Annotated in this window: 115 protein-coding genes, 1 tRNA gene, 2 riboswitches and 2 other annotated features (1 of these 120 running past the window's edge); of the genes, 23 read left to right on the plus strand and 93 right to left on the minus strand. The window is 38.0% G+C overall.

Annotated elements, in window-relative coordinates; genetic code table 11:
• Window positions 1–124 precede the first annotated feature (124 nt).
• Window positions 125–883 carry a M23 family metallopeptidase gene (locus BFM98_RS12055; protein WP_254660030.1) on the minus strand — a complete coding sequence of 253 codons (759 nt, stop codon included), beginning with the start codon at window positions 881–883 and terminating at the stop codon, window positions 125–127.
• Window positions 884–1,149: 266 nt separating this feature from the next.
• Window positions 1,150–2,580: a calcium-binding protein gene (locus BFM98_RS12060; RefSeq protein WP_066037517.1), complete on the minus strand. Its 1,431-nt coding sequence runs from the start codon at window positions 2,578–2,580 to the stop codon at window positions 1,150–1,152.
• A 179-nt stretch (window positions 2,581–2,759) separates the two neighbouring features.
• On the opposite strand from BFM98_RS12060, the gene BFM98_RS23995 reads away from it, so the two are divergent.
• The 3 genes from BFM98_RS23995 (at window position 2,760) to BFM98_RS12075 (ending at window position 4,882) form a co-directional block, all read left to right on the plus strand.
• Entirely contained in the window at window positions 2,760–2,915 is a 156-nt protein-coding gene (locus BFM98_RS23995) for a hypothetical protein (protein WP_156181904.1), read from the plus strand.
• A 224-nt stretch (window positions 2,916–3,139) separates the two neighbouring features.
• Window positions 3,140–3,343 carry a hypothetical protein gene (locus BFM98_RS12065; protein WP_048393700.1) on the plus strand — a complete coding sequence of 68 codons (204 nt, stop codon included), beginning with the start codon at window positions 3,140–3,142 and terminating at the stop codon, window positions 3,341–3,343.
• 711 nt (window positions 3,344–4,054) lie between these two features.
• On the plus strand, window positions 4,055–4,882 hold the full coding sequence (locus BFM98_RS12075; RefSeq protein WP_066037519.1) for a tyrosine-type recombinase/integrase: 828 nt from the start codon (window positions 4,055–4,057) through the stop codon (window positions 4,880–4,882).
• 93 nt (window positions 4,883–4,975) lie between these two features.
• Here BFM98_RS12075 and BFM98_RS12080 read toward each other — a convergent pair.
• Window positions 4,976–5,049: transfer RNA gene (locus BFM98_RS12080), tRNA-Arg, on the minus strand.
• Window positions 5,050–5,270: 221 nt separating this feature from the next.
• Here BFM98_RS12080 and BFM98_RS12085 point away from each other — a divergent pair.
• Both BFM98_RS12085 and BFM98_RS12090 read left to right on the plus strand, forming a co-directional pair.
• Window positions 5,271–6,017: an SDR family NAD(P)-dependent oxidoreductase gene (locus BFM98_RS12085; protein ID WP_066037520.1), complete on the plus strand. Its 747-nt coding sequence runs from the start codon at window positions 5,271–5,273 to the stop codon at window positions 6,015–6,017.
• Window positions 6,018–6,110: 93 nt separating this feature from the next.
• Window positions 6,111–6,761 carry a hypothetical protein gene (locus BFM98_RS12090; RefSeq protein ID WP_048393689.1) on the plus strand — a complete coding sequence of 217 codons (651 nt, stop codon included), beginning with the start codon at window positions 6,111–6,113 and terminating at the stop codon, window positions 6,759–6,761.
• Here the strand turns inward: BFM98_RS12090 and BFM98_RS12095 are convergent.
• The 13 genes from BFM98_RS12095 to BFM98_RS12150 all read right to left on the minus strand — a co-directional run bounded on the left by BFM98_RS12095 (window position 6,758) and on the right by BFM98_RS12150 (window position 16,985).
• Window positions 6,758–7,456, minus strand: a complete 699-nt coding sequence (locus BFM98_RS12095) for a YqjF family protein (protein WP_066037521.1) — start codon at window positions 7,454–7,456, stop codon at window positions 6,758–6,760. The two genes, BFM98_RS12090 and BFM98_RS12095, sit on opposite strands and share 4 nt — an antisense overlap.
• Window positions 7,457–7,515: 59 nt before the next feature.
• Window positions 7,516–7,677 (minus strand): DUF2639 domain-containing protein, encoded by a 162-nt coding sequence (locus BFM98_RS23460; RefSeq protein ID WP_083225372.1) that lies wholly within the window; start codon window positions 7,675–7,677, stop codon window positions 7,516–7,518.
• Window positions 7,678–7,783: 106 nt separating this feature from the next.
• The gene (locus BFM98_RS12100) at window positions 7,784–9,244 is read right to left on the minus strand and encodes a protein adenylyltransferase SelO (RefSeq protein ID WP_066037522.1); all 1,461 of its coding nucleotides are present in this window, start codon (window positions 9,242–9,244) and stop codon (window positions 7,784–7,786) included.
• Between the two features lie 129 nt (window positions 9,245–9,373).
• Window positions 9,374–9,877: a metallophosphoesterase gene (locus BFM98_RS12105; protein WP_066037523.1), complete on the minus strand. Its 504-nt coding sequence runs from the start codon at window positions 9,875–9,877 to the stop codon at window positions 9,374–9,376.
• A 12-nt stretch (window positions 9,878–9,889) separates the two neighbouring features.
• Entirely contained in the window at window positions 9,890–10,483 is a 594-nt protein-coding gene (locus tag BFM98_RS12110) for an XTP/dITP diphosphatase (RefSeq protein ID WP_066037524.1), read from the minus strand.
• A gap of 1 nt (window position 10,484) precedes the next feature.
• The gene (gene rph, locus BFM98_RS12115; RefSeq protein WP_066037525.1) at window positions 10,485–11,234 is read right to left on the minus strand and encodes a ribonuclease PH; all 750 of its coding nucleotides are present in this window, start codon (window positions 11,232–11,234) and stop codon (window positions 10,485–10,487) included.
• 132 nt (window positions 11,235–11,366) lie between these two features.
• On the minus strand, window positions 11,367–12,164 hold the full coding sequence (racE, locus tag BFM98_RS12120) for a glutamate racemase (protein ID WP_004226440.1): 798 nt from the start codon (window positions 12,162–12,164) through the stop codon (window positions 11,367–11,369).
• A gap of 10 nt (window positions 12,165–12,174) precedes the next feature.
• The gene (locus tag BFM98_RS12125) at window positions 12,175–12,627 is read right to left on the minus strand and encodes a MarR family winged helix-turn-helix transcriptional regulator (protein WP_016991542.1); all 453 of its coding nucleotides are present in this window, start codon (window positions 12,625–12,627) and stop codon (window positions 12,175–12,177) included.
• 74 nt (window positions 12,628–12,701) lie between these two features.
• Window positions 12,702–12,923: a helix-turn-helix domain-containing protein gene (locus BFM98_RS12130; protein WP_004226437.1), complete on the minus strand. Its 222-nt coding sequence runs from the start codon at window positions 12,921–12,923 to the stop codon at window positions 12,702–12,704.
• A 187-nt stretch (window positions 12,924–13,110) separates the two neighbouring features.
• Window positions 13,111–13,575, minus strand: a complete 465-nt coding sequence (locus BFM98_RS12135) for an acyl-CoA thioesterase (RefSeq protein ID WP_066037526.1) — start codon at window positions 13,573–13,575, stop codon at window positions 13,111–13,113.
• A gap of 195 nt (window positions 13,576–13,770) precedes the next feature.
• Window positions 13,771–14,550 (minus strand): succinate dehydrogenase iron-sulfur subunit, encoded by a 780-nt coding sequence (gene sdhB, locus BFM98_RS12140; RefSeq protein WP_004226431.1) that lies wholly within the window; start codon window positions 14,548–14,550, stop codon window positions 13,771–13,773.
• Between the two features lie 5 nt (window positions 14,551–14,555).
• Window positions 14,556–16,310, minus strand: coding sequence for a succinate dehydrogenase flavoprotein subunit (gene sdhA, locus BFM98_RS12145; RefSeq protein ID WP_004226429.1), 1,755 nt, complete (start codon window positions 16,308–16,310; stop codon window positions 14,556–14,558).
• Window positions 16,311–16,376: 66 nt separating this feature from the next.
• A complete protein-coding gene (locus BFM98_RS12150; RefSeq protein ID WP_004226428.1) occupies window positions 16,377–16,985 on the minus strand; it encodes a succinate dehydrogenase cytochrome b558 subunit in 609 nt (202 codons plus the stop codon).
• A 272-nt stretch (window positions 16,986–17,257) separates the two neighbouring features.
• On the opposite strand from BFM98_RS12150, the gene BFM98_RS12155 reads away from it, so the two are divergent.
• Complete coding sequence (locus BFM98_RS12155) at window positions 17,258–17,692, plus strand: YslB family protein (protein ID WP_066037527.1); 435 nt, start codon at window positions 17,258–17,260, stop codon at window positions 17,690–17,692.
• Window positions 17,693–17,790: 98 nt separating this feature from the next.
• Here BFM98_RS12155 and BFM98_RS12160 read toward each other — a convergent pair whose 3' ends face one another.
• From BFM98_RS12160 to zapA, 14 genes are all read right to left on the minus strand, one after another.
• Window positions 17,791–19,017, minus strand: coding sequence for an aspartate kinase (locus BFM98_RS12160; protein WP_066037528.1), 1,227 nt, complete (start codon window positions 19,015–19,017; stop codon window positions 17,791–17,793).
• A 133-nt stretch (window positions 19,018–19,150) separates the two neighbouring features.
• Window positions 19,151–19,328: riboswitch (Lysine riboswitch) on the minus strand.
• Between the two features lie 107 nt (window positions 19,329–19,435).
• A complete protein-coding gene (gene uvrC / locus BFM98_RS12165) occupies window positions 19,436–21,226 on the minus strand; it encodes an excinuclease ABC subunit UvrC (RefSeq protein WP_048393674.1) in 1,791 nt (596 codons plus the stop codon).
• A 123-nt stretch (window positions 21,227–21,349) separates the two neighbouring features.
• Window positions 21,350–21,661, minus strand: coding sequence for a thioredoxin (gene trxA / locus BFM98_RS12170; protein WP_004226420.1), 312 nt, complete (start codon window positions 21,659–21,661; stop codon window positions 21,350–21,352).
• 121 nt (window positions 21,662–21,782) lie between these two features.
• Window positions 21,783–23,099, minus strand: coding sequence for an amino acid permease (locus tag BFM98_RS12175; protein WP_284705897.1), 1,317 nt, complete (start codon window positions 23,097–23,099; stop codon window positions 21,783–21,785).
• Window positions 23,100–23,190: 91 nt separating this feature from the next.
• Window positions 23,191–23,424: a binding site (T-box leader), on the minus strand.
• Between the two features lie 139 nt (window positions 23,425–23,563).
• Window positions 23,564–24,541: an electron transfer flavoprotein subunit alpha/FixB family protein gene (locus BFM98_RS12180; RefSeq protein ID WP_054549982.1), complete on the minus strand. Its 978-nt coding sequence runs from the start codon at window positions 24,539–24,541 to the stop codon at window positions 23,564–23,566.
• 47 nt (window positions 24,542–24,588) lie between these two features.
• Entirely contained in the window at window positions 24,589–25,362 is a 774-nt protein-coding gene (locus BFM98_RS12185) for an electron transfer flavoprotein subunit beta/FixA family protein (protein WP_004226415.1), read from the minus strand.
• Between the two features lie 114 nt (window positions 25,363–25,476).
• Window positions 25,477–26,250, minus strand: coding sequence for an enoyl-CoA hydratase (locus tag BFM98_RS12190; protein ID WP_004226413.1), 774 nt, complete (start codon window positions 26,248–26,250; stop codon window positions 25,477–25,479).
• A 14-nt stretch (window positions 26,251–26,264) separates the two neighbouring features.
• Window positions 26,265–26,846, minus strand: coding sequence for a fatty acid metabolism transcriptional regulator FadR (locus BFM98_RS12195; RefSeq protein ID WP_054549980.1), 582 nt, complete (start codon window positions 26,844–26,846; stop codon window positions 26,265–26,267).
• A gap of 138 nt (window positions 26,847–26,984) precedes the next feature.
• On the minus strand, window positions 26,985–28,679 hold the full coding sequence (locus tag BFM98_RS12200) for an AMP-binding protein (protein ID WP_054549979.1): 1,695 nt from the start codon (window positions 28,677–28,679) through the stop codon (window positions 26,985–26,987).
• Between the two features lie 447 nt (window positions 28,680–29,126).
• A complete protein-coding gene (locus tag BFM98_RS12205; protein ID WP_008179180.1) occupies window positions 29,127–29,540 on the minus strand; it encodes a DUF350 domain-containing protein in 414 nt (137 codons plus the stop codon).
• A 22-nt stretch (window positions 29,541–29,562) separates the two neighbouring features.
• Window positions 29,563–31,929, minus strand: a complete 2,367-nt coding sequence (locus BFM98_RS12210; protein WP_048393664.1) for an endonuclease MutS2 — start codon at window positions 31,927–31,929, stop codon at window positions 29,563–29,565.
• 18 nt (window positions 31,930–31,947) lie between these two features.
• On the minus strand, window positions 31,948–33,657 hold the full coding sequence (gene polX, locus BFM98_RS12215; protein ID WP_066037529.1) for a DNA polymerase/3'-5' exonuclease PolX: 1,710 nt from the start codon (window positions 33,655–33,657) through the stop codon (window positions 31,948–31,950).
• A gap of 58 nt (window positions 33,658–33,715) precedes the next feature.
• Window positions 33,716–34,255 carry a CvpA family protein gene (locus tag BFM98_RS12220; RefSeq protein WP_004226395.1) on the minus strand — a complete coding sequence of 180 codons (540 nt, stop codon included), beginning with the start codon at window positions 34,253–34,255 and terminating at the stop codon, window positions 33,716–33,718.
• 5 nt (window positions 34,256–34,260) lie between these two features.
• Window positions 34,261–34,521 carry a cell division protein ZapA gene (gene zapA, locus BFM98_RS12225; protein ID WP_016991554.1) on the minus strand — a complete coding sequence of 87 codons (261 nt, stop codon included), beginning with the start codon at window positions 34,519–34,521 and terminating at the stop codon, window positions 34,261–34,263.
• Between the two features lie 135 nt (window positions 34,522–34,656).
• Here zapA and rnhC point away from each other — a divergent pair, with 135 nt between their 5' ends.
• Complete coding sequence (gene rnhC / locus BFM98_RS12230; RefSeq protein WP_066037530.1) at window positions 34,657–35,580, plus strand: ribonuclease HIII; 924 nt, start codon at window positions 34,657–34,659, stop codon at window positions 35,578–35,580.
• Window positions 35,581–35,762: 182 nt separating this feature from the next.
• Here the strand turns inward: rnhC and pheT are convergent, their stop codons facing one another.
• The 3 genes from pheT to BFM98_RS12245 all read right to left on the minus strand — a co-directional run bounded on the left by pheT (window position 35,763) and on the right by BFM98_RS12245 (window position 40,385).
• On the minus strand, window positions 35,763–38,180 hold the full coding sequence (gene pheT / locus BFM98_RS12235) for a phenylalanine--tRNA ligase subunit beta (protein WP_048393658.1): 2,418 nt from the start codon (window positions 38,178–38,180) through the stop codon (window positions 35,763–35,765).
• Window positions 38,181–38,192: 12 nt separating this feature from the next.
• Window positions 38,193–39,230: a phenylalanine--tRNA ligase subunit alpha gene (gene pheS, locus BFM98_RS12240; RefSeq protein ID WP_004226385.1), complete on the minus strand. Its 1,038-nt coding sequence runs from the start codon at window positions 39,228–39,230 to the stop codon at window positions 38,193–38,195.
• Window positions 39,231–39,289: 59 nt separating this feature from the next.
• Window positions 39,290–39,530 (minus strand) — a binding site (T-box leader).
• Between the two features lie 90 nt (window positions 39,531–39,620).
• Complete coding sequence (locus tag BFM98_RS12245) at window positions 39,621–40,385, minus strand: TrmH family RNA methyltransferase (protein WP_048393656.1); 765 nt, start codon at window positions 40,383–40,385, stop codon at window positions 39,621–39,623.
• A gap of 172 nt (window positions 40,386–40,557) precedes the next feature.
• On the opposite strand from BFM98_RS12245, the gene BFM98_RS12250 reads away from it, so the two are divergent.
• Complete coding sequence (locus tag BFM98_RS12250) at window positions 40,558–40,953, plus strand: (deoxy)nucleoside triphosphate pyrophosphohydrolase (protein ID WP_048393654.1); 396 nt, start codon at window positions 40,558–40,560, stop codon at window positions 40,951–40,953.
• A 7-nt stretch (window positions 40,954–40,960) separates the two neighbouring features.
• On the opposite strand, the gene BFM98_RS12255 is transcribed toward BFM98_RS12250, so the two are convergent.
• The 3 genes from BFM98_RS12255 to BFM98_RS12265 all read right to left on the minus strand — a co-directional run bounded on the left by BFM98_RS12255 (window position 40,961) and on the right by BFM98_RS12265 (window position 44,229).
• A complete protein-coding gene (locus BFM98_RS12255) occupies window positions 40,961–41,938 on the minus strand; it encodes a sensor domain-containing diguanylate cyclase (protein WP_066037531.1) in 978 nt (325 codons plus the stop codon).
• 24 nt (window positions 41,939–41,962) lie between these two features.
• Window positions 41,963–42,754 (minus strand): alpha/beta fold hydrolase, encoded by a 792-nt coding sequence (locus BFM98_RS12260; protein WP_048393651.1) that lies wholly within the window; start codon window positions 42,752–42,754, stop codon window positions 41,963–41,965.
• Window positions 42,755–42,879: 125 nt separating this feature from the next.
• The gene (locus tag BFM98_RS12265; protein WP_066037532.1) at window positions 42,880–44,229 is read right to left on the minus strand and encodes an FAD-binding oxidoreductase; all 1,350 of its coding nucleotides are present in this window, start codon (window positions 44,227–44,229) and stop codon (window positions 42,880–42,882) included.
• 154 nt (window positions 44,230–44,383) lie between these two features.
• Between BFM98_RS12265 and BFM98_RS12270 the strand changes: the two genes are divergently transcribed.
• The 3 genes from BFM98_RS12270 to BFM98_RS12275 all read left to right on the plus strand — a co-directional run bounded on the left by BFM98_RS12270 (window position 44,384) and on the right by BFM98_RS12275 (window position 46,293).
• Complete coding sequence (locus BFM98_RS12270) at window positions 44,384–45,793, plus strand: glycoside hydrolase family 18 protein (protein WP_066037533.1); 1,410 nt, start codon at window positions 44,384–44,386, stop codon at window positions 45,791–45,793.
• 131 nt (window positions 45,794–45,924) lie between these two features.
• Window positions 45,925–46,089, plus strand: coding sequence for a YfhD family protein (locus BFM98_RS23645; protein ID WP_004226371.1), 165 nt, complete (start codon window positions 45,925–45,927; stop codon window positions 46,087–46,089).
• Between the two features lie 12 nt (window positions 46,090–46,101).
• Window positions 46,102–46,293: an H-type small acid-soluble spore protein gene (locus tag BFM98_RS12275; RefSeq protein ID WP_004226369.1), complete on the plus strand. Its 192-nt coding sequence runs from the start codon at window positions 46,102–46,104 to the stop codon at window positions 46,291–46,293.
• A gap of 45 nt (window positions 46,294–46,338) precedes the next feature.
• On the opposite strand, the gene BFM98_RS12280 is transcribed toward BFM98_RS12275, so the two are convergent.
• From BFM98_RS12280 to BFM98_RS12285, 3 genes are all read right to left on the minus strand, one after another.
• Window positions 46,339–48,483, minus strand: coding sequence for a bifunctional diguanylate cyclase/phosphodiesterase (locus BFM98_RS12280; protein ID WP_254660031.1), 2,145 nt, complete (start codon window positions 48,481–48,483; stop codon window positions 46,339–46,341).
• Window positions 48,484–48,681: 198 nt separating this feature from the next.
• Window positions 48,682–48,888: an RNA polymerase sigma factor gene (locus tag BFM98_RS24280; protein WP_254660032.1), complete on the minus strand. Its 207-nt coding sequence runs from the start codon at window positions 48,886–48,888 to the stop codon at window positions 48,682–48,684.
• Window positions 48,828–49,208, minus strand: coding sequence for a sigma factor (locus BFM98_RS12285; RefSeq protein WP_254660033.1), 381 nt, complete (start codon window positions 49,206–49,208; stop codon window positions 48,828–48,830). The genes BFM98_RS24280 and BFM98_RS12285 overlap by 61 nt, the downstream gene beginning before the upstream one ends.
• A 238-nt stretch (window positions 49,209–49,446) precedes the next feature.
• On the opposite strand from BFM98_RS12285, the gene sspI reads away from it, so the two are divergent.
• Together sspI and BFM98_RS12295 are read left to right on the plus strand one after the other, a co-directional pair.
• Entirely contained in the window at window positions 49,447–49,656 is a 210-nt protein-coding gene (gene sspI, locus BFM98_RS12290; RefSeq protein ID WP_066037534.1) for a small acid-soluble spore protein SspI, read from the plus strand.
• 78 nt (window positions 49,657–49,734) lie between these two features.
• A complete protein-coding gene (locus BFM98_RS12295; RefSeq protein ID WP_066037535.1) occupies window positions 49,735–51,114 on the plus strand; it encodes an FAD-binding oxidoreductase in 1,380 nt (459 codons plus the stop codon).
• Window positions 51,115–51,161: 47 nt separating this feature from the next.
• On the opposite strand, the gene BFM98_RS12300 is transcribed toward BFM98_RS12295, so the two are convergent.
• The 9 genes from BFM98_RS12300 to argF all read right to left on the minus strand — a co-directional run bounded on the left by BFM98_RS12300 (window position 51,162) and on the right by argF (window position 58,972).
• Complete coding sequence (locus BFM98_RS12300) at window positions 51,162–51,674, minus strand: GNAT family N-acetyltransferase (protein ID WP_066037536.1); 513 nt, start codon at window positions 51,672–51,674, stop codon at window positions 51,162–51,164.
• Between the two features lie 15 nt (window positions 51,675–51,689).
• Window positions 51,690–52,403 carry an amino acid ABC transporter permease gene (locus BFM98_RS12305; RefSeq protein WP_066037537.1) on the minus strand — a complete coding sequence of 238 codons (714 nt, stop codon included), beginning with the start codon at window positions 52,401–52,403 and terminating at the stop codon, window positions 51,690–51,692.
• A 12-nt stretch (window positions 52,404–52,415) separates the two neighbouring features.
• Window positions 52,416–53,120, minus strand: coding sequence for an amino acid ABC transporter permease (locus BFM98_RS12310; protein ID WP_066037538.1), 705 nt, complete (start codon window positions 53,118–53,120; stop codon window positions 52,416–52,418).
• A gap of 24 nt (window positions 53,121–53,144) precedes the next feature.
• Window positions 53,145–53,969 carry a transporter substrate-binding domain-containing protein gene (locus BFM98_RS12315; RefSeq protein ID WP_066037539.1) on the minus strand — a complete coding sequence of 275 codons (825 nt, stop codon included), beginning with the start codon at window positions 53,967–53,969 and terminating at the stop codon, window positions 53,145–53,147.
• Window positions 53,970–53,989: 20 nt separating this feature from the next.
• Window positions 53,990–54,268, minus strand: a complete 279-nt coding sequence (locus BFM98_RS12320; protein ID WP_004226351.1) for a glutaredoxin family protein — start codon at window positions 54,266–54,268, stop codon at window positions 53,990–53,992.
• Window positions 54,269–54,281: 13 nt separating this feature from the next.
• Entirely contained in the window at window positions 54,282–55,295 is a 1,014-nt protein-coding gene (locus tag BFM98_RS12325) for an LLM class flavin-dependent oxidoreductase (protein ID WP_066037540.1), read from the minus strand.
• A 45-nt stretch (window positions 55,296–55,340) separates the two neighbouring features.
• Window positions 55,341–56,669, minus strand: a complete 1,329-nt coding sequence (locus BFM98_RS12330) for an LLM class flavin-dependent oxidoreductase (protein ID WP_066037541.1) — start codon at window positions 56,667–56,669, stop codon at window positions 55,341–55,343.
• Between the two features lie 143 nt (window positions 56,670–56,812).
• Window positions 56,813–57,709: a LysR family transcriptional regulator gene (locus tag BFM98_RS12335; RefSeq protein ID WP_048393626.1), complete on the minus strand. Its 897-nt coding sequence runs from the start codon at window positions 57,707–57,709 to the stop codon at window positions 56,813–56,815.
• Window positions 57,710–58,006: 297 nt separating this feature from the next.
• A complete protein-coding gene (gene argF, locus BFM98_RS12340; protein WP_066037542.1) occupies window positions 58,007–58,972 on the minus strand; it encodes an ornithine carbamoyltransferase in 966 nt (321 codons plus the stop codon).
• 242 nt (window positions 58,973–59,214) lie between these two features.
• Here argF and BFM98_RS12345 point away from each other — a divergent pair, with 242 nt between their 5' ends.
• Window positions 59,215–59,661, plus strand: a complete 447-nt coding sequence (locus tag BFM98_RS12345) for a MarR family winged helix-turn-helix transcriptional regulator (protein ID WP_066037543.1) — start codon at window positions 59,215–59,217, stop codon at window positions 59,659–59,661.
• A gap of 22 nt (window positions 59,662–59,683) precedes the next feature.
• The gene (locus tag BFM98_RS12350; RefSeq protein WP_066037544.1) at window positions 59,684–60,682 is read left to right on the plus strand and encodes a serine hydrolase domain-containing protein; all 999 of its coding nucleotides are present in this window, start codon (window positions 59,684–59,686) and stop codon (window positions 60,680–60,682) included.
• Between the two features lie 411 nt (window positions 60,683–61,093).
• Here the strand turns inward: BFM98_RS12350 and BFM98_RS12355 are convergent, their stop codons facing one another.
• Window positions 61,094–62,182, minus strand: coding sequence for a M42 family metallopeptidase (locus BFM98_RS12355; protein ID WP_016994857.1), 1,089 nt, complete (start codon window positions 62,180–62,182; stop codon window positions 61,094–61,096).
• 94 nt (window positions 62,183–62,276) lie between these two features.
• A complete protein-coding gene (locus BFM98_RS12360; RefSeq protein WP_054549960.1) occupies window positions 62,277–62,762 on the minus strand; it encodes a dUTP diphosphatase in 486 nt (161 codons plus the stop codon).
• Between the two features lie 105 nt (window positions 62,763–62,867).
• On the opposite strand from BFM98_RS12360, the gene BFM98_RS12365 reads away from it, so the two are divergent.
• Window positions 62,868–63,263 carry a hypothetical protein gene (locus BFM98_RS12365; RefSeq protein ID WP_016994855.1) on the plus strand — a complete coding sequence of 132 codons (396 nt, stop codon included), beginning with the start codon at window positions 62,868–62,870 and terminating at the stop codon, window positions 63,261–63,263.
• Between the two features lie 23 nt (window positions 63,264–63,286).
• Here BFM98_RS12365 and BFM98_RS12370 read toward each other — a convergent pair whose 3' ends face one another.
• The 24 genes from BFM98_RS12370 to citZ all read right to left on the minus strand — a co-directional run bounded on the left by BFM98_RS12370 (window position 63,287) and on the right by citZ (window position 87,608).
• Complete coding sequence (locus tag BFM98_RS12370) at window positions 63,287–63,550, minus strand: DUF1294 domain-containing protein (RefSeq protein WP_066037545.1); 264 nt, start codon at window positions 63,548–63,550, stop codon at window positions 63,287–63,289.
• Window positions 63,551–63,696: 146 nt separating this feature from the next.
• A complete protein-coding gene (gene rplT, locus BFM98_RS12375; protein ID WP_025114500.1) occupies window positions 63,697–64,056 on the minus strand; it encodes a 50S ribosomal protein L20 in 360 nt (119 codons plus the stop codon).
• A 57-nt stretch (window positions 64,057–64,113) separates the two neighbouring features.
• The gene (rpmI, locus tag BFM98_RS12380) at window positions 64,114–64,314 is read right to left on the minus strand and encodes a 50S ribosomal protein L35 (RefSeq protein WP_004226312.1); all 201 of its coding nucleotides are present in this window, start codon (window positions 64,312–64,314) and stop codon (window positions 64,114–64,116) included.
• A gap of 31 nt (window positions 64,315–64,345) precedes the next feature.
• Complete coding sequence (infC, locus tag BFM98_RS12385) at window positions 64,346–64,849, minus strand: translation initiation factor IF-3 (protein ID WP_016994853.1); 504 nt, start codon at window positions 64,847–64,849, stop codon at window positions 64,346–64,348.
• Window positions 64,850–65,264: 415 nt separating this feature from the next.
• Complete coding sequence (gene thrS, locus BFM98_RS12390) at window positions 65,265–67,196, minus strand: threonine--tRNA ligase (protein ID WP_048393612.1); 1,932 nt, start codon at window positions 67,194–67,196, stop codon at window positions 65,265–65,267.
• A gap of 554 nt (window positions 67,197–67,750) precedes the next feature.
• Window positions 67,751–68,680 carry a primosomal protein DnaI gene (gene dnaI, locus BFM98_RS12395; RefSeq protein WP_255349866.1) on the minus strand — a complete coding sequence of 310 codons (930 nt, stop codon included), beginning with the start codon at window positions 68,678–68,680 and terminating at the stop codon, window positions 67,751–67,753.
• A gap of 27 nt (window positions 68,681–68,707) precedes the next feature.
• On the minus strand, window positions 68,708–70,072 hold the full coding sequence (locus tag BFM98_RS12400) for a replication initiation and membrane attachment family protein (RefSeq protein ID WP_048393607.1): 1,365 nt from the start codon (window positions 70,070–70,072) through the stop codon (window positions 68,708–68,710).
• 16 nt (window positions 70,073–70,088) lie between these two features.
• Window positions 70,089–70,559 carry a transcriptional regulator NrdR gene (nrdR, locus tag BFM98_RS12405; protein ID WP_004226277.1) on the minus strand — a complete coding sequence of 157 codons (471 nt, stop codon included), beginning with the start codon at window positions 70,557–70,559 and terminating at the stop codon, window positions 70,089–70,091.
• 187 nt (window positions 70,560–70,746) lie between these two features.
• Window positions 70,747–71,769, minus strand: coding sequence for a glyceraldehyde-3-phosphate dehydrogenase (locus BFM98_RS12410; protein ID WP_004226274.1), 1,023 nt, complete (start codon window positions 71,767–71,769; stop codon window positions 70,747–70,749).
• 203 nt (window positions 71,770–71,972) lie between these two features.
• Window positions 71,973–72,569: a dephospho-CoA kinase gene (gene coaE, locus BFM98_RS12415; RefSeq protein WP_054549959.1), complete on the minus strand. Its 597-nt coding sequence runs from the start codon at window positions 72,567–72,569 to the stop codon at window positions 71,973–71,975.
• Between the two features lie 13 nt (window positions 72,570–72,582).
• Window positions 72,583–73,455 (minus strand): bifunctional DNA-formamidopyrimidine glycosylase/DNA-(apurinic or apyrimidinic site) lyase, encoded by an 873-nt coding sequence (gene mutM, locus BFM98_RS12420; RefSeq protein ID WP_066037546.1) that lies wholly within the window; start codon window positions 73,453–73,455, stop codon window positions 72,583–72,585.
• Window positions 73,456–73,467: 12 nt separating this feature from the next.
• On the minus strand, window positions 73,468–76,095 hold the full coding sequence (polA, locus tag BFM98_RS12425; protein ID WP_066037547.1) for a DNA polymerase I: 2,628 nt from the start codon (window positions 76,093–76,095) through the stop codon (window positions 73,468–73,470).
• 209 nt (window positions 76,096–76,304) lie between these two features.
• Window positions 76,305–76,691 (minus strand): hypothetical protein, encoded by a 387-nt coding sequence (locus BFM98_RS12430; RefSeq protein ID WP_066037548.1) that lies wholly within the window; start codon window positions 76,689–76,691, stop codon window positions 76,305–76,307.
• Between the two features lie 280 nt (window positions 76,692–76,971).
• Window positions 76,972–77,388, minus strand: a complete 417-nt coding sequence (locus BFM98_RS12435; RefSeq protein WP_066037549.1) for a DNA polymerase I — start codon at window positions 77,386–77,388, stop codon at window positions 76,972–76,974.
• 185 nt (window positions 77,389–77,573) lie between these two features.
• A complete protein-coding gene (gene hflC / locus BFM98_RS12440) occupies window positions 77,574–78,584 on the minus strand; it encodes a protease modulator HflC (RefSeq protein WP_048393593.1) in 1,011 nt (336 codons plus the stop codon).
• Entirely contained in the window at window positions 78,584–79,555 is a 972-nt protein-coding gene (gene hflK / locus BFM98_RS12445) for an FtsH protease activity modulator HflK (protein ID WP_048393591.1), read from the minus strand. The genes hflC and hflK overlap by 1 nt, the downstream gene beginning before the upstream one ends.
• Before the next feature lie 148 nt (window positions 79,556–79,703).
• Window positions 79,704–80,417: an LrgB family protein gene (locus BFM98_RS12450; protein ID WP_004226253.1), complete on the minus strand. Its 714-nt coding sequence runs from the start codon at window positions 80,415–80,417 to the stop codon at window positions 79,704–79,706.
• The gene (locus tag BFM98_RS12455; protein ID WP_048393586.1) at window positions 80,414–80,782 is read right to left on the minus strand and encodes a CidA/LrgA family holin-like protein; all 369 of its coding nucleotides are present in this window, start codon (window positions 80,780–80,782) and stop codon (window positions 80,414–80,416) included. The genes BFM98_RS12450 and BFM98_RS12455 overlap by 4 nt, the downstream gene beginning before the upstream one ends.
• Before the next feature lie 351 nt (window positions 80,783–81,133).
• Window positions 81,134–82,669, minus strand: coding sequence for a two-component system histidine kinase PnpS (gene pnpS / locus BFM98_RS12460; protein ID WP_048393584.1), 1,536 nt, complete (start codon window positions 82,667–82,669; stop codon window positions 81,134–81,136).
• Window positions 82,666–83,382, minus strand: a complete 717-nt coding sequence (locus tag BFM98_RS12465; protein ID WP_016993215.1) for a response regulator transcription factor — start codon at window positions 83,380–83,382, stop codon at window positions 82,666–82,668. Before BFM98_RS12465 ends, pnpS begins: the two co-directional genes overlap by 4 nt.
• Window positions 83,383–83,434: 52 nt before the next feature.
• Window positions 83,435–83,875: a MaoC/PaaZ C-terminal domain-containing protein gene (locus BFM98_RS12470; RefSeq protein WP_004226245.1), complete on the minus strand. Its 441-nt coding sequence runs from the start codon at window positions 83,873–83,875 to the stop codon at window positions 83,435–83,437.
• A gap of 158 nt (window positions 83,876–84,033) precedes the next feature.
• Window positions 84,034–84,972: a malate dehydrogenase gene (gene mdh, locus BFM98_RS12475; protein WP_048393582.1), complete on the minus strand. Its 939-nt coding sequence runs from the start codon at window positions 84,970–84,972 to the stop codon at window positions 84,034–84,036.
• A 178-nt stretch (window positions 84,973–85,150) separates the two neighbouring features.
• A complete protein-coding gene (icd, locus tag BFM98_RS12480; protein ID WP_048393581.1) occupies window positions 85,151–86,413 on the minus strand; it encodes an NADP-dependent isocitrate dehydrogenase in 1,263 nt (420 codons plus the stop codon).
• 79 nt (window positions 86,414–86,492) lie between these two features.
• Window positions 86,493–87,608 (minus strand): citrate synthase, encoded by a 1,116-nt coding sequence (gene citZ, locus BFM98_RS12485; RefSeq protein WP_048393579.1) that lies wholly within the window; start codon window positions 87,606–87,608, stop codon window positions 86,493–86,495.
• 250 nt (window positions 87,609–87,858) lie between these two features.
• On the opposite strand from citZ, the gene BFM98_RS12490 reads away from it, so the two are divergent.
• A complete protein-coding gene (locus BFM98_RS12490; RefSeq protein ID WP_048393721.1) occupies window positions 87,859–88,824 on the plus strand; it encodes an AI-2E family transporter in 966 nt (321 codons plus the stop codon).
• On the opposite strand, the gene BFM98_RS12495 is transcribed toward BFM98_RS12490, so the two are convergent.
• From BFM98_RS12495 to BFM98_RS12530, 8 genes are all read right to left on the minus strand, one after another.
• Window positions 88,808–89,197 carry an FxsA family protein gene (locus tag BFM98_RS12495; RefSeq protein ID WP_054549955.1) on the minus strand — a complete coding sequence of 130 codons (390 nt, stop codon included), beginning with the start codon at window positions 89,195–89,197 and terminating at the stop codon, window positions 88,808–88,810. The two genes, BFM98_RS12490 and BFM98_RS12495, sit on opposite strands and share 17 nt — an antisense overlap.
• 202 nt (window positions 89,198–89,399) lie before the next feature.
• Window positions 89,400–91,160, minus strand: a complete 1,761-nt coding sequence (gene pyk, locus BFM98_RS12500; RefSeq protein WP_048393575.1) for a pyruvate kinase — start codon at window positions 91,158–91,160, stop codon at window positions 89,400–89,402.
• A 26-nt stretch (window positions 91,161–91,186) separates the two neighbouring features.
• On the minus strand, window positions 91,187–92,146 hold the full coding sequence (gene pfkA, locus BFM98_RS12505) for a 6-phosphofructokinase (RefSeq protein ID WP_048393573.1): 960 nt from the start codon (window positions 92,144–92,146) through the stop codon (window positions 91,187–91,189).
• Between the two features lie 321 nt (window positions 92,147–92,467).
• A complete protein-coding gene (locus tag BFM98_RS12510) occupies window positions 92,468–93,424 on the minus strand; it encodes an acetyl-CoA carboxylase carboxyltransferase subunit alpha (RefSeq protein ID WP_066037550.1) in 957 nt (318 codons plus the stop codon).
• Window positions 93,417–94,274 (minus strand): acetyl-CoA carboxylase, carboxyltransferase subunit beta, encoded by an 858-nt coding sequence (accD, locus tag BFM98_RS12515; RefSeq protein ID WP_048393568.1) that lies wholly within the window; start codon window positions 94,272–94,274, stop codon window positions 93,417–93,419. Before accD ends, BFM98_RS12510 begins: the two co-directional genes overlap by 8 nt.
• Before the next feature lie 24 nt (window positions 94,275–94,298).
• Window positions 94,299–94,940: a FadR/GntR family transcriptional regulator gene (locus tag BFM98_RS12520; RefSeq protein WP_048393566.1), complete on the minus strand. Its 642-nt coding sequence runs from the start codon at window positions 94,938–94,940 to the stop codon at window positions 94,299–94,301.
• Window positions 94,941–95,072: 132 nt separating this feature from the next.
• Window positions 95,073–98,156, minus strand: a complete 3,084-nt coding sequence (dnaE, locus tag BFM98_RS12525) for a DNA polymerase III subunit alpha (protein ID WP_066037551.1) — start codon at window positions 98,154–98,156, stop codon at window positions 95,073–95,075.
• A gap of 22 nt (window positions 98,157–98,178) precedes the next feature.
• Window positions 98,179–99,123 (minus strand): DHH family phosphoesterase, encoded by a 945-nt coding sequence (locus tag BFM98_RS12530; protein WP_083225370.1) that lies wholly within the window; start codon window positions 99,121–99,123, stop codon window positions 98,179–98,181.
• 90 nt (window positions 99,124–99,213) lie between these two features.
• On the opposite strand from BFM98_RS12530, the gene BFM98_RS12535 reads away from it, so the two are divergent.
• Window positions 99,214–99,519 carry a YtpI family protein gene (locus BFM98_RS12535; protein ID WP_048393558.1) on the plus strand — a complete coding sequence of 102 codons (306 nt, stop codon included), beginning with the start codon at window positions 99,214–99,216 and terminating at the stop codon, window positions 99,517–99,519.
• 55 nt (window positions 99,520–99,574) lie between these two features.
• Here the strand turns inward: BFM98_RS12535 and BFM98_RS12540 are convergent, their stop codons facing one another.
• Both BFM98_RS12540 and BFM98_RS12545 read right to left on the minus strand, forming a co-directional pair.
• The gene (locus BFM98_RS12540; protein WP_004226205.1) at window positions 99,575–100,882 is read right to left on the minus strand and encodes a DRTGG domain-containing protein; all 1,308 of its coding nucleotides are present in this window, start codon (window positions 100,880–100,882) and stop codon (window positions 99,575–99,577) included.
• A gap of 152 nt (window positions 100,883–101,034) precedes the next feature.
• The gene (locus BFM98_RS12545; protein WP_016994815.1) at window positions 101,035–101,718 is read right to left on the minus strand and encodes a metal-dependent hydrolase; all 684 of its coding nucleotides are present in this window, start codon (window positions 101,716–101,718) and stop codon (window positions 101,035–101,037) included.
• Window positions 101,719–101,951: 233 nt separating this feature from the next.
• Here BFM98_RS12545 and BFM98_RS12550 point away from each other — a divergent pair, with 233 nt between their 5' ends.
• Entirely contained in the window at window positions 101,952–103,040 is a 1,089-nt protein-coding gene (locus BFM98_RS12550) for a M24 family metallopeptidase (protein ID WP_066037553.1), read from the plus strand.
• A gap of 51 nt (window positions 103,041–103,091) precedes the next feature.
• Here the strand turns inward: BFM98_RS12550 and ald are convergent, their stop codons facing one another.
• Window positions 103,092–104,207 (minus strand): alanine dehydrogenase, encoded by a 1,116-nt coding sequence (gene ald / locus BFM98_RS12555; protein WP_004226195.1) that lies wholly within the window; start codon window positions 104,205–104,207, stop codon window positions 103,092–103,094.
• Window positions 104,208–104,628: 421 nt separating this feature from the next.
• Between ald and BFM98_RS12560 the strand changes: the two genes are divergently transcribed.
• Complete coding sequence (locus BFM98_RS12560; protein WP_004226191.1) at window positions 104,629–105,078, plus strand: universal stress protein; 450 nt, start codon at window positions 104,629–104,631, stop codon at window positions 105,076–105,078.
• 61 nt (window positions 105,079–105,139) lie between these two features.
• On the opposite strand, the gene BFM98_RS12565 is transcribed toward BFM98_RS12560, so the two are convergent.
• The 5 genes from BFM98_RS12565 to mbcS all read right to left on the minus strand — a co-directional run bounded on the left by BFM98_RS12565 (window position 105,140) and on the right by mbcS (window position 110,208).
• Window positions 105,140–106,069 (minus strand): class I SAM-dependent methyltransferase, encoded by a 930-nt coding sequence (locus BFM98_RS12565; RefSeq protein ID WP_066037554.1) that lies wholly within the window; start codon window positions 106,067–106,069, stop codon window positions 105,140–105,142.
• An 89-nt stretch (window positions 106,070–106,158) separates the two neighbouring features.
• Window positions 106,159–106,662 (minus strand): thiol peroxidase, encoded by a 504-nt coding sequence (gene tpx, locus BFM98_RS12570; protein WP_004226187.1) that lies wholly within the window; start codon window positions 106,660–106,662, stop codon window positions 106,159–106,161.
• 124 nt (window positions 106,663–106,786) lie between these two features.
• Window positions 106,787–107,374 carry an RDD family protein gene (locus tag BFM98_RS12575; RefSeq protein ID WP_254660035.1) on the minus strand — a complete coding sequence of 196 codons (588 nt, stop codon included), beginning with the start codon at window positions 107,372–107,374 and terminating at the stop codon, window positions 106,787–106,789.
• Between the two features lie 51 nt (window positions 107,375–107,425).
• Window positions 107,426–108,439, minus strand: a complete 1,014-nt coding sequence (gene sppA, locus BFM98_RS12580) for a signal peptide peptidase SppA (RefSeq protein ID WP_048393549.1) — start codon at window positions 108,437–108,439, stop codon at window positions 107,426–107,428.
• Window positions 108,440–108,624: 185 nt separating this feature from the next.
• Window positions 108,625–110,208 carry an acyl-CoA synthetase MbcS gene (gene mbcS, locus BFM98_RS12585; protein WP_048393547.1) on the minus strand — a complete coding sequence of 528 codons (1,584 nt, stop codon included), beginning with the start codon at window positions 110,206–110,208 and terminating at the stop codon, window positions 108,625–108,627.
• A gap of 190 nt (window positions 110,209–110,398) precedes the next feature.
• Window positions 110,399–110,496: riboswitch (TPP riboswitch) on the plus strand.
• An 83-nt stretch (window positions 110,497–110,579) separates the two neighbouring features.
• Between mbcS and thiM the strand changes: the two genes are divergently transcribed.
• The 3 genes from thiM to thiE are packed head-to-tail and all read left to right on the plus strand — an operon-like array spanning window position 110,580 to window position 112,793.
• Window positions 110,580–111,347, plus strand: a complete 768-nt coding sequence (thiM, locus tag BFM98_RS12590) for a hydroxyethylthiazole kinase (protein ID WP_066037555.1) — start codon at window positions 110,580–110,582, stop codon at window positions 111,345–111,347.
• Entirely contained in the window at window positions 111,335–112,159 is an 825-nt protein-coding gene (gene thiD, locus BFM98_RS12595) for a bifunctional hydroxymethylpyrimidine kinase/phosphomethylpyrimidine kinase (protein ID WP_066037556.1), read from the plus strand. Before thiM ends, thiD begins: the two co-directional genes overlap by 13 nt.
• Window positions 112,149–112,793 (plus strand): thiamine phosphate synthase, encoded by a 645-nt coding sequence (gene thiE, locus BFM98_RS12600; RefSeq protein ID WP_048393540.1) that lies wholly within the window; start codon window positions 112,149–112,151, stop codon window positions 112,791–112,793. Before thiD ends, thiE begins: the two co-directional genes overlap by 11 nt.
• A gap of 70 nt (window positions 112,794–112,863) precedes the next feature.
• On the opposite strand, the gene BFM98_RS12605 is transcribed toward thiE, so the two are convergent.
• From BFM98_RS12605 to BFM98_RS12615, 3 genes are all read right to left on the minus strand, one after another.
• A complete protein-coding gene (locus tag BFM98_RS12605) occupies window positions 112,864–113,082 on the minus strand; it encodes an alpha/beta-type small acid-soluble spore protein (protein WP_004226165.1) in 219 nt (72 codons plus the stop codon).
• 145 nt (window positions 113,083–113,227) lie between these two features.
• Complete coding sequence (gene thiI / locus BFM98_RS12610) at window positions 113,228–114,436, minus strand: tRNA uracil 4-sulfurtransferase ThiI (protein WP_048393538.1); 1,209 nt, start codon at window positions 114,434–114,436, stop codon at window positions 113,228–113,230.
• Window positions 114,437–115,343: the 3' portion of a cysteine desulfurase family protein gene (locus BFM98_RS12615; protein WP_066037557.1), read on the minus strand. Its footprint extends 245 nt past the window's final position; the window shows 907 of its 1,152 coding nt (coding positions 246–1,152); its start codon lies off the right edge, out of view; its stop codon occupies window positions 114,437–114,439.

A 115,343-nucleotide genomic window follows, 5' to 3' on the forward strand; every position in this document is an offset into this window, starting at 1 on the left:
AGATGTGTATAAGAGACAGGTTCAAATAAGGACTTATATTCAATCACAAAAAACACCTCAAAGATTCTGGCTATATATTCATAGCCAGTGAATCCTCAAGGCGTTCCCGTAGGTATAATTAATTCTAGTTTTTAGTTACTAATACTTGATCAGCTTTAACCCATTCTGTGCCTAAATTGTACCAACCATCTTTAGCTGCATGTACTTTATAAGTTCCTGGTGCTAATTGACGTTTAATTGCTCCATTAGGAGAACTATAGGTATTAATAGTAGATGTAACAGTTGCATGGTGGTTAGCAATAGTTCCATAAGCATGGTGAACATAACCAGACCCTACATTATAGAATAGAGTTCCATCAGCTGCATATTCTCTTTGACCATACACTTTGTATTTTCCACCAGCTTCAAGTTGACCGATAATTTCATATCCAACATTTTTAAACACATTTGCTTTCTGAGTAATTGTAATCGTTGCCCAAGTTCCATCATAAGTATGGTAGTTAACTGTTGGTTTGTCCCCGTTTAAATAAGGCATAGGGTCTACAGCCTCTGATTGAGACACTCGTGCTTTTTCATATATTTCAAAGTGCACGTGTTGACCAGTTGAACTCCCACTGTTCCCCATAACACCAATTTTATCACCTTGATTTACAGTTTGACCAACAGAGACACTAATAGATTGTAAATGAGCATAAAGTGTATCATATGTTTTCCCATTAATACTGTGTCGAACTATTACATAGTTTCCATAACCACCATTACATGTATTACCGATAAAACCATTATTAGAACAACCACCAACGGCTTTGTTAATCACACCCGCAGCAGAAGCGTGCACCGGTACATTGGAGTTACTATTTGCAATGTCAACTCCATAATGCATTGAACCACTTCTCATGCCATAAGGGCTTGTATAAATACCTTCAGCTGGTTTTATAAATACCTGTTTCATCAAACATTCTCCTTTTTTGCTTTCTATATTTTAGTAGTATTAGATTAAATACTATATTGATACTCTTTAATTAAGTAATTACCAAAAATATATACTGAAATTAATAGGGAATTAATAGAATAAGCCCATTACCAATTAAGCTAATGGGCTTAAGCTTTTTAATTTATTTCTTCTATAACTTAGGGATTCTTTTTGTATTAATTCAGTGTTGTTATACCACTGTTCATGGCTCCAGCTAAGCCTTGAAGGATACGTGATGCACCAGCTTCTGCTTTCACACCAGTATTAGTTGTAACAATGTTATATGGAAGTGCTGTTGAACCTGCATGGTTAGCAATTGCAGAAGTCAAATTACCAGAAGTCATCAATGTGTGACCACCATACCAAGCTGTTGTGTAAAGGTAAGCTGTTACTGAAGCTGGGTCACCGTTTTGTTCTACGAGAATATTGTACTGTAAATTAGAGTTAGCAATATATTTTGCTTCAGGAATACTCTTAGAAGTGAAGTGTTGATAACCCGCTAAAGCATAACCAGACGTTGGAGCAGATGAACTACCCGGTTCTTTTGAACCTCCAGGAGCTGCGTTTGGACTACCTTGCATAAAGTTAGGAAGACCAATTTCGAACGAACGACCTTCGTTTAAAATTTGAGTGTTGTAGTAGTTCATGATCTCAGCTGCTGTCTGTTGACAAACGTGAGAACTTAAAGCTACTGCATTTTTGAATTGAGGAACTTTTGTAGTTAAACCTAGTTCAGCAATTCGGTAAGCACGAGCTGCTAGGTTAAGCCCCCAGATAACAAATGCATTGTAACCAGAAGAAGGGAAGTATCCACGCATTTGGTCAATATTACCACCGTTATCACCGGCACGACCTGCGCCAATGTTTACGCAAAGTTCAGTTAAACCGTTGTATACACGAGAATTACCATATGATTGACGTAGACGTGTACACATTTGCGTGAACCAAGCGCTTAAGTCCGAATAGATTGCATTACCAGCACCATTAATAGCAGTATTGATAAAGTGAACTGCCCCTAAACCAAGAACCGTACCATTAAGTGCTGTAGTAGCATGTTTTGCACCCCCTAATGAACCAACACTAACTGTTACGCCATTACCATTTGATAAGTTTACGTTTTTGTAACCAGCTTCAGCCTTAATACGATTGTAGAAGTTGCTAACATAACTAGTAAGTAGTGTACGAAGTTCATTTTGAGTTACTGGGTTAGATGAACTAGCTTGTGTATATGAAGCCATATTAGCTTCTTTTGCTAGAGCTAATGCTGCATAAGCTCCTAAAGCTAAAATTGGGTTTTCTGGACCAATATTGTTTGGGTTAGCTGGATTAATAAATGATTTGTAGTTGATTAAAATCCGGTGAATACGAGTCAAGATTTGACCACGAACTGTGGCAGAAGATGCATTAGAGTAAAGTGATGTCAAGAATAGCAATTGACTTCCAGCACGTTGACGTGTAACTCCTGCTGATTTCTTTAATGTACCAAAAATATCATGGAAGTTAGTTTTTGATCCTGAATCTGCTGCCAAACGTAATGCACCATCTCCCATAAGGTTAGTAAAGATTTTTTCTGCTTCTGTTTTGACTGTAAATGCCAAAGAAATCATCCCCTTTATATTTTATAGAAAGCTAACTTCACTAAGAACATTTGTTCTTGTTTTAAATATAGAACAAATGTTCTTATTTTTCAAGGGAATATATTTATTTTAAGGAAAATAAATGAATTATTTATTGAATTCATATACTAGTACTAGTATAATTAAAGTATAGAAAGGAGGTGAACAAAGTGGATTATGATAAGGTTTTAGCTTATCTAGTCGCAGTCGCTACAGTAATTAATTTGCTGACAGGCTCAGCAAAAATATTCAAGACATGCGAACAGGTAAGCAAAATAAAAAGCGACGCCCCTCTACCAAAGGAAAACGTCGCAAGTAAGCTGTGAAGGAGGTTTGCGCCTCCTTCCCTATAATCTTATCACATCCATTGTATTATGAAAAATATCGGATATGTAGCTGCTTTAGCATTAGCCTTGTATATCTTAACTGACATGGTTGACTGGAGTGAACCAAAGTTTTTTGATTACTTCATGATTGTGACTTACTCACTATGTCTAATTTTAGTAATATTCAACATCGTAATGTATTTCAAGAAAAGGAAGGATTAAAAATGGATAAAAATTCACAAACCGAAGCTAATAAACGTTGGCAGGAGAAGAACAAAGAGCGTTCAAAATATATTAGCGCGCGATCAAGAGCACGTAGCTTTATTAAAAACCACGCTTTAGAGGAAGACTTAGACGAGTTTATGGAATTGATTTTAGAACGCAAACAAATATTAAATGAGATGAAAACAGACCAAGATGGCTTGTAGCTGTCTTGGTTTTTCTTGTTCTGTAGCCACATTTACAATTCTTTTCTATACTATTAAAAGCTCATTTTCAATACAAAAAAGAGCACCAATTTTGGCACTCTAAAGACTCGTAAATCTTCTTTCGTTATTGGAGAGATTGTAATAATTTGAATTAAATAAGTTTGCATTAGGTTCATTAGTGACTTCCAAAGATATATATTTTTGCTCATCATTCTTTTCATAAGCAAAAATTAAATACTTTTCTATAACAGTGCTCGTTTTTTCTTTTGCTCGCCCACCAATTATAGCACCTAAGGAACCAAAAAGATTATCCCCTGCTATAGCTCCTCTAGCACTACTTACCCAACTTTTTTGAATCTCAACATCTGTTTCTATTAGAATATCGGTAACTTTATTTATATCTAACTCGATTGTGTCCTGAGCCCTTTCAAAAATGACTTTATCTGTGCATCTGTAAACAAATATTTCAGCACCTTCAGCAATCGGTAAAACAGCGATGCTGCTATTAATATTGTTTGAAGAAAAAATGAAGCAAAATAAGGATTTTTATTTTAGTGATATTGAATCTATTACATTAAATCACCTTTTTCCACGATGGAAAGATAATTATGCTAAACAACATTATAGTGCACGATCATTTCATGATAACTGTACGTATTTAGAGAAACGCATTCTTACTATTTTTGGTGATATCAAATTAAAGTAGATGTAGTGTTTTTTGTAGGTGATTTACAGAAGAAAAAACGAAGATTAGACGGCAAAGAAAGCGAGTTAGCCCCTTCCACTATTCATAATATTTACAAGGCGTTCGCTAGTATTATGAATGTAGCAGTTGAGTGGAATTTAATCGAGGAGAGTCCTTGTAAAAATATAAAGCTACCAAAACTCAAATATGAAGAAGGTAAGGCCTACAGCGAGGAACAAGTTAAATTATTGTTTGAGCGATTAAATAATAGAGAGACTGCTGAAAAACGGTTGTTAGTTGAACTAGCCGTGGTAAGTGCTGCTCGACAAGGTGAACTAGTTGCCATTGAAGAAAAACATTTAAACGTCGAAAACAATACCTTATTAATAGAACAAGCTTTAGTTAATTTAACTGGGGATGGAATTATCGTAAAAGAAACAAAAGGTAAAAGAAAACGAGTAGTTACTATTCCTTCAAATATTATGAATGATTTAGTAACGCTTGCTGCAGTGAAAAAATATCAACTAGAAGAGGCTGGCGATGAACGAGTATGGGAAGGGCATACTTTTCTTTTTTCAAATGAGTTTGGTAAACCATATCGACCAGATTCAATAAGTCAGTGGTGGGATCGTTTTATGAAAAAGAATCCCGATTTATTTAGAATCCGTTTTCACGATTTAAGACACACTTCTGCTACCCTCTTAATCCATGCTGGTGAACATCCAAAAGTCATTCAATCTAGATTAGGTCAATCTTATATCACAACTATCATGAATACTTATGGACATCTTTTACAAGAAACGGATCAGCGAGCCAGTTCCCACTTTGATAAACTTTTTGATGATAAAGATTGATTGGGCACCTCTTGGGCACCAAACAAAGAATTATACATTCTTGCATAAAAACAAAAAGCCTTACAACCGTTGTGGCTGTAAGGCTTTTATTGACGTCCCAGGAGGGATTCGAACCCCCGACCGACGGCTTAGAAGGCCGTTGCTCTATCCAGCTGAGCTACTGAGACATGATGTCGTTTCTTATGTATTCCATAGGAAGGACAATATTTATTATATGTACTTTATAGCATAATGTCAACATTAATTTTACTATGCAGGCAAGGTTTGCCTCATATTTTTTATCATATGTTGCTACAGCATCCATTATACCATTTCTTCCCCCTCTTAACAGGACGGATAGCAAAATATTTGCTACACTATTGGCGATAAAAAAGTAGGAGGTTTGTGGATGTTTAAAGATTTAGTCGTTATGGTCACAGGTGGTGCACAAGGGATTGGTAAGGGTATTACGCTTGCATATGCACAACAAGGTGCAAAAGTGGTGATTGCTGATTTGAAGGCAGGCTTAGGTCAACAGTTAGAACAGGATATGCTTGCTCAAGGCTACTCTGCATTATTTGTGCCAACGGATGTGACAAAGGAACAGGATATCATCCATTTAATGCAGCGAGCTGTTGAGCAATATGGGACCATTCATATATTAATTAATAATGCTGGGAAGTTTCAGCATCAATCTCCCTATGAGGTGACGTTTGATGAGTGGCAGGATTTGTTGCAGACGAATTTAACGGCTACCTTTTTCTGTGCCAGGGAGGCTGCAAAAGTGATGCGGCATAATGCAAAGGGTGGTTCCATTGTTTCGCTGGCCTCAACGCGAGCTGAAATGTCAGAGCCTCATACAGAAGCTTATGCGGCTACAAAGGGTGGTATCATAGCGTTAACACATGCTTTAGCGCGATCTTTAGGGCCAGATCAAATTACAGTGAATTGTATTTCACCTGGGTGGATTGAAACAGGTGATTACGAGGCACTACGGCCAATCGATCATGCGCAGCATTTGTCAGGAAGGGTTGGTCTGCCTGAAGATATTGCACAGGCTTGTCTCTATTTAACAAACCCGATCAATAACTTTGTGACAGGTATTAATCTTACAGTTGATGGTGGCATGACGAAGAAAATGATGTATGAAGCGTAATTTTGTTGTCTCTTCTTTTCTTTCTTGTTCTTCATACTCCGAGATTCCTTAGAGTATGCTACTGTAGGAGAAAGAACAAGAAGGAGTGAAGCCTTGTACCCCTATTCAAATGGTTTTTCATTAAGCCAGCTGTATCATGCTCCCTATACGCAGTATACGGCTCCGATTCGTCACTTTTTACAGTCAAATGATTACCGACGCTGTATTAGTAAAGGCGAAGCAGACTTTATGGCTATGAACCGCTTACTTTGGATGGAGCATGTGAATTGGACACGGATGACTATTATAAGCATTGTGTTTAATTTGCCTGATTTACCCTTTGTGCAGCAGCGTTTGCTACGCAATGCAACCGATTTAGGGAATTGTTTACGCCCCTTTTATGGTGACTCCGTGGCGGATCGTTATGCAGCTTTAATTAAAGAGCATCTGGTAATTGCGGCTCAATTAGTGACAGCTGCTGCGAAAGGTGACGCTACCACAGCGGAAGCTAAAGAGAGGGAATGGTATCGTAATGCAGATGATATTGCTTTCTTTTTGCATACAATCAATCCATACCTAACTAGAGAGGCCGTACAAAAAATGTTTTATACGCATTTAGCTTTAACGAAAAATGAAGCTGTCACGATGATACAAAAAGATTATCAGGCAGATGTAGAGGTATTTGATGAAATTGAAGCAGAGGCACTTGCGATGTCGGATATGATTGCCAGCGCCATCGTTATGCAATTTTGCTACCTCTTTTAATGCAAAAATCTTGATGGATTTATGATTATTTTATGCTCAACTACTGGAGGAAAAACTCTCGCCGTTTTGTTTTTAGCATAATGAGCACGAGGCTGCATGCCCTGAAGTTTCCCCTTCATAAAAGAGGCTAATGTATTGCTTTCAATCGTTACGTTGGCTCTTTTTAATTCCCACGGGGAGTGGTGAATATCAATGCGAAAAAGTGTATCCTTCCATTTCGCCCATGAATGGTAGCGCTCTACAATCCATCGGTCAAAATTAGTATTGGTCTTGTCTCCTATAGTATAAATAACCCTCAATCTTTCGTCACATGCTTTGTAATGGCTTGTATATGAATAGTGATTCCCTCTTTGTTTTACTAGGATGTTGGAATGGCGATATGGCAAGCTACCTATTGCCGTAATTTTTGATAAGAAATTATTCGTCACATCTAAATGAAAAAAATAAATGCCTTTCATGCCGTTATACTCCACATATGTTCGGACATTCAATTGTAAATAGGTATTCATCCCAGGAAGAGGTGGTAAAAAGCGTAGCCGATGTCGATAAACTTTAAAAAGGACAGCACTAAGCCAGGCATTTTGTTCAAAGAGATCGAGCTTCAGTTCTTTAGGTACATGTTTTTCGAGTTCTTGAGGGGCTATCGGCCAATGTAAAAATAGAACATCTTGCCATGTTTGAGTCATCATCCACATCGTAAAACTCCTTTCTAATCACTAGTTTTTCCTAGAAAGGAGTTCTTCAAACAAACGATCTATTGATTTTGGTCAGCAGACTCTATTTCGACATAACGATAATATAAGTTTCGTAATTCAGATTCTTTATATAAGCCTAAATGACTTTTAAATTGAGGATGAACCATAATTCCATGAGCACGTAAAACTTTGACAAACCAACCCTTTGAATACTTATGCACCAACCCTATTCTCCTTTATTTTTATTCATACATAGAATATGCGTTTGAATACGGTAGAGTGCCTTTACAAATAAAAAACGAGAGAATAAATAGCTCTCGTTTTTAGTTATGTGCCACAAAACGTACGATATGGTTGATTAGTCGGTTCAGGTAATGAAGCGTATTCTTGTTGGTCTTTCGTATGAGCATAAGGCTGGGCTAGGACTTTTAGTAAGTTGTTCATCACACTATAATCGCCTTGTTCTACAGCCGCTTCCAAAGCTTCTTCTACCCTGTGGTTACGCGGAATAACAGCTGGATTATGTTGGCGCATTAATTGTTGTGACATATCTTTGTTTTGCTGCTGTCTTGCTAATCGAGCTTGCCATTTGTGATACCAGTCCTTAAAAGCTGATGCATTAAATAATGGGGAATCCTCCAATTGCTCAAACGTTAAGGCGATAAATGTATTCGTATAATCTGCTTGATATTGCTGAAGAAGCTGAAGAAGCTCTTCAACAAGCTTGATGTCTTCTTGCTCCTCATTAAAAATGCCTAGCTTTGCACGCATACCTTCCAACCAATTTTCTACATATAATTTTGGATACTGTTGTAGCGTTTCTTGTGCCAGTTGAATGGCTTTTTCTTGATCATCATCAATTAAAGGTAGTAAGGACTCTGCTAAGCGCGTTAAATTCCAGCCACCGATATTGGGCTGATTTCCATAAGCATAGCGTCCTTGGTGATCAATCGAGCTAAACACAGTCGCAGGATCATAGATGTCCATGAATGCACAAGGACCATAATCAATGGTTTCACCGCTAATGGTCATATTATCGGTGTTCATGACGCCATGGATAAAGCCCACTAACTGCCACTTTGCTATAAGGGAGGCTTGTTTCTTTATGACTTCATTTAACAAATAAAGATAACGATTTTGATTGCCAATATTAGCTGCGTAATGTCGTTCTATTGCATAATCAGCTAAAAGCTGTAGCTCCTCATCTGTCCCCCATTGCGCAGCATATTGAAATGTCCCTACCCGCAAATGACTACTTGCAACTCTTGTGACAATAGCGCCTGGTAGTTCTGTTTCTCGAATAATCATTTCACCTGTAGTGACTACTGCTAGACTACGTGAAGTTGGGATCCCTAGTGCAAACATCGCTTCACTAATAATATACTCCCTTAGCATTGGACCTAATGCTGCTCGCCCATCTCCACCCCGAGAATAAGGTGTTCTACCTGATCCTTTTAGAGCAATATCATACCGTTCCTTTTGAGGTGTGATTTGCTCCCCATATAATAGAGCTCTACCATCACCTAGCATATTAAAATGACCAAATTGATGCCCTGCGTAAGCCTGTGCAATCGGTTCGCCACCTTCTGGGATTGTATTACCAGCTAAAACGGCTAATGCTTCCTCACTCTTTAAAGCCTGAATGTCTAACCCAAGTGAGGCTGCAACTGATTCATTTAATAAGATCAATTTTGGTGAACGAACAGGATTTAACGATATGTCGGAATAAAAAATACTTTGTAGTTGAACGTAACTATTATCAAAATGCCAGCCAATTGTTTTTTTCATGTTTTCTCCTTTATTGCCTTTACGATTTATTTTTGCTATTTCAGCATGAATCATTCATAGGCAATTTTACCATTATCAGTAGTCCAAATAAAAATCCGCATACTTTACTAGTTATGCGGATTTTCTCTATTATTGTCGATCAAATGTATATGTAGCCATACATTGATTATCATCTGTCATGCAATCAACTTTAAAAGATGTCGCATTGATTTCCACAACAGCAAAGCTTTTCTCTTTACGACCACGTGGTTTTAATAAGCTGCCTGGATTTAAAAATAGGATATCATCCATCATTTCGGCACCAAGAATATGTGAATGACCAAAGCAAACAATCTGTGCACCTACTTCTTTAGCACGATAGGATAATGATAAGATGGAATTTTTCACATTGAATAAATGACCGTGTGTCACAAAAATCTTTACATCATGGACCGTGAACATTTCTTCTTCAGGGAAAGCTTTCTCACGATCACAGTTTCCACGTACTTTTTTCAATCCTTCTAATGCCTCATGTGAATAGGGAAGTTCACTATCTCCACAATGAACCACAATATCTATTTCAGGATAAAAACCTTTAACCTTTTCGATGACATGGCTGTCACCATGTGTATCGCTCATAACAAGCATTTTCATGGATATCACCTCTTATTTGATAAGATTCGGTAATTGCTCCTTTAACTTGCGAATTGCATTGCCTCGGTGAGAAATAGAACCCTTTTCCTCTGGTGAAAGCTCAGCCATCATTCGATTTAAGCTTGGCACAAAAAAGATTGGATCATAGCCAAAGCCATTCGTTCCACGCTTTTCATGGGCAATGACGCCTTCACATGTACCAAATACCGTTGTTGTTGCGAAATCAGGTCCTGCAATTGCAATACAGCAGCAAAAACGTGCTGTACGTTTGTCATCTTCGACACCTTGTAAATTTTCTAACAGTTTAATCATGTTTGCTTCATCGTCATGGTCACTTGCATAGCGAGCGGAGTACACACCTGGCTCACCATTTAATGCATCTACTGCTAAACCACTGTCATCTGCAATAACAATGGTATTAAGCTCCTTCGCCAATGCTTCTGCTTTTAAGATGGCATTTTCTTCGAATGTTGTTCCTGTTTCTTCTATTTCCATATCTGGTGCCACTTCAAACATTGTTACGACTTCATAACCAAGTGGTCCAAATAATGCTTCAAAATCTTTTGCTTTTCCTTTATTTTTTGTGGCGATGACTACTTGTTTCATATTATTGATTCCCTCCAACTTTGTGTGCCAGTTCACCAAGCGTTATTTTTTGAAGCTCAACTAATTGTTGTATGCCTTTTTCACCTAATGCTAACAATTCATTTAGTTCTTCACGAGAAAAAGTAGCTTCCTCACCAGTACCTTGTAATTCAACAAATCGTCCTGCGCCTGTCATCACAATGTTCATATCAACAGCTGCAGCCACATCTTCTACATAATTTAAATCAAGAATAGCGCCTTGTTCTTCAACGATCCCAACACTTGTAGCTGCTAAAAAGTCTATTACTGGGAATTTTTCAAATGGCTTTTCTTCAGCAAATTTAGCAATGGCCTGTGTCATGGCAACAAATGCTCCCGTAATGGATGCTGTACGAGTACCGCCATCCGCTTGAATGACATCACAGTCAATCCATACAGTACGTTCGCCTAGCGCTTCTAAATCGACTACAGCACGCAATGCACGCCCAATCAAGCGCTGAATCTCCATTGTACGACCATTGACTTTCCCACGAGAGGATTCACGTGGTGTCCGTTGAGCGGTTGCACGAGGCAACATGGAATACTCGGCTGTAATCCACCCTTTCCCTTGCCCACGTAGAAAACCAGGTACCTTGTCTTCAATCGTTGCGGTGCAAATTACTTTTGTATTGCCTACTTGAATTAATACGGAGCCTTCAGGGTGTAATAGATACTCACTATCTATTTTCACAGGTCGTAGCCCATCTGCATTTCTACCATCATATCTTGTCATATATATCGTTCCTCCTAAAAACTTTCGCGCCCTCATCTTATCATAATTTGTGCCATCAAAAAAGTACTCGGTGGCTTATGTACAATGCTGAAAACGGCAAAAATCAGCCTAGCCTGTTGCTAAGCTGATTTTTTATTTTAATGTGATACGTTTTATGTCGAGAGTACCTTGCTCTAACCAATTCTCAGCAATCGAACGGAAAATTGGGACAGAACCAGTTGCAAAAAATCTATGAGCAGGCACCGCATTTGCATTTGCTAAAGTGCCATTATACGCTAACATTTCCTGTACATCCTTTGCTGTTTCCTCCGCAGAAGATAAAACATTCACATCTTCTCCGACAACAGCTTCAATTTGTTTTTGTAAAATAGGATAATGTGTACACCCTAAAATAACCGTATCAAATTGTCGATTTTTCAACGGCTTTAAGCCTTCTGCTATTAAATTATTTGCAAAGTCACCTTTATATTCGCCACTTTCTACAAGTGGTACGAATGTGGGACAAGCTAGTGGAATAATATGTGTTGACGTATTGAGTGACAATAAGGCTTCTTCATACGCCCCACTTTTAATTGTTCCTTCTGTTGCAAGCACAACGACTTCATGTCGCTTCGTTTTTTTTACAGCTGCACGTGCGCCAGCATTGATAACACCTAGTACTGGAAAAGGCATATTTCTTTGTAAACTTTCGAGTGCTACTGCAGTCGCTGTATTACAAGCTATAACGAGCATCTTAACATTCATTTTTTCGAGTGCTTTTGCCATTTGCCAAGTAAAATTCCGTACTTCCTGACGACTTCTTGGACCATACGGACACCTTGCTGTATCGCCAATATAATAAATCGTTTCGTTTGGCAATCGCTTCATGATTTCTTTTGCTACGGTTAAACCGCCTACTCCTGAGTCAATAACGCCTATCGGGGCATTCATACTTTCCGCCTCAATCCTGTTTCATGTGTACATGTAGTTTTTCTAAATAGCTTGATAATTGCGCGACTTCTTGTTCATTAAAACCAACAAGCATCTCTTGCAAATATTGCTGTCTTTTTTCAATTACTTCTTGAATGATACGTTCGCCCTTTTCGAGAAGATGAACGACAACGACACGGCGATCATTTTCATCACGCACACGCTTGACTAATTCATTTTTCTCCATTCGGTCCACTAAATCTGTTGTCGTGCTAAAAGCTAAATATAAACGGTTTGATAATTCGCCAATTGTAATATCACCAAGCTCTTCTAACCACTGTAATGCAACAAATTGTGGCGGCGTAATCGCATAATCGGAAACAATTTCTCTTCCCTTTTGCTTCACGATGGCCGCTATATAGCGTAATTCCTTTTCAACCGTTGCAACGGTTTCAGGTGAGTGCTTTGTTACTTCATCCGACATATAACTATTTCACTCCTAAAAATACGTTGAATAGTTCTATTTTGTCGTTTTTTTCACGAAATAGCAAGTGTCCATTAGTCTAATTTAAATTCTTCCAAGCGTAACAGCTCAATTAACGCCTGAGATCGATTCGTTACACCTAGCTTTTGAATTGTATTGGAAATGTGATTTCGCACTGTTTTTTCACTAATACCAAGCTGCTCTGCAATATCTCTCGTTGTTTTTTCAGCTAATAAAAGCGCAAATATTTCACGTTCTCGGTTTGTTAAAAGAGAACGATGATGAGAGCCATTCATTCAGTTACACCCTCCTCCCCCGCACGTATTGTAACTTATGTTAAGGGGCAGGAAGCGGTGACGGCTATTTGCATGATTATTCCATGTTTCCTTAAAAATTTCGAAAATTACATTGTTACATTCATAAATTTTACGTAAAAAGCAAAACCTACTATTTCAATAAATTTACATATACTTATATATTGAACTAGTGAGGCAGAATGGCCAACTGAATGAATTTCGTTTTTTCTTCCTCTGAAATCGGCACACTTTTACCTGTACGAGGATCCATTTGTACAATTGTTCCACGACCAGTGAAACAGATTTCGTCCTTTTGATTTTTTGCTAGATAGTGAATGTCCATCGACGAATTCCCAACTTGCGCGATTTTTGTATAGATTCGTAGTACGTCATCAAAGAAAACCTGCTTTACATAATCGCATTGTAAATCGGCTACAATAGGTATAGATTTCACATTCTCTTCTCCAACTGGGGGCATTAAAATTCCTAAATGTCTGAAGTAATCAATTCTTGCTTGCTCAAAATATGTAAAGCTAATCGTATTGTTCATATGACCATACATGTCTGTTTCTGAAAATCGCACTCGTACCTCGCTAAAAAATGAAAAACCCTTTTCCCACTCTTGAAAATTATCGATATAATTTGCCTTCATGATATACCATCCCCTGTCATGTAATTGCCCGTCTTTTATCAATCAACGGCAAACAAAATGAATACATATTCATTATAAAAGAAAATGCTATATTATCATAGAAAAAATGTAAATAAACAACTTGATAAATTTCATTTCTATAACTATAAAAAACTCCCTTACACTTCGTGTAAGGGAGTTCAGCTTGTCCGTATATTAGTCTACGTAGTGGTCAGAACCGAAGAAGTTACGGAACATTTGCACTGTAGTTGCACGGTTTAATGAAGCGATGGATGTTGTTAAAGGAATCCCTTTTGGACATGCAGCAACACAGTTTTGAGAGTTACCACAGTTTGCAAGGCCACCGTCACCCATAATCGCATTTAAACGTTCATCTTTAATCATAGCACCAGTTGGGTGAGTGTTGAAAAGACGTACTTGTGATAATGGAGCTGGTCCGATGAATGAAGCTTTTTCAGACACGTTTGGACATGCTTCCATACATACACCACAAGTCATACATTTAGATAGTTCATAAGCCCATTGACGTTTACCTTCTGGCATACGTGGACCTTCACCTAAATCATACGTACCATCGATTGGTACCCATGCTTTAACTTTTTTAAGCGCGTTGAACATACGTTCACGGTCAACTTGTAGGTCACGAATAACAGGGAATGTTTTCATTGGCTCCAATTTAATCGGCTCTGTCAATTGGTCTACTAGTGTAGAACATGATTGACGTGGACGGCCATTGATCACCATTGAACATGCACCACAAACTTCTTCTAAACAGTTCATATCCCATGATACTGGTGATGTGTTTACACCATCTTCAGTAACAGGATTTTTTTGAATTTCCATTAAAATTGAAATTACGTTCATACCATGACGGTAAGGCACTTGGAATTTTTGCCAGTAGCTATTGCCGCCTTGTGTATCTTGACGTAAGATTTCCACTTTGACCATTCTTCCAGTATTAGCTGCGATTTGCATAACTTTTAGTCTCCTTTCGCAGAGTAGTCGCGTTTACGTGGTGGGATTAATGAAACGTCGACTTCTTGGTACGTGATGATTGGATTACCAGTAGCTGGGTCAAACTTCGCCATTGTTGTTTTTAAGAAGTTCTCATCATCACGGTTAGGGAAATCAGGTTTATAGTGTGCACCACGAGATTCATTACGTAATAGTGCACCTTTTGTCATTACTTTTGCAAGCACTAACATATTTTTAAGCTGACGTGTAAAGTGTGCGCCTTGATTGCTCCATTTTTGCGTATCATTGATGTTGATGTTGTTCCAACGCTCAGTAAGCTCATCAAGTTTTTTCAATGTATCTTCAAGCTGATCATTGTAACGTACTACAGTCATTGTAGCAGTCATCATTTCACCAAGCTCTTTATGCAGTAAGTAAGCGTTTTCTGTGCCTTCCATTTTCATGATAGCATCCCATTTCGCTTGTTCCTCTTTTACACGAGCATCGTAAATCTCTTGTGGAAGATCTTCAGCATGCTTTTTAAGGTGTTTTACATAGTCTACTGCGTTTGGTCCTGCAACCATACCACCGTAGATAGCAGATAATAATGAGTTTGCACCAAGACGGTTTGCACCATGTTGAGAGTAATCACATTCACCTGCTGCAAATAGACCAGGAATTTCAGTCATTTGATTGTAGTCAACCCATAATCCACCCATTGAATAGTGAACTGCTGGGAAAATTTTCATTGGTAATTTACGTGGGTCATCCCCTACGAATTTTTCATAGATTTCGATGATACCACCAAGTTTAACGTCCAATTCATGTGGATCTTTATGTGAAAGATCTAGGTATACCATGTTTTCGCCATTGATACCAAGTTTTTGGTTTACACAAACGTCGAAAATTTCACGTGTTGCAATATCACGTGGTACTAAGTTACCATAAGCTGGGTATTTCTCTTCTAGGAAGTACCAAGGTTTACCGTCTTTATAAGTCCAAATACGACCACCTTCACCACGAGCTGATTCTGACATTAGACGGTTTTTGTCATCTCCAGGAATCGCTGTTGGGTGAATTTGAATGAATTCACCATTCGCATATGAAGCACCTTGTTGATAAACGATAGAAGCAGCAGAACCTGTGTTAATAACAGAGTTTGTTGTTTTACCGAAGATAATACCAGGGCCACCAGTCGCCATAATAACAGCGTCTGCACGGAATGATTTAATTTCTTCTGTACGCATATCTTGCGCTACGATACCACGACAAACGCCGTCTTCATCGATAATAACACCAAGGAATTCCCAGTGTTCATATTTATTTACTAAACCAGCTACTTCATGAGAACGAACTTGCTCATCTAGCGCATATAGTAATTGTTGACCTGTTGTTGCACCAGAGAAAGCTGTACGGTGCATTAAAGTACCACCAAAACGACGGAAATCTAAAAGTCCTTCTGGTGTACGGTTGAACATAACACCCATACGGTCCATTAAGTGGATAATGCCAGGTGCTGCATCACACATACCTTTAACTGGTGGTTGGTTCGCTAGGAAGTCCCCACCATAAACTGTATCATCAAAGTGGATCCATGGAGAATCCCCTTCACCTTTAGTATTTACCGCACCATTAATTCCGCCTTGCGCACAAACAGAGTGTGAGCGTTTTACAGGAACTAATGAGAATAAATCAACTTCAGTACCAACTTCAGCTGCTTTAATCGTTGCCATCAGACCGGCAAGACCACCGCCGACAACAATTATTTTGCTTTTCGCCATGATTATTTCTCACTCCTCTTAAAAAATTGCAATGATTGCATGTGCTCTATCGTAGCTTCTATTGAATTATACGAAAGCTAAAATAGCAGCCACACCAACTACACTTAGAATTACGAAAAGAATGTTTGTTACGTAAGTAGCGATCTTTTGAGACTGAGGAGATTGTGTAATACCCCAGCTTACTAGGAATGCCCATAAACCGTTAGATAAGTGGAAAGTTGCTGATAAAATACCAACAATGTAGAATCCAAGCATGAATGGATTAGCAACAATATTCGCCATCATGTCGTAATCAACGTGTGTGCCAAGTGCTTTTTGAATACGAGTTTGGAAAATATGCCATGCAATAAATATCACTAAGAATACACCAGTAAAACGTTGTAAAGAGAACATCCAGTTACGGTACGTGCTGAAACGTCCTGTGTTTGGTGTAGCAGTGAATGCAATGTAGACACCATAGAATGCGTGGAACATTAATGGAATATAGATGACAATCCATTCAACTAGGATAAGGAATGGAATCTTTTCCATTACTGCGGTAGCATCGTTGTAACTTTCTGCCCCGCCTGTTGCTGTAAAGTTAATGAACAGGTGCATCGTTAAAAACAGACCTACTGGAATGATCCCAAGTAGAGAATGTAAGCGACGCCATAAAAACTCTCGATCTTTCGACAAGACTGTTACCCCCCTTAGTACTTAAAATAGCACAACAAAAGAAGTCATCATTTTGTAAATGATACTTCATTGACTGTGTATTTCATCATGGTACAATATTATGACATGTTTATTGTACTCTCAAGAGCTACGAGCGTCAAGGCAACTCGGAGTTTTTCATAGAGCTTATTAAAGAACTAATCTAGTACATGATGCGTCGTTTTTTCTCGAAAAATCTATCATTACTTTATTACCGTTAAATTTTAAGAAAATTCTAAGAAAGAAGGATAACAATGTTAAACACTCCATCTCCTACAATCTCATCATTTGGCTATGAGATCATTCGTGATCATATTCTATCTTCTATACTTGGTAAACATGAAGATGACGTCCTTTATTGGGCAGGTAAAGAGCTTGCTCGCAAGTTCCCATGTAAAAGTCAAGATGAACTTATCGCATTTTTCGCAGATGCCTGCTGGGGTACATTAGAACTCATAAAGGAATCAAAAGATGGACGTATTTTCCAGTTGACAAATGACCCTGAAATTCTTCAAATAAAGCAGCGTAGCTTTAAACTTGAAGCAGGATTTATAGCAGAGCAAATTCAACTAGCTAAAGGCTACCTGACAGAATGCTATAATGAAAAACGGGAAAAGCAACAATACGTCATGTTTACAGTCAAATGGGACGTTAAAGAACGTATTATGAATACCATTCCCACAGAATAATTAAAAAGGATTGTCTCCCATTAAAGAATGGGATGACAATCCTTCTTTTTTCTTCCTTTTATTTCGGTCAATTACATAAAATGCTGTTTCTTCTATTATTATATGTAAAGTGCTTGCTCTAAATTAAACTCATCATGGAGAGCATTAGCTGCTTGGATCATATCATCCTGTGGTACAACAACGGACACTTTTATTTCAGAAGTACTAACCATTTTTACAGGGATATTTTCACGACGTAACCGATCAAACATACGAGCAGCAACGCCTGGATTGGAAGCCATGCCTGAACCAATAATAGAAACTTTTGCTAGTCCAATTTCGAAGTCAGCAAAACTAAATCCAAGTGATAATTTACTATCCTCTAAAACACGTAATGCTTCCGCAAATTCCTCTTTTAAAATGGAAAACGATACAGTTGGCTTCAACCCATCAATAATGGCTTGGACAATAATATCTACATTAATACGGTTCTCTGCAAGAACCGTAAATATATCTGCTAATGAAGCATTGGAAAAAGCATCATACCCTACTGTTAAACGAATAATATCTGATTCAAATGCAACACCACGAACGACTAAATTTTTTTCCATTTCCACTTCCTCCTTCAATAAAGTGCCTACTGATTCTATTAAACTTGAACGTATAATAACAGGCATTTGAAATTTCTTCGCTAACTCCACCGCACGAGGATGTATGATATGAGACCCTAAATTCGATAATTCCAACATTTCATCATATGAAATTTCTTGAAGCTTTTGGGCATTGGGAACATATCGTGGATCTGCTGTATAAACACCATCCACATTTGTATACATATCTACTCTCTCCGCTTCCAACGCTATGGCAAGTGCAACAGCAGCTGTTTCAGCTCCACCTTTTCCAAGCGTGGTGATATTGTGCACTTCGTCAATCCCTTGTTCTCCAGCAATAACCACAATTTGTCCCTGTGCAAAATGTTCTTCCATACGACTAATATCTATATAGTCGATACGAGCATGTCGATACATACCATCCGTATGTATACCAGCTTGCCATCCAGTTAGAGACACAGCCTCATAGCCTGCTTCCTGCAAAGCGATGGTAAATAAAGCACTAGATAATTGAGATCCAGTTGACAAAACTGCATCTAATTCTCTTTTCGACACATCGTCAGTTAGTTGGTGTACCATCATTTTCATCTCTTTCGCAGTGTGTCCCATCGCTGCAACGACCACTACTACATCCAATCCTTTGTCCTTTTCAGCAATCGCTTTCCTAGCAGCCTCTTGGATTTGTTCAGTAGAAGCTAATGCAGCTCCTCCAAACTTCATCACGATTTTAGCCATTTCTTTCGTTCTCCCTTCCAGTTCATGTATTTCACCAAATTATGGGGGGTAAAACCGTTTCTAGAAAACTAAAAGGCAGCCTCCACATAACGTGAAAGCTGCCTATAACATGTACAATAATCGTAACTTGCGCATGTGTGATAGCTCTCCGAAACGTTTAGAATCGACAGTCTTACATTTCTTAAATGCAAAACCAGTACAACAATGGAACAACAATCCTGTACTTCGGCAAGCTCCCCTTTCACACAATATCTCTGGACTTGTCCATCCTCCATCGTGTTACTCTTGAATCTTGCACCTCTATCATCACTTTAAAGTGAATGTATTCAATTCATTAAGCCTTTGCGTAAACAAACTAGTCACGCAGTTGACTCTTCATAACATTGAAAACAATGTTATTTATAACCATAGCACATGCCTATTCCTTTGACAATGATTGTTGCTGAAAATAGCTAAAAATTTGGCTTGCTAAATTAGCGGGCATCCCAGCCTCCTGTAATGCTAGCTCGCTCGCCTCTCGAATTTTTTTGACTGAACCGAAATGTTTAAGCAGCTGTTGCTTTCGTTTTGGTCCTACCCCTTCAATATGATCTAATACAGATTGAATGGCATGCTTCTCATGCTGTTGACGCAAGAAGGTAATAGCAAAGCGATGGACTTCGTCTTGAATTCGTTGTAATAAATAAAAGCCATCACTTGTACGTTTTAAGCTAATCACTTCTGGTGGATCACCAAACAAGAGCTGAGATGTATTATGCTTATCATCCTTGGCTAAACCAGCAATCGGTATAACAAGACCAAGCTCATCTTCTAGTACTTCACGGGCTACTTCCATTTGTCCCTTACCACCATCAATTAAGACTAAATCTGGTAATGGTAGTCCTTCCTTTAAAACACGTATATAGCGACGACGTATAACCTCCTGCATTGCACCGTAATCATCATGCTTGGCTGCTGTACGCGTTTTATATTTTCGGTACTCCTTTTTCGCAGGCTTCCCATCAATGAAAACAACCATAGCAGACACTGCATCCGTTCCATGCATATGACTATTATCAAAAGCTTCAATTCGTAAAGGTGTACTAATACCCATTGCTTCACCAAGTGCCTCACAAGCACCAATCGTACGTTCTTCCTGACGCTCTATTAGCTGGAATTTAGCTGCCACAGCAATTTCAGCATTTTTGGTAGCTAATTCAACCAATTCCTTCTTTTGACCTCTTTTCGGTGTGAGCACTTTAATTTCTAATAATTCTGTTAAGATAGCTGCATCAATGGCTTGTGGAATAAAAATTTCTTTTGGCTTAATATGCTCTGGCTTTTCATAAAAGCGCCCAACAAATGTTAAAAATTCTTCCTCTGCATCTTGATAGATGGGGAAAATTGAGACATCGCGCTCAATCAGCTTTCCTTGGCGTACAAAGAAAACCTGAACACACATCCATCCTTTTTCAACAGCATAGCCAAATACATCTCGATTTGTTGTATCACTTGAAACTATTTTTTGTTTCTGCATAACCGTATCAATATGGGCAATTTGGTCTCGGAATTCCTTCGCTCGCTCAAATTCCAGGTTTTCTGCAGCTGCTAGCATTTTAACTTCAAGCTCTTTTTTGACTGCCTCCACACCACCATTTAGAAACTTCGTCATATCCTCAATCATTTCTTGATAAACCTGACCTTCAATTTCCTTCACACAAGGTGCTAAGCATTGACCCATGTGATAGTACAAGCAAACCTTGGAAGGTAATTGTACACATTTGCGCAGCGGATACAATCGATCCAATAGCTTTTTCGTTTCACTTGCTGCATAGGCATTCGGATAAGGACCAAAATATTTTGCCTTATCCTTTTTTACCTTCCGTGTCGTAATCAGACGAGGATGTTTTTCATTCGTAATTTTTAAATATGGATAGGTCTTATCATCCGTTAACATGACATTATATTTTGGATCATGTAATTTGATGAGATTCAGCTCTAAAATAAGTGCTTCAATATTTGATGACGTTACAATATACTCAAAATCTTCTATTTCACCTACAAGCCTTTGCGTTTTCCCTTCATGTGTTCCCGTAAAATAAGAACGTACACGGTTTTTTAGAACTTTTGCTTTACCGACATAAATGATAGTCCCTTGTCGATCCTTCATCAAATAGCAGCCAGGTTGATCTGGTAAAATATCCAGTTTTCGCTTTATTAAATCGTTCATTACCTACCTGCCCCCCTAAGTAAAAATTCCCCTCATTAGAATAATGTTAGTTATTTTCTTTATTATATAACGAAAAAAAGCCGAACACATCAATTGATGGCTCGGCTTTGTGAACTTCATTCATTACGCATGTTTTGCGATAAATGCTTCTAAAGCTTCTTTTGGTTGGAAGCCTACTGTTTTGTCAACTAATTCTCCATCTTTAAATAATAGTAAAGATGGGATTGACATAATTTGATACTGAGCTGCAGTACCTTGGTTATTGTCAACGTCAACTTTTACAATTTTAGCCGCACTACCTGCTGCGTCCATTTCTTCAAGAACTGGCCCAATCATTTTACATGGCCCGCACCAAGCAGCCCAAAAGTCTACTAGTACTAACCCTTCTTTAATATCGTCCTGGAACGTAGCATCTGTTGCATGTACAATTGCCATTTGAAATCCTCCTTAAACTTACTATGCTTGTAGTATAGCATGGATAAATTCACTTGAGCGAACAATCTGCCTACAATGTATTTTTTATGCAAATCTGTGTCGAAAAATCAATACACAGTCATTAATTGACTTGATAACGACCCTTCAATACATAGGTTAACGTAATAAAAAGGTAAATAGCTAACGTAATGCCTGTCACAATAATAGATGTGGTGAAAATAATTCCGATGAGAATCGCACTTAACGCCAATATAGCTATCCAAGTCGTATAAGGGAACCATTTTACTTCATAGGCACTTGTGTGTTCTGCTTGTTTTTTACGTGATTTTAAATGTGCAATCGCAATAATTAACCAAATAAATAACACAGTATAACCAAGTGATCCCATTAGAAAATCAAATGTTTTGCTTCCCGCATATAAAGATAAAATGACCCCTAAATACATCGCTAAAGTACACATTAAAATAGCATATACTGGTACTTTTCGTTTCGATAAATAAGCAAAGATTTTAGGCACACGTCCATCTACAGCCTGTGTATATAGTACGCGTGATGATCCATACAGTCCTGAATTCATTGATGAAATAATGGCAAGTAAAACAACAGCGTTCATAATATGGTCTGCCCCTGGAATACCAACCATTTTAAAAACCATGACAAACGGGCTTTCAGGAACCCCATTTACTTCATTCCAAGGAATCAAGCTTACGATAATAAAGAATGGCAGTAAGTAAAAAGTAACAATACGTACTAATGTACTGCGAACAGCTTTTGGCACTACTTTTTCCGGATTTTTCGTTTCAGCTAATGTAATCCCGATGATTTCTGTCCCACCATAGGAGTAGATAACTACAAGCATTGCAGCAATTAATCCCGTCGAGCCATTAGGGAAAAACCCACCATGCTCCGTTAAGTTAGCAAAACCAACAGCACTATGATTTCCAAACGTCACAAGCAATAAAATAAGTCCTGCAATGATAAAGACAATAATAACAGTAATTTTGATTAATGCTAGCCAATATTCTGTTTCTGCAAAGATTTTTACGGATAATAAATTAATCGCTGTTACTAACACAGAAACAGATAGTGCCAGTATCCAAATTGGATATTCTGGTAACCAATATTGAATAAAGATAGCAGCCACGACAGACTCTGCTGCAATATTTAAAACCCACATTTTCCAGTAGATCCAATCTAGGAAATACGCAGGGTATTTACCTAACACGGATTGCACTAAATCTCTAAAGGTTCTTGCTTCTTTATTACGCACGGCCATTTCTGCTAAGCCTTGCATAACAAATAATAAAATAATGCCGCCGATTAAATACGCAATCAGCACAGATGGTCCTGCCATATCAATGGCTGCACTACTTCCTTTAAATAATCCCGCGCCAATGGCACCACCTAACGCCATCATCGTGATATGACGCGAGGTCATTGTTCTTGTTAATTGTTGCTTGTTTTTTTCCACTTTCTTACCTCCTAAATATCAAAAAAGCATACCATCTATTCCTTCATCATCAAATGAAAGAAGAGACGATATGCTATCAGCAAACCGCGGTACCACTCTAATTGGCTCTTGAGAACCCAGCTTAAAAAACCTTGTAACGAAGGTTAATCGTCAAACAAATAGAATAATCTGATAATTCTATTTGTGTTACCACTCCTAGGCAAGTTCAAAGTCTTATTGGTCTGCGTTGCACCAACCCGCAGCTCTCTTCACCGAATAACGAGCTTTTACTACTCCTAATCTTTGCGTTTCAAATCATTAATGTATCCATCACTATAATGTCTATCGTTAATTATGTCAATATTTTATTTTGCAATAATTTTCAAATAGTACTTTTTAAAATGGAAAGCAATATAAAAAAACAGGAAGGGTTATCCCTTCCTGCATCTGTATTACGCATTCACTTTTAATGCTTTAAATTCTTCAATTAGAAGCGGAATAACTTCAAATAAATCTCCTACGATACCATAATCCGCTACTTTGAAAATATTTGCTTCAGGATCTTTATTGATAGCAACAATGACTTTTGAATTGGACATTCCAGCTAAATGCTGAATTGCGCCCGAAATACCTGCTGCAATATAAAGATCTGGTGTTACAACCTTACCTGTTTGTCCGATTTGCAGCGAGTAATCACAGTATTCAGCGTCACATGCACCACGTGATGCACCTACTGCACCGCCTAGTAAATCAGCTAGCTCTTTTAATGGCTCAAAGCCTTCTTCTGACTTCACGCCACGACCACCTGCAACAACTACTTTCGCTTCTGAAAGATCTACACCTTCTGAAGATTTACGAACAACTTCTTTAATAATTGTGCGCAGATTTGTAATCTCTACAGAGATGGCAGACACATCACCTGTTTTACCTTCTGCTTTTTCTAAAGGTGTAATGTTATTTGGACGAATAGAAGCTAAGACAACGCCTTCTTTAACTTTTACTTTTTCAAAGGCTTTACCAGAGTAAATTGGTCGGATGAATACCACATCGTCGCCTGCACCTTCAATAGCAGTGACATCAGATACTAGACCTGCTTGCAATTTGCTTGCAATTTTTGGCGATAAATCTTTCCCATTTGCTGTATGACCAAAGACAATACCTGCTGGTTGTTCTTGCTCGATAACAGCTAATAGTGCTTGACTATAGCCATCAGATGTATATTGTTTTAAATGCGGGTGTTCCACTGTTACTACTCGATCAGCACCATATTCAAATAATGGACCTGTTAAACCTGCTACAGCATCCCCTAAAAGTACCCCAACAACTTCGCCACCATCAGCGATTTGTTTTGCAGCTGCAATTGCTTCGAAAGAAACATTACGTAAGCTTCCTTCACGAACTTCACTTAATACTAATACTTTTTTTGACATAGCATATTCCCTCCGTTACCCTTTAAGATTCGATTGACATCAAATAATTAAACAACTTTTGCTTCCGTGTGAAGTAGATTTACCAGTTCTTTTGCTTGGGCAGAAAGGTCGCCTTCTAAAATACGGCCTGCTGCTTTTTGAGCTGGTAAGAAGATGTCTACGGTTTCAATCTTCACTTCTACATCATCTTCATCGATATCTAAATCATCTAACTCAAGCTCTGCAAGCGGTTTCTTTTTCGCTTTCATAATACCTGGTAGAGATGGGTAACGAGGCTCATTTAAACCTTGCTGAGCAGTTACTAATAACGGTAAAGAAGTTTCAATTACCTCTGAATCACCTTCGATATCGCGAACAATTTTCGCAGATGTTCCGTCAATTTCAAGTTTTGTAATCGTAGTTACATAATTCATATCCAATAAATCAGCAACACGTGGACCAACTTGCCCTGAACCACCATCAATCGCAACATTTCCTGTTAAAATTAAATCTGCATCTTTATCTTTTAAGTATTCTGCTAGTAGATAAGCTGCTGCATGTTGGTCCAGCTCATCTAAATCATCTTCTGTATTAATAAGCACTGCTTCGTCTGCTCCCATAGCAAGTGCTGTACGTAATTGCTTCTCTGCATCCTCGCCACCAATTGTCACCACTGTTACCTTACCACCAGCAGCATCGCGAACTTGGATTGCCTCTTCAATGGCATATTCATCATAAGGGTTGATAATGAATTCTGCGCCGTCCTCTTGGATTTTACCACCCGACACAACGATTTTTTCTTCTGTATCAAATGTGCGTTTAATTAATGCAAAAATGTTCATATATCCATACCTCCTGGAACGTTTTATAATTCTAAGTAAACTTATAAATATTATATATTTTCAGTTTCGATAACGCCGATAACATACTGAACGTTGCTATCGACATTTGGAAAATTATTTGCCAGTAAACACAGGCTCACGCTTTTCAATGAATGCTTGAATTCCTTCTTTGGCATCTTCTGTGACAAATACTGTCCCAAAGGATTTAGCCTCTGCTTCAATGCCTTCATAGAATGATGCATGCTTTGCATATTGCAATGTTTGAATAGCTGCTTTTAAAGCAATTGGGCTTTTCTTAGCAATGCTCTTAGCAATCTTTAACGTTTCTTCTAGCAATGCTTCGTCTGAGAATGAACGGTTTGCTAAGCCCCACTGAACAGCTTCATTACCAGAGATTGGTTCACTTGTAAACATCATTTCAGCAGCCTTTGCTACTCCAACATAGCGTGGTAAGCGCTGTGTACCACCAAAACCAGGAATAAGCCCTAATTGTAATTCAGGTAAACCTAATTTTGCTGATTCAGTGACAAATCGCATATGACAGCTCATTGCTAACTCAAGCCCTCCGCCTAATGCCGCACCATGGATGGCTGCAATTACAGGCTTAGAAAACGATTCAACACGCTCAAAAACCTGCTGCCCGTTGCTAGCTAGCTTTGTAAATTCCTCACCAGATTCTACCCCAATAAATTCTTTAATATCTGCCCCTGCAGAGAAGAAACGGCCTTCACCATGAAGTACAAGGACTCTTACAGCATCATCGTGTTCTACAGCATCAAGCACAGCGTTAACTTCTGCAATAATACCGCGAGATAATGCATTTGCTGGTGGACGTGCAATTGTAATAATCGCTACTCCATCTTCTACTTTCCAACTTAGAAATTCCATTTCTCCACATCCTTTTAAGCTTTAATGCCGTTCAGGATTAATGCCTGAACCTTTGGAACCTGTTCCATCAAATCATATCGATAGTCATTCATAACCCACGACGTAATAGTTTCATCAATTGTTCCAAAAACCATTTGTCGAGCCAAGCGTACATCCATCGTCTGATTGAACTCACCTGTAAGCATACCCTCGATTAAAATTTGATCAAGTAGCTGTAAATACTCGCGCAATACCGAATTAATTTTTAATCGTAAGTCTTTGTTTGACTGGCGAAGCTCTAATTGTGTGACAGTTGCTAGGTATCGATCTGTCGCTAGAACATTAAAATGATTTTCAATCATTCGTGAAAGTTTGTCTTTAGACGTACTCCCCTTTTCTATTATATCTTGTAATGACTCTACAAAAACAGCCATTTTTTCATTAAAGACAGAAATTAATATATCTTCTTTATTTTTAAAATATAAATAGATTGTTCCATCGGCCACCCCTGCCTGTTTGGCGATTTTCGATACTTGCGCTTGGTGATACCCATTTTCCGCAATAACGATGACAGCTGCATCAATAATTTGTTTATATTTTGGCTTATCTCGTTTCACTTTTATATCACCACCTAAAAAACATGCGCACGTCGATATGACGTGTAAACCTAAAAAAATATGAAAATATGAATGGTCATTCATTCATATTTTCATATTATATTTTACAGCATTGCTTGTCAATACTTTCACAGGTATTTATTTCGCTTCTTTATTCGCTAATTTTGTTTTTTCTTCTTCAACTAACGTACGACGCAAAATTTTTCCTACAGCTGTTTTTGGCAGCTCTTCTCTAAATTCATAATAACGCGGAACTTTAAAAGCTGCTAGATGCTGACGGCAATATTTATTTAATTCGTCCTCAGTAATCGAATATCCTTCTTTTAATACAATATAAGCTTTAACTGTTTCACCACGATACGGATCAGGTATGCCTGCTACTACGCACTCTTGGATCTCTTCACGTTCATATAACACTTCTTCTACTTCACGTGGATAAATATTAAAGCCGCCTGCTATTATTAAATCTTTTTTACGATCTACTACATAGAAGAAGCCTTGCTCATCCATATAACCAAGATCACCTGTTAAAAACCAACCATCAGCAAATGTCGCAGCTGTATCCTCTGGACGATTCCAGTAGCCCTTCATTACTTGTGGTCCTTTAACAGCAATTTCACCAACTTCACCAATAGGTAGCTCTTCTGTATCACCTGTACGTAAAATAACCGCTTCTGTATTTGGCCAAGGTAAACCAATCGAGCCAATCACCCGCTTCCCCCAAATTGGCGTAGCATGTGTTACAGGTGAGGTTTCTGTTAACCCATATCCTTCTACTAGCTTTCCACCAGTCACTGCCTCAAACTTCTCTTGCACTTCAATTGGCAATGAAGCAGAGCCACTTAAGCATGCCTTAATGGATGATAAATCATAATTCGCAATGTCTGGGTGATTTAAAAGGCCGATGTATAAGGTTGGTGCGCCGGGGAACAGTGTTGGTTTTTGTTTATCAATCGTCTTTAATGCCGTTTCAGCATCAAACTTCGGTAAAAGCACCATTCTATTTTGAGTAAATACAGATAAAAGCATAACAGTTGTCATGCCATAGACGTGGAAGAATGGTAGAATGCCCATAATGGTTTCTTCACCATGAACACATTTATACATCCAAGCATCACACATTGTCGTATTGGCAATTAAATTTTTATGGGTCAGCATAACGCCTTTTGGGAAACCTGTTGTCCCACCCGTATATTGAAGGAGTGCTAGGTCTTCTTCAAAATCAAATGGCATATTGTCAATTATCTTAATTGGTGCTGAACGCATTATTTCTGAAAACAGATGATTTTGGCCGCTATGTTCAACCTTGACACTAAAGCCATACTGCTTTTTTTGAATAAATGGATAGACTAAATTTTTTGGGAATGGTAAATAATCTTTAATAGCTGTCACAATGACATTTTCAAGAGCTGTCTCTTTTATAATTTTCATGACTCTCGGATATAAAATATCCATTACGAGAATAACCTTTGCTCCTGAATCAGCCATTTGATATTGAAGCTCACGTTCAGTATAAAGTGGATTTGTTTGTACTACAACAGCACCTGCATACATGGCACCATAGTAAGCGATTACACTTTGTGGCGTGTTAGGAAGCATAATTGCTACTCGATCTCCCTTTTCCACACCTAGTGCTTGTAAATAGTTTGCGAACCTTAAAGCTGACTCATATAGCTCGGTGTACGTCAAATCCTTTCCCATAAAATGAATCGCTACTTTGGATGGATTCTTTTTATAGGCACGTGTCAAAAACTCTTGCACTGGAATTTCCTCAAACGTTAAAGACGATGGTACTTCTTCAGGATAATTTGCTAGCCATGGTTTTGCTGTCATACGTCCTCTCCCCTTTGTCCCAAACTTTGTCAATTCTTATATTTATTATAATGAAAAAGAAATACAGTTTCAAACAGAAAATAGAAAATAAATGCATTTTCGATTAATTATTATGCAATTAACAACATTAATATGATTGATATTTATCGGGATTTATTTGAATACACCTTATGAATGCTCGTTCATTCTTGAGTTACTCCATAAAAAAATAACCAGCATATTCCTATATTATAAAAATAATTTTTCTACCCTTTAATAGAGTTTTATGAAAGAAAGTTAATAGGTTGTAGTAGAAATTTATGCTATGTACAATTAACAAAAAACGCATCCTCATAAAGAGAATGCGTTTTTTATTTAAATCGTTAACATATAGTAGACACCTACTGCCAAAAATGCAATACAGACAACGATTAGTACTTTTGCTAATTTTTCCATGTCATGACACTCCTATGCAATACTTGCCCCAATTACAAACGAAAGACCGACTGAAATGGTAAAGGAAATGAAACCAACTGAGCGATTATCATTGGCAATCTCTTGATCAACGTTAAAACGAGGTGTCATAAATTCAAATAAGAAATACGCTACAATCAATAATGTAAAGCCAAAAAGGCCCCAACCGATCATTTCACTTAATGTACTATGACGTGCAATGGAAAAGCGGAAGATATTACAAATCCCTAGTATTTTTCCACCTGTTGCAAGAGCCACAGCGACATTACCTTTTTTAATTTCTTCCCAATTTTTATATTTCGTAACGACTTCGAACAATGCCATCGAGACGACTAAACATAATACTACAACACTAAAATATCCTGCCGTTTCGATAATTGGATATCGCCAAAAGCCAGAATTCAGCATTTTTCTCCGTCCCCTTTATAGCTTATTTCAATTCAACAACTGTGACGCCTAAGCCCCCTTCACCGGCTTCACCAAAACGGAAGGATTTTACGCGCTTATGCTTTTTCAAATAGCTTTGAATACCTTGACGTAAAGCTCCTGTACCAACTCCATGAATAATGGACACACGACCATAATTAGAGAGTAATGCATCATCAATATATTTCTCTGTTCTTACGATTGCATCCTCATAGCGTTCACCACGTAAATCTAATTCTAGTTTCACATGACTATTTCGATTTTTCACACCAGCTGTTCGTAATACAGGCTCTTTTTCAGGTTTAATATATTCCAAATCACTATCTGAGATTTTCATTTTTAAAATCCCCATTTGGACAACCCATTCGGTATTTGACACCTTTTCTAACAAAGTACCTCGTTGACCATAGCTTAACACCTTTACCTCGTCTCCGACAACTAAGTTTTGTGCACGAGCTTTGACTTGTGCCGCCTTTTTTAGCACTTTATTGTCTTCAAGTGGTGTTGCTTCTTCCAAGCGTTTACGTGCTTCAATCAATTCATGCTCCTTGACAACTTGATCAGCATTTTTACGCATTTCTCGAAGCTCTGCAATAATCGCTTCTGCTTCACGTTTTGCTTCATCAACAATTTTACGCGCCTTTTCCTTCGCCTTCTTATCAAGCGCCTCTTTACGCTCCTCATAGGCTTGCAATTTATCTTGAAGCTCTTTACGTAATGTTTCTGATTCTAATAGCAATGCATGCGAACGCTCTGCATCATCTTCAGATTGGCGACGTGTTTCTTCCAATGAGGCAATCATCGATTCAACCTCATGTCGATCGGTTCCAGTAAAGCCTTTAGCACGATCAATAATGGATTCAGGTAAACCAAGACGACTGGAAATTTCAAATGCATTTGAGCGCCCAGGTACACCGATAAGTAGACGGTAGGTCGGGCTCAAAGTTTCAATATCAAATTCTACACTGGCATTGGCTACACCTGGTCGATTATAGCCATAAGCTTTTAGCTCAGGATAGTGAGTTGTAGCCATTACACGAGCACCGCGCCCATGTACTTCGTCTAAGATTGAGATGGCTAAGGCTGCCCCTTCCTGTGGGTCAGTACCTGCCCCTAACTCATCAAAAAGAACAAGTGATTCGTGATCAAATTTTTGTAGGATGTCAACAATATTAACCATATGGGACGAGAACGTAGAAAGTGACTGCTCAATTGATTGCTCATCACCAATATCGGCAAATAATTGCTCAAATACAGCAAGTTCTGAGCCATCTAATGCTGGCACTGGTAATCCAGCTTGTGCCATTAATGTACACAGACCAACCGTTTTTAATGTCACCGTTTTACCACCTGTATTAGGACCTGTAATGACAATAGCTGTAATGTCTTTACCAAATTCAATATCATTTGGAATAGCTGATTCTATTGGTAGTAGTGGATGACGTGCACGTATTAGTCGGATATAGCCATCCTGATTCATTTTAGGCATTGTACATTTATTGGCTTGGCCATATTTGCCCTTTGCTAAAATGACATCGATATCGCCTAATACCTTCACTAAGTTAAATAAATCTGATGCTACTTCTTGCACCATTGCACTTAATGCTAGTAAAATACGTTCAATTTCAGCCTGCTCTTTCATTTTCAAGCGATGAATTTCATTGTTTGCTTGGACAACAGAATCTGGCTCAATAAATAAGGTTTGACCAGAAGAAGATTGGTCATGGACAATCCCACCATAGTGGTGACGATATTCCTGCTTTACGGGAATAACAAAGCGATCATTACGAATTGTCACAAGTGTATCAGAAAGCATTTTCGCTGCATTACTTCCCCGAATTAAACTTTCCAGCTTAGAGCGGACTTTCCCTTCTTCAGCACGCAAAGATTGGCGAATAGAGCGCAATGTTTGACTAGCAGAATCTAAGACAGCTCCATTGTCGTCAATACAGTTATTAATTTCATGTTGCAATCCTGTTAGGACAGGCATTGCTTCCTTTTTGGAGATGAAATGGGGAATATCAATCACTTCATCGGCTTCTAAATCTTCAATAAAATTGCGTAGAATTCGGCTTGCTCGAATCGTGCTCGAAATTTCCATTAGTTCTACTGCTGCTAACATGCCTCCTATTTGAGCACGTCTGGCAGAGGGACGGACATCAAAAATTCCTCCCATTGGTACATTGCCCTTCACACGCAAAATGGAAAGTCCCTCATCCATTTCCTCTAATAATTGTACTACTTTATCAAAATCTGTTTGTGGCACAAGCTCCTCAATGGCAGATTTACCAATGGAGGAAGTACAATAGGAAGCCACTTGTTGCCTAACTTTATCGTATTCTAGTGTTTTCAATGCGCGTTCTGCAATCACTGAGAACACCTCCTCAGCCTATTTATTTCGTTGTATGAACGCTTCAAACTGTTCACGCGTCCATGTATTCACAATCATATCTTTCGGTAACCATGCTCTATTTGCATAGCGAACCCCAATATCCATAAAACGTAAATGTGCAATATCATGCGCATCTGTGTTGATGGCTACTGGCACACCTGCAGCGCATGCCATTTCTAAATGTTCTACACATAAATCGAGACGATACGGATTTGCATTTAACTCTAAAATTTTACCATATTCCTTTGCCCAGGCAATTAACTGTTTCATATCAGGATTATAACCATCGCGATCTTCAATAATTCGACCAGTCGGATGGGCAATCATATGAACATAGGGATTTTGCATAGCTGTTAGTAAACGTGCCATAATTTTATCTTGTGATTGTGTAAAACTAGAATGAATGGAAGCAATAACAAAATCGAGCTCTTTTAACACCTGATCTTCGAAATCAAGTGAGCCGTCTGGTAAAATATCCATCTCCGTCCCTTTAAACAAATGAAAATCTGGATGTGCTTTATTAAACGCCTCAATTTCTCCACGCTGCTTTTCTAAACGCACTGGCGTTAATCCATTTGCTACTTTTAGGAATTGCGAATGGTCTGTAATAACGCTATATTGATAGCCCCGTGCTAGTAACGCCTCGCCCATTTCTGCAACAGAGTATGCACCATCTGACCATGTTGTATGCATATGCAAATCAGCTTTAATATCCTCTAGTCGAACTAAGTTTTGAATTATGTTTGTTTTGTCAAATTCTACTGTTCCTGTCCGTAAGCTCGGTGGAATCCAAGGTAGATCAAAATGAGCGAAAAATGCTGCCTCGTCTTGGAACGTCAAAACGGTACCACCTTCCTGTTCCACACCATATTCACTTATTTTTTCACCACGGGCTTTGGCAATTTGCCGCATACGAACATTATGATCTTTTGAACCTGTGAAATGATGCAACGCAGTCGCATATTCATTATCTTTCACTAAACGGAAATCAACGCTAACTGGTTCATCTAAGTCTAAAATCACCGAAATTTTTGTATCCCCTGCCGCCACGACTTCTTGAATGGCCAAGCTATTTAACAACTTTTCGCGTACTTCCTCAACTGCTTCTGTCACAACAATAAAATCAATATCTTTGCTAGTTTCTAACGCTCGACGGAAACTCCCAGCAACTGAAAACCGGTCTACTTCCTTCATACTACCTAGAAGCGCCTCAATTTGTAAAACCACAGGCTCAAGCTGCCAAATTGGTAGTCGTTCTGAACGATTTGCTAAATTGGCTAGCTCCTTTAAAATCTTCTCCTCAGTTTTTACAGCAAATCCAGCTAATTCACGTACTTTTCCTGCCTCACAAGCTGCCTTCAAGCTTTCTGCAGAGTCAATACCAAGCTCTTGGTGTAGTTTCGCAATTTTTTTTCCTCCCAAGCCAGGTAATTTTAGCAATGGCAGTAACCCTTTAGGTACAACCTCTTCTAACTCCTTTAACAAACTCGATTCACCTGTTAACATTAAGTCCTCTATTACAGCCGCAGTACCCTTGCCAATACCTTTGAGTTTTGTTACATCATCCATTTCGCTTAATGAACGCTCGTCCCCCTCTAGTGCTGCTGCAGCCTTTCGAAAGGCTGATACCTTGAATGGATTTTCTCCCTGTAGTTCCATATATAAAGCAATTTTTTCGAGTGTGCGAATAATTGTTTTTTTATTCATTAGTAATTCCTCCTATCGTAAAAACACTTCCCTCAAGACAGAGAGAAGTGCACAGTTACTATTGCATATAAATATACCACCAGTTTTGGAACATCTTTGTAATAATTGGTGTATGCTCCAACATAAGACCACTTAACAATGACTTCGACATTAAATTTTGTATGGCATCTACTGGTAATAAGGCGCACACATATAGCAAAATAAACATAATTAAATAGTTTTCAATCATGCCAAGTAACGCCCCAAGCCAACGATTCACTGTATTTAGCACCGGCAAATACGCGATAAAGTCAAATATCGATGCCACGATTTGCAACGTTATTTTTACTGCAAAGAAAATAACAGCAAAGGCAATTACCCGATAAAAGGTGCGGTCTAAATCTAGACTATCAATGACAACGCCAAGGCTACCTGTGTCAGTGACACCTGGATACGGAACCCAAAATACAAATTTTTGTGCTAATGGCTTATAATAAATATACGCAACAATTAGGGCTACTACAAAGCTGACAATATGCATCATCTGTACAATAAAACCTCGTTTTGCACCGACGCCTATACCAGCTAACAGTACCACTAATATGATTAAATCTAACATTCTCTTCAACCCTTTAACTTTTTCAATTCTTCTTCTAATTGCTCCATTCGTTCTTTTAATAGTAAATAATCATGAACTGTATTTACTGCTGTCAGAACAGCAAGTTTTGTGCTATCAAGTGAGGGATTATGTACGTTCATCTCGCGCATACGGTCATCAACAATCGAAGCAACAAGTCGCATATGGCCAATGGATTCAGAGCCGACCATTTTATATGTATGACCATATATTTCAACAGAAATTTTATTCTTTTCTTGTTTTTCCATAGTCGCACCCTCCTATAAATTCGATGCACACACGATTTTAGAGGCTTGTGAGCACCATCACACAAAAAAGCTATTTATTATCATACCATGAAAGGTATAAAATTGTGAACAACGAGGACAGAAAGGAACGATTAAATGGCAAATATTGTGCTTTCCATTTCAACAAATATTCAAAAAGAGGTGATGGCTTACTATGCATCGCACTTTATAGAACGAAAGGCTCCGGGAGTCATTTTTGCGGCAAAACTACCAGATACAGCCATAACTATGTATAAATCAGGCAAATTAATGTTTCAGGGGGGCGGTGCTGAACGTGAGGCAGCACGTTGGGGAACTGTTGAAAAAACTGCTACTCCACTCTCCACTATCGGGGCAAAAGGGGATGTACTGCCTAACAATTTCGCAACCATGTCTGTCTTAGGCTCAGACGAAACAGGCACAGGTGATTATTTTGGTCCAATCACTGTAGCAGCAGTATATGTACCTACTTCCAAAATCGAACTCATGAATGAGCTTGGCGTAAAAGATTCAAAATTGCTAACAGATGACTATATGAGGAAAATTGCACCTGATTTGCGTGCAGCCTGTGTCCATAGTGTTCTCGTCTTACGCAACGAGAAATATAACAACTTACAAGCGAAAGGCTATTCCCAAGGTAAAATGAAAGCCATGATGCATAACAAGGCACTACAAAACACACTATCAAAAATGGCACCTGAAAAACCTGAATTTATCTTAATCGACCAGTTTGCTGAACGTGGTGTCTATTACAATTATTTAAAAAATGAACGTGAACTTGTACAAGAGAATGTCTACTTTTCTACTAAAGCAGAACAATTACATGTAGCTGTGGCTACAGCATCTATTTTAGCTCGTGCTGCCTTTTTAAAGGAAATGGACCGTTTGAGTGACATTACAGGGCTTACATTAATGAAGGGCGCCTCTAACAAGGTAGATGTGCAAGCAGCCCGAATCTGGCGTAATCAGGGCGAAGAATTTCTACGCTCCATCACAAAATGGCATTTCGCCAACACTGATAAAGCACGGAAGATGAAGTAAATCATACTATTGGTTGCTTAAAAAAGCTTTTTTGGGGTTCCTGATGAGCGTGAGACGCATTAGGAACCTTTTTGAGCGCTTTCCTCATTTTTTGGATCATTCATTCTTCACCTTTTGGATCATCATCTTCACCATTCTCAAACAAAAAAAGACTGCCTCGTAAGACAGTCTTTTTTCATATATTATCGTACTTCTGTGCCTGCAATCGTAGCAATGGCTTTTAACACTTTGTTATGTGCGGCCACTACTTCTTCGTCTGTTAAAGTACGTTCTGGATCAAAGTATGTGAGTGAGAAGGCAACCGATTTTTTACCTGCTTCCATTTTCTCCCCTTCGTAAACATCGAATACGCGGATATCTTTTAATAGTTTCACACCCGCTGCATCAATAGCTTCCATTACTTCGCCCGCTGTTGTTGTACGGTCCATTATAAGAGCGATATCGCGAGACATAGCTGGGAAACGAGGTACTGGTGTATAGGCAAGTGGTGCTTCTTGTGCCGTTGCACTTAATAGCGCCACTAAATTCATTTCCATTACATACGTGTCTTTTACACCCCATGCTTTTTGCTCTGCTGGGTGAAGTCCACCAATGATGCCGACTTGCTTGCCATCCAATAAAATGCTAGCCGTACGACCTGGATGTAAGCCATCCACTTGTGATTTCACAAATGTCATGCGATTTGCTAAGCCAAGTTTGCCAATGACACCTTCGATGATACCTTTTAGCACAAAGAAATCTACAGCTTTTTTCTCACCTTGCCAAGCATGGTCTAGCCATTTGCCAGTTAGTACTGCTGCCACATGCTCTTCCTCATATGGTTGCCCCTCATCTGATTGACCAAGGAACACGGAGCCAATTTCATATAAAGCCACGCCTTCAGCTTGACGTGCAACATTATAAGCCGCCGCTTCGATTAAATGTGGAATAAGGCTTTGACGTAATGTAGAACGCTCCTCACTCATTGGCATAAGCAAGCGAGTTACCGGCTCTGCTTTCAAAGCAAAACGTTGTGACAATGCATCCGACGTTAACGAATAAGTTACCGCTTGATACAGGCCAGCCCCTTCCATGTAATGACGAACAACACGTCGATTTGCTTGGTAAGGTGATAAATTACCTACTTGTGTTGCACCCTCTGGTAATGTCATTGGGATTTCATCATAACCATAAAGACGAGCAATTTCCTCCACGATATCCTCTTCAATTTTAATATCTTGGCGACGTGTTGGTGCATCAATAATTAATAAACCATTTGCTGCCTCTACACCAAATTTTAAACGCTCTAAAATAGAAAGCATATCTTCTAATGCAATCTTCATACCTAAACGTTCATTAATAAAATCTGGGGAAACGACTACTCGCGCTGGTGTTTTATCTAACTCATCTACTAAACATGTACCTTCTAATACTTCGCCTCCTGCTAATTCAGCAAGTAGAGCGGCAGCACGTTCAGCAGCTGGTAAGACACGATTTGGGTCTACCCCTTTTTCGAAACGAGCCGATGCATCTGAACGTAGGCCAAGATGACGAGACGTTTGACGCACTGTTAAACCATCAAAATAGGCTGACTCAATGACAACAGTCGTTGTTGAATCTGTTACCTCTGAATTAGCACCACCCATTACACCAGCAATGGCTACTGGCTCTTTGCCATTTGTAATGACTAAATCTGAAGCTTTTAATGTACGTTCTTGGTCATCTAATGTTGTAATTTTTTCACCTTCTGTTGCTTTACGAACAACGATTTCACCCGTTGCTAGACTATCATAGTCAAAAGCATGTAAAGGTTGACCATATTCCATTAATACATAGTTCGTTACATCTACGACATTATTGTGTGGACGTACTCCCGCAGCCATTAGACGATTTTGTAGCCACATCGGTGATTCACCGATTTTTACGTTTTTCACAACTTTTGCTACATACATAGGATTTGCTTGTAAATCTTCTACATGAAGCTTCAGGTAATCCTGTGCTTTTTCACTAGCAGTTTGATAGGAAATTTCTGGATATTTAATTTCCTCTGAAAGAATGGCACCTACTTCATACGCTACACCTAGCATTGAAAGGGCATCTGAGCGGTTTGGTGTTAGTCCTAGTTCCAACACTGTATCACGTAGGCCCAATATAGCCAGTGCATCTGTGCCCACTTCTGCATCTGCTGGTAGGACAAAGATACCTTCTGAGTATGCCTTAGGCACAAGCTTTCCTTCGATTCCAAGCTCTTGTAAGGAACAAATCATTCCGTTCGATTCATGACCGCGAAGTTTTGCTTTTTTGATTTTAATGCCACCTGGTAAATGTGCACCTGGACGAGCAACAATGACTTTTTGACCAGCATCAACATTCGGTGCACCACAAATTATTTGTTGAGGCTCTGCTTCGCCAACGTCAACTTGGCAAATATTTAACTTATCAGCCTCTGGATGTTTCTCCTTAGAAACTACATAACCAACTACAACTTTATCCATAGCATTAGCACGATCAATTACTGCATCTACTTCAATCCCAGAGCGTGTAATTTTTTCTGCTAATAGCTCAGGTGCTAAGTCCTGCGTATTGATATAATCTTTTAACCATTCTAATGAAACTAACATGTTTTATCCCCCTTACGCTTCTGTTCGCTCGAATTGTGATAAGAAGCGAGTGTCACTTGTATAGAAATGACGAATATCGTCAACACCATATTTCAACATCGCAATACGTTCTGCACCAATACCAAATGCAAATCCAGAAACTTTCTTTGGATCATAGCCAGCCATTTCTAATACGTTTGGATGCACCATACCTGCTCCTAGAATCTCAATCCAGCCAGTGCCCTTACATACGTTACAGCCTGCTCCACCACATTTGAAACAAGAGATATCCATCTCTACTGATGGCTCAGTAAATGGGAAGAAGCTCGGACGTAGTCGAATTTCGCGGTCTGCACCAAACATTTTTTTCGCTAACGTATCTAATGTTCCTTTTAGGTCACTCATGCGAATATTTTCGCCAATGACTAAACCTTCAATTTGCATAAACTGATGTGAATGTGTTGCATCATCATTATCACGTCGGAATACTTTACCAGGACAAATTATGCGAATCGATTCACCTTTTTTGGCTTCCATCGTACGAGCCTGTACTGGTGAAGTATGGGTACGTAATAATATTTCCTCGGAAATATAGAACGAATCTTGCATATCACGAGCTGGATGACCTTTTGGTAAATTTAGTGCTTCAAAGTTATAGTAATCCTTCTCCACTTCTGGACCTTCAGCAATTTCATAGCCCATTCCAATAAATAAATCTTCAATTTCTTCAATGACACGTGTTAAAGGGTGACGGTTCCCCACTTTAATTTCACGACCTGGTAAAGTGACATCAATCGACTCACTCGCTAATTTTTCAGCAATGGCTGCCTCTTCCAACACGGTAATCTTTGTTTCTAATACTGCCGTTACATTTTCACGAACATTATTCACTAAAGCACCCATTTTCGGACGTTCTTCAGCTGATAATTTGCCCATCCCTTTTAGTAAATCAGTGATAGGTCCTTTTTTTCCTAAATACGCAACACGTACTTCATTCAATTCTTTTAAATTTGCAGCTGCTTCAATTTTAGCAAGTGCTTCTTGCTCTAATTGTTTTAATTGCTCTTCCATGTTAAAACCTCCTCAGAAAATAAATGCCTGCTTTTTAGGCATAAAAAAACTCGCCCCTAAAAAGGGACGAGGACATTTTCGCGGTACCACCCTAGTTATTGCAAAGCAAAGCCTTACAATCACTTCATTGACATAACGACTTGATAAAGCCGGCTTACCTTTACAGCAGTACACTGGTCCCGGTAGCTGCTCGCGGGCTGAATTCAAAACTGCATTGATACGGCGTTGGCTCTCAATCTCTGGCCTACGCTCCCTGTCGTCCATTCACAATCTTTACTACTTCCCGGTCAAAGCATTTATTATTTAAACATACATTTTAGAATAAATTATACAATAATGGACTGTAGCAAATCAAGAGACAACTGCCTCAATCCCACAATGAGCAATTAATTACTTGGCAAAGCCATATAAAACAATACCTGTTGCTACTGCGACGTTTAATGATTCAGCCTGTCCAAAAAGAGGAATGATCATATTTTGATCTGTCATCGCTAATAACTGAGGCTGAATGCCACTTCCTTCATTCCCCATAATAATCGCAAATGCACCCGTATGCTGAATATCACTATACGGCACCGCTTCCTCATCTAATGCAGTACCAAATACCGGTACACCTTGATCCTGTAATATATCTATCCATTCTGCTAAATCTCCACGCACTACCGGAATATGGAAATGCGAACCTTGAGCAGCACGTAGTGTTTTAGGATTATAAAGATCGGCACAGCCTTTTCCTAAAATTACAGCATCTAAACCTGCAGCATCTGCTGTACGAATCATCGTTCCAATGTTACCAGGATCTTGGACAGCATCAATTAATAACACTTTTCGCCAAGTAGTCATCACATTATCCTCTAAGACGGGCTGTTTACATACAGCAAAAACACCTTGGGAAGTTTCTGTCTCCGCAAATTCCTTCGCTACCGCAGTCGATACCTCTACAATAGCTATATCATCGATTGGCCATAACATTGGCAAATCGATACCTTCACGCACTATAATTTGTAATACTTGGTTTTTATTTTTTAATGCTTCTTCAACAAGATGAAAGCCCTCTACTAGGAATTCACCCGAACGTTCACGCTCTTTTCTTGTTGTCGCCAACTTTTTCCAATATTTCACTAACGCATTTTGCGTAGATTCAATTCTCTTCATCGCTACCTCTTACCGCCTTTTTCCTATATATTGACCACTATTATACCCTACGAAATAGCAAATTTCATAGCTAAGTAAGAAAACTGTTATTTTCCAGTGGTGGCAAGTGGCGTACAACTTAAACATGCTATAATCATACATATCTAACGAAGACACAAAGTGAGGTATATAAATGAAAAAAACAATACATGTAGTAGGGGCTATAATTGAAAATGAGCAACAAGAAATTTTCTGTGCTTTAAGAAACCCCCAAATGGTATTAGCAAATTATTGGGAATTCCCTGGCGGTAAAATAGAGCAGGGTGAAACACCAAAACAGGCACTTTCTCGAGAAATTCTTGAGGAATTTAACTGTACGATTCAAGTAGGTAAACAAGTGGCTGTAACACTCCATGAATACGAACAATTTTTCGTTCATTTAGAAACATACAAAGCTTCAATTATTAAAGGCACACCTCAAATTCTAGAACATGCTGAAGCAAGATGGGTTCCCCGCAACCAATTGCTTGACCTTCCATTTGCTCCAGCAGATCTTCCTTCTATTCAAAAATTAATGGCCGAATTGTAAAGGCTAGTCACTTTATCTCATGAAAATGAGTGACTTTGTTTCGTCCGTGCTCTTTCGATCCATACAATGCTTTATCTGCTTTTTTTATCAATGTCGTCTCTGTATCTTCTGAAGTTACTGTGGCAATTCCCATACTGATCGTAAGACTGCCTGTTGGCCAACCATCCTGCTCCACGGTGTGTCTAATTTTTTCGCCGATTTCTTTTGCCGCAGGTATCTCGGTCTCAGGTAGGATGATAATAAACTCCTCCCCACCATAACGAGCGACGATATCTTCTAGACGTACTTGTATTTGTAATAGTTGTGCCAATTGTACGAGGACATCGTCTCCAACTTGATGACCATATGTATCATTGACCTTTTTGAAATGATCGATATCTAAAATGCATAACGAAAAAATTTCTGCTGTCTCATGAAAATGATTAAAATGTTTTTCGAGTTGTTCCTGGAAAAATCTCCTGTTTTTCAAGCCGGTCAGTTTATCAGTCATTGATAATTCTACTAAAGCAGCATTCATTTCCAATAATTTCGCCTGCTGATGTTCTATTTCTACATGAATTTGCTCCAAATTAGCTAATGCACGATCCTTTTCTTGATAGGCAGCCTCAAGTAGTTTTTTGGCTGATCGTAATTCTTGTTCATAATCTATGCGCTTTTTCATCTTTACTAAAATACAATCAATGCGCTCTACCAAATCCTCTTTGTACAATTTGGCATTCATTAAAAACGGAACCGACATTCCGTCCTTCTGTTTGAGATGAATGAATAATTCCTCTACTTGCCCCTCTAGATTAATCATAGGATAAAAATAAGAGTGAAAAATCATCTTATTGGGCGTAGATAGAAGAATTTCTAGATGCATATGTAATAATTCCTCTTGCTCATAGCCGATCCAATCTAGCAGGGTTCGATTGATTTCTGAAATAAGCCCTTCATGTGTGATGGAAAGAAATCCACATGGTGCATTGTTGAGTCGTTTTTCCATTGTTGAAAATCCTTTCATTTTTCCCTACAAAAAATCTGCAATACATTGTATCGTTTCATTTGGGTGACTAATATGTGGATAATGACCTTTTGCTTCCATTAATTGTAACGTGCTATTTTTGAGATGCTGATGCAAATAATCTCCAACACTACTTGGCACAATACTATCTTCCGAGCATTGGATAATTAACGAAGGAACAGAGACCTTTGGTAATTCACTTCGATGATCAGATAAAAATGTGACCTCAGCAAATTCCTTTGCAATGATAGGGTCTGCTGCTATAAAGGTTTGCTTCAATTCCTGTGTTAATGCTGGCTGTTCAGGATTACTCATTGCAATAGGTGCCATATAGCTAGCCCAACCTGTAAAGTTCATTTCCATCATGTCTAGTAACTCTGCTATATCACTTCGCTCAAATCCCCCTCGATAACCATCATCATTTAAATAACAGGGAGAAGGACCAATCATAATCAATTTCTTAAAATAGTCAGGGTGCTGGATAGATGCGAGCAGTCCTATCATGGCACTAATGGAATGCCCTACAAAAATACTATTTTGTAATGATAGCGTTTCAATAATGTCCAATAAATCTTGTACATAGCCCTGTAACGATTGATATTTCTCTGATGAATAGGCATTTATATCTGAGTTACCTGAGCCTACATAATCGAATAATATAATCTTATATTTGTCCATAAATGCAGGCGTAATGAAACGCCACATATTTTGATCACAGCCAAATCCATGTGCAAAAATAAGCGGTTGGTCCCCTTGTCCGAGTATTGTTACATTATTACGAACAACAATATTTTCCATTCCAATCAATCCTTTTAGAAATATATGTAATAGTTTTATTGTGACCCCTTAAACAGTATTTATCAAGCTAAAACGTGAAAATCAAAAAGGAGCAGGAGTGCCGCTTCACCTGCTCCATTCTCCAGCTACAACCACTTCCTAATAGGTGGGATACTCTGCTGAAATTGAAATACATTATACGGATCATATTTTGTTTTCACTTCACGAAGCCTTCTAAAATTACGTCCGTAATAGGCTGTATGCCAGTCCTTAATATATCGATCTGGAAAATTCACATAATCACCAGACGTATAAGGTGATAAAGCTTGACGTAAATTTTCTACCCACTTAATATTTTGTTCTTCCTCTTTCGGTTTTTTCCAGGAAGTATTATATTCTTGAGCTATTATCGCATTGCGATAGTAATAGGCTGTATGCTGGGGAGCAATTTCACCTACTGCTCCTCTTAAAGACTGTTGCCATATTGTTGTATTTGAATTAGGTGCATGGGCTAAAAATTCTTTCATCCTCTGAATCGCCTTATATGGAAACGGTCTCTCCAAAAATGACCCTGATCTTTTTCGATAGGCAGGCTGATTACCGCTTGGTAAATCAAAAAATTCTATTGCCTTGCTATATGGCACTTCCTTTATCCAAATACTTGTTGGCAAGCCTGTTTTTCTAAGAGGGCGAAGCAATTTCTTTAATTCAGCTGCTGTTCCTATAAACTCACCTTGTGCGACTATCTCACCTACTTCCTTTGTTTTTAGCTCAATCTGTGAGGTTAGACTCTTATCTGTATAGGGAGCCCATTTTTGCCATGCATCAAAGGCCACTTCAAAGTCATCCCATCCCCATGTAATAGAGAACAGTGATACCTCATTAATCGCATGAAGCTTGAATGTCAAAGAAGTGACTATACCAAAATTGCCTCCTCCTCCACCACGACTTGCCCAAAACAAATCATGATGTTGTTGCTTATTCGCTCTGATTACCTGAGCACCCTCATGTTCACTAGCTACCACCGTTTCGATTTCAATAAGATTGTCACAAGTTAATCCAAATGGTCGTGATAGCATCCCAATCCCACCACCAAGTGTCAAACCGACCACCCCAACACTACTTTCTGTACCAGCAGGAATGGTAACACCATGCTCCCATAATGTACGGTATACGTTTCCCATATTAGCTCCAGCATCAATTCTAGCCGTCATTTCTGATAGATTTACCGAAATATCATTCATATCACTTACATCAATGACAAGCCCTTTATTTACTAAAGAAAAATTTTCATAGCTATGACGACCGCTTCGAATTCTGAAAGGCTCATTGTTTTCTCTAGCCCATTTTAAGGCATTAACCACATCTTTCGTTTTTTGACAAAACACAATGACACTCGGATATTTGGGATTATTTAAATTATTATTCGTTCTCGCTTGTTCATAATCCGAATCTTCAGGCGTGACGATTCTTCCTGTGAGCTTCGCCTTTTTCAACATCAAGCCCCTTTCTCACAATGATACTTATCCTATGCAACTCATTGAGAAAGAATTTGAAATTTCAGCTTTTTTCTAGAATCACACTAAAATACTCTTTTTCACACTTGAAACATATGATGCACTAATAACAACAACGTGTTGGAGGTGTTCTATGCTTATCCATGTGGTAAGTGCTGGCGAAACACTGTGGCAAATCGCTAATCGTTATGCTGTACCCGTTCAATCTATTAGCCAATTAAATGCATTAGCTACTCCTGATCAATTAGCCATCGGACAATCACTGGTTATCCCTTCTCCTTATACAATTTATACCGTTCAAAAAGGAGATACGTTATGGTCAATCGCACAGAAATTTAGCGTTCCCTTGCAATCTATCATATTAGAAAATCATCTAACGAATCCCGATCAATTAACACCAGGAACGAAATTAATTATTCCACCCATTGTTCATATCGTGCAGCCAGGAGAAACTTTATGGCAAATAGCACAGCGCTATGGTACGACCGTTCAAGCCATTGCTATAGAAAATAAACTAAACAATCCCAATATGCTTTATGTTGGTTCACAATTGATGATTCCAAGAAAATTACCAACGATTGAAGTCAATGCTTATTCCTACCAACCTTCAGATGAAGCTGTAGACTCCATTAATGCTATTGGTCATCTACTAACTTATTTTAGTCCTTTTGCTTATAAGATGAAGGAAGATGGGACATTACAGCCCATTAATGATGAAAATATGATAGCGGCAGCAAAGGCTAAACAAATTATCCCAATGTTAACGCTCACTAATTTTACTTCTACAGAAGAAGGCTCTAATTTAGCACATGTCGTCTTGTCCAGTCCAGAGTTAAGTAAAAAGGTCATGAATAATGTATTACAGGTGATGCAAGATAAAGGTTATCAAGTATTAAATATTGATTTTGAAAATGTTTTACCTGCTGATCGCGAAAATTTCAATGCCTTTATTCAATTGGCTGTGGATACCCTTCATCCAAAAGGCTATTTAGTTTCAACAGCGCTCGCACCTAAAACAAGTGCTTCACAAACTGGGACATTATATGAAGCGCATGATTACGAAGCACATGGGAGAATAGCAGATTTTGTTGTATTAATGACATATGAATGGGGCTATCGTCTTGGCCCTCCACAAGCTATTTCCCCGATTAATGAAATGCGAAGAGTCGTGGAGTATGCTTTAACTGAAATACCAGCTGATAAAATCTTATTGGGTTTTGAGTTGTATGCGCGTGATTGGCTCTTGCCTCATGTCAAAGGCCAAGAAGCCGAAACGTTTAGCCCGCAGGAAGCGCTCAATAGGGCCATCAAGTACGGGGCAACAATCCAATATGATCCAACGGCACAATCTCCTTTTTATCGATATGTTGATGAGCAAGGAAGGCAACACGAGGTATGGTTTGAAGATGCGAGAAGTGCACAAGCCAAATTTGACATGACTAAACATTACAACTTACGTGGCATTAGTTATTGGGCATTAGGATTCCCGTTTCCTCAAAATTGGGTTTTATTAAACGATAATTTTTCTGTTAAAAAATCTTAATACTCATTATTGTTCGCAATAAACAAAGAGCTATGCGAATTTTTCCTTGTGAAGTGCGATCTGTGCTGACGGGATAAAAAGTTCATTTCAAAGCCATATTAATTTATATCAACAGGAAAGGAGCAACTCACATGGGAAGAGACAATAAACAAGGTCAAAGCAATAATAAAGGCTCATTACCTCAAACGCCAAAAAACCAAAAGATTGCACCAAACAAGGTGAGTGAGGAATTTTCTCAAGAGTTTATGGAGCTAATTAACACAGTAACGCAAAATAAGAATAAGCAGAAAAAATAAGGGGGGCTTCAGTTGGATTTTCAACGTGCACAAGAAATTGTCGCCTCACCTTTAGAATTTGAAGTGAGCTATAATGGTGTTTCCATCTGGATCGATCAGCTCCACGATGATGAAAAAACAGCGACAGTTCACCTACGCCGTTCTTTAGAAGAGCGATCTGAAGTAGCTATATCCGAATTAAAAGAAGAATATCTCGTTCACTAAACAGCAAGAACCTGCTTACTCAATAGCAATAAGCAGGTTCTTTTTTTAAATACTATAATCTTCAATATATTGAAGTTGTGTTAATACTTCCTCCACACGATGATGTAAATCTTTATAGGTTTCCGTAATTTGCTGTGGGGATATTGGCTTACTGAATAGATAGCCCTGAATATAATCACAGCCACCATCTATTAGAAAAGATAATTGCTCCACTTCTTCAATGCCCTCTGCCACAACCTTCAAACGTAAATGTTTAGCCATCGAAATAATCATGGAAACAAGTGCTTCATCATTCGGATTATGTGGCACGTTTCTCACAAATGTTCGGTCAATTTTTAAACAATCAATTGGGAATTCCTTTAAATAAGATAGAGAGGAATAACCTGTTCCAAAATCATCTACAGCAATTTGGATGCCTAATGCCTTTAACTCATGTAATAGCTGTGTCATTTGATCAATATTCATCGTCATACTTTCTGTAATTTCTAATTGTAAAAATGACGGATCTAAATTGGTACGATGTAAAATATCTTGTACCATTTCTACTAAATCCTGTTGAAATAACTGGCCAAGTGATAAATTCACTGCCACTTTCATCGGAGGTAAGCCTTGTTTCTCCCATATTTTCGCTTGAGTGCATGCGTTTTCTAAAATCCATTTACCTAGCGGGATAATAAGGCCACATTCTTCAGCAATAGGAATAAAGACATCAGGTGGAACAAATCCCCGAGTTGGATGACGCCAGCGAACCAAAGCTTCGACCGATTCAATGGTGCCTGTTTTTAAGTTGACCTGTGGTTGATAGTCTAAATAAAATTCATTATTGGCTAACGCATTATGTAAGTCTTGCTCTAACAATATTCGATCTGCAATACCTTTAGACATGTATGGTTTATAAAAAAGAAATCTTTGAGGTATTTGTCTAGCTTCTCGCATCGCTAACTGTGCATGCATTAATAGCTCTTCACCAGTCCATTGCTCCTCATAAAGAGCAATCCCAATATTTAGACTGCCATTCAATGAAAATAATTGGACCTGTAAAGGATCTGCCATGGCACTTTTAAGATTTAAGCAAAATTGTAGTAGTTCCTCAATCGTCTTTACATGGTCAATATAAATAACAAATTGTCCTTCACGCAGTTTAGTTGCAAAATAATGTGGAGGTACAATCGATTGAATTCGCTCTGCAACAAGTTTCATCATTTTATTAGAGTTACTAATCCCAATGGACGAACGAATCGCCGCAAAGCGATCAATTTCTATGGCAATGATAGCCTTTTGCGCTTTATGTTCATGTAAATTTTCTTTTAACGTCTTAAGTAAAAAATGTTCATTTGGCAACAATGTAATATCATCATGATAAGCTTGAAATCGAAGCTCCTGTTGAGATTGTTCAAGATCCTTTTTTATTTTCAACAGCTGCTGAAAGGGTTTTTCCACAGATGTATAATAAATCGCCTTTAGGAAAAAATAGAATGCTAAAAACTGATAGATCAGTGCTGAGAAATCCCATATCGCATTTTGATCTTGACTAACAATAAAGAAGACATCACTCACAATAAGGGAAATAGCTGCGCTAATTAGCCACATGGAACGCTTTGGTAATTTTTTTACATATGTACTAACAATAGCAATGGTTAAAATTTGAAGAATAATAGCAATTAAGTGTACCATATTATCAATCGTATCTAACCAATTTTTAGGCAATACTTTGGGCGAATAATAAGCCAGAAAAACGCTTCCTAGAACGAAAAGCATCGAACAACCATATGTCAGTATCCGATGATTCATGGTTAATCGCTTTTTAGGGTTTAAAATAATAAGTATAAATCCAATGGCTAAGTATAAACGTATTAATATATGTAGGGGCTCGTTCATAAAGTTCCATTCTCTAGATTGGCTAAAAAACAAGCTAACTAATTCTAATAAGGCAATAATGAAAAACATGTTTCCTATGTATAAAGTTTGATTGGATAATAAGTGTGAAAATACTAAATAGGATTGGATCGCAATTGCCATTGTAAAAACAATGATTAATATTTGTATCACCAATTTTATATCTTGATACATGTTACCTTGGAAAACACCATATATTTGATTGCTAAAGCTCAGTAATGGTATGACAAGTAATAAGGGTAATACCATGTACCAAATTTCTTTTTTCTCTATCTGATTAAACCATCTCTCCACTCCAAACCCTCCATACTACTATATAAACATTCACTAGGAAATTTTATCTATCTATATCGATTATTTAAATTTGAATTGTATATTTCTTTGACTTCTTACAAATCATAACACTTTTATCGGAATTTGTATGCACCTATGTGAAGTATGCTAATATTCATTTTATTTCAATATTAGCATACTTTTGATATTTTTAGTTCTTTATTCCACCCTGGAAAGTTGATGTTTCAATCTCTGGATGATTCTACCTCTTCTTTTTTTAATAGCAACAGCGGATAAGCCTAATGCATTAGCTATTTCTTGATCACTGTAACCTTCTACATAATAAAGTAGTAATATTTCTCTTTCTATCTGCTTAAGCTGAGACAACTTAATTTCAAGTAAGCTAGGATTTTTTGATTGTCCCATCCCTCCATATCACTAAGAATAAAATTGAGTGTTTCACCATCAACAACCGTTATTCGCTCTGAATAGTTTTTTTCCTTTGATAATTCATTTAGAATCTCACCTTTTATCGAAGAATAAAGATAAGCAGAAAATTGTCCCTTTGCTGGATCTGCTTTTAGCCATGCCCTCCATACCGCAATAGAAGCAATATGACGATAGTAATCAAAATCCTTGTAAATATGAAGCTGCGTAAAAATGGCTGTAATCATTGGTTGCACAGCCTCTAAAATTTCTTCAAACGATTGTGTTAATGAAAGTTTGCGATTGTTGCGAATGGACATACCACTCTTCCTGTCAACTGTGCACAGTTTAATATTCCTAGGTAACACAATCTTAGACTGTCATGTTGTTTGAGAGCTAATGCCCATTTTCAACATTTCAGCGCGCAGAAAGAATAAAATGCCTGGCATATTTAGTCATAATTCCTCCAAAGTTATTGCAAAAATTATCTATTTTCTTTGGTATTTCATACATATTTAAACGATAGTTGGACAAATTACTACTAAGGAGGCGATATAGATGAATTTTCAAATAAGAGATGCAATTACAGCGAATGTACATGGTCAATCTGCCGCAGAATTCAAAGACATTGTGGAAGATGCTATTAATCGTGGAGAAGAGCATTTACTACCAGGGCTTGGGGTGTTTTTTGAAAAATGGTGGAAGCAATCCAGTCCAACAGAACAAGATGAATTTGTTCAAAAACTAGAAAAAGTATTTGCTAACTGATTTTTAATGAACTGTGCATTCCATTTCCAATAAATGCGTGATAAAGTTTTACTTATCAGAAAATTTGGAGGGATTGGAATGACTGTTGCAGTAGAATTACTTGTCAATCAACTCAAACAGGTTTTATTAGAAGAACAAGTGTCAACAAACGAAACGGTACGACAGCTACATGGAAAGGATGAATCTCATCATATGATGAGATTACCTGATATCGTTGTCTTTCCCCGTTCCACAGCTGATGTCAGTGCCATCTTAAAAATTGCACATGCACAACGTGTACCAGTTGTACCATTCGGTGTTGGCTCCAGCTTAGAAGGAAACGCGATTCCTATTGCACATGGTATTTCTATTGATTTCTCTGAAATGAATAAGATTTTAGAAGTTCGACCTGACGACCTTCTTGTAAAAGTTCAGCCTGGCGTCACGCGCTCTCAACTGAATAAGGAGTTAAAAAAACACGGTCTACAATTCACAGTGGATCCAGGTGCAGATGCAACACTAGGTGGCATGGCTGCGACGAATGCTAGTGGTACGACTGCTGTGCGTTACGGTGTTATGCGTGATCAGGTTCGTGATTTAGAGGTTGTCCTTGCAGATGGCTCTGTCATCCATACAGGTAATTTAGCCGCGAAATCCTCTTCTGGTTATCATTTAAATGGTCTATTTGTCGGCTCTGAAGGAACACTTGGCTGCTTTACGGAGTTAACGTTAAAAGTGTATGGTATACCTGAATTTTTGACAGCGGGGCGAGCTGTTTTTGACACAGTTGGAGATGCTGTTAGTGCTGTTACCGCCTTATTACAGGCTGGTATTTCAATTGGTCGAGTGGAATTGGTCGATGAATCCTCTATGAAGCAGGCCAATGTCTATAACGATACATCCTTTAGCGAAAAACCAACATTGTTTTTAGAATTCCACGGAAACGAAGCGGGTATGCATGCGGACATCGCATTTGCTACAGAAATTTTTGAGGACTACAGCTGTCTATCCGTCGAATTCGAGCAAGATAATGCTGCTCGTAATAAGCTTTGGGAAGCACGACATTCTTTAGCCTATGCATATATTCATGCTTATCCTGGTAAGAAGCTCATGTCAACGGATGTCTGTGTACCAATCTCTGTGCTTGCTGAAACCATTTTATATGCACGAGAACAGCTTGATCATGTTGGACTCGCAGGTGGGCTTGTGGGCCACGTGGGCGATGGAAATTTCCATGCACTTTTAATGTTAAATCCAAATGACGCCGAGGAACAGGCAAAAGCGGATCGCTTCAATGAACAAATCGTGCAATATGCATTACTTCGAGGTGGCACATGTACGGGCGAGCATGGTGTTGGCATTGGCAAAATGAAATACCAAGCCACTGAACACGGTACCTCTTTAGTCGTCATGAAAAGCATAAAAGCAGCGCTTGATCCACTTAACATTATGAATCCAGGAAAGATTTTCACACTATAATTAACATTAAAACCCGCTGATTGACTAGAGCATCAGCGGGTTTATCATTATAAATCATAACGGAAGCTCTTGACTAATATATCTCCCTTGTAAAATTCCTTCGACTCATCTCGAACAAAACCTAATGATAAGTAAAGATTTATGGCAGCCTGCATCATATCACCTGAGTGTAAATAAAGTGCCTGATCCTGTCTCTTTCTAGCAAAGGCAAAACTTTCATTTAATAATTTCTTAGCAACCCCTTGCCCTCTTCCTTTTGGATGCACACCTAATAAGCGCACAATCGTCGATTGAATATTTAGCTCCGGCAAGCCATACGCTTTCCCTGCATCTGTAAATAGTTGTAATCCACCTAATATGTCATCTCCGTGTTTTGCAATTAGAATTGTTTCTGCATTCGGATTACCAACCGAAGCACGGATATCACTTAAATATGATTGCCAGCGCTCTGGGTCTTCATAGTCCTTTTCATATTGCGCATAGCTCTCAACTAAAACTTCAAGATAGCTTGCATAATCTTCCTCTTGTAAATGTTCAATCACAATGTTCGCTACTGTCACTCTAATTTCCCCTTTCTATGATGAAAAACCGCCTTTACTATAGGCTGTTACTCTTTTTTCAATACGGTGTGAAACCCATTCTACTATGATTGAAATTCCCCAATAAATAAGACCAACAGCAATAAATGACTCTAAAAACTTTAAGTTCATGGAAGCAATAATATTTGCCACACCGGTCAATTCTTTAATGGATAAGAAAAATGCTAATGATGTAGCATGTAAAAAACCAATAAAAACATTCGTCAAATTGGGAATAGATTGCCCAAATGCTTGTGGTAAAATATAACGTCGCATCGCTTGAGGAAATGTTAATCCAATCGCATATGCTGCTTCTAATTGTCCTTTAGGTACAGCTAATATCCCTGAACGAATAATTTCTGAGGCATAAGCCCCTGCACTAAGTGTTAAGGCTAGTATGACAAAAAATAATATAGGAATAGAATTTGATTGTATCTTTAAATGAAGCAAATTAGCTACACTATCAACTAGCATTGGCAAGCCAAAATAAACGAGCATGATATGCATAATGATAGGTGTTCCTCTGAAAAATGAAACATAAAAATTAAGTACAGATGAGACTATTTTTATCTGTTGAATGCGCACGAAAGCTACAATTATGCCAATAACGATTCCTAATAAAACAGGTGTAATAGTCATGAATAAGGTTAACGGTATTACTTTACTAATTTCTCGTAATGCTTCTACTATAAAAGCGATATCAATGGTCATAGCATATTCCCCCTATTGTGAAGCAAGCTCCTTTGGCATATAGCGATTAAAATAGCGTTCATTAAATTTAAATACTTTTTCAAGGATTATCACGATGACATAGTAAACAATTGACAAAGCTACATAGATTTCAAACGCTCGTGTCGTAGAAGCAATCAAGGTTTCTCCCCTCCCCACCATATCCATTACACCGATGGAGAATGCTAACGATGTATCTTTTAATGAACTAATCATTGTATTTGCTATATTTGGAAAAGCAACACGTATTGCCTGTGGAAAAACAATTCGCATAAAAGCCTGTGATCCACTTAAGCCTACTGAATAGGCCGCCTCCATTTGACCCCGATCAACGGTTAAAATTGCTGCACGAAATATTTCGGCAAAGGCTGCCGCATTGCTGAATGTGTACGTAATAATAACAAAATACATTGCATCCATTCGTGTCACATCAATATGAATGAGCTTTAACAATGCGGGTATACCGTAAAATACTAAGAACAACTGCACTAAAATGGGTGTACCACGAATAAAGGATATATAGATTGTAATAATTTGCTTCAATATCGGTATGTGAAGTAGCTTTGGTATGGCTAGCACAATCCCAAGCATCATACCAAAAAGTATGGAGAATACTAGAATCTCGAAAGTTATGGGTAAATACTGAAGCAATGTTGGAAGTACTTCCACAATTAGCACGACATCAAAGTTATTTTCCATACTGCCATCTTCCTTTCCTATTCATTAGAAGTCTACTGTATAATCATCACCCAACCACTTTTTACTAAGCTCACTCACTACCCCCTCTTTCTTTAATTCAACGATTGCTTCATCTAAGCGCTCCTGTAACTTCACTTCATCTTTATTGAGTAAAAAGTAGACCTTTGAATTTAATAATGCATCACCTACAACCTTTTGCTGTGCCTCATTGCTTTCGTTATAGTATCGAACAGCAAACGGTGTGGTAATAATGGCATCAATTCGTCCCGTTGCAAGTTGATTATTAACATCAACTGAGCCAGAAGAATAAACGATATTTGCTCCTAAATTATGCTCTTTATTATACTTTTCAATAAAAACAGCAGAATTACTTGTTGGTGAAACACTCACATTTTTCCCTTTTAAATCCTCAATGGATTGAATTGCATTATTTTTCTCGTTGACTGTCACCTTTAATGGGAAAACATTATACGGCTCTTTATTAAATAAAAACTTCTCTTCACGCTCACTATTAACTTCCATTTGATGGGCAATAAAATCTATTTTTCTTGTTTCTAAACTTAGTAATAAATTGGAGAATTCCATTGTTTTAAATTCAAACTCATATTCTGGTAGCTTCTCATCAATTGCACGAACAAGCTCTACATCATAACCAGTTAAATTTCCCTTGTCATCTAAAAAACAGATGTTTGGAAACTGAGTTCCCGTACCAACTATAATTTTTTGAACATCCTTGCCACTCTGTGCTGTTTTTTGAGCACTGGCGTCACCAACTGTTTTTTCTGAGTTTGCACACGCAGTTAATAGTGCTGCTAGCACAAGTAGCAAATAAAATGATATTTTTTTCATAAGATTCCTCTCTCCTTCTGTTATGCATATGAGGGTAGATTCACAGCAAGTGCCTTCTGTAGATGCTCTAAACCAATTGCTGTTACGGCTCTATAGATACCTGTTTCACTTGAACCAATTTCTACAACGGGTACATGTCGAACACCATACTTTATATCAAGGATGTCTCTAAAATTATCATTAGACGTGACATCAACTGTTTTGTAGGAAATATGTCGTTCTTGTAGATATGCTTTTATTTCCTCGCAATAACTACAACCTTGCTTCGACCAAATAATTATATCTAAACTTTTTGTCATATCATGACCTCCCTTAGATTACCTTCACCTTTTGCTGTAACTGCAAATGGACAGGACTTAAAAGCTCAAACGAACGTTGACGTTCAAATTCCTTCAAGATGGGCGTATGCAAAATAAATTCATCAATTTGGAATCGTACATGGTAGTCATCTAAATTGGCTCTAATGTCTTCTGCTGTACCGTATAAAATATCGGCCTCATACTGCTCCACCGTGTATTCCTCTCCAGATTCCTGACCAAATTTCTCTGCTTGCTCTACTGATTGTAGCGTCAGGCTTCTGCCACTTGCTAAATGCACCTTTGTAATTTTTTGATCTCCTATTAGCTCTTTCGCTTCCTCTTTACTTGGAGCAGCAAGTGCAGCAATGGAAATTGCAAAAGTACCGTTTGGATGATGACTGCGATAGATTGTAGCCGCTTGCGCCAAAACATCATTATCACTATTAATAAATCGAGCAAAGACAAATGCAATGCCGAGTTTTCCTGCAAGAGCAGCACTTTCAGGGCTAGCGCCAAGCAAAAATAATGTCGGCTTTGCCTTTGGAATCGGCGTTGCTTGTATGCCATATAATTCGTGCTCTTTAGGTATGGATTGCTCAATTAATTGCTGTAAAAATATTAGTCTCTCTTCAAAATCTTCTCCTTGATTGAGTGTGCCATATTGTAGAGCCTTCGTGGAAAGTGGCAAGCCACCAGGGGCTTTACCGATTCCTAAATCTACACGTCCTGGCTCCAATGATGCTAGAACATGGAAATTTTCGGCTACTTTATAGGGGCTATAATGCTGTAGCATAACCCCACCTGATCCAATTTGAATGGATTTGGTTTTAGCAAGTAAATAAGAAACCAATACTTCTGGAGAAGAACCTGCTAATGACTCTGTATGATGATGCTCCGATACCCAAAAACGTGAATAGCCTAACTGCTCAGCTCGTTGTGCTAAAGCCACCGTTTTTTGTAATGTTTGTTCATTGCTTGCTCCTTCAATAATAGGGCTTTGATCTAATATGCCTAATGTATAACTCATATAACCCCTCCTAATTTCTTTTATTCAAATAAACTTACTAGGTTTTTAGACAGACTGTTTAACATAGCGACTTTCCTTGAATGGTAAACCTAAATTCCCACGCAAAGTATCTGCCTCATAATCTTTACGATATAGCCCTCTTGCTTGTAAAATTGGCACTACTTTATCAACAAAATCTTCAAGAGCACCAGGTACTGTCACGCCAATAATAAAACCATCTGCTGCTTCCTTTTCAAACCATTCTTGTACAAGATCTGCTACTTGCTCAGCTGTCCCAAAAAAGGCTGTTTTTGGTGTCGCCTCGCGTAAAGCGACTTGACGTAATGTCAGACCCTCCTGCTTAGCATAACGTTTAATATAATCGGTTGTGCTTCTAAAGCTATTGGCTCCAATATCCCCTAGATCAGGAAACGGTGCATCCACATCGTATTGGGTAAAATCATGATGGTCAAAGTAACGTCCAAGATAAGCAAGAGCACGGTCTATGGAAACTAACTCAACAATTTCTTGATATTTCGCCTCTGCTTCCTCCACCGTATCGCCAATAATTGGTGATATACCTGGAAAAATCTTTACTTCTTCGGGATTTCGTCCAAATGTTGCCATCTCTTTTTTTACTCTCGAGTAAAATTTCTGTGCCTCTTCAATAGATGCCCCATGTGTGAAAATGGCATCTGCATCTTTTGCAGCTAATCGAATGCCTGCATCAGACGACCCAGCCTGGAAAATAACGGGCTGGCCTTGCTTTGTTCGACCAATATTGAGTGGTCCTTGGACTGAAAAATATCGCCCTTTATGATGTAATGTGTGTAATTTTTCTGGATCAAAAAATTGATCTTTGTTGACATCTGCAATAAACGCATCATCATCCCACGAGTCCCATAAGCCTTGGACAACCTCTAAGTATTCTTCCGCAATGAGATAGCGTTCTGCATGGCTAGGATGTTGGTCGATTGTTTTGTTATAGTTCAAAGCAGTACTTTCTAATGGTGTCGTTACAACATTCCATCCAGCACGCCCAGCACTAATATGATCTAATGAAGCGAATTGGCGTGCTACTGTAAATGGTTCGCTATAGGAAGTTGAGACTGTTCCAACTAACCCAATGTTTTTCGTCGCTACTGCTAAAGCCGATAAGATTGTAATAGGTTCAAATCGATTTAAAAAATGAGGGATGGATTTTTCGTTAATAAATAAACCATCCGCAATAAATGCTACATCAAATTTTCCCTGCTCTGCTTTCTGAGCCTGCTGAATATAGAAAGGTAAGCTTACACTTTGATTGCTCGCCACCTTTGGATGACGCCAACCAGAAATATTTCCTCCTACCCCATGAATAATTGCTCCAAATCGAATTTTATCCTGTCTAGCCATGTCAATTCCTCCTCAATCTTTATTTTACTAAACATAGTGGTTAAGTATGTTTTGTTGGATTGAGAATGATATTACCGTTCCTTTAGACGATATGCAATAGGTACAGTAATAGAAAAAATTTTATGTGGTGATAAAATTTTTTATCAATACGTGTCTCCTATGCTTTCAAAATGCTTAGCTGTTTCACAAATTGTCTGCCAAAAGGCTGATGGCAACGTCTCTTTCTCTTTATAGGTTAAAAATATATGTTGATTCATATCCAGCAAATGCTTAACGTCTATCTCCACAAATTCACCGCTTTCCAGTTCCTTTTTAATGCATAGATGTGGTAAAAAGCTTAGATAGTCTTTTGTCCGAATAAACTCTTTGGCAACTTCTAAATGATCTGTTCGTACCTCAATATTGGCTGCTACTCCCTCTACCTCGAACATTTTATGCACATAATTCCAATCAAACGCGCCACATTCAAAAAACACCATTTTCTGTTGAGCTAATTCTTTTGCTTGAATAAGTTCATTTAGTTGTAATGGGTGATCACGGTGTTTGACAAGTTTCACTGTATTGTTCAATAAAAGCTCGTTCTCTATGTCATCCCCATGTACATATTGAATAAAGCCTAGATGAATTTGGTGGCTTTGTAGCTTTTCTAAAATGTTTGTTGTGGAACCTGTAAATAATTGAAAACGCAAATAAGGAAATTGCTCTTTCCATTTAGGCAATGCATAGGCTAAAAAATACTGGGCTGTTACACCGTTTGCACCAATACATACCTCATCGGTCTCCTGCGTTTCTTCTAATTGCTTCTTTCCTTGCTGAAATGTTTGCACAATTTGCGTGGCAAATGGTAAAAAATCTTTCCCTTTCTCTGATACGCTCACACTCCTTCCATCTCGGTAAAATAACTCAACACCTAGCTCTCGTTCTAATGACTTAATACGTGCAGTTACAGTCGGCTGTGAAAGAAATAATGCATTGGCTGCTTTATGGATACTTTTGTAATGGACAACATATAAAAATGCCTCGATATGGTCTATATTCACGAGGAGTTCACTCCTTCATTACTTATTTAACCTATTATATAAATAATTCCTTATATTCTCTATAACTTATAAGAAAACCATGTTTTATATTTTTGACAAAGAAAAAAAGTAACCTAGCGTCTCCCAGGTTACTTTACTATGTAGCGATGTAGCCATCCATCTTGACAACAAACATCGCACGTGGTGAACATCCCTCTGTCTGCCTACCACTTTTATGTTATTCACATGAACACCCTCTGTTGTCCATGTAAACTCTATCTATCGTACTTCTCAACTCGAGAAAGCATATGTCTCAATTTAAGCTAAAATCGATGCTAATACAGCTTTTTGAGCATGCAATCTATTTTCGGCTTGCTCAAAGATGTAAGAATTAGGTCCGTCAATAACTGAAGTCGCAACCTCTTCCTCACGATGTGCTGGTAAGCAATGTAAGAACATATAATTTGGTTTTGCATAGGCTACTAGCTCATCATTAATTTGATAGCCAGCAAAATCTTGTAAACGTTTTGCTGTTTCTTCCTCTTGACCCATAGATGTCCAAACATCAGCATAGACGACATCTGCATTTAATACTGCTTCAACAGGATCATTCGTGATTATAATCGTACTGCCATTTGCTGCCGCAATGGCCTGTGCTTTAGCGATGACTTCCCCATCACATTCATATCCTACAGGTGTCGCAACAGCTACATTCATGCCAACGTGTGCTGAAGCTACTACGAGTGAGTGTGCTACATTGTTGCCATCACCTACATAGGCAATTTTAAGTCCTTTTAACATGCCTTTATTTTCTGCAATCGTCTCTAAATCAGCTAATGCCTGGCAGGGATGATAAATATCCGTTAATCCATTGATGACAGGGATTGCTGCATGCTCTGCAAGCTCTTTGACCATTTTGTGAGAGTTTGCGCGAATCATAATGCCATCTAAATAGCCAGATAATACATGCGCTGTATCGTAAATTGATTCACCACGACCAATTTGCAAATCACGCGCATGCATAAACATGCTTTTCCCACCTAATTGATTCATACCAACTTCAAATGAAATACGAGTACGAGTTGAATGTTTTTCGAAAATCATGCCAAGCGTTTTACCTTCTAGTAATCTTGGACATTTCCCCTCTTTTGTAATCATCTTAAGCTGTGTTGCTAATTCAATAAGATCCTGGACCTCTTGACTTGTATAGTCTAGCAAAGTTAGTAAATCTTTTCCCTTTAAACTAGACACTAACTTTAACTGTACTTCTTCGAGTAATTTCATAGCCTTCGCTCCTTATATCGTTGCTGTTGAAATTAGTATAACATGCATAAATATAAAATCAACTGAATTTTTATAATTAATCTTAATTATTATTCATTTGTTATTAAATGTGTCAAAAATTCGTCAAAGCGAATATTTATACATATTTTCTTTTTTACTAAACATTCATATTCTTAAATAATTGCATTATAGTTTATATATATTTATAATTAATATGCATTAACTATTGAGGCGGTGAAAAAATGGAAAAAGAGCTGATACAGCTGGTCAAAGAGCTGAACCAAGTAGAATATGAAACAAATGTGATGCTAACAGAAGAATTCTCCACCCTATTAGATGAAACATTAACTACAAAGCAGGCACTATTTTTAAGTCTTCTTCAAACACATGGCCCTTTGCAAACCTTCGAATTAGCAAAGTTGATGGGGACATCTGCTAGTGCTGTAAGTCAATTAGTAGGAAGATTAGAACAGGAGAGCTTTATAAAAAGAACCATAAATCAAAAGGACCGTAGAGAGATCATCATCGAGTTAGATACGCGGGGCTTTGATTATTTTCAAAAACAGGAAGAAATTGAACTAGCCATTATCAATAAATACTATTCACAGCTCTCTAAAGAGGATTTACTGCAATTAAAAGAAATATACACGAAACTCCATGCTATCGTCTCTAGCGATCAACAAAATTAGAGATTGAAAAGGAGGAATATTTGTGGATTTAAATGATTTAAAAAAGGATATTTTTAAAATTGCTTATCCTTACGTAAAGACTCGTCCGAATGTAATCCTATCCATTGGTGTTATTTGTCGTAATCTAGATGCTGCTTTTATATTCAACGGCTCAAATGTCACATATGATAAAAAACCCTATGTCTATGAAATTGGGTCAATCTCTAAAGTTTTAACAACATCCATGTTTGGGGAAATGATTCAAGAAGGAATCGTGAAGATAGAAGATTCTATCGCCAAATACTTTTCTGAAATTCCCGATAATCACCCTGTAACTTTGAGACATTTGGCAAATCACACATCTGGTCTACCGGGAATTGGTGTACTGAAGAACATCTATAATCTTTTTGATAGCCAAACACCTCGTGACCCCTTTTGTCCCTACTCATTGAATGAGGCAATACAGTATTTTAAAACCCATACCCAGGAGCCTAAAGTTAAGTTTAGATATTCTAATGTAGGAATGGGCCTTTTAGGATATTTATTAGCAAATGAACTTCACATTGACTTTGAAACAGCCATTACTCGTAGAATCGTAGAACCTTTAAATTTAACGAATACCTTTATTTCTATCCCCCCCTCTAAAGAAAATACCGTATTGAAGGGATATTCTGTTCGGGGACATAACAAGCCCCCACTTGAAATGAATGAATTTATGGCAGCTGGCGCTATACGATCCACTGTTGATGATTTATTAAAATTTTTAAAAATACACATTGGCAATCAAAATTCAGGCTATCTATTAACACATCAAGCTACTCATACTATTTCAAAAGATGTAAGGATCGGATTAGGTTGGGTACTTGAAGACGATATTATTTGGCATAACGGATCAACGAAAGGCTTCTCTAGTTATCTAGGATTTAATAAAAAACAGCAAACAGGTGTCGTGATTCTATCCAATTATCGATCCTCTATACTAGCAACAACCCCTCTTGAAATGGGGAAAAATATTCTACAGCTCTTGCAAAATTCTTTATAGCGAAAATGGGGTGTTTCTTGAATGGTATAAACGGGAATACCCTATTCTTCACAAGAACTACTTTTAGCTCCTATACATTGCTTGAAACCTGTCAACCTTTACTCATTCTTAATAGTTCTATGCTCGTTAAACGCTTCTAGAAGCTAGCAATGATTCTTGTCATAAGCTAACTTAACATAGGCTGTTGCTCAGCACAGCAACAATCAATTTACTTGCAGCTATTTTCCATTAACCTACAAATTAATACTTCTCTATATTTTGATTTCTATAAGAGTCTTACTCACTAATAAGAATGGGACTTGTGTTTATAATTACTATTCATATTAGCAAGTCTAATTGTTTTGGAATGAGTAAAAAAGCCTCCTAACATTTTGTTAGAAGGCAAAATCATGCTATATCTATTTAGCAGTATCAGTCAAAAGTAATTTTATTGACGGCATCACGGTCTAATTTTTTAATGACTTCTACCATTAATTTAACGGCATTATCATAATCATCACGATGTAGGATACCTGCATGTGAATGAATATAGCGTGTTGCAATACCGATTGATAGTGCTGGTACACCATTTGCTGTTACGTGGATGGAGCCAGCATCTGTACCACCGCCAGCCATCGCTTCAAATTGATATGGAATATTGTGCTCATCTGCTACATCTAATACGAATTCACGTAAGCCACGATGTGAAACCATAGATGCATCATACACAACGATTTGAGGGCCTGCACCCATCTTACTCGTTGATTCTTTTGCTGTAACTCCAGGAGTATCTCCTGCTACACCTACGTCCACTGCAAATCCAATATCTGGTTGGATTTTATGTGTAGCAGTTTTTGCACCGCGAAGTCCAACTTCTTCTTGTACATTCCCTACAGAATAAAGAATATTAGGGTGCTTTTCATTTTGTAACGCTTTCATAACATCAATCGCGATTGCACAGCCGATACGGTTATCCCAAGCTTTAGCTAATAGATACTTATCATTTTTCATTACATTAAATTCAAAGTACGGTGTTACCATATCGCCAGGACGTACGCCCCACTCAAGTACTTCATCTTTAGAAGCTGCACCAATATCAATAAACATATCTTTAATGTCTACTACCTTATTACGTACATCCGCAGGTAAAATATGAGGTGGCTTTGAACCAATAACCCCAATCACTTCATCGCCCTTACGTGTAGTAATCGTTACACGCTGTGCAAGCATAACTTGGCTCCACCAGCCACCCACTGTTTGGAATTTGATAAAGCCTTTGTCATCAATTTGTGTAACCATGAAGCCTACTTCATCTAAATGTCCTGCTACAACAATTTTAGGACCGTTTTCATCGCCAACTTTTTTAGCAATGACACTACCTAAGTTATCTGTTTCTACAGTATCTGCATATGGTGCAATGTATTTTTTCATGACCTCACGCGGTGCACGTTCATTACCTGCGATACCATTCGCATCTGTTAAATCTTTAAACATTTGTAATGTTGGATCTAGTTGTGTCATCCTTTTGCCTCCTACTTCTTGTATCTATTTTATTATACTTCGTTTACCGAAATATTCCTAGCTTAATCGTCTGAAAATTGGTGTATTTCTTAATTTAATAACCTGAACGCTGCCGATGATAATTTTCTTGATTTTTTTCAAGATAAGCACCAACCACATCCTCAAATGTAAAACCGAGATTATACGCTAGTAATCCATAGTATTGCCAAATAGCTAAATAACGCTCCTCTGTAGGTTGATGAATAAATGCTAAAATAACACTTTGTGTTTCTAAAAAAGTAGCTGTTAAATCTTTGTTTTCTTCTACGAAAGGCCACATTTCAATCGATGTATAGCCCTTTAATAAGCCAAGAGATAAGATAAAATGAATCGAATCTACATATTCTTCTAAAATGACTTCACGTGCTGATGGTCCCTTTGTGCTCCAAAATTTAAAGCAACGTGTTTCATTAGCAAGCTCAGCTAGTTCCACTAGTAAGGCTAAGCCCTTTTCCTGAAACACATCTTGCTGAATATTTTGTGTTTGCTCGATAAAATCATCAAGCTCTTTTTGCATGGTAAACAATTGTTGTAAATTCATTTTTTTCTCCTAAATTTCTAAAAAATTTTTTATAAAAAGTGAAACTATTTGACCCTTCTAACCGTATAGGAAAGAATAACCTTTCTTCAAGGGGGAAATTTAAACATGTTGCCGTTACTAATTCGACTTGCTGTAATAGCGCTTATTATCTATGTATTTTACAAAGCGATTCGTTATATAACCGATCCTAAACGCAAACTTGATGAAGCCTATGAAAAAGGCCAGTATTATTTCTATGATGACGTTAAAAATGTCCGAAAAAATTTCTTTATTTCCTATAAAGGTGCTCTTTTTGAAGGTGAAAAATACCTAGGCACAACAGAGGATGCATTTGAGGTTGTAACCATTTTCGTCGGTGCGCGTGATGCTGCCACATTACAAGGCTTCAGCAAAAGCGACTTTGAATATTTGCAGCAAGAAATATTATTGAACTATCCAAGCGCCAAAATCAATTGGAAGCAGCCCATTGAACAGCTTATGCGAAACACATCCTCATCATGAGGATGTGTTTTAATTATTCTCATTTATGTCCAAAGCCGCACAATGATAAAAATTTGTATGGCTGCAAGTAGGGGAAAACCAAATGCAAAACGATTATGACGTGTTTTGTGGCGGAATAAATACATACCCAATACACCTCCAGCTGCCCCTCCTGCTATGGCTAGTGTAAATAATGTACGCTCTGCTATACGCCATTCATGATTCTTTGCGCGTGATTTATCCATCCCCATTAATATGAGCAATACAATTGATACAATGCTCATATAAGCTAATAATGCTTGTCCCATTTCTTACTCCTTTAAAACCGTGATACTATTAATCTAACACAAAAAAGACTGATGGAAAAACCCATCAGTCTTTTTATTGCACTTATGATATTTTGCACCTGTCGCTACGCTTTCGGTGCAGAAATAATAGTGAATGTTGTCAGCTATTATTTAGCTACTGCTTTTTTAGCAGCGTCTGCTAATTGAGTGAATGCTGTAGCATCAGTTACTGCAAGGTCAGCTAACATTTTACGGTTAACTTCGATACCTGCAACTTTTAAACCGTGCATTAAACGGCTATAAGAAAGACCGTTCATACGAGCAGCTGCGTTGATACGAGTGATCCATAATTTACGGAAATCACGTTTTTTCTGACGACGGTCACGGTATGCATATTGACCTGATTTCATTACTGCTTGGTTAGCAACTTTGTATAATGTATGTTTTGAACCATAGTAACCTTTAGCTAATTTCAATACTTTTTTACGACGTTTGCGCGTCACTGTTCCGCCTTTTACGCGTGGCATATGAATTACCTCCTGCTTTTCATTAAAAAATGAATGTTAGTATTTTTTTGTAGTCAATTATTTCATGTAAACAAGTAAAGATTTGATGCGTTTGAAGTCACCAGATGATACGATGTTCGCTTTACGTAGGTGACGTTTTTGTTTCGTAGATTTGTTTGCGAATAAGTGGCTTCCATAAGCACGGTCGTATTTTAATTTACCTGAACCCGTTTTTTTGAAACGTTTCGCAGCTCCACGGTGAGTTTTCATTTTTGGCATGTCGAATTCCTCCTAAACTGTTCGTCTAATATTATTTCTCGTTCTTTGGTTGAAGAACTAAGAACATGCTTCGGCCTTCCATCTTCGGTTTTTGTTCTACCGTTGATACTTCAGCACAAGCTTCAGCAAAACGATCTAACACACGTTGACCAATCTCTTTGTGTGTGATCGCACGACCTTTGAAACGTAGGCTACATTTTACTTTATCGCCTTTTTCAAGGAATTTAATCGCATTACGTAACTTCGTTTGGAAATCATGCTCATCGATTGTTGGGCTCAAACGAACCTCTTTCATTACGATGACCTTTTGATTTTTACGAATTTCACGGTCTTTCTTTTGCTGTTCAAACTTAAATTTACCATAGTCCATGATACGAGCGACTGGCGGCTTGGCTTGAGGGGCCACAAGGACAAGATCCAAGTTTACACGAGCGGCGATTTCTAGCGCTTCATTACGTGTCTTTACACCAAGCTGGTCACCATTGTGATCGATTAATCGAAGTTCACGTGCGCGAATGCCTTCGTTTACATACATGTCTTTGCTAATAGTAATCCACCTCCAAGTAGTTGTCGCGAATACATGGTTTGGGCAAAGCCTTGCCCGGTTGAACGGTACATCCTCTCGTCATGTCCATAAAAAAAGGACGGACATTTTTGAAGATGTCCGCCCGCTATATGTGCATGCGCAAGTCTACGCAAAACAATTCAACGTGTCATACCTGTTCACAGCCTTTAAAGCGTTGTATCAGGTGAGAAGCGGGCAGCCTCTACTTCAACCACAAACTTTGTATTCATTAACCTTAATTATATTAGCATGTATATGATAAGCTGTCAAATATTTATTTTCTTATCTGTGCTAACATAACCAAAATGAAGCTATTCTATACAAATGCAAGATTTATTTTATACAGAAACCCTCACTTTGGCAAGCGAGGGTTTCTAGTTAAAGCTTATTTTGTAATTTCTGTTTTTATAGCTGCTAGGAAATCCTCAAAGCTAATTGTTTCGGAATCTTTCGAGCCATAACGTCGAACATTTACGCCATTTGCCTCAACCTCTTTATCCCCGATAACAAGCATATAAGGAATCTTTTTCATTTGTGCCTCACGGATTTTATAGCCTAATTTCTCTTCACGATCATCCATTTCCACACGTAAACCAGCCGCTGTAAGTTGCTCTTCAATTTGCTTTGCATAGTCGAAGTGAGCTTCATTCGATACTGGAATAACTTCAACTTGTACCGGTGCTAACCAAGTTGGGAATGCTCCTTTGTATTCTTCAATTAAGAAGGCAACAAAACGTTCCATTGTTGATACAACACCACGGTGGATAACAACTGGACGATGAGGCTTACCATCTTCCCCAACATAAGTTAGGTCGAAGCGTTCTGGTAATAAGAAGTCTAATTGAACTGTAGATAAAGTCTCTTCTTTACCAATCGCTGTTTTTACTTGAACGTCAAGTTTAGGACCATAGAATGCAGCCTCACCTTCCGCTTCAAAGTAGTCTAAGCCAAGTTCATCCATTGCTTCTTTTAGCATACTTTGTGCTTTTTCCCACATTGCATCATCATCGAAGTATTTCTCAGTATCTGCTGGGTCGCGATAAGATAAACGGAATGAGTAATCATTAAGATCGAAATCTTTATAAACCTCTAAAATTAACTGTACTACTTTTTGGAATTCCGCTTTAATTTGATCTGGGCGAACAAAAATATGGGCATCATTTAATGTCATCCCACGAACACGTTGTAAGCCTGAAACAGCCCCTGACATTTCGTAACGGTGCATAGTGCCAAGCTCTGCAATACGCAATGGTAGGTTACGATATGAATGCATGCTGTTTTTGTACACCATCATATGGTGAGGACAGTTCATTGGACGCATAATTAATGTTTCATTATCCATTTCCATTGGTGGGAAAATTGAATCTTGATAATGATCCCAGTGACCAGAAGTTTGATAAAGCTCTTTAGAACCTAATACTGGTGTATAAACGTGCTTATAGCCAAGTGATAATTCTTTATCGACAATATAACGTTCAATAACACGACGAATTGTTGCACCATTTGGTAACCAAAGTGGTAAACCTTGGCCAACTTTTTGGGAAGTTGTAAACAGTTCTAATTCTTTTCCGATTTTACGGTGATCACGTTCTTTTGCTTCTTCTAGCATTTGAAGGTGGTGTTTTAATTCCTCTTTTTTGAAGAACGCTGTACCATAAATACGTTGTAACATTTTGTTATCAGAGTTCCCTCTCCAGTAAGCACCCGCTAATGATAAAAGCTTGAATTCACGAAGTTTACCCGTAGATGGTACGTGGATACCACGGCAAAGATCAAAAAACTCGCCTTGATAATAAATAGATACTTGCTCATCTGCAGGAATGGCTTCAAGTAATTCTAATTTATACTCATCGCCAATTTCTTCATAAAGGGCTTGTGCTTCTGCACGGCTTACATTTTTGCGTTCTACCTCAAGGTTTTCAGCAATAATTTTCTTCATTTCTTTTTCAATGGCTGGTAGATCTTCAGCAGTGATTGGTGTTGGTGAGTCGATATCATAGTAGAAACCACCTTCAATTACTGGACCAATACCAAGCTTTACATCTGGGAATAGACGTTTAATAGCTTGCGCTGTTAAATGGGCAGTTGAGTGACGTAAAATTTCAAGTGCTGCCTCATCATCTTGTGTAATGATTGCAATTGTTGCATCCTCTTCAATTGGTGTTTTTAAATCTACTAACACACCATTAATTTTACCTGCATACGCTTTTTTCCGTAAGCCAGGGCTAATAGATAATGCTACGTCATCAGTTGATGTGCCTTTTGCAAATTCCTTTACAGCGCCATCTGGGAAAGTTAATTTAATCATTTCTGACATATTCTTTGCACTCCTTTGTTTTTGATAAATACATAATGCTTGATGATTGGCTGGAGCAATGTTTGTGTGACTCTACGGCTTGGTTTGAGCGGAGTCATTGCTTTTTTAAGCATTTCTCTGTTCAATCGGAGCGGCATCTTCATGTTTCTGAGCGGTTTCTTACTCTCTATGAGCGAATTTACCACTTTCGCGAGCGACTTATCTCCCTATATGAGCGGATCCACCACTATTTCCATGAAATCTGAGAAAAATAAAAAAAGCTCCGTCCCTCACAAAAGGGACGAAGCGTATGCTCGTGGTTCCACCCTTCTTCCTTCCGACTTAGATAAAGTCAGACGAAGCTCAAGGCTAGCTAACGGGCTAGGGACCGGCGAAAGATTATCCCTTTCGCTGCTCAGTAGGTAGTAAATAATGTGCCCATACTAGGAAGTTTTCAGCCGATGACTTCCCTCTCTAAAAGCTGATACACAAAATTCATGTCCTCATCAATGCATATTGATATTAAGTATATGAGTCAGTATACGCTCGATTGTCGAAAAATGCAACTATCAATGTTACATCCGACGATTTTTGCCTCGCATTTCGATTGGCACTGTTAGGGCTTTAATTCGCTCCATAATTCGTCCCGCTTTGACAACCTCAATATCACCTTTTTGTGACTGAGCTAAGTGATGCTCTAATTCTTCATAGTTAAAATTAGACGTAATAAAAGTTGGCAATTGCTCTGCCATCCGATAATGGAAAATAGTCCCCAATATTTCATCACGTGTCCAGGCAGTCATTGTCTCCGCACCTAAATCATCTAGCATTAAGACAGGAGCCTTTTTAATATAATCTATTTTCTCATTCAATGTATTATCGCCAATGGCATTTTTCATTTCTCGTAAAAATTCTGGAACGAAAACTACCACAGAGCGGATTTTAATAGATGCTAATTCATTGGCCAATGCACCAAGTACAAAGGATTTCCCTACACCAAATTTACCATATAGGTAAAAACCTTTTGCAGGTAATTGACCAGTTTCTTTTGTTATTTTAACAAATTGAGCTGCTTTTTGTGCAATCGCCACACGTGATTCATCATCAATACTTAAATCATGAATTGTTGCTTGTAGCACATCTTTTGGCATATGCATACTTGCAATCATATTCGCAACATCTCGGCGTTCTTCTTCCCTAATCTTTTGCTCACAGCGCACATAGTCCATTTCAATAGAATTCCGAACAACCCTTAATGTCGGGATGAATCCTTTTAAATAGTTTGTACAATGTTCGGTATTATCACACCCACAGCACTCAGTAGATTGACTAATAAACTCATGCAGTTTAGGTAAATTTCGCTCAACATTGTCATAGTTTAATTCATCTGCATGCTGCGCTAAAAATTCCTGCACATGCGGGTGCTCTAAAATTTCACGTCGCATGGCTTCATAGCGTTCTTGGAACGAGGGTACATTAATTGCTCGCTTTAGTGGTCCATTTATAGGTTCGATTACTGCTCACCTTCTTTACTATTCGCTTTTTCCTAGCATCTCTAATATTTTTTGTCGCTCTTTTTCAAAATCTATAGTACTAGAGGTAGATTCCTCTTGATTGTCATTTCGTTTATAGAACCATTCAGGCACTTTTTCTTCACGTTGATATCTTGAACGTCCTTTAGTCTGTTGACTCGTTTTATTGGACGTTTGCGGCTTGTTTTTCCAAGCTGTATATTTATCATGCTCTTGACGTGCAAGTTCCATTGCTTCCTTAGCGGTCTGGACATTTTTTCGTACCCAATGATCAGCAATCGTTTCCACATATTTTTTAGGGAGCTTCATATCTGTTGTTAGCATAACGTATTCTAACAATGCATTAACCACTCCAATTGGCATGCCATGTTGAACGATTAAATTTTCTGCAAGTTGGACTGAGGTTTGTAATGGTTCTTTACCATTATTTATATCTCTTAAAACTTGGACAGGTGCCGTTGTTTCTAAATAGTGTTGAAGTTCCTGATCCTTGGTTTTTTGTCCCGCTTCTGCTACTGGTAGAGGATCGGTGACACGGGCAAGTTTTGGCGGCTCCTTGGATACGGTTAATTTATAAAAATCAGCAGCAGCCTTTCGTAAACGTTCCTGAGAAATTCCTAAATCATCATCTAAAGCAAGTATGACTACTTTTTGCATATCAAGGGCTGTTAAATGATATAAAAATGCCAACTTGGCTATAGCTTCACGCACTTCAAATGTCAACAAATTGGAAGGTACCAATTGCTCAGACAAACCTGCTTGCAATAAATCAAAATCGAATTGCTCCAAATAAAAAGGATATACTTTTTGTTGTTTATCCTTATGACTCGTATCCACTTGTAAATCTGATGGGATATTGGCATGAACAGGCTTATAGACATCAATAAAAGCACGAGATACATCCTTAAACGCCGAGTCCTTTACAGGTGACATAAAGCGCTGACGTAAGTTGCGATAAGCCTGCTCTCCAATTTTACTAAACAAAAACATCGACAGCAGCGGGTCTTTCATAAAGCTATCTGCATCTAATGGGCGCTGTAGCTCATATAAAAAACTCCGCTCACCAGCATTTTCTTTTTTCCATGTACGCAGCAAACCAATAGCTTCTAAAGCAATACGAGCCTCAAACACTTTACCAATTGGTAGCCCTAGCACATTCATTAAATAATAATGTGTCATTTGCTGCTTTGGCATTTGCTCTGCTTCTGCCCATAATGTTAAATAGAGGCTAACTGGCTCTGATCCCGTTAATGGTTGATAAAATAATGTAACTAATTGACGCTCTTGTGTAGAAAATGCATGAGGTAGACGAATGTCGAAAGGATCGCCAGGCTGCAATTCCTTATATAAATGAATCAACGTCATTCATCCTCTCTGTTTGCTATGATTTCTTCTCCGTTTGACGTTGAATAATGTCCTTTATTTCTTCAATAAAGACATTGATATCTTTAAACTGACGGTAGACCGACGCAAAACGCACATAGGCAACCTCATCAATTTTGGCTAAGCGGTCCATGACCATTTCGCCAACATCTTCTGAGCGTACTTCCGAATTTCCAATACGACGAAGATCTTTTTCAATGGACAAAACAAGTTCCTCCAGCACATCAAGTGCCACTGGGCGTTTTTCACAAGCACGAATAAGCCCACGAAGTACCTTCTCACGGCTAAACTCTTCTCGTGAACCTTCCTTTTTCACAACGACTAATGGTGTCTCTTCAATTTTTTCAAACGTTGTAAAACGGAAGCCACATGACTCACATTCACGACGTCTACGAATTTCTTTATTATCATCTACTGGCCTCGAATCCACAACACGCGTTCCGTTAAATTGGCAAGATGGACATCTCATATAATTACTCTCCTGGTTTACAACAATTTAATATATCTATTATAACAAATTTCCTACATGTAAGAAAAGTGCATTCACGTTTGTGGGCTCATGATAAATCTAAAGCACCTGAAGTACAAGAAAAGTTTCTGTAAAAAAAGAGCACATTGAAACCTTTTCGATTTCAATGTGCTATCTATAGAAATTATTACGCGTTTACCGTTTCTAAAGCATTTGCCACTTTTTTCACAAGGTCAACAACGCGTGCAGAGTAGCCCCACTCGTTATCATACCAAGCAAGTACTTTTACTTTGCGGTTGCCTAACACCATTGTAGAAAGTCCATCAACTGTTGAAGAATAAGTTGTTGTATTGTAATCAGAAGATACTAATGGCTCAACAGAGAAATTAAGGATACCCTTCATTGGACCTTCTGTTGCCGCTTTTACAAATGCTGCATTAACTGCATCAACTGTTACATCTGTATTTAAATCTACTACAAGGTCAACTAAAGATACGTTTGGTGTTGGAACACGAAGTGCCATACCATGAATTTTACCCTCTAATTCAGGTAACACTAATTTTAAGGCTTTCGCTGCACCTGTAGATGTTGGGATAATGGATTGGGCGCATCCACGTGCACGACGTAGATCTTTATGCGGATTGTCTAAGTTCTTTTGGTCATTTGTATAAGCATGAACTGTTGTCATTAAACCATTCTCAATACCAAATGTGTCATTCAATACTTTTGCTACTGGCGCTAAGCAGTTTGTTGTACAAGAAGCATTTGAAATAACATCATGTTTCGCAATATCCAATTTGTCATCATTTACACCTAAAACAATTGTGACATCCTCGTTTTTACCTGGTGCTGTTAAGATTACTTTTTTCGCGCCTGCTGCTAAGTGCATTGCTGCTTTATCACGTTCATTAAATTTTCCTGTAGCTTCAATAACGATATCTACACCCATTGTAGACCAAGGTAATTTTAAAGGATCACGTTCACTAATAATTTGAACTCGTTTACCATTTACAACTAAAGCATCGCCTGCTGGTTCTACCGTACCTTCAAATGTTCCGTGATTTGTGTCATACTTAATCAAATGTGCTAACGTTTCTGCAGGATAGCTAGCGTTAATTGCAACGATGTTTAAATCTTGTTGTACGATAGCCTGGCGGAAAACCATACGTCCGATACGCCCGAAACCATTAATAGCAATTGATACTGTCATTTATAATATCCTCCTGTGAGTACATACTCAGATTAATTAATTATATACTTTATGGTGATTAGTATAACACAATTTTAAAAAAGATGAACATTATATATTGAGAATATAAAAGTTCTTATTTTCTGAAAAATTATTCTTTATTATGGCGTTTCCCCATAAAAAAATGCGTAGCAAGGTCGGCTTGCTACGCATTATAAAAGAACTCATGAAATAACATCCCAATAATGCAGGATTTTTTTTAATTGTTCTTCTGTACTTTCTATATTTTCATTATTATAAATGACCGCATGTGCACCCTTTTCTTTGACAGACATCGGCAGTTGAGAGTGCATACGTGCCAATGCATCTTCTTTAGATAAATTATTTCGTTCCATTAAACGTCGAAGCTGAACTTCTTCACTGACCGATACCACAATGATACGTTCCACAAAATGTTGAAGCTTACTCTCAAATAACAAAGGAATGTCCATCACAACATGTTCATGTCCTGCTTCTAAATAAGCATCACGCTGACGTAACATTTCTTTTCTGATTGCTGGATGCATGATATCATTTAACGTTTTGCGTTTGGCAGGCTCATGAAATATGATATCTCCCAGCAAAGTTCGATTTAAATTGCCGTCCTCAAGCAAGATAGCTTGTCCGAAGCTTTCAGCAATCAATGCTAATGTTTCAGTTCCTGGTTCTACGACATCTCGTGCTACAACATCTGCATCAACAATCGGTAAACCCAGTTCGCTCATCATTTTAGCTACTGTACTTTTTCCACTTGCAATACTTCCTGTTAGTCCGATAATCATTGCTAAATCCCCTTTAATGTTGACAATTTGGGCAATAGACAGAGGTACGCCCTCCAATTGTCATTTGACTTGTTGCCGTTTCACATGCTGGACATACCTTTTTCCCATACATTTTTAATCGATTCTGCATACTCCCTGCTTCCCCATTAATATTTCGATAATCAGAAATAGTTGAACCACCCGCTTCAATGCTTTGACGTAGGACAGCAACAATCTCCTCAAATAATGCTCGCTTCCGCTTTTCACTAATGCGGCTCATTTTGCGTGCAGGGTGAATTTTCTGAGCAAACAATGCCTCTGTTGCATAAATATTGCCACAGCCCGAAATGACTTGCCCATCCATAATTACTTCTTTTACGGCTTTATTTTCATATTTCGGTAGCTTAGATTTTGTTATAAAAAAATCACATGCATGCTCATCAAATGGCTCTGGTGCCATTTTTGTCAATGGTGCATGATCTTCAATTTTTGTCAGAAAACGAAGTTCACCGAATCGACGAATATCTGAATAAATCAAGTATCCCCCATCTGCCATTTCAAATGTCGCATGGATATGCTTTTGAAATTTCGCCTCATTGATTTCTTCGGGTGAATTCACAACAAACCAAGCACCTGTCATCCCTAAGTGACTAACAAGAACATATGGAACATCATCCTTCAGCAAATGAAAGAAAATATATTTTGCTCTTCGTTCAATTTTGGTAATGGTCATCTGGGACAAAGTACTTTCAAATGCATCAGGTGCTGCTTGTTTGACAATACATTGTTTACCCTCACTAAAAGAGAAATGTACTTGTTCAGAAAGCTGAACCTGTTGAATGGTACGTCCTTCAACTGTTGGCTTCAATGCCTGGACGACACCCTCTACCTCTGGTAATTCAGGCATTTGAATCCCTCCTTATTTTGCCTCGTACCAAGTTGAGCCATGGTTAAAATCTACTTTAAGCGGTACAGCAAGCTCAATAGCGTTTTCCATGACTTCAGGTACAATTTTTTCGAGTAAGGCAATCTCTTCCTTTGGTGCCTCAAAGATTAGCTCATCGTGCACTTGAAGTAGCAGTTTTGCCTGCATCTTTTCTTTTTTCAATCGAGCATCCATATCAATCATTGCCTTTTTAATGATATCAGCTGCACTACCTTGAATTGGCGTATTCATCGCCGTACGCTCAGCAAAGCTTCTTAAATTAAAGTTTGAGCTTGTTATATCCGGTAAATAACGGCGTCTATTTAATATCGTTGTCACATAACCATTAAATTTCGCATTTTGTACAATGTCATCCATGTACTGTTTTACACCAGGGAAACTTGCGAAATACTTTTCAATAAAATTAGCCGCTTCCTTACGTGTAATATCTAAGTTTTGTGATAGACCATAATCACTAATACCGTAGACTATTCCAAAGTTAACAGCTTTCGCTGCGCGACGCATATTACTATCAACCTCATCTTCTGACACATGAAATACATCCATAGCTGTACGTGTATGAACGTCCATTCCTTCACGGAAAGCCTCAACAAGGTTTTTATCTTCTGACATATGTGCAAGAACGCGTAATTCAATTTGCGAATAGTCAGCAGAAAATAATATCCAATCCTCTTTTGAAGGTACAAAGGCTTGACGAATTTTGCGGCCCTCCTCCAAACGAATTGGGATGTTTTGTAAATTTGGATCTGTTGAGCTTAAACGCCCTGTTGCAGTTAAAGCTTGCTGGAAGCGCGTATGCACTTTACTATCTGCTACATGAATCTCCTTTAGTAAGCCTTCAATATATGTGGATTGTAATTTTCCAAGTTGGCGATACAACAGAATATGTTCGATGATAGCATGCTCTGACTGTAATTTTTCTAGGACATCTGCAGCAGTTGAATAGCCTGTCTTAGTCTTTTTAATCACAGGTAGCCCTAGCTTATCGAATAGAATCACACCTAATTGTTTTGGTGAATTAATATTAAAGGTTTCTCCAGCTTCTGCATAAATTTCTTGCTCAATTACTACAAGTTTATCATTAAGCTCTTGCCTCATTTTCTCTAACGTAGCGCGGTTAACCGTAATCCCTTCGCTTTCCATTTCACCTAAAATTCCTGCCAATGGTAGCTCTAGGTTTTTATAAAGATCGAATTGTTCATTTTCCTTTAATAAGGCTTCCAGTTTCGGCTGTAATGACCATACTGCAAAAGCTTTACGGCTAACATGCTGTGCAAGTTGGTCCAAATCAGGTATTGCACGCTTGGCACCTTTTCCATATACCGCTTCATCTGCTTGGACATCATAGTAGCCTAGTTCCCTTGCAAGTGTTGCGATATCATCGCCACTTAATGCTGGATTATTAATATAAGAGGCAAGTAGCAAATCAAAGTCAACGCCAGCTAATTGAATCCCAGCTCGCTTTAATGATGCTTGAGCTGCCTTAGAATCGGACATATATTTTATTTTTGTGGCATCTTCTAGCCAACGACGGAGAATATCTGATTTTGCTGCTTTATCAAATGGAATATATTGCGTCTTTACGCCATCTGATAAGGCAATTCCCAGCTGCTGACAAGTATGATAGTGCTCGTTTTCAAGCTCTACATGCACGGCCATCACGTCTTTTAAATCCTCAGGTCGAACTTCCTGGACAAGGTCATAATCGAGAGGCGCCTGTTCTTCTTCTTGCACTGTAAAGTCACTTTTATCAAGCAGCGATTTAAAGCCAAGCTCACGCCACACATTGATTAATTCATCTTCTTTTGGCCCATTATATGCAAGATCAGCCAGTGAAATGGTGATTGGAGCATGCGTATAAATCGTTGCCAGCTTCTTACTCATGATGGCTTGCTCTTCATTAGCTACAAGCTTTTCCTTCATTTTAGAAGCTTTCAATGTATCCATTGCTTCATAAAGTGCTTCAACGGAGCCATGCTCTTTTAATAATTTTACAGCCGTTTTTTCCCCGACGCCTGGTACACCAGGAATATTATCGGAGGAATCCCCCATCAAGCCTTTCATATCAATAATTTGGAGCGGCGTTAACCCATACTTTTCCGCAATAAAGGCTGGTGTATTTTTCTCTATTTCCGTAATACCTTTTTTCGTTATATAAACGGTTACTTGCTCTGTCGCCAGCTGAGTTAAATCACGGTCTCCAGAAACGATGATAACATCCATATCCTGCGACGAAGCCTCTTTAGCAAGCGTTCCGATAATATCATCCGCTTCATATAACTCCTGCTCATATTGCTTAATACCATACGCATCAATAAGCTTTCGTAAATAAGGAAATTGCTCTGATAATTCTGGTGGTGTCTTTTGACGTCCTCCTTTATATTCTGTAAAGGTTTCATGGCGGAATGTTGTTTTCCCAGCATCAAAAGCAACCAATATTTTGGTTGGCTGTTCTTCCTCTAATATTCTTTGTAGCATTGTTGTAAAGCCGTATACAGCATTAGTATGAATGCCACTATCATTCGTTAGCAATGGCAACGCAAAAAACGCGCGATACGCTAAACTATTACCGTCCAATAATAGTAATTTTTCCTTGGTCATGATTTTATCCTCCTGCGTTGTCTTCTTCTTCTACTTTATCATAACAATACATTTCAAGTAAAAAAAGCAGGCGTCCATCCTCAAGGTTATCCATTATTTTTAATGGTTTATCCACCACTTTTAGACTTTATCCGCTACTTTAGCATTCCTATTCATTCAAAAAAGCCAACCGCGCGCAGCGGTTGACTTGTTTAAAATATTTTAACTCCTTAACGCATATTACCTATAATAGATGAACGACTATCCTGCATTTTTTTTACAAAATTAGTCATTACATCAAAAGCCTCATTTCGTTTACTATTCATGCTTTGTAAACGGAGCATATCCATTTGCTGAGAATTACTTAAAGCATCCATTTGACCTTGCTGTGCATTCAAATCAGCTAGCTGTTGATTTCGTTGTTGAACATCCTCTAGTTGATCCTTAAGCTGATTTTCTAACAGCTGTGCTCGCTGTGATTGGACTGCCTGTAATGCTGATTCTAGATCCATGCCTTGAATATCAATTGGTTGAATTAGGCTATTAGCAGAGGATTGCCCTGCCCCACTAAATAATAATCCGACTGCTAAAGCACTTCCAAACACGACCTTTTTCATCTTTATTACCTCCTATTAAAATGAATCTTTGCTTATCATACATACTAAAGGTTAAAACTAGGTTAAAAAATTCAATATGGTATGTATGCATCTGCCTATCAAGTTTAGTCATTGACTATTCTCAATAACTTGACTGTACTACAGATTAAATAAGGGCAATACTGACAAATGTTAATAATTTACGTATTTACAAGGCATAAGACGTATTACATCCATTACTAAAAAGCAAAAACTTTCATTCAAGGACAAGTCTCCTGTAAATGAAAGTTCCTAATAGTTATTATTGATTTGAAGTACGATAAAAAACTTCTTCATAGATGACAGTTAATATAAATGCATTCATAAAAGCAAACACAAGAAATAACGGCATGCCGCCTAATTGTGGATATGTTAGCTCTTGATTAAATACCATTACTGTACTAATTTGTGCCAAAAAGAAGATTAAGCCAATTCCAACTTGCCAAATAGGACGCTTGACCTTTCTTTTTTCATACCAAAATAATTTCTTAAAAAGGTTTCTTACATCATCTGTAATAATGATACTGATTAAAAAGATACAAACAAAAAATACTGGTATATGATAAACACTTTTCGTCACCCACGAAAAATCGGATAGACGGTAGAAAAGTGTTAATATCGAAGCTATACTACAAGCAATCCCTAAATTTTGGAGCCATTTGCTAATTTGTAATTTCAAAGCCCTTACCCCCAACTAATCTTTTTTAAACATTATCATTCTATCAAATTATAGCTGATTCGGGAATACAAACTTATAAATTTCTATTATTTTCATACTATAATAATTCGATTTCACGGATAGTTATAATTCTAGTACAACAAAAAAGTCGTCTCCTTCAAGACAGAGACGACTTTAAACTGCGTTTATTTAATATAACCAGACAAGATGTTGGCATATGGTGAAGTAGCTGGCAAGATAATAACCGTATCTTCCCCAACCGTTTTCTTATAGGATTCTAATGTGCGGTATAAAGAATAAAATTCAGGATCTTGAGAGAAAGATTTATTGTAAATCTTTGCAGCCTCTGCTTCTCCTTCAGCTTGAATTAAAGCAGCTTCTTTACTTGCTTTAGCAAGCATTTCTTGTACGTGTTGATCCGTTTGTGCCTCAATACGACGTTTCTGTGCATCTCCCTCTGAAAGATACTTTTGTGCAATTGATTCACGATCTGAAATCATATTCGTAAAAACGGATTGTTCATTTTCAGTTGGTAAATCAATGCGACGTATACGTACATCTACTACTTCAATACCATAGTTATCGTTGGAAAGAAGTTCATTAACACGTTCAGTTACTTGATCGTTTATGCTGCCTCGAGAAGAATCCTCATCATTTATAATCTCCGTATAGTTAATTCGGCCAAGTTCAGATCGAATAACAGAATAAATGAACTCTTCCATACGTGATTCAACTTTTTCTATCGTACCAGCATTCGAAATCAATAGCTTAGGATCCGTAATACGCCATACAGCATAATTATCAATAATAATTCGTTTTTTATCCTTTGTATTAATCTCTTCTTCCGAAATCTCATATGTCATTTGGTTTTTTGGTAACTTTGTAACACTTTGAATAAAAGGAATTTTCATATTTAAACCTGGTTCACGCTCAAACTTAACAACCTCTCCAAACTGCCGAACAACAGCATACTCTGATTCTTTAACTATATAAATATTCGTTAATAAAGTAATCACTAGAGCGAATATGACCGTTAAGGTTACAGCTAGAGAGATATATTTTTTAGGATTCTTCGGTCCTTTCTTCGACATTTTAACTACATTGTCTCCCGAATCACCTTCTGAAGGAGCAGCTTTTTTACTTTTGCCAGATAAGAAATTGAGGAATTTTTCTAGATCCTTATTTTTTTGGTCCATTAGTTACCGCTCCCCTCTTTTTTCTCTGTTTGTGTCTGTTGCGACTGTTGAGGCTGTAGTTGCTGAAGTGGTAAATACTTCATCGTACTACCATCATCATTCATAATGTAAATTTGTGCTTTCGGTAGGACATTTTCAAGCGTCTCTATAATTAACCGCTCTCGTGTAATTTGCTGATTGCCCTTGTATTGCTCATACATTTTATTAAAGACCGCTACATCCCCTTGTGCTTGCTCGATACGGGCTGTTTTAGTTCCTTTTGCTTTCGACATAATAGCATCACGTTCGCCTTCAGCTTCACTAATGCGTTGGTTTTCATATTTTTCAGCTTCATTTATTTTTGTATTTTTCATTTCACGTGCATCTGTTACAGCAGTGAATGCTGCACGCACATCTTTATTTGGCAATTCTACATCTTGCAATTTCACACCTAAAACGCTTATTCCAATATCGTATTTTTCAATAAGAGAAACTAATAATTGGCGAGTATTTGCTTCGATGTCAGCTTTACCTTCTGTTAACGCTGCATCGATAGAAGAGCTTCCGATTATAGAACGAATGGCACTCGATGTCGCGCTATGTAATATTCTTTCTGGATCCTGCGAATTAAATAAAAACTTGTTAGGCTCTGTAATTTTCCATTGAACAACAAGGTCTGTTAAGACAATATTTTCATCCCCCGTAATCATTTTTGTTTCGGCATCGTATGCCTCTAACTCACCTGCTTTATTTTGTTTATAACCAAATTGCAGACTAAACGTTTCTTTTGACAAAATTTCTACGGATTGGACGGGCCAAGGTAATTTAAAATGAAGACCTGGATTTGTTACTGTATCATCGGCACGACCAAATGTAATAACCACAGCTTGCTCTGATTCATCTACCGTGTACCATGAAGTAAAAACTGTAATAAGTGCAATAATTCCAAATATTCCAAGTCCAACAATCATTAGTGTCCTTTTCACACTCATGTCTGTTCCTCCTTTTGCTTAGTACTATTGTTTACGGTGAACCCTTATAAAAAGTTTCAAAATATTTTCATATAATGGTTGTAAAGGACAGAATCCTCTGTTTCTCACTTAACAAAAGCTTATCAATGCAAAAAAATCCTGTTACCTTTTAGGGCAACAGGATATTGATAACCAGATGTTCAAATACTGGGAAAATGGTAGTGGATAATACAATACTAATTAATGCAGCAACGATCATCGCTAGACTAGCAAATGTGCCTTCTAGCTCTCCAAATTCAAATGCTTTTGATGTACCCGTTCCATGAGCACCCATACCAAGCATTAATCCTCTAGATGAAGGTCTGTGAAAACGACATACTTTGATAACGATTGGTGCTAACAAGCTTCCTAAAATACCAGTCGTCATAACGAAAACAGCTGTAAGCGTAGGAGAACCACCAATCATATTAGAAATATCCATCGCAATAGGTGTTGTTACAGAACGTGGCACTAAACTATGCACCAACTCATCATTTAAGCCCACCAATAGAGCCATCATAAAGGATGACACAATAGCAACCGCTGAACCAACAGCAATGCTGATGAAAATTTCAAATGCGTGTTTTTTTAATAGGTTGACATTTTTATATATAGGAACGGCAAACGCAACGGTTGCTGGTCCTAGTAAATTTGTTAAGACACTCGCTCCAGAATTGTAGGATTTATAAGATATACCTGTCAGTAGTAAAATACCTATAATGACTAAAGGTGTAATCAGCATAGGGGTCAGCCATTCTTTTTTATATTTTTTATAAAACATTTTACAAATATAAAAAATAGCAACGGTCCCAAGTAAGCTGACAATGGCGATTAATAAAGTCATATCGCATCACCCTTCTTTCGCTGCTCTAGCCATTGTGCTGTATACCCCGTTACAAACATTACCACAATGGCACTCACAACAATGACCAGCACAACCTTCATTCCCTGCACACCAAATAAGGCATGATAATCAATAACACCAATGGCAGATGGAATAAAGAATAATAAGAGTTCACTTAATAGTACGGCTGCTCCTAATTCAATCCATTCAAGCTTGATTATATGAAACTGTAACAGTAAAAATAATAGGACAAGTCCTATTATACTCCCTGGAATCGGCAAGTGAAGTAGGCGTGCAATAGTATTTCCGATTAATAATAGGATATAAAGATAGCCGATTTGCACGATACTTTTGACGATTTTCATGGTCATCCTTCTCTCATTTTTTTCTCTGCCTCAACAGTCAGGAAAACACGATTCGAATGATAAGAAGGTTGATTCACTGACTGTCAAAGCGTTCGTCTAACAGACAATCGCGGGTAAGATGGTTGTTAAACTTTATGCTACTATACTTTACACCTATTTACGTTCCCTGTAAAACAGAAAAAGAACCTAGTGTCTAAAAAACACTAAATTCTTTCTGTGGGGAATATAAAGCAGTTAAAAATCTTCTATTAGATTTTTATGGTCATCGTCTTAACAATCATATAGGGGGTTTCTAGAAATAAGTATAGTGCCCAAATATGAATGTAACATGTTGTTCATGTAAAGGATTTGTTAATTTTTCGGAATCATGACAATCATTTTAGTTCCTATGCCGACTTCACTCTCTACTTGAATTCGGCCATGATGCGCCTCGACTAAATGCTTAACAATCGCTAAGCCTAAGCCTGTTCCACCAGAATTACGACTTCTCGCTCGATCCACCCGATAAAATCTTTCAAAAACGCGCGCTATTTCATGTTTTTCAATACCAATTCCTTGATCCTCTATTTCGATAATGCCATGTGTTTCATTTTCCTTTAATCGAATAGAAACAGTCGTGTTTTCAGGTGAATATGTAATCGCATTGGTAATTAAATTCGTCACAATCTGAATGATACGATTGGCATCCCCCATAACCTGGACATCTCGTTCGATATCCACCTGGAAGCTCATATTTTTTTCATCCAATCGCGGAGCTGTCAATTCTGCTCCACGAATTAGAACATCCTGTAAGCCCATCGGCATAATATTGACAGTAAAACCATGCTGCTCGATCTTTGAGAGCTCTAGTAAATCTTGAATCAGCATTTGAAGTCGATTACTTTCTTTATATATAATCTCCAAAAAGGAAATCAGCATTTTTTCGTCTTTATAGGCCCCATCCAATAAAGTTTCTGAAAAGCCTTTAATAGATGTAATAGGTGTGCGTAATTCATGTGATACATTCGCAACAAAGTCTTTCCGAATTTGTTCTAATCGAACTAGTTCCGTTATATCATGCATAACGATAACAACGCCTAGCCATCGTCCGTGGTCCCCGATGACCGGTGCCCCATAAACTTCTTTGTTATAAAGTTCTTGCTGTACTTCCATTTTAATTTGTTGTCGATAAGGCATTTCTGTCAGAAAAACATGATCGATAAATTGTTCTAATGATTTAGGTAAGCCTATTGTACGAAAAACCTTTCCTTGTACATCATCAAGCTGCATTCCAAAGCGCTCCAGAAATACTCGATTTACAATGGAAATATTCCCCTCACGACCAATCATCATAAGGGAGCTCCCCATATTTTCAATTAAGGTTTTCAGTCTTTCTTCCTCTACTTCACGTATCGTTGTAATATCTTGCAAATTCCGTGCCAATATGTTTATGGAATGACTCAGTGGTATCATCCGTTCATGCTCATTTTCTTGAGCACGTGCACGATAGTTACCCTTTGCAAGCTCAAGGGCAGTGTCTGTCACATTATCAATCGGTGCAGTAAAGTTACGTATCATATAACGACTTATAATTGCTATTAATATCAACGTGATGGTAAAGAGAATAGCCAGTACTCCGTAAAGGCGAGCACGCACATAGTTCAATAAGGATTCGTCTCGTTCCATAGCCTGAGCTGCGTACAAAGCTTCCTGATCTTCCTTCGTTAAATCCATTTTGCGTTCATCGATTACTTGGTCCATTGATGTCCGTATCTCAGTGGTTGCTTGCTCGTTATATTGCTCGATATAAACAGGAAAAAGCTGACCTATAACAATCATTAGGACAGCTAGTATCGTTCCAAGTAAAAGCATGAATGTCAAGAATAAGCGGTTGCTCATCGATTTCATGTCGTTTTCGGCTCCTCAAATTTATAACCAAGACCTCTAATTGTTTTTATAAACATCGGCTTACGGCTATTTTCTTCAATTTTATCGCGAAGGTGGCTAATGTGTACATCCACAATTCGAGTATCGCCAGCAAAATCATATTTCCATACAGCACTTAATAGCTGATCACGTGTTAATACACGATTTTTATTTTCAAGTAAATAGATGAGTAGCTCAAACTCTTTTGGTGTAAATTCCAGTGCCTCATCCTGTAAAAATACTTCAAATCGCTCTGGGTACACTCGCAATTGTCCAAACTCATACATTTTTTCCTGCGCCTCATCCTTATCATCTGCGACAACATTTTGCGTGAAACGTCTTAATACAGCCTTGACACGCGCTAAAACTTCACGAGGACTAAAAGGCTTTGTCATGTAATCATCTGCTCCCAACTCAAGACCAAGAACTTTATCAAATTCGTCATCTTTAGCAGTTAGCATAATAATTGGCGTATTCATACGTTGTTGTCGTATTTGTTTACAGACCTCCATGCCATCTAGTTTTGGAAGCATCAAATCTAAAAGAATTAAATTTGGCTGTAAGTCGATTGCTTTTTCAAGCCCTTCCTGACCATCAGCAGCCGTTTCCACTACATAGCCTGCCTGTTCTAAATTATATTTCAATAATGTTGCAATCGAAAATTCATCTTCAATTACTAAAATCGTTTTTGTCATGTCTAATGCCTCCGTTAGTGATTTGAAACCCCCATTTCAAATCTCAAGACGTCTATAGCGCAAGTGGTGGAGTCACAAGCAATAAACCTTCAATTACAAGCTGCTTCTGCTCATTATATGAGTGGACAGATACAGTGATGGTATTGTCATATTTATTGATTGCTGTAACCTCTAATAGCGTATCGAACAATTCATAATGATAGAGAGGTCCTAAATATTTCAAATGTTGCTCAATAATTCGTGCACCTGGTCCTGGAATATACTTTGACACAGCTGATGTAATAATACCATTTAACATAATTGTCGGCACAATTGGCTTTTGAAAAGGTGTCATAGCTGCATAATCATGTTGAATATAAAGCGGGTTACTATCGTTTGTAAGGCCTAAATAAAGCAATAGATCCCTATCTTCAATTTTTTCAGTGATATGGATTTTCTCGCCAACTGTAATTTCATCGATTGTGAGACCAAGTTTACTATTTTTTTGAAGCAAAGATACGCCAACCCCTTTTCTATCATACTACATTCATAGTATCAATTTTATGCTAAAAGTACAATGAAAAGCAGAAGAACCTTACCTTTCTCAACCCTGGAAACATAAAAAAACGAGCAGGAACATTCCCTACTCGTTTTAAGACTTAGACTGATATTCTACACTAAAATTTTCATCACATTACGAACTGCTTCTGCTGATTGATCTAAAGCTGCTTTTTCTTTGTCCGTTAATTCTAGCTCAAAGATTTTTTCAATACCGTTTTCGCCAAGTAATGTAGGAACACCTAAGTATAAATCATGATAGCCGTACTCGCCTTCTAAATAAGCAATAGATGGTAAAATACGTTTTTGGTCTTTTACAATAGCTTCAGCCATCTCTATTAGTGCCGCAGCAGGCGCATAATAGGCAGAGCCGTTACCAAGTAAGTTGACAATTTCTGCTCCACCATTACGCGTTCGGTCAACAATTTCTTCTAAACGTTCAGCAGAAATAAGTGATTCTAACGGAATACCACCAGCAAATGAATAACGTGTTAACGGTACCATTGTGTCACCGTGACCACCTAATACAAAACCAGTAATATCTTTCACTGAAATCTTAAGTTCTTCTGCCACAAATGCACAGAAACGAGCCGTATCAAGAACACCTGATTGACCAATTACACGGTTTTTAGGGAAGCCAGTTTCTTTGTATACTGTGTATGTCATGGCATCAACTGGGTTTGTCAGTACAAGGATTGTAGCATTTGGTGAATGCGTAGCAATCTCTTTTGAAACAGTTTTCATAACACTCTGATTGATTTGAACAAGGTCATCACGGCTCATACCTGGTTTACGTGCAACACCAGCGGTAATGATCACTACGTCAGAATTCGCCGTATCTGCATAATTGGAAGTACCTTGCACATAAGAGTCAAACCCTTGTATTGGTGCTGCCTCCCACATATCTAGCGCCTTACCCTTTGTTGGGTTTTCTGCTTGTGGAATATCCACTAATACGACGTCACCAAGTTCTTTCTGAGCTGCTAAAAATGCTGCAGTAGCGCCTGTAAAACCGCCACCGATAACTGAGATTTTTTTTCGTTTCAGAGACATTTGAATACGCTCCTTTAAAATTAGGTTATATATTTTAAAAGAGGGAGGAGACTTCCATCTCACTCCCTCAATTAAACAAGTTTATCGTAAATATTCAATTAAAATTTACTGTCACCCTAATTATATCGGCAGAAAAAAGCATCCGCTTTAGCGATAAATTCTATTGTAGAATAGAAAATTATAGGTTTTTGATTAACTCATTAGCGAATTCTGAACATTTCACTTCTGTAGCGCCGTCCATTAAACGTGCGAAGTCATAAGTAACAACTTTAGAAGAAATTGTTTTCTCAACAGATTGAGTGATCATGTCAGCAGCTTCTTGCCATCCTAAGTGTTCAAGCATTAATACACCTGAAAGTAATACTGAAGATGGGTTTACTTTATCTAAACCAGCATATTTTGGAGCTGTACCGTGAGTAGCTTCGAAGATCGCATGGCCAGTAACATAGTTAATGTTAGCTCCTGGAGCGATACCGATACCACCAACTTGTGCAGCTAAAGCATCAGAAATATAGTCACCATTTAAGTTCATTGTAGCTACTACATCGAACTCAGTTGGACGAGTTAAGATTTGTTGTAAGAAGATATCAGCGATAGAATCTTTCACTAAGATTTTGCCAGCTGCTAAAGCATCAGATTGAGCTTTGTTTGCTGCTTCTTCACCTTGTTCAGCTTTGATAGCATCGTATTGGTTCCAAGTGAAAGTTTGATCAGCAAATTCTTTTTCTGCTAATTCATAACCCCATTTTTTGAATCCACCTTCAGTGAATTTCATGATGTTACCTTTATGAACTAAAGTAACAGATGGGCGTTTATGTTTAATTGCGTATTCGATAGCAGAACGTACTAAACGCTCAGTACCTTCTTTAGATACAGGTTTAACACCGATACCAGAAGTTTCTGGGAAACGGATTTGATTTACACCAAATTCAGATTGTAGGAAGTTGATGATTTTTTGAGCTTGTTCTGAACCAGATTCGAATTCAATACCAGCGTAGATGTCTTCAGTGTTCTCACGGAAGATAACCATATCAACGTCTTCTGGGCGTTTAACTGGAGAAGGCACTCCATCAAAGTGACGTACTGGGCGTAAGCATACATATAAGTCAAGTTGTTGACGTAATGCTACGTTAAGAGAGCGGATACCACCACCGATTGGTGTAGTAAGAGGACCTTTGATTGCAATTAAGTATTCATTAATTTTGTCTAAAGTTTCTTGTGGTAACCATTCACCAGTTTGGTTAAATGCTTTTTCACCAGCTAAAACTTCTAACCATTCAATTTTCTTTTCACCGTTATAAGCTTTTTCTACTGCTGCGTCAATTACGCGTGATGCTGCTGCCCAGATATCTGGACCAATTCCATCACCTTCGATGAAAGGAATTACTGGATTGTTTGGTACATTAAGTACGCCATTTTCAACTACAATTTTGTTTGACATTCTGTTGCCTCCTAAATTCATAATCATAGGACTGTGTTAGTGATAACACAGTCCCAAACATTCTAGCATATTTTCCAAATTAGCGCTCGCTGATTGGAACATATTTTTGCATGCCTGGTCCAACATACTCAGCACGTGGACGGATTAGGCGGTTATTAGCATATTGCTCAAGGATATGTGCCACCCAACCTGAAGTACGTGATACTGCGAAAATTGGTGTGAACAGGTCATGATCAATACCTAAAGAATCATACACTGACGCAGAGAAGAAATCTACGTTTGCAGGTAATTTCTTTTGTTCTACGATCATGTCATGGATTTTAACTGACATTTCGTAAAGCTCTGGTTTACCAGTTAGCTCAGTTAATTTTTTAGACATTACGCGTAAATGCGGAGCACGAGGGTCGCCTTTACGATATACACGGTGACCGAAGCCCATGATTTTTTCTTTGTTGTCTAATTTATTTTGAATATAAGATTCAACATTTTCAAGTGAGCCAATTTCAGTTAACATTTTCATAACTTGCTCATTTGCTCCACCGTGAAGTGGTCCTTTTAATGCACCGATCGCTGCAGTTACACCTGAATAAACATCAGATAATGTAGCTACACATACACGTGCAGTGAATGTAGATGCATTTAACTCATGGTCAGCATGTAATACTAATGCTTTGTCGAATGCTTCAATTTCAATATCTGCTGGCTCTTCGCCTTTAAGCATGTATAAGAAGTTTGCCGCATATCCTAATTCAGGTTTTGGTGAAACTGGTTCTAAACCTTTACGAACACGTGCAAAAGCAGTTACTACTGTAGCAATTTTAGCTTGAAGACGAATTGCTTTACGGTAGTTTGCTTCTGGATCCATAACATCCGCTTCTTCATCGAATACACCAAGTAAAGATACTGCAGTACGCAATGCAGCCATTGGATGTACAGTTGAAAGTGGGTATGTTTTAAATTGGTCGACAATCGCTTGCGGAATTGACATGTTGTCTGCCAATTGTTGTTTTAATTCAGCTAGCTCGTCCTCTTTTGGTAAACGAGTATGCCATAACAGGTAAATTACCTCTTCGAATGACGCATTTTCTGCTAAATCATCAATGTTGTAACCAACATATGTAAGTGTGTCATCGATAATTGAACTGATTTTAGATTCCGCTGCTACGATACCTTCTAAACCTTTAGTTGCTGACATAAATTATCGCTCCCTCATACTTATTTTTTTGTTGCAAATGCGTTTTTTATGTTGCATTTACGAATTTTGCTCATATGAACCATTAAGTAAATCGCTTACATTGCTATTATAATCATTTTTGACAGCTTTGTGAATGAAAATCCTCCAAATAAAGAAAAAGACGTCCGAACGACTATATAATTGTCCTAAAGAGATTTTTTTGTATATTTTGACATTAATTTATCAATTGGTTTGGGGTGAATTTGTAAAAATGAGGAATTTAAAGTATTTTTCATACGAAAGAACTACGAGCGTTTTGCTATTTATTTTTTATTTAGTCATACTTTGGTTTGTATTACCTGTGTCACTCGCAATTTTTTTATCATTTTCGACGTATCCTATCATAAATTTTTTACACAAATATTGTAGGATTGCGTATTGGATTGCAGCAATTATTGTGGAAGTATTAATATTAACCTGTATTTTTCTACTAGTTGTCATATCTATTAACAGTATTATCGTCATTTTCCCAGAAATTCGAGAGACTTTACAAAATTTCCCGCTTTTCAGTGAATATGAATCCATGTTTGTACAAGTTTTAAAAGAAAAATCACTGTCCATTTTCGATTCCATCATCGTATATACAGCAGATCTTTTCCAATTATTAATGAAGCATGTCATTGAGGTTTTCATCTTTTTAGTCGCTTATTACTTTGCGCTTCTAGAAACACGTAAATCACGCTATTGGTTCTTTCAATATGTGCCTAAAAAATATCGTCAAGAGTGGCAATCTCATTTTGCAAAAATCATGCAACTTTTTCATTATTTCTTATTTGTAGAGTTTCAATTATTTACGATTACCCTACTCATTCTTTGTGCTGGCTTTATGATCCTTCAATTTGAACAAGCCATTATTAAAGCATTTATTGTAGCATTTGCAGATGTACTACCGTTTTTCGGAATTGGCGTTTTTCTTGTGCCAATGAGCATTTATTTTTATTTCAATGGCAATACCTTTTTATGTGTGGCCATTTTACTACTCTATTTATTTGTACAATTAACAAGGCAGCTAGCCGATTCGATGCTTTGGTCCAATACGCTTCAGCTACGCACATTCCATACATTCTTTATCAGCGCTGCCTCTATTCTATTATTTGGCTTTTATGGTATATTACTGAGCCCTATCTTTTTATTTCTAGCTGTAAAACTGAAAGAAAACTCTATCTTTGAACGATGATGAATTGACCTTTTTTCATTTTTTTACGCATCCAGTAATAGACAATAGGTTGGAACATTTTTCGAGAAAATGGCATGAGTAGGAATAAACCTAGGACATCTGTTAAAAATCCAGGTAACGCTAAAAGCAAACCACCACCAAAAGTTAAGAAAGTATCCACTAATGCAGCTCCTGGCGCTTCTCCGCGTGCCAATGTATTTTTCACATTTTGAACAGAGTTCATACCTTTATTTTTCATGACATAAATCCCAATCACACTTGTAGCAATAATGAGCAATAATGTACTTAAAACACCAATATTTTGTCCAATGACTATTAATAACGTCAATTCGGCTAATGTGTAGACAATGAAACCAAGAAAAATTTTTCGCATATTTTTCTCCTTTCTACTTGAAAAGCTATACCTTTTATACGTTATTATAGCCCGTTTAGTTTCATAAAAAAATGAATAGACCTATTCTATGAGAAAGCAACTTCTGTTAAAGGAAGGAATTAATAGTTTCCATAAAGTGTGTGTACAACCTTTATGGAAAAGCTCTAGTACAACAAACCGCACTAGAGCTTTTTGTTAATTATTAAAGAACGCTTGCATGTCCTTTGTAAATCACACCTGTTTCAGCGTCCATTGTAATTTCTTGACCATGACGGATTAATGTAGTTGCTTCCTTTACACCAACGATTACTGGAATACCTAGGCTTAACCCTACAACTGCTGCATGGCTAGTAAGTCCACCTTCTTCAGTAATTAGGCCAATACAATTTTCTAAAGCAGGCATCATATCACGATCCGAACCTACTGTAACAAGAATGCATCCGTCTGTATCGTAGGCAAGTGCCTCAGCAGCATTTTTAGCAACCACTGTTTTACCAACAACTGATGCTTTTCCGATCCCTTGTCCGCGTGCAAGTAAATCTCCAATAATGTGAACTTTCATTAAGTTTGTTGTACCCGCTTCACCTACAGGTACACCTGCTGTAATGACAACTGCGTCTCCATGTGTAACAAAACCATGCTTCAAGCTTTCATCCACAGCTAGTTCTAAAATTTCATCTGTTGTTGTCACACGTTGACACACAATTGGGTATACGCCCCATACTAGTGTTAATGTATGCGCTGTATTTGTAGAGCCTGTAACTGCAACAATTGGCACTCCTGGTCGATATTTCGCAATCATCCTCGCTGTATTACCACTTTCAGTTGGAGCTAATACGGCTTTCACCCCTAAGTTGATAGAGGTATAAGCTACAGCTTGTGAAATTGCCTCTGTCATATTTGCTTCTTTCTCACGACTACGTGTAGAAACAATTGATCGATAATCTAATGAATTTTCAGTGCGTTGTGCAATTTTATTCATCGTTTGTACCGATTCAACTGGATAAAGACCTGCGGCAGTTTCACCAGATAACATGATAGCATCTGTTCCATCAATAATTGCGTTGGCTACATCACTTGCTTCTGCACGTGTTGGTCGTGGGTTACGCTGCATGGAATCTAACATTTGAGTTGCCGTAATTACCGGTTTACCAACTTGATTACATTTTAAAATTAATTTCTTTTGTACAAGTGGTACTTCTTCTGCAGGAATTTCAACACCAAGATCTCCACGAGCAACCATTAAACCGTCAGATACTAGGATGATTTCATCGATGTTATCGACACCCTCTTGGTTTTCAATTTTGGGGATGATTTGAATATGACTACCACCATTTTGTTCAAGCAATTCACGAATTTCAAGAACATCTTTTGCACGACGAACAAATGAAGCAGCAATAAAATCAACACCTTGTTCGATACCAAATAAAATATCTTGTGCGTCTTTTTCTGTGATACCTGGTAGTTGTACAGAAACACCTGGTACGTTAACACCCTTTTTATTTTTTAGTACGCCAGCATTTTCAACAATTGTATGAATTAATCCTTTTTCCATATCCGTTGCTAATACACGTAGTTGAATTAGTCCATCATCAAGTAAAATAATTGAATTTTGCTCAACGTCTTCAATTAAGCGCTCATATGTGACAGAAAAGCTCGTCTCAGTACCTTCTACTTCTGTCATTGAAATATCAATTACTTGACCTGCTGACAAATGAAGCTCGCCATTTTTCATGTTATGTGTACGAATTTCTGGTCCCTTTGTATCAAGTAAAATTCCCACTGGTTTATTTAATTTTTGTGCCACTTCACGAATTAAATGAATACGCCCTGCATGTTCCTCATGTGATCCGTGTGAAAAATTCAAGCGGGCTACATTCATACCTGCTTCGATTAATTTTTCTAAAATTTCTGGTGACTCACTTGCAGGTCCAATTGTACATACGATTTTTGTTTTTCTCATTTTTGCCCACTCCGTTTTATAACAAATTATATTGATAGTTCTTTCATTAGTGTATATAGGCTTACATCAGCCTCATGATTCTTTTCAAAAGCCTCTGGCATATCATAATCAATGACTTGATGATTGCGAATACCTACTGCTCGACCAGCCTTGCCTTCCATAAGTAATTCAACTGCATGTGCGCCAAACTGACTCGCTAATACGCGATCTCTTGCTGTAGGTGATCCACCACGTTGGATATGACCTAATACTGAAACACGTGTTTCTTTTCCTGTTTTTTCTTTTAACAGTTTTGCCAGCTCACTTCCTGACATAACACCCTCTGCCACAATAATAATACTATGCTTTTTACCACGTGCAGCACCACGATCTAAGCGTGCGACAATATCATCTAAATTATAATCTTCTTCTGGAATTAAAACTGTTTCAGCACCAGCAGCAAGACCTGCCCATAAAGCGATATCTCCTGCATCACGTCCCATTACCTCTACAATGAAAGAATTTTCATGAGATGTAGCAGTATCTCGGATTTTATCAATGGATTCTACTACTGTATTTAGGGCTGTATCAAAGCCAATCGTATATTCAGTTCCAGGAATATCATTGTCAATTGTTCCAGGTACCCCTACAACAGGGAAGCCTTTTTTCACCAAATCCATGGCACCTCGATAAGATCCATCACCACCAATGACAACAAGTCCTTCAATACCAGCAGCTCGTAAATTCTCAATACCTCGTTGCTGAACAGCATCTTCTTTAAATTCTGGGCATCTTGCCGAATTCAAATGCGTGCCACCGCGTTGGATAATACCACCAACTGCACCTAAATCAAGTTCTTCCATAAATCCTTTTACTAAGCCTTCATAACCATGCTTAATTCCGACAACATCAATTCCATGAAATGCTGCCTTACGAACGACCGCTCGAATAGCAGCGTTCATTCCAGGCGCATCTCCACCACTAGTTAATACAGCAATTTTTTTCATTGTCGAACCTCCTGCAGTTACTATTATTATTCACATTAACATGAAAAAACAAACTATGTAAGGGTTCTGGGGATACAAAAACATAACTTTTACATAAAAAATGAAAAGAATGCGCTTTCACACACTCTTTCCACCTAAAAACATCCTAAATCTAACATTTTTTCAAGAAGTCTGGCGTTTATTATGCGCTATTATCTTCTTTAATTTTTATAGCTTTTTAATATGTTAAGAAACAAATTTTGTCTCTTAACGAGCAAATATATAGCTTTTAAATTTTATATCCTATTAAAGTAAACAACATTCGTCTTTTTACAAACAGATTTACACTTCTGTATACTGTCCAATTTTTTTAAATTTTTCATAGCGATCTTCAACTAATTGTTCTCCATTTAAAGAATTTAATGCATGAAGTGTGTCACTAATGCATTCTTTAATAGAAAGGGCCTGTTTTGCTACATTGCGATGTGCTCCACCAATAATTTCAGGAATAATGCCATCAATTACACCAAGTTCTTTCAAATCAGGTGCTGTGATACGCATGGCTTCTGCTGCCTGCTTAGCCAGACTACCATCACGCCATAAAATAGATGCCGCTCCCTCTGGCGAAATAACAGAGTAAGTCGAGTTCTCAAGCATAAAGACACGGTTTGCTACACCTAATGCTAATGCACCACCACTTCCTCCTTCACCAATAACGATACTAATTACAGGCACAGTTAAGCCAGCCATTTCTACAAGGTTTCTAGCGATTGCTTCACTTTGACCACGTTCCTCAGCAGCTTTCCCTGGGTAAGCACCTTTAGTATCAATAAAACAAATAATTGGTCGTTTGAATTTTTCAGCTTGCTTCATCAAGCGTAGTGCTTTTCGATACCCCTCTGGATGAGGCATACCAAAATTACGACGGATATTTTCCTTAGTAGACTTACCACGTTGATGTCCAATTATTGTTACTGGTATCCCTTCGAAAATGGCAATCCCACCAAGAATGGCTGCATCATCACCAAATGTACGATCACCATGTAATTCAATAAAATTTTCACACATTGCTTCAATATATTGAAGCGTTGTAGGTCTTTCTGGATGCCTTGCTACTTGCACACGATCCCACGGCTTCATATTGGCATAAATCGATTGCTCTAATTGTGATAAACGTGTTTCAAGCTTCTCGATTTCACCAGACATATCAACTTCTGCTTCAGCAGCAATTGTTTTTAATTCATCAATTTTCTCACGTAATTGTACGACTGGTTCTTCAAATGCTAAATTTTTAGACATGTTGTACGCCGCCTTTCGTATGCATTTTTACAAGTAAAGAAACTTGTTTACGTAAATCTTTGCGATGGAAAATGGCATCAAGCTGACCATGCTCTAATAAAAATTCTGCTGTTTGGAAATCACTTGGTAGTTTTTCTCGTACAGTTTCTTCAATTACACGTCGCCCTGCAAAGCCAATCAAAGCCTGTGGCTCTGCAATATTTATATCACCAACAGAAGCAAAGCTTGCTGAAACTCCGCCTGTTGTTGGATGCGTTAAGATGGAGATGAACAATAAGCCTTGATCACTGTGGCGTTTTAATGCGACACTAGTTTTCGCCATTTGCATTAATGATAATACGCCCTCTTGCATACGAGCACCACCACTAGCGGTAAAGATAATAAATGGTACACCTAGTTCAGTTGCCTTCTCTACTGCTCGCGTAATTTTTTCACCGACTACAGAGCCCATTGACCCCATACGGAAGTGCGAATCCATAATCGCTACGACAATTTCTTCCCCATCTATTGTACCAACGCCTGTTAGGACAGCCTCATTCAAGCCTGTTTTCTCTTGGTCTGCTGCAATTTTTTCAACATACGCTGGGAAATTAAGGGGATTACTTGTTTGTAAATGATCATCCATGGATTCGAATGAGCCTTCATCTAAGAAATAGTCCACACGTTCTTGAGCAGTCATTTTGAAATGATGACTACATTTTGTACATACTTTATGATTTTTTTCTAATTCTTTTGTTAATTGAATGTGACGACATTCAGGACATTTTGTCATTAACCCTTCTGGAAATGCCTTTTCTTGCCCGTCCTCTTTCTTTTTTCGATTACCACTAAATAAGCTACGTATTGCCATGTTCGACTCCCCCTTTGTTGTTGTCTAAATGCTCTGTACAGTACTCATCCACTGCTCATAAGCTTTTAATGCTTCTTTTTCGTAACCCAGCTGCATCGATTTCAACATCGTTTGAATGATTAATTTTTCATCTTCTGTTGAGTTTCGATTTAAACGGTCGCCATCATAAGCTGCTAATTGAAACCAGATTTTTAATGAAAGACGATTACCTGTCGTAATTAATAGTTCTCTTAAAATATCTCGACAATTAATTGTACCTTCTATTTCTAGTTTCACAAAAAAACTATCCCACACAGGTAGTGTGCGAAGAATCTCTGTACAACTTATTACGCGGATTGCTTCCATTTCATGAATTTGTCGCGTTAATTCGACATCTTTTTTTGATTTTTCATCTTCTAATATAAACATCGACAGTATTTCTACGAGCTGATGCTTATGTGTGGACGCAAGAAAAGTACCACCACCATGTCTCGTTTCAATAAGCCCTAGCAACTCTAAGCTTCGCAAAGCCTCTCTCACAGAGGATCGCCCGACACCTAGACGCTCTGATAGAACTCGTTCGGAAGGTAGCTTCTCACCTGCTTGAATTTTTTCCATTTTAATGAGTTGACGTAGTTGTTGGACGATTTCTAAAAACACTTTTTTTTGTTCGGTTTTTTTATCCATACGACTAACTCCCCTTATCAAAAAAGTGGTCTGACCACTTTTTAACGTTGACTCTAGCTTACAAAATAACTGTGCAAAAGTAAAGAAAAAACTGCATAAAATTTAATGCAGTTTCTAATTTCTTGTTTCATTTTATATCTTTTTCGTCGTTTGCGCATGTTTTACTTTGATTTGCGGCTTGCCAAAACGTCTTTCTAAAACACCTTCAATCCATAACATTTCCTCCTCTACCAGCAGGTCTTGGACCAACTGAAAGGTTTGTGGAAAAAATGTAGTGGAAACTGTTCCAAACTCATCCTGTAGCTGAACAAAAGCCATTTGCTCACCTTTTTTCGTACGGATTTTCTTCACTTCTTCAATCAGACCAATCATTTTTATGGAGGTACCATCACGCTTCTGCTTCAACTCTCGACAGGTACTATTGATATCCGCCCAGAAGAGTCTTTCCTGTGCAACTGGATGGGTAGAAATATAAAAGCCCAAGCTCTCTTTTTCATGCATCAATTTTTCCTTCTGGGACATTGCTTCTGCCTGCATATATTTTGGTTTACCAAAACTAAATGCCATTGCTGATGCTAAATCAATATCTTCAGTTGGCCTTAAAAGTTCTGCGTGTTTCAAAGCTGCCTCGACTGTCATGATGAGGACGGCTCTATCTTTTTCTAGATAATCAAGCGCCCCAGCATATATCAATGATTCCAACACTTTTGGCTTAAAATGCTGCGCACTTAAGGCAACAGCTAGATCAAATAGGTTATTTAATACCTCTGGATTTGTTTGACGGAGTCCATGTATTTTTTCTATAAATGTATGAGGCACACCTTTAATTCCTGATAAGCTGTAGCGAATGCCTTCCTTTTCCACCGTAAAATATTTCGTACTACTTTTTAATGAAGGTGGATAAAATGGGATGCCCTTATCTTTTGCCTCATGGACAAATTGTTGAATCTTTTCTACATTTCCCGTGGCATTTGATAATAACGCTGCATAAAAGTTTTGAGGGAAATGCGCCTTTAAATAAGCCATTTGATAGGAAATAACACTATAGGCCACAGCATGACTTTTAGGGAAACCATAATCCGCAAAGCGTACAATCAGTTCGTATACTTCTTCAGCTAAACGCTGATCAAAGCCTTGGCGTAGCGCCCCCTGAACAAATGCTGTGCGTTGCTCCTCTAAAACTTGTCGATTTTTTTTACTCACTGCGCGGCGAAGCAAATCTGCCTGTCCCATTGTAAAGCCTGCCAGTACTGATGCAATTTTAATAATTTGTTCTTGATAAACGATCACACCAAAGGTCTCTTGTAAAATAGGCTCTAGCACTGGATGTGGCATCGTTACCATTTCTCTGCCAGCCTTCCGTTTTGCATAGACAGGAATAAAATCCATTGGACCTGGGCGATAAAGTGCATTTACAGCCACAATATCTAAAAAGGTTGTAGGACAGATATCACGCAAGGCTTGCTTCATACCGTCTGATTCTAATTGAAAAATCCCCAGCGTATCCCCTCTTTGTAATAGTTGAAACGTCTTGTCATCATGCATTGGGATTCGCTCGAATTCTATCCAAGGACCACCAGCTTTATAAATTGACCAACGTATTTGCTCTAAAATAGTGAGATTGCGCAAGCCTAAAAAATCCATTTTGACGAGACCACATGCTTCAATATCTCCCATTGGCCATTGCGTACTATAAATACCATCATGCCCTTCTTCAATCGGTACAGTATTCACTAAATGCGATGGAGCGATGACAATACCAGCTGCATGTATAGACGAGTTTCTTGGTAGGCCCTCCAATTTTAACGCCACCTCGTACCAACGCAAATGCTTATCATTCTCCGCTAACCAGCCTTGAAAGTCCTGTGACTCTGCTACAGCTCTTTGTAATGTAATTCCCGGCTTATTTGGAATCATCTTCGAAATTTTTTCTAGCATTTCCGCATCAAAGCCAAATACCCGTGCAACATCCCTGGCAACTGCTTTTGCAGACAATGTACCAAATGTAATAATTTGTGCGACATTAGCTTTGCCATACTTTTGGGCAACATACTGAATGACTTGATGCCTTTTACTATCAACAAAATCGATATCAATATCAGGTAAGGTAATTCTTTCAGGATTTAAAAAACGTTCGAATAATAAACCATAGGCAAGTGGATCTACTTGGGTAATCGAAAGACTATATGCCACAAGCGAACCTGCTGAGGAACCACGTCCAGGTCCCGTCAAAATTCGATTTTCTTTTGCATATCGCATAAAATCCGCCACAACCAAAAAATAGTCAGCAAAGCCCATAGAGCAAATAATTTCTAGTTCATACTGTAATCGTTCATGGTAAGCACCGGGTATTGCCAGTTGCTTGAATCGCTCTTCTAATCCAGTAAATGCTTCTTTAACAAGCAAGCTTTCAGCTGTTTCACCTTCAGGTACAGGAAATTTAGGCATTTGCACAGGCATTTTTGGTAAATCAGCTTTACAGCAAGCAAGCATTTTCGTACTGGCATCAAGCCAATCTGGACGATCCGCAAACCAATTTTGCCATTCGAATGCTGTTGGGGCAAAATAGCCCTGTACATCAGCTGTTTGCATAGTATTACCAAGCTTTTCTCCTGTATCAATTGCTCTTACTACTTCATAAGCAAAATGATCTTCTGGACGCAAGAAATAACAGCTTTGAGATGCTACAAGTGCAATAGCATGTTCTTCACACCAAGAAACGAAATCATCTTCTTGTTCAGCTTTTATCCCTCCAGGTCTAGCAATCCCCATATAGAGGTGATGGTTAAACAGTTGGACCAAAGCAGAAACCATTGCCTGCCAGTCATCTACATCTGTTAAATCGTCTGAAGAAAGTAGCGCTATACAACCTGCTGAATATCCCTCAAGCCATTTCCAAGGCAGCACATCATCTTGTCTAATTGAAATCGCACTACTAATCTTTAATAAATGTTGATAGCCCTCCTGCGTCTGCGCATACAGGACGAGGGGAAGCGTTTTATCATGCCACTGAACGTTAACCGAAAGCCCTATAACCGCATGGATATTTACTTGCTGCAATGCTTTACAAAAAGGCAAAAGCCCGTACAATTTCGTATTAACGATTGCACAGGCTTGTGTCTTTTGTTCTTGTAAAAAAGGAATCAATTGCTCAAGCCGAATTGTGCTTTTCAATAAATCCGCGCTCGTATGCATCTTTGTATATACATGTGTCAAATGAATCCCTTCCTTTTCTCTGTTAATGATACGCTTTACAAATCTCTTTTAATCTTGCAATAACGAGGTCTGCTTCTTCCCATGAATAGGCAGTAGCACCAGATGCAAGCGGATGTCCGCCACCGTTAAATTCTTTTGCTAATGTATTGATAATGGGACCCTTCGAACGTAATCGTACACGGATCTGATCCCCTTCTTCAATGAAAACAACCCATGAGCATATATCTTTAACACTGCCTAGGCAGCCTACTAATAAAGAAGCCTCAGATGGCACAGTGTCATGCTCTGCCAGTAATTCTTTTGTTAGCTTCACATAGGCAGCTCCATGCTCATCCATTGTAAAGTTTTGATAAATATATCCCTGTAAATTAAGTAATTTTTGCTCCATTTCGTACATGCCATCAAATAGTTGGTTTCGATCAAAATCATATGTAATCAGATCCGCAGCAACTTTAAATGTTTTAGCTGTTGTACTTGGGAATTGGAATCTGCCTGTATCGCCCACTATTCCTGCAAATAATAAGCGTGCAGCAGCATCTGAAAGTTTCCAGTTTGCTACTTCCTTGCCTTCTTCATATAATTCATAGATCATTTCACTACAAGAGCTTGCTGTCGTGTCCACCCATAAAAGATCACCATAAGCATCATCATTTGGATGATGATCAATTTTTATCACCATTTTTCCTTTTGTGTAGCGTTGGTCGTCAACACGTTCTGTATTAGCCGTGTCAGTGACAATAACTAAAGCATTTTCATACACTTCATCCGCTATTTCATCAGGCTGTGCCATAAAAGATAAAGAAGCATCATGTTCCCCTACAGCAAAAACCTTTTTATCAGGATAATTGGCTAAAATAATCTCTTTTAAGCCTTGCTGTGAGCCATAAGCATCAGGATCAGGACGTACATGACGATGGATAATAATGGTTTCATTGGCCTCAATTGTGTCGATGATTTGTCTTTTCACAATAATTTCCCCCAAAATGATAGTAAGAACCGTTAGCATTTTTACATAATTATCGTTACAATAATGTCTAGTTATGCTAGGAGGTTTACTATGCTCAATTTAATATTTGTGTTTGCGATTATCATATCTTTTGTTTTTTATTTTTATTTTAAAACAAAACAATTCCGTTCTCCATTACCTATTGCTAAAAACTGGTATAAAAGCAAAGCGAACATCGGCTTAGGTTCCTTAATATTGTCATTTGCTTTAAATCAAGCTTATTTATTCCCGAGCTTATTTACATTTATTATTGTAGCAATTCTTGCCGCGCTCGGCATCTTAGTTATTGTAGAAAATATAAAAAAAGCACGTCATTATGGACAATTTGTTGAGGAAGAATTCCGCATTAATCAATAATATATGTAACAAAGGGATGACCAAGCAATTGCGCTAGGCCATCCCTTTTCAATACTTAACGTTCTAATAGTTGGAACATCATCATTGCCTTACCAACAAGCATTTGTTGATTATACACTTCAAAATCCATCTTCACAAACTTACGACTCATATCTAAAATCCGAGGCTTAACAGTTAGCGTACTTTCCATTTGGACTGGTTTAATAAAGTAAATAGTCATATTCTCTGCCACTGCATCTCCACGTTTACGTCGTTTTAATGCGAATGAACCGACCTCAGCTAGTAAAGTTGTAAAAGCACCGTATGAAATTGCTCCATATTGATTAGTCATTTGTGGTGTGACTTTAAATTCAACGATGAGTTCTTCATCACCTAATACCTTCATTTCATTTTTCACTAAATCATCAATCGTTTCACCATGCTGTGGCTGTCTTTGTGCTAATTGCAACGCCTTCAGTACATCTTGACGGCTAATAACACCCTGTAAAATATTGTCGTCATCTACAATTGGTAAAAGATCAATCCCCTCCCAAATCATTCGATGCCCTGCCGAAGCGACACTCATTTTCATGGAGCCTGCAATTGGGTTTTTCGTCATTACTTTTTCAATAAGCTCGTTTTCTTCACGACCAATGACGTCTTTTACGGTAATCATACCGACCAATTTATTTTGGTGGGTAACTACAGGAAATGCACCATGGGTTGTACGTTCATTCAGCTTCTGGAAATGATGAATTGTTTCATCATTTTTTAATGCTGCAGTGTCAGTCATCGGTACATAAATGTCTTCGATAAAAAGAATATCTTTTTTAATCAATTGGTCATAGATTGCCCGGTTAATCATTGTTGCTACTGTAAACGTATCGTAGCTTGTTGAAATAATTGGTAAATCTAATGAATCTGCAAGCAACTTATTATCTTCCGTAGTATCGAAACCGCCGGTGATTAAAACAGCTGCCCCCGCTCGAAGGGCATTCTCATGTGCTTTAATACGGTTACCAACAATTAATAAGCTACCTGCATCAGTGTAACGCATCATGTCCTCTAATTGCATAGCCCCAATAACAAATTTTGTTAGTGTTTTATGTAGACCTGATTTACCACCTAAAACTTGGCCATCTACAATATTAACAATTTCTGCAAAAGTTAAGCGCTCAATATTTTCTTTCTTTTTTTTCTCAATACGAATTGTTCCAACACGTTCAATAGAACTTACTAAGCGACGATTTTCAGCTTCCTTAATTGCACGGTAAGCTGTTCCTTCACTCACTTGCATTTCCTTTGCTATTTGCCGTACTGAAATTTTATCGCCCACGGGTAGTGATTCGATGTATTGTAAAATTTTCTCATGTTTTGTAGACAAAATATCACCTATTTCCTAAGCTTCAATTCTGCTCTTAGTGTACCATATTTTTTATGAAAATATTTAATATAAAGTGATGAAATTGTTTAACTTTCCCCATCATTTCAACTACCAGCGTGGTGTCAATTCATATAGTACAGCATTACCAACGATTAGAAACAGTTTACTTTTTCGCCAGCTTTCAAAATTTGAACTTCTGTATTTTGTACTAAATCTGCAAAAATCTGTGGATCTTGCTCGATTGGTGGGAATGTATTGTAATGAATCGGTACGACAATTTTCGGCTTTAAAAACGAAACTGCACACGCTGCATCCTCAGGCCCCATTGTAAAATTATCACCAATTGGTAAGAATGCAATATCAATTGGATGTCGTTCACCAATTAGTTTCATATCACCAAAAAGAGCTGTATCGCCCGCATGATAAATTGTTAATCCTTCAATAAATAATAAAATTCCAGCAGGCATGCCCATATAAATTATTTCGTTATTTTCTGTTACATAAGAAGAGCCATGAAAGGCTTGTGTAAACTTTACTTTACCGAAGTCAAATTCCTTCGCACCACCTATATGCATTGGGTGTGTTTTTACACCTTGCCAAGAAATCCAATTAGCCAGCTCATTTGGCGCAATGACTAGCGCATCTTTTTTCTTCGCTAATTCTACTGTATCTCCAACATGATCATTATGGCCATGTGTAAGTAAAATAATATCTGGCGCTTCGTCAGCCACTTTTAAGTCTGTTTGCCCATTGCCATTAATAAAAGGGTCAATTAATATCGTTTTTCCATTTGTTTGTATTTTGACAACTGAATGTCCATGATAACTTATTTTCATCTTAACATCCTCCTCGATTTACAAAGTACAGTCCAACATTTTAATTCGCTACCCATGCGCTTTTTCCCTTTTTTTGATATGCTTGTACAGAGAATAATGGTAGTATTCTTTAACAGCTTTATACCCTGTTAGAGCATAATTATTCAGTACTCTATAAGAAACCTCGCTACTTTTTTCGGCAGTCGAAGCTTTCTTACGTAAAATTTTCAATGCACTAAAAGGAGGACATATTAATGTCAAAGGTTGAAGAAATCCAACGTTACTTGCAGCAAAATCATATCGATGCAGCGTTCGTAACAACACCTGACAATGTTTTTTACGTTTCAGGCTTTAAAAGTAATCCACATGAAAGATTACTAGGAGTCATGATTTTTAAAGATGCGGAGCCTTTTCTAATTTGTCCACAAATGGAGATTCCAGATGCAAAGGCTGCTGGTTGGTCTTATGAGGTAATTGGTCATCAAGATACAGAAAATTCGATGGAAGTTCTTGCTCAAGCGATTGTAGCACGCCAAATCACCCCAGCTACATTTGCTATTGAAAAAGCACAACTCATTGTTGAGCGCTTGGAAGCTTTACAGCAATCTTTCCCTCAAGCTAGCTTTGTGCGTCTTGACAAAAAAATTAATGCGATGCGCGTAATCAAAGATGAAAGTGAATTAGAAAAATTACGTAAAGCTGCTGAATTGGCCGATTATGCAATTGAAATCGGTTGCAAGGAAATTGCTGAAGGTAAAACAGAAATGGAAATCCTAACAGCGATCGAAAGTGCCATTCAAGATAAAGGCTGTAAAATGTCTTTTGAAACAATGGTATTGAGTGGTCCAAAAACTGCCTCTCCTCATGGGAAGCCAGGTGCACGTAAAATTGAAAAAGGTGATATGGTACTATTTGACCTTGGCGTTATTTACGATGGCTATTGCTCAGATATTACACGTACTGTAGCTTTTGGGGAGCCTAGTGAAGCACAAAAAGAAATTTATCAAACTGTTTTAGCTGCCAATACAAATGCTGTCGCAGCAGTAAAACCAGGTGTTCGTGCGATGGACTTAGACAAAATTGCGCGTGATACAATTACAGAGGCTGGTTATGGTGAATATTTCACGCACCGCCTTGGACATGGTCTTGGTATTTCTGTGCATGAATTCCCATCTGTTACAGGTGCCAATGAGATGACGATGGAAGAAGGTATGGTCTTTACGATTGAGCCTGGCATTTATAAATCAGATGTAACAGGCGTACGTATTGAGGATGATGTTGTCGTTACAAAAGATGGCGTTGAAGTATTAACAAAATTCCCGAAAGATTTAATCATTCTATAATGCAAAAAAGGAAGCAACTAGTGTGCTTCCTTTTTCTCTGTCCAGCAAAGTTTATTGAATTAATTCATCCACATTGACAAATGGTAGTCCTTGCGAATCTGCCACTGCTTTATAAACAAGTTGTCCATCTAATGTATTCACACCTTTTTTCAGTGCTGCATTATCAAGGCAAGCTTGTTTGTAGCCTTTGTTGGCAATTTGAAGTGCATATGGGATTGTATTATTTGTTAATGCAATTGTAGAAGTACGTGGTACCGCACCAGGCATATTTGCAACTGCATAGTGTACAACGCCATGCTTCACATATGTTGGATCATCATGTGTTGTCACACGATCAGATGTTGCAAAAATACCACCTTGGTCAATTGCAATATCCACTACAACAGAGCCGGCTTGCATTGATTGAATCATTTCTTCCGATACAAGTTTCGGTGCTTTTGCGCCTGGAATTAATACAGCACCAATAACTAAATCTGAATCTTTCACTGATTCTGCAATATTATATGGATTAGACATTAATGTTTGAACATCGCGTCCAAACATATCTTCTAATTGACGTAAACGTTCTGGGCTTAAATCGATAACTGTCACATCAGCACCCATGCCAACAGCAATTTTTGCAGCATTTGTACCCGCAATACCACCGCCAATTACTGTCACTTTTCCACGTTGTACACCCGATACACCACCTAATAAAATACCTTTACCAGCATGGTTTCTCTCTAAGAACTGTGCACCAATTTGTGTAGCCATTTTACCAGCGACTTCACTCATTGGTGTTAACAAAGGTAATGAACCATTTGCTAATTGTACTGTTTCGTAGGCAATTCCTACAACTTTTTTATTTAAAAGTGCCTGAGTTAATTCAACCTCTGGCGCTAAGTGTAAATAAGTGAATAAAATTTGACCCTCGTAGAAGTAATCATACTCAGAAGCTACAGGTTCTTTTACCTTCATAATCATTTCTTGGGACCAAGCTTCTTTAGCTGTTTGAACAATATGAGCACCTGCTGCAATGTAATCAGCATCCGTAAAGCTTGAACCTAGCCCCGCTCCTGTTTCAATGTACACTTCATGCCCTGCATGTGTTAAAGTGACAACTCCTGCTGGTGTCATTGCTACACGGTTTTCATTGTTTTTAATTTCCTTTGGAATACCAATCTTCATTGTTTCCTATCCCCTTCCATAACGTAAGAAATAAGCATCATTTATGTAACTAAACTTGATGCACCCCTTGCACTTCCATATTACCAAACAATTGCAAAAAAAGCTTTAACTAATGCAAATACAGATAAAATTTATAAGATTTCCAAAATAACAAATATTCAAACGTTGTATATCATTATAAATTACTATATTTAAAAACTAAAAAGGAGTATAGGTAGCAGTTAATGGAACTGATTCATGTGTAGTTGAAACCAATCAAAAGACGTTTACACACTGCAAATAGTGGGAATTAGATATTTATAATTAATTAACATTTCTACATGAAATGCCTTCACATTTTCATAATTTTTCTTGCGGAAAGTATTTCCTTTAGAAAATCATTTGGTATAATCAACATATACAAATCAGGGAGGTTTTTCAAATGGCTAATCATTATAAAAGCATTGTTGTTGCAGTAGACGGTTCAAAAGAAGCTGAATACGCGTTTCGTAAATCAATTGATGTTGCAAAACGAAACGAAGGTGCAGTGTTAAATCTAGTAAATGTAATCGATACTCGTTCATTTGCTGCTATCGAAGCATATGACCGTTCCATTGCAGAGCGTGCTCAAGCATTTTCTGAAGAACTATTAAATGGTTACAAAAAGCAAGCTGAAGATGAAGGTTTAACGAATGTTAATCTTATCATCGAGTATGGCTCTCCAAAAAATATCATAACAAAAGAGCTTTCTAACATCGTAGACGCAGATTTAATCATTTGTGGTGCAACTGGTCTAAATGCAGTAGAACGCTTCCTAATCGGTTCTGTATCTGAGGCTATTGTACGTTCAGCTAAATGTGACGTACTAGTTATCCGTACGCCTGAAAACTAATTTGTAATACATAAAAAGGTATCCTTGTATAGGATACCTTTTTACTTGCACTCAAGTGCAATTACTTGCCCTCTTTCCACATCTTCACTTTTTCAAAGAATAGCGCAAGTGCCTGCTTATTCTGCATATTTGGTACTTTAGCTAATAGGACTTCTTTAGGTGCTTTCAATTCCTTCGATTGTTTTTGTAAAATCACAATGCTCTTCTCTAATGATTTATTTGCAAACATCGAGTCAGGTAATTGAATAATCGCTTGAATCCACGCATGTTTTTGAATGTATTTGTGTAATTGCTTAGACTGCTCTGACTCAAACAGATGAGATGGTGCAAGGAAAAATAAATAGCCGCCATCCTTTGTATAATTCATTGATTGCTCGATGAACAAATGATGGGCATAACTCATCCCCTCCGCTGGACATAATTCATAATCGAGCGCCACTTCTTCATTTGGATAATAACCTACAGGTAGATCACAAACAACGGCATCCAATGGATTGACCAATAAATCTTCTAAGGCATCTTGACGGTATAAAGAAATAGGTTGTTCTGTTAAGTCAGCAGTTGCCGCAGCAAGACGAATAAGTAGCTCATCCACCTCTACACCTGTTGCTTCCACTTTTCCATCTAATAAATTCATAACCGTCAGTAATAAATTGCCTGTGCCTACTGCTGGGTCCATGATCGAGATCTTTTCATTTTCAAGACGCTCTGCAAAAATCTGCTCCACAAAGTAGCCCACTAATAGCCCTAACGTGTCAGGAGTCATTTGATGATTCGGCTGTGAGCCTTTGCGCATCCCTTTTAAAATAGCAATTTGAATAGCTTTACGAATATCCTCTTTTGTTGCATCTTTTTGAGAAAAATTAACTTCGCCATCAAGCCATGCCTCTAACCCATCTAATAATCCTTCTAGTAACGTTATATTGTGTTCTTTTTCGATTTTTTCGGCATGCTCATTTAGCAAACCAAATAACTTTTCGATATTTTCCATATCTAACTTCCTTTCACGCAGAAAAGAGCCGTGACAAACACTTGTCACAGCCCCTTTGTCTAGTATTATCTTAGCCTAAAAGCAGCTTATTATGCTAGTGCTTTGACAGCTGCAATGGCCGCTTCATAGTTTGGATGATCTGTAGCTTCAGGTACATATTCAACATATGTTACTTTATTGTTTGCATCCACAACGAATACTGCACGTGTCAGAAGACGTAATTCTTGAATGTATACGCCATATGCCTCACCAAATGAAAGGTCGCGGTGATCTGATACAGTTTGGACTGCATCTATACCTGCTGCACCACACCAACGCTTTTGAGCGAATGGAAGATCCACAGATACTGTATAAATGACTACATTATCACCTAAGTTCGCTGCTTCCTCATTGAATCGACGTGTTTGCGCATCACATACACCAGTATCTAATGATGGTACAACACTAAATAAACGAATTTTTCCTTCTGAATCATTTAATGTTACAGGTGATAGGTCATTCGCTAATACCGTAAAATCTGGAGCTTGATCGCCCACCTTTACTTCATTTCCTACTAGTGTCACTGGACCATTTTTAAATGTTACTTGTGCCATCTAAACGCCTCCTAATCATCATATGTACATAATATTACTAAATGAAGGGAATTAATTGCAACTATGATAGCTTACATACTTAGAAATAGATAAGACTGTCTCCTAATTTGAGACAGTCTTATGTTTATTGTTCATTTTTTTCCTCTAGCTTGGCTAAGTCTATTTTTTCTTCTTGCACAGTAATTTCTATATGTTCTTCTTGTTTTGGTAAAGTAGTCGGTGTTGAAGCCTTTTCAATAAAGATCTTTTCGTGCACCACTGTTGTATCGGCAAAATAATCATGTAAGCCTTGATTTTCTGGCAAAATCACTACCAAAATATACAGTGGCATAAAAATATTATTGATGATACGACCAATCCAATCACGGAATAACACATCTGACCAAGTTAGCTGATCGTGCTTTAATGAAATTACACGTAATCCGAACACCATTTTCCCTAGTGTTTGCCCAAAGAACTTGGTCATCAGCACAAAATAGCTATAGTAGAAAATTGCTGTAATAATAGAAATTGGCGCATACCAAACCGAATCAGATAAAGACCAATCCATTAAATAGAAGATAGGATTGACGAGTATTCCACCTACAGCAGAAATGATGAATCCATCTAATAAAAATGCCCAAAATCGTACCCAAAAACCAGCAGTTTTTAATGCATAGTTTTTTTCATGTGCTGATTCTCCTGAAGTGTTTATATAGAAGCCATTTTCCAATGAGGTGAACCTTGCATAACAATTTCATTGTTTGTCATTGTGCTCTCCCCCTTAGTATTCCCCATATAGATACATCATTTTCGGAGCGCTATAGTCCGTCATGATTTTCATTAGCATTTTTTCTTCGGCAGAGGGACCGAACATGGAGCCAATTTTCATACCTACGTATGATTGCCAGCCACCCATATCGTATGAATACTCAAATAAAGCCGCATCTTCAAGTCCATAATCCTCACGAAGAGCTGCAATGGCCGCTTCTTCATCACCAATTTCATCAATTAACCCTGCTTCAAGTGCTTTTGTACCGCCAAGAATACGACCATCTGCAACCTTCTTCACTTCTGCTTCAGACATATTACGTCCCTGCTCTACAATATCTACAAATTCTTCGTACGTTTCATTAATCATATCTTGCATCATTGCACGTTCCTCTGCTGTCACTTCACGCATTGGACTTAGCATATCTTTATGCTCTCCCGATTTAAACGTTTCAAATTTGACCCCTACTTTTTCAGCCAGCTCTTGATAGTTAATTGATTGCATGATGACACCAATAGAGCCTGTTATTGTATCACGATGGGCAAATATTTTATCTGCTGGTGCAGAAATATAATAACCACCTGAAGCTGCCATAGAATCCATTGATACATAAATTGGAATTTGTCGTTCTTCTTTTATTTTTAGTAGCTTTTTATAGATATCTGCAGATTCCTTTACACCACCACCTGGTGAATTAACGCTTAAAACAACCCCCTGTATGGACTCATCATATAAAATATTATCCAATTGTTCTAAGAAAAATTGATGATCATAGGCAACTGGTTGCCACAATGTACTTGAGCCGATATCTTGAATCGTTCCATCTACCTTTAAATAAGCAATTCGCTTATCAAAATTCTCCCCTTCAATGACATTTTCATATACATCTAAGCTATTACCTGCCATTAAGCTATCAAAATTACCTAGGAAATCTGCTTTAAATAGCGCAAAAATGGTATTAATTCCTAACGAAAATAGTAAAAGAACACCAGCCACTACTAAAGCAACCCACCTTTTTACATTCATGTCTTTCCGCCTCCTCAACACGTAATACGTATGACTTGCCAATTTGTTTCATCTTTTTGCAATAATTAAACACAAAAAGCTTTAAGCTATGTATTTCCTCATATTACCTTACCTAAAAAAAATAAAAAAATCAAAGTCCATACCTTTGATGAACTTTGATTTTCGACATTATTTCCCAGGAAATATTATAATTGGAGGTGTTTGATTTCTTGTTGTCGTAATTCGACACGTCTAATTTTCCCAGAAGATGTTTTTGGTAGTTCCTCTACAAATTCAATAGCACGTGGATATTTATAAGGAGCAGTCAATGATTTAACATGACTTTGGAGTGTTTGAATAAGCGCTCCATCACCTTTTTCACCATTGCGCAGAACAATAAATGCTTTGACAATATTTCCTCTTACTTTATCAGGGCTCGCTATAACAGCAGCCTCTTTTACAGTTGGATGTTTCATTAAAGCATCCTCTACTTCAAAAGGGCCAATTGTATAGCCTGAGGATATAATAACATCGTCTCCTCGTCCGTCAAACCAAAAGTAGCCATCTTCATCTTTATAAGCACGATCTCCTGTAATATACCAATCCCCACGAAATTGTAAATTTGTACGTTCAGGATCATTTAAATATTTTTTAAAGAGTGCTGGCGTTTCGCGATGAACAGCAATATCACCAACTTCTCCGATTGTAACAGGTTTGCCCAAATCATTAATAATTTCAACAGTGTTGCCAGGAGTAGGTTTTCCCATAGAGCCAACTCTCGCTTCCATCCCTACCATTGTGCCTACCAATAATGTATTTTCCGTTTGTCCATAGCCATCTCGCACTTGTAATTTGAATGTTTCCAAGAATACTCTAATAACCTCACTATTTAATGGCTCACCAGCTGATACAGCTTGGCGAATTGCACTTAAATCATATTCATGTAAATTTTCAAGCGCTGCCATAAAACGATATTCAGTTGGTGTACAGCATAGTACATTGATTTTGAATCTCTCAAGCAATGCTAAATAAGAAGCTGCTTCAAATTTACCTTTGTAGACAAATGCAGTAGCACCACTGCCTAAAGTAGCTAGAAATGGACTCCAAATCCATTTTTGCCACCCTGGTGCTGCAGTCGCCCAAACAATATCATTTTCTTGTACACCCAACCAATGTGGTGCTGTTGTTCGTAAATGAGCATAGCCCCAACTATGCGTATGCACTGCTGCTTTTGGATTTCCTGTTGTTCCGCTTGTATAGGCTAAAAATGCATTGTCTGTGCTTTTTGTTGGGATAGGATTTATGTAGGTTGTAGGTTGATTATTCATTTTTTCAAGTATGTTCTGCCAAGGTTCATGTGCATTCCCTATGACAAATTGCAGTATGTCTTGTAAATTTCCCACTTTATCGAACTGTTCAATATAGGGTTCAAATGCAATAACTGCTTTAGCATTTGCATGATGAATTCGATACTCAATATCCTTTGTTCTTAACATCTCAGAACTTGGAATAATAGTTAAACCCGCTTTCAATGCAGCAATATACACAATATATGCTTCAACCGAACGTGGTACCATTACTAAAATGACATCACCTTTCTTTAAACCTTGCTTGGTGAATACATGTGCTGCTTGATTCGCTTTTTCCAATAAATGTGCATATGTAATACATTGGATGTCTTGGTTTTCTTCATAAATGATTAAAGCATTTTTGGCTGCATCCTGAGCATATTTTTCAATTTCTTCTACTATGTTATACCATTCTGGTGCAACTAAATCTTGTCTTTTCATGGCAATTGCCCCCTTTTGTTATGACACATTATAAAACTCTTTTTTCAGCATTTTCAATGGTTTGTGCTTAATTTCGGTAAAGTCATGACAACTATCATACCCTCCTATATGGCATCGGTCACATTTTATCTATAGGAAAACTTGCTATTGAATACAAATGAAAAGTATGGTACATTTTGGTCAACTAAAAGCAAGATTGCAGGGGGACTCGTAAGAGTTGAGAAGGTAAAACCTGACCCTTTGAACCTGTTAGTTAATACTGACGTAGGGAGCAATAAACATCGTTTTCAGATGAAAGGCTCTTTTCGTGCATTTTTACACAAAAAGAGCCTTTTTTGCATGCTTACGTCCATCCCTAAAGGAGGACTACAATGATTTTTCAAACAATTCGTCAACAGCAACCACTTATCCATTGTATAACCAATTATGTAGTGGCAAATTTTCAAGCAAATGGTTTATTAGCGATAGGTGCTTCACCAGTAATGGCCGATGACTACCAAGAGGTAGAGGAGATGGTGGCCATTGCTCAAGCATTATTAATTAATATTGGAACACTTAATGATCGCACAAAAAGTGCCATGTTATTAGCAGGTGAAAAAGCCAATAAACTTGGTATTCCTGTTATTTTAGATCCTGTCGGAGTTGGAGCCACAACTTATCGTAAGGAAACCGTAAAATACTTACTGGAAAACATACACTTTGCCGTGATTCGCTGTAATCTCGGCGAGCTAGCAGCAATAGTTGGTGTAAATTGGCAACAAAAAGGTGTTGATAGTGGTCATGGCACTATCGCTATGGAATTAGAAGCCACATCATTGGCTCAACGCTATCAATGCATTGTTATTGTCACAGGAGAACGCGATTTTATAACTGATGGCAAGCATAGCCAATGGATCGCTGGTGGTCATCCACAAATGACGGAAGTAACGGGTACAGGTTGTTTACTTAGCGCAATTTGTGGCGCAGCCTATAGTGTAAGCCATAATCCTTACCAACAATTAACAGAAACACTTACTTACTATAAAAAAGCAGGTGTACTGGCATCCGCATTTACTGCAGACATTGGTGATTTTCAAATAGCCTTACTCAATGCTATACATCGCTTATCAAAGGATGGTGCAGCTTCATGCATATTGTAACAACAATCGCTGGCTCAGATAGTGGTGGTGGCGCGGGTATACAGGCTGATTTAAAAACATTTCAGGAATTAGAAGTGTTCGGTACTTCTGTTATTACTGCTCTAACTGCTCAAAATACTTTGGGTGTAACAGGTGTTTGCCCTATTGACGTTTCCTTTATAAAAAAACAATTAGAGGCCTTAGTAGAAGATTTTCCAATCGCTGCGATTAAAACAGGAATGCTTTATTCCTCAGAAATTATCAAAGCAATTGCACACAAGATCAGGGAGCTAAACATTCCGCTGATTGTTGATCCGGTGATGATTGCAAAAGGTGGGGAAAGCCTATTACAGCAAGAAGCTATCGATGCCTTACGCTCAACTTTATTACCACTTGCTACGGTTGTTACGCCCAATATACCCGAGGCAGAGACACTTACTGGGAGATCTATTCATCATTTTGAAGATATGAAAGAAGTAGCTCAAAGCTTGTTACAGCTAGGTGTACAATGTGTCATCATTAAAGGTGGTCATTTAGCAGATCCACTTTATGCCATTGATTATGTATTTTGCAAAAATGGACGTTCTTTTTCTTTGCAGTCTCCACGAATCCAAACAAAAAATACGCATGGTACTGGATGTACATTTTCCGCAGCACTTACTGCTTTTCTTGGACAAGGATTTGCTCTGGAAAATGCCATAATAGAAGCTAAAAAATTTATCCAATTAGCTATTATGTTTAATTTATCGATTGGAAATGGTCATGGACCCACTAATCATTTTGCTTATCAACAGTATAAGGAAGGCTGTGAGGTGATTATTCATGAAACGTGAGGATTTGGAGCTCTATTTTATTATGGGTACGAGCAATGTTCCTCCTCAAGAACAACCTATCTATATCCTAGAAAAAGCCTTGCAAGCAGGCATTACAATGTTTCAATTTCGTGAAAAAGGTCCTCACGCGTTAACTGGACTTGCGTATGAACAATTTGCACGCCAATGTCAAAAACTATGTCATCACTATCATGTGCCCTTTATCATTAATGACGATGTTGATCTAGCGATACGACTAGGGGCTGATGGTGTTCATATCGGACAAGATGATTTACCTGTAAGTGTAGCACGTAAAAGAATCGGGAATATGATTCTTGGTGTATCTGTCCATTGCGAGGAAGAATTGCAAATAGCTATTAACCATCAAGCTGATTATGTTGGTATCGGTCCAATCTTTCCAACATCCTCTAAAAGTGATGCACAACCACCATGTGGTACATCTTTTTTACAGGAGGCACATTCATTACATCCTGAATTACCAATTGTAGCAATTGGTGGAATAAATTTCACAAATGCACATTCTGTATTTCAAACGGGGGTTGATGGTGTTGCTGTTATTTCAGCTATTTGTCAAAGCAAAGATGTTGATCATACAGTAGCTACATTTAGATCCTTATCTCGTATAAATAAATGATCAATAAACAAACTAAAACCAGTGCCTTTTACGGTCACTGGTTTTAAGTTTATAAATGCTTAATCAGCATTTATTGATTGTTGTTTGGCATACCTTTTAATTGAGATTCTGCCATTTGTACAAGACGTTTAGTGATTTCACCACCAACGGAACCGTTGGCACGAGCTGAAGCTTCAGCTCCTAATTGAACACCAAATTCTTGTGCAATTTCGTATTTCATTTGATCTAGTGCTTGTTGTACACCAGGTACTGCAAGCTGGTTTGAACTACGGTTGTTGTTTGAAGCCATGTTTCTCACCTCCTTGTGAATATAGAATGTGCGATATTAGATTTTTAATACAAAAAATTTAGAGGTAAATTGTACCTCTATTGGAATAACAATATCCATACAAAAAAGCCGTCTCAAAATGGGCTTTGAGACAGCTTTTGAATCCTTATAGTAGATCTGCAAATTTATCTTGTTGTTCTTCTTTCTTAGGGAAAATATAGACCTCGCGATTCTTCACTGCTCGCTCGATCAATTCATCAAAGTCAGAGAAGCTTTCATAATGCTCAACCTTTTCAAGCTTCGGTTTTGTTTTTGGACTTGCTGGTGTAAAAATCGTGCAGCAATCTTCAAATGGCTGAATAGATGTTTCGTATGTGCCGATTTTTTCTGCAATATCAATAATTTCTAATTTATCTGTTGAAATCAGCGGACGAAGGATAGGTGTATTTGTTACTGCGTTTATTGCTGTTAAACTTTCAAGCGTTTGACTCGCCACTTGTCCAAGACTTTCGCCCGTTACAATAGCAAGTGCACCAATTTCCTCACGCACCTGATCAGCAACCTTCAACATCATTCGGCGTGTTGTCGTCATCGATACATTAGAAGGTACTTTTTCTTTAATAAGAACTTGTATTTCAGTAAAAGGAATGACATGCAAACGAATACTAGCACCAAATTTTGTTAATTCATTGGCAAGCACTTTAACTTTTTCCAATGAATTTTGGCTTGTATAAGGTGGACTAAAGAAGTGAATTGCCTCTAATCGCACACCACGCTTCATCATTAAATAACCCGCGACAGGGCTATCAATACCGCCAGATAGCATTAATAAAGACTTGCCATTTGATCCTACAGGCATTCCACCTGCACCAGGAATGACTTGTGCCATCATATAAGTTGCATCATGGCGAACTTCTACACGTAGCTCAATATCAGGCTGCTTCACTTTAACAGATAAATTTTGAAATTGTGGTAAAACATAGCCACCGATCTCACGTTGGATGGCATGAGATTCTAAAGGAAATGTTTTATCAGTACGTTTTACCTCTACTTTAAATGTATGTGGCTCATCTTTAAATGTCTCCATAATAGTGATAGCGAGCTTTTTCATACTGTCCATATCTTTTTCGCATGCAGCGACAGGGCTAAATGATTGAATACCAAAAATTTTAGGTAAACCTGTAATTAGCATTTGCATTTGTGCTTCGTCTTCTATGGCAATAAACATACGGTCACGTTCTGTGCGAATATGCAGTTGTCCTAAATCTGCAAAGGCATGACGAATATTTTCACGTAAACGGCGGATAAAATCCATTTTGTTGCGACCTTTTGTAGAAAGCTCACCATATCTAATTAAAATTTCTTTCCAAATCATTTACTTATTTTCTCCTTTGAGTTCCAACATTACTTCTGCTAGTACTTGTTTAAAGTTTTCTATATCTTCTATTGTGTTATGTGCGCCAAAGCTAAGGCGAATCACGCCTTTTTTATAATGCTCATCAAGGTGAAGCGCCTCGACGACATGACTTGTTTTCGTTTGCTTGGAAGAACATGCACTTGATGTCGACACAATGACACCACGTTTTTGCATAGCATTAATAATGACTTCCCCTTTTAAATCACGAACACTAAATGACACAATATGCGCAGCTCCCTGTGGGGTTGATAAAACATGGACTGCTTCGCCATAACTTTCTAGCTGAGTTCGGATTTCATCGTGCCATTGACGGTATTTATTTGTGCGTTCGTTCATTGTTTCAACAGCAAGTCGAGCCGCTTTCGCTAAAGCAACAGCTTGCGGAACTGCTACAGTACCACTACGCATACCAAATTCCTGACCTCCACCAAGAGCAAAGGGCTGCCATCTTATGGGTTTACGGAATGCTAACACTCCTGAGCCTTTAAAGCCATGAATTTTATGACCAGAGATAGAAATACAGTCAGGTCCTTCTTCTTTAAAGGATATTGCTAATTTCCCAAAGCTTTGCACAGCATCAACATGAAAGGCAGCACGACTCATTTCATGAATCATTTTTGCTGCTTCCTTAATAGGCTGAATTGCACCCATTTCATTATTCACATGCATGATGCTAACTAAAATTGTTTCTTTTCGTATTTTAGTACGAAGCTCATCTAGAGAAATCACCCCTCTTCGATCGACACGAAGATATTCAACATCATAGCCCTCTTTTTCAAGTTGTTTCATTGTTTCTAGCACTGATGGATGTTCAATTTCAGTCGTTAAAATATGCTTTCCTATATGCGTATTACTACGTGCTATT

Origin of the sequence: Lysinibacillus sp. AR18-8 (assembly GCF_001705465.1) — a bacterium.
Lineage (GTDB): Bacteria > Bacillota > Bacilli > Bacillales_A > Planococcaceae > Lysinibacillus > Lysinibacillus capsici.

What these genes read in the sequence shown, in the direction of transcription:
- BFM98_RS12055 (WP_254660030.1), bottom strand. Translation starts at nt 883, where the DNA reads ATGCATTATGGAGTTGACATTGCAAATAGTAACTCCAATGTACCGGTG.
- BFM98_RS12060 (WP_066037517.1), bottom strand. Translation starts at nt 2,580, where the DNA reads ATGATTTCTTTGGCATTTACAGTCAAAACAGAAGCAGAAAAAATCTTT.
- BFM98_RS12065 (WP_048393700.1), top strand. Translation starts at nt 3,140, where the DNA reads ATGGATAAAAATTCACAAACCGAAGCTAATAAACGTTGGCAGGAGAAG.
- BFM98_RS12085 (WP_066037520.1), top strand. Translation starts at nt 5,271, where the DNA reads ATGTTTAAAGATTTAGTCGTTATGGTCACAGGTGGTGCACAAGGGATT.
- BFM98_RS12095 (WP_066037521.1), bottom strand. Translation starts at nt 7,456, where the DNA reads ATGTGGATGATGACTCAAACATGGCAAGATGTTCTATTTTTACATTGG.
- BFM98_RS12100 (WP_066037522.1), bottom strand. Translation starts at nt 9,244, where the DNA reads ATGAAAAAAACAATTGGCTGGCATTTTGATAATAGTTACGTTCAACTA.
- BFM98_RS12105 (WP_066037523.1), bottom strand. Translation starts at nt 9,877, where the DNA reads ATGAAAATGCTTGTTATGAGCGATACACATGGTGACAGCCATGTCATC.
- BFM98_RS12110 (WP_066037524.1), bottom strand. Translation starts at nt 10,483, where the DNA reads ATGAAACAAGTAGTCATCGCCACAAAAAATAAAGGAAAAGCAAAAGAT.
- rph (WP_066037525.1), bottom strand. Translation starts at nt 11,234, where the DNA reads ATGACAAGATATGATGGTAGAAATGCAGATGGGCTACGACCTGTGAAA.
- racE (WP_004226440.1), bottom strand. Translation starts at nt 12,164, where the DNA reads ATGAATGCCCCGATAGGCGTTATTGACTCAGGAGTAGGCGGTTTAACC.
- BFM98_RS12125 (WP_016991542.1), bottom strand. Translation starts at nt 12,627, where the DNA reads ATGTCGGATGAAGTAACAAAGCACTCACCTGAAACCGTTGCAACGGTT.
- BFM98_RS12130 (WP_004226437.1), bottom strand. Translation starts at nt 12,923, where the DNA reads ATGAATGGCTCTCATCATCGTTCTCTTTTAACAAACCGAGAACGTGAA.
- BFM98_RS12135 (WP_066037526.1), bottom strand. Translation starts at nt 13,575, where the DNA reads ATGAAGGCAAATTATATCGATAATTTTCAAGAGTGGGAAAAGGGTTTT.
- sdhB (WP_004226431.1), bottom strand. Translation starts at nt 14,550, where the DNA reads ATGCAAATCGCAGCTAATACTGGAAGAATGGTCAAAGTGGAAATCTTA.
- sdhA (WP_004226429.1), bottom strand. Translation starts at nt 16,310, where the DNA reads ATGGCGAAAAGCAAAATAATTGTTGTCGGCGGTGGTCTTGCCGGTCTG.
- BFM98_RS12155 (WP_066037527.1), top strand. Translation starts at nt 17,258, where the DNA reads ATGTTAAACACTCCATCTCCTACAATCTCATCATTTGGCTATGAGATC.
- BFM98_RS12160 (WP_066037528.1), bottom strand. Translation starts at nt 19,017, where the DNA reads ATGGCTAAAATCGTGATGAAGTTTGGAGGAGCTGCATTAGCTTCTACT.
- uvrC (WP_048393674.1), bottom strand. Translation starts at nt 21,226, where the DNA reads ATGAACGATTTAATAAAGCGAAAACTGGATATTTTACCAGATCAACCT.
- trxA (WP_004226420.1), bottom strand. Translation starts at nt 21,661, where the DNA reads ATGGCAATTGTACATGCAACAGATGCTACGTTCCAGGACGATATTAAA.
- BFM98_RS12175 (WP_284705897.1), bottom strand. Translation starts at nt 23,099, where the DNA reads ATGACCTCGCGTCATATCACGATGATGGCGTTAGGTGGTGCCATTGGC.
- BFM98_RS12180 (WP_054549982.1), bottom strand. Translation starts at nt 24,541, where the DNA reads ATGTCAAAAAAAGTATTAGTATTAAGTGAAGTTCGTGAAGGAAGCTTA.
- BFM98_RS12185 (WP_004226415.1), bottom strand. Translation starts at nt 25,362, where the DNA reads ATGAACATTTTTGCATTAATTAAACGCACATTTGATACAGAAGAAAAA.
- BFM98_RS12190 (WP_004226413.1), bottom strand. Translation starts at nt 26,250, where the DNA reads ATGGAATTTCTAAGTTGGAAAGTAGAAGATGGAGTAGCGATTATTACA.
- BFM98_RS12200 (WP_054549979.1), bottom strand. Translation starts at nt 28,679, where the DNA reads ATGACAGCAAAACCATGGCTAGCAAATTATCCTGAAGAAGTACCATCG.
- BFM98_RS12205 (WP_008179180.1), bottom strand. Translation starts at nt 29,540, where the DNA reads ATGCTGAATTCTGGCTTTTGGCGATATCCAATTATCGAAACGGCAGGA.
- polX (WP_066037529.1), bottom strand. Translation starts at nt 33,657, where the DNA reads ATGAATAAAAAAACAATTATTCGCACACTCGAAAAAATTGCTTTATAT.
- BFM98_RS12220 (WP_004226395.1), bottom strand. Translation starts at nt 34,255, where the DNA reads ATGTTAGATTTAATCATATTAGTGGTACTGTTAGCTGGTATAGGCGTC.
- zapA (WP_016991554.1), bottom strand. Translation starts at nt 34,521, where the DNA reads ATGGAAAAACAAGAAAAGAATAAAATTTCTGTTGAAATATATGGTCAT.
- rnhC (WP_066037530.1), top strand. Translation starts at nt 34,657, where the DNA reads ATGGCAAATATTGTGCTTTCCATTTCAACAAATATTCAAAAAGAGGTG.
- pheT (WP_048393658.1), bottom strand. Translation starts at nt 38,180, where the DNA reads ATGTTAGTTTCATTAGAATGGTTAAAAGATTATATCAATACGCAGGAC.
- pheS (WP_004226385.1), bottom strand. Translation starts at nt 39,230, where the DNA reads ATGGAAGAGCAATTAAAACAATTAGAGCAAGAAGCACTTGCTAAAATT.
- BFM98_RS12245 (WP_048393656.1), bottom strand. Translation starts at nt 40,385, where the DNA reads ATGAAGAGAATTGAATCTACGCAAAATGCGTTAGTGAAATATTGGAAA.
- BFM98_RS12250 (WP_048393654.1), top strand. Translation starts at nt 40,558, where the DNA reads ATGAAAAAAACAATACATGTAGTAGGGGCTATAATTGAAAATGAGCAA.
- BFM98_RS12255 (WP_066037531.1), bottom strand. Translation starts at nt 41,938, where the DNA reads ATGGAAAAACGACTCAACAATGCACCATGTGGATTTCTTTCCATCACA.
- BFM98_RS12260 (WP_048393651.1), bottom strand. Translation starts at nt 42,754, where the DNA reads ATGGAAAATATTGTTGTTCGTAATAATGTAACAATACTCGGACAAGGG.
- BFM98_RS12270 (WP_066037533.1), top strand. Translation starts at nt 44,384, where the DNA reads ATGCTTATCCATGTGGTAAGTGCTGGCGAAACACTGTGGCAAATCGCT.
- BFM98_RS23645 (WP_004226371.1), top strand. Translation starts at nt 45,925, where the DNA reads ATGGGAAGAGACAATAAACAAGGTCAAAGCAATAATAAAGGCTCATTA.
- BFM98_RS24280 (WP_254660032.1), bottom strand. Translation starts at nt 48,888, where the DNA reads ATGGGACAATCAAAAAATCCTAGCTTACTTGAAATTAAGTTGTCTCAG.
- BFM98_RS12285 (WP_254660033.1), bottom strand. Translation starts at nt 49,208, where the DNA reads ATGTCCATTCGCAACAATCGCAAACTTTCATTAACACAATCGTTTGAA.
- sspI (WP_066037534.1), top strand. Translation starts at nt 49,447, where the DNA reads ATGAATTTTCAAATAAGAGATGCAATTACAGCGAATGTACATGGTCAA.
- BFM98_RS12295 (WP_066037535.1), top strand. Translation starts at nt 49,735, where the DNA reads ATGACTGTTGCAGTAGAATTACTTGTCAATCAACTCAAACAGGTTTTA.
- BFM98_RS12305 (WP_066037537.1), bottom strand. Translation starts at nt 52,403, where the DNA reads ATGACCATTGATATCGCTTTTATAGTAGAAGCATTACGAGAAATTAGT.
- BFM98_RS12310 (WP_066037538.1), bottom strand. Translation starts at nt 53,120, where the DNA reads ATGGAAAATAACTTTGATGTCGTGCTAATTGTGGAAGTACTTCCAACA.
- BFM98_RS12315 (WP_066037539.1), bottom strand. Translation starts at nt 53,969, where the DNA reads ATGAAAAAAATATCATTTTATTTGCTACTTGTGCTAGCAGCACTATTA.
- BFM98_RS12320 (WP_004226351.1), bottom strand. Translation starts at nt 54,268, where the DNA reads ATGACAAAAAGTTTAGATATAATTATTTGGTCGAAGCAAGGTTGTAGT.
- BFM98_RS12325 (WP_066037540.1), bottom strand. Translation starts at nt 55,295, where the DNA reads ATGAGTTATACATTAGGCATATTAGATCAAAGCCCTATTATTGAAGGA.
- BFM98_RS12330 (WP_066037541.1), bottom strand. Translation starts at nt 56,669, where the DNA reads ATGGCTAGACAGGATAAAATTCGATTTGGAGCAATTATTCATGGGGTA.
- argF (WP_066037542.1), bottom strand. Translation starts at nt 58,972, where the DNA reads ATGAAATTACTCGAAGAAGTACAGTTAAAGTTAGTGTCTAGTTTAAAG.
- BFM98_RS12345 (WP_066037543.1), top strand. Translation starts at nt 59,215, where the DNA reads ATGGAAAAAGAGCTGATACAGCTGGTCAAAGAGCTGAACCAAGTAGAA.
- BFM98_RS12355 (WP_016994857.1), bottom strand. Translation starts at nt 62,182, where the DNA reads ATGACACAACTAGATCCAACATTACAAATGTTTAAAGATTTAACAGAT.
- BFM98_RS12360 (WP_054549960.1), bottom strand. Translation starts at nt 62,762, where the DNA reads ATGAATTTACAACAATTGTTTACCATGCAAAAAGAGCTTGATGATTTT.
- BFM98_RS12365 (WP_016994855.1), top strand. Translation starts at nt 62,868, where the DNA reads ATGTTGCCGTTACTAATTCGACTTGCTGTAATAGCGCTTATTATCTAT.
- BFM98_RS12370 (WP_066037545.1), bottom strand. Translation starts at nt 63,550, where the DNA reads ATGGGACAAGCATTATTAGCTTATATGAGCATTGTATCAATTGTATTG.
- rplT (WP_025114500.1), bottom strand. Translation starts at nt 64,056, where the DNA reads ATGCCACGCGTAAAAGGCGGAACAGTGACGCGCAAACGTCGTAAAAAA.
- rpmI (WP_004226312.1), bottom strand. Translation starts at nt 64,314, where the DNA reads ATGCCAAAAATGAAAACTCACCGTGGAGCTGCGAAACGTTTCAAAAAA.
- infC (WP_016994853.1), bottom strand. Translation starts at nt 64,849, where the DNA reads ATGTATGTAAACGAAGGCATTCGCGCACGTGAACTTCGATTAATCGAT.
- thrS (WP_048393612.1), bottom strand. Translation starts at nt 67,196, where the DNA reads ATGTCAGAAATGATTAAATTAACTTTCCCAGATGGCGCTGTAAAGGAA.
- BFM98_RS12400 (WP_048393607.1), bottom strand. Translation starts at nt 70,072, where the DNA reads ATGACGTTGATTCATTTATATAAGGAATTGCAGCCTGGCGATCCTTTC.
- nrdR (WP_004226277.1), bottom strand. Translation starts at nt 70,559, where the DNA reads ATGAGATGTCCATCTTGCCAATTTAACGGAACGCGTGTTGTGGATTCG.
- BFM98_RS12410 (WP_004226274.1), bottom strand. Translation starts at nt 71,769, where the DNA reads ATGACAGTATCAATTGCTATTAATGGTTTCGGGCGTATCGGACGTATG.
- coaE (WP_054549959.1), bottom strand. Translation starts at nt 72,569, where the DNA reads ATGATTATCGGACTAACAGGAAGTATTGCAAGTGGAAAAAGTACAGTA.
- mutM (WP_066037546.1), bottom strand. Translation starts at nt 73,455, where the DNA reads ATGCCTGAATTACCAGAGGTAGAGGGTGTCGTCCAGGCATTGAAGCCA.
- polA (WP_066037547.1), bottom strand. Translation starts at nt 76,095, where the DNA reads ATGACCAAGGAAAAATTACTATTATTGGACGGTAATAGTTTAGCGTAT.
- BFM98_RS12430 (WP_066037548.1), bottom strand. Translation starts at nt 76,691, where the DNA reads ATGAAAAAGGTCGTGTTTGGAAGTGCTTTAGCAGTCGGATTATTATTT.
- hflC (WP_048393593.1), bottom strand. Translation starts at nt 78,584, where the DNA reads ATGGACCAAAAAAATAAGGATCTAGAAAAATTCCTCAATTTCTTATCT.
- hflK (WP_048393591.1), bottom strand. Translation starts at nt 79,555, where the DNA reads ATGAGTGTGAAAAGGACACTAATGATTGTTGGACTTGGAATATTTGGA.
- BFM98_RS12450 (WP_004226253.1), bottom strand. Translation starts at nt 80,417, where the DNA reads ATGACTTTATTAATCGCCATTGTCAGCTTACTTGGGACCGTTGCTATT.
- BFM98_RS12455 (WP_048393586.1), bottom strand. Translation starts at nt 80,782, where the DNA reads ATGAAAATCGTCAAAAGTATCGTGCAAATCGGCTATCTTTATATCCTA.
- pnpS (WP_048393584.1), bottom strand. Translation starts at nt 82,669, where the DNA reads ATGAAATCGATGAGCAACCGCTTATTCTTGACATTCATGCTTTTACTT.
- BFM98_RS12465 (WP_016993215.1), bottom strand. Translation starts at nt 83,382, where the DNA reads ATGACAAAAACGATTTTAGTAATTGAAGATGAATTTTCGATTGCAACA.
- mdh (WP_048393582.1), bottom strand. Translation starts at nt 84,972, where the DNA reads ATGTCTCTGAAACGAAAAAAAATCTCAGTTATCGGTGGCGGTTTTACA.
- icd (WP_048393581.1), bottom strand. Translation starts at nt 86,413, where the DNA reads ATGTCAAACAAAATTGTAGTTGAAAATGGCGTACTTAATGTACCAAAC.
- citZ (WP_048393579.1), bottom strand. Translation starts at nt 87,608, where the DNA reads ATGTCAGCAACTAAAGGTTTAGAAGGTATCGTAGCAGCGGAATCTAAA.
- BFM98_RS12490 (WP_048393721.1), top strand. Translation starts at nt 87,859, where the DNA reads ATGAGGAATTTAAAGTATTTTTCATACGAAAGAACTACGAGCGTTTTG.
- BFM98_RS12495 (WP_054549955.1), bottom strand. Translation starts at nt 89,197, where the DNA reads ATGCGAAAAATTTTTCTTGGTTTCATTGTCTACACATTAGCCGAATTG.
- pyk (WP_048393575.1), bottom strand. Translation starts at nt 91,160, where the DNA reads ATGAGAAAAACAAAAATCGTATGTACAATTGGACCTGCAAGTGAGTCA.
- pfkA (WP_048393573.1), bottom strand. Translation starts at nt 92,146, where the DNA reads ATGAAAAAAATTGCTGTATTAACTAGTGGTGGAGATGCGCCTGGAATG.
- BFM98_RS12510 (WP_066037550.1), bottom strand. Translation starts at nt 93,424, where the DNA reads ATGTCTAAAAATTTAGCATTTGAAGAACCAGTCGTACAATTACGTGAG.
- accD (WP_048393568.1), bottom strand. Translation starts at nt 94,274, where the DNA reads ATGGCAATACGTAGCTTATTTAGTGGTAATCGAAAAAAGAAAGAGGAC.
- BFM98_RS12520 (WP_048393566.1), bottom strand. Translation starts at nt 94,940, where the DNA reads ATGGATAAAAAAACCGAACAAAAAAAAGTGTTTTTAGAAATCGTCCAA.
- BFM98_RS12535 (WP_048393558.1), top strand. Translation starts at nt 99,214, where the DNA reads ATGCTCAATTTAATATTTGTGTTTGCGATTATCATATCTTTTGTTTTT.
- BFM98_RS12545 (WP_016994815.1), bottom strand. Translation starts at nt 101,718, where the DNA reads ATGAAAATAAGTTATCATGGACATTCAGTTGTCAAAATACAAACAAAT.
- BFM98_RS12550 (WP_066037553.1), top strand. Translation starts at nt 101,952, where the DNA reads ATGTCAAAGGTTGAAGAAATCCAACGTTACTTGCAGCAAAATCATATC.
- ald (WP_004226195.1), bottom strand. Translation starts at nt 104,207, where the DNA reads ATGAAGATTGGTATTCCAAAGGAAATTAAAAACAATGAAAACCGTGTA.
- BFM98_RS12560 (WP_004226191.1), top strand. Translation starts at nt 104,629, where the DNA reads ATGGCTAATCATTATAAAAGCATTGTTGTTGCAGTAGACGGTTCAAAA.
- BFM98_RS12565 (WP_066037554.1), bottom strand. Translation starts at nt 106,069, where the DNA reads ATGGAAAATATCGAAAAGTTATTTGGTTTGCTAAATGAGCATGCCGAA.
- tpx (WP_004226187.1), bottom strand. Translation starts at nt 106,662, where the DNA reads ATGGCACAAGTAACATTTAAAAATGGTCCAGTGACACTAGTAGGAAAT.
- sppA (WP_048393549.1), bottom strand. Translation starts at nt 108,439, where the DNA reads ATGAATGTAAAAAGGTGGGTTGCTTTAGTAGTGGCTGGTGTTCTTTTA.
- mbcS (WP_048393547.1), bottom strand. Translation starts at nt 110,208, where the DNA reads ATGAAAAGACAAGATTTAGTTGCACCAGAATGGTATAACATAGTAGAA.
- thiM (WP_066037555.1), top strand. Translation starts at nt 110,580, where the DNA reads ATGATTTTTCAAACAATTCGTCAACAGCAACCACTTATCCATTGTATA.
- thiD (WP_066037556.1), top strand. Translation starts at nt 111,335, where the DNA reads ATGCATATTGTAACAACAATCGCTGGCTCAGATAGTGGTGGTGGCGCG.
- thiE (WP_048393540.1), top strand. Translation starts at nt 112,149, where the DNA reads ATGAAACGTGAGGATTTGGAGCTCTATTTTATTATGGGTACGAGCAAT.
- BFM98_RS12605 (WP_004226165.1), bottom strand. Translation starts at nt 113,082, where the DNA reads ATGGCTTCAAACAACAACCGTAGTTCAAACCAGCTTGCAGTACCTGGT.
- thiI (WP_048393538.1), bottom strand. Translation starts at nt 114,436, where the DNA reads ATGATTTGGAAAGAAATTTTAATTAGATATGGTGAGCTTTCTACAAAA.